General features: G+C 66.8%; 99 protein-coding genes and 1 tRNA gene (2 of these 100 running past the window's edge). 49 read left to right on the top strand and 51 right to left on the bottom strand.

Features of this window, described 5'->3' with window-relative positions:
• From gspE to gspD, 10 genes are all read left to right on the top strand, one after another.
• Positions 1–989 carry the 3' portion of a type II secretion system ATPase GspE gene (gene gspE, locus ACO06P_RS21685; RefSeq protein WP_420347314.1) on the top strand. It extends 664 nt beyond the left edge of the window, so 989 of the gene's 1,653 nt are visible here — the last part of the coding sequence; the start codon falls outside the window, past its left edge; the stop codon is at positions 987–989.
• 14 nt (positions 990–1,003) lie between these two features.
• Positions 1,004–2,224, top strand: coding sequence for a type II secretion system F family protein (locus tag ACO06P_RS21680; protein ID WP_420347313.1), 1,221 nt, complete (start codon positions 1,004–1,006; stop codon positions 2,222–2,224).
• Complete coding sequence (gene gspG / locus ACO06P_RS21675) at positions 2,225–2,692, top strand: type II secretion system major pseudopilin GspG (RefSeq protein WP_420347312.1); 468 nt, start codon at positions 2,225–2,227, stop codon at positions 2,690–2,692.
• Positions 2,661–3,149: a GspH/FimT family pseudopilin gene (locus tag ACO06P_RS21670; protein ID WP_420347311.1), complete on the top strand. Its 489-nt coding sequence runs from the start codon at positions 2,661–2,663 to the stop codon at positions 3,147–3,149. The genes gspG and ACO06P_RS21670 overlap by 32 nt, the downstream gene beginning before the upstream one ends.
• Positions 3,139–3,552 carry a type IV pilus modification PilV family protein gene (locus tag ACO06P_RS21665; protein WP_420347310.1) on the top strand — a complete coding sequence of 138 codons (414 nt, stop codon included), beginning with the start codon at positions 3,139–3,141 and terminating at the stop codon, positions 3,550–3,552. Before ACO06P_RS21670 ends, ACO06P_RS21665 begins: the two co-directional genes overlap by 11 nt.
• Entirely contained in the window at positions 3,549–4,199 is a 651-nt protein-coding gene (locus ACO06P_RS21660) for a prepilin-type N-terminal cleavage/methylation domain-containing protein (protein WP_420347309.1), read from the top strand. Before ACO06P_RS21665 ends, ACO06P_RS21660 begins: the two co-directional genes overlap by 4 nt.
• Positions 4,196–5,254 carry a PilN domain-containing protein gene (locus tag ACO06P_RS21655; RefSeq protein WP_420347308.1) on the top strand — a complete coding sequence of 353 codons (1,059 nt, stop codon included), beginning with the start codon at positions 4,196–4,198 and terminating at the stop codon, positions 5,252–5,254. Before ACO06P_RS21660 ends, ACO06P_RS21655 begins: the two co-directional genes overlap by 4 nt.
• Complete coding sequence (gene gspM, locus ACO06P_RS21650; protein WP_420347307.1) at positions 5,251–5,847, top strand: type II secretion system protein GspM; 597 nt, start codon at positions 5,251–5,253, stop codon at positions 5,845–5,847. The genes ACO06P_RS21655 and gspM overlap by 4 nt, the downstream gene beginning before the upstream one ends.
• Positions 5,844–6,407: a hypothetical protein gene (locus ACO06P_RS21645; protein WP_420347306.1), complete on the top strand. Its 564-nt coding sequence runs from the start codon at positions 5,844–5,846 to the stop codon at positions 6,405–6,407. Before gspM ends, ACO06P_RS21645 begins: the two co-directional genes overlap by 4 nt.
• 102 nt (positions 6,408–6,509) lie before the next feature.
• A complete protein-coding gene (gene gspD / locus ACO06P_RS21640) occupies positions 6,510–8,726 on the top strand; it encodes a type II secretion system secretin GspD (protein ID WP_420347305.1) in 2,217 nt (738 codons plus the stop codon).
• 125 nt (positions 8,727–8,851) lie between these two features.
• On the opposite strand, the gene ACO06P_RS21635 is transcribed toward gspD, so the two are convergent.
• From ACO06P_RS21635 to mnmA, 10 genes are all read right to left on the bottom strand, one after another.
• A complete protein-coding gene (locus ACO06P_RS21635) occupies positions 8,852–9,763 on the bottom strand; it encodes a general secretion pathway protein GspK (protein WP_421938152.1) in 912 nt (303 codons plus the stop codon).
• Between the two features lie 439 nt (positions 9,764–10,202).
• On the bottom strand, positions 10,203–10,526 hold the full coding sequence (locus ACO06P_RS21630) for an N-6 DNA methylase (RefSeq protein WP_421938151.1): 324 nt from the start codon (positions 10,524–10,526) through the stop codon (positions 10,203–10,205).
• 529 nt (positions 10,527–11,055) lie between these two features.
• Positions 11,056–11,916, bottom strand: coding sequence for a helix-turn-helix domain-containing protein (locus ACO06P_RS21625; RefSeq protein WP_420347303.1), 861 nt, complete (start codon positions 11,914–11,916; stop codon positions 11,056–11,058).
• Complete coding sequence (locus tag ACO06P_RS21620) at positions 11,909–12,112, bottom strand: AlpA family transcriptional regulator (protein ID WP_420347302.1); 204 nt, start codon at positions 12,110–12,112, stop codon at positions 11,909–11,911. Before ACO06P_RS21620 ends, ACO06P_RS21625 begins: the two co-directional genes overlap by 8 nt.
• Positions 12,113–12,211: 99 nt before the next feature.
• On the bottom strand, positions 12,212–12,967 hold the full coding sequence (locus ACO06P_RS21615; RefSeq protein ID WP_420347301.1) for a hypothetical protein: 756 nt from the start codon (positions 12,965–12,967) through the stop codon (positions 12,212–12,214).
• Positions 12,968–13,173: 206 nt separating this feature from the next.
• A tRNA-Met gene (locus ACO06P_RS21610) sits at positions 13,174–13,250 on the bottom strand.
• Positions 13,251–13,440: 190 nt separating this feature from the next.
• Positions 13,441–13,668: a hypothetical protein gene (locus ACO06P_RS21605; protein ID WP_420347300.1), complete on the bottom strand. Its 228-nt coding sequence runs from the start codon at positions 13,666–13,668 to the stop codon at positions 13,441–13,443.
• A gap of 53 nt (positions 13,669–13,721) precedes the next feature.
• The gene (locus ACO06P_RS21600) at positions 13,722–14,321 is read right to left on the bottom strand and encodes a histidine phosphatase family protein (protein WP_421935139.1); all 600 of its coding nucleotides are present in this window, start codon (positions 14,319–14,321) and stop codon (positions 13,722–13,724) included.
• A 289-nt stretch (positions 14,322–14,610) separates the two neighbouring features.
• Positions 14,611–14,922 (bottom strand): SCP2 sterol-binding domain-containing protein, encoded by a 312-nt coding sequence (locus ACO06P_RS21595; RefSeq protein WP_420347298.1) that lies wholly within the window; start codon positions 14,920–14,922, stop codon positions 14,611–14,613.
• Between the two features lie 65 nt (positions 14,923–14,987).
• Entirely contained in the window at positions 14,988–16,127 is a 1,140-nt protein-coding gene (gene mnmA, locus ACO06P_RS21590; RefSeq protein WP_420347297.1) for a tRNA 2-thiouridine(34) synthase MnmA, read from the bottom strand.
• Between the two features lie 167 nt (positions 16,128–16,294).
• On the opposite strand from mnmA, the gene ACO06P_RS21585 reads away from it, so the two are divergent.
• Together ACO06P_RS21585 and ACO06P_RS21580 are read left to right on the top strand one after the other, a co-directional pair.
• Complete coding sequence (locus ACO06P_RS21585) at positions 16,295–17,308, top strand: aldo/keto reductase (protein ID WP_420347296.1); 1,014 nt, start codon at positions 16,295–16,297, stop codon at positions 17,306–17,308.
• Positions 17,305–17,916: a TetR family transcriptional regulator gene (locus ACO06P_RS21580; protein WP_420347295.1), complete on the top strand. Its 612-nt coding sequence runs from the start codon at positions 17,305–17,307 to the stop codon at positions 17,914–17,916. Before ACO06P_RS21585 ends, ACO06P_RS21580 begins: the two co-directional genes overlap by 4 nt.
• Here the strand turns inward: ACO06P_RS21580 and ACO06P_RS21575 are convergent.
• On the bottom strand, positions 17,903–19,297 hold the full coding sequence (locus tag ACO06P_RS21575; RefSeq protein ID WP_420347294.1) for an alpha/beta hydrolase family protein: 1,395 nt from the start codon (positions 19,295–19,297) through the stop codon (positions 17,903–17,905). The genes ACO06P_RS21580 and ACO06P_RS21575 overlap by 14 nt on opposite strands.
• Before the next feature lie 113 nt (positions 19,298–19,410).
• Between ACO06P_RS21575 and ACO06P_RS21570 the strand changes: the two genes are divergently transcribed.
• The 4 genes from ACO06P_RS21570 (at position 19,411) to ACO06P_RS21555 (ending at position 23,285) form a co-directional block, all read left to right on the top strand.
• On the top strand, positions 19,411–19,899 hold the full coding sequence (locus ACO06P_RS21570; protein WP_420347293.1) for a DUF302 domain-containing protein: 489 nt from the start codon (positions 19,411–19,413) through the stop codon (positions 19,897–19,899).
• Positions 19,900–19,924: 25 nt separating this feature from the next.
• Positions 19,925–21,202 (top strand): adenylate/guanylate cyclase domain-containing protein, encoded by a 1,278-nt coding sequence (locus tag ACO06P_RS21565; protein ID WP_420347292.1) that lies wholly within the window; start codon positions 19,925–19,927, stop codon positions 21,200–21,202.
• A 405-nt stretch (positions 21,203–21,607) separates the two neighbouring features.
• The gene (locus ACO06P_RS21560) at positions 21,608–22,504 is read left to right on the top strand and encodes a LysR substrate-binding domain-containing protein (RefSeq protein ID WP_420347291.1); all 897 of its coding nucleotides are present in this window, start codon (positions 21,608–21,610) and stop codon (positions 22,502–22,504) included.
• Positions 22,505–22,640: 136 nt separating this feature from the next.
• Complete coding sequence (locus ACO06P_RS21555; protein ID WP_420347290.1) at positions 22,641–23,285, top strand: CatB-related O-acetyltransferase; 645 nt, start codon at positions 22,641–22,643, stop codon at positions 23,283–23,285.
• 36 nt (positions 23,286–23,321) lie between these two features.
• On the opposite strand, the gene ACO06P_RS21550 is transcribed toward ACO06P_RS21555, so the two are convergent.
• The 6 genes from ACO06P_RS21550 to cysE all read right to left on the bottom strand — a co-directional run bounded on the left by ACO06P_RS21550 (position 23,322) and on the right by cysE (position 27,852).
• Positions 23,322–23,669, bottom strand: a complete 348-nt coding sequence (locus ACO06P_RS21550) for a hypothetical protein (RefSeq protein WP_420347289.1) — start codon at positions 23,667–23,669, stop codon at positions 23,322–23,324.
• A gap of 93 nt (positions 23,670–23,762) precedes the next feature.
• Complete coding sequence (locus ACO06P_RS21545) at positions 23,763–24,092, bottom strand: ferredoxin family 2Fe-2S iron-sulfur cluster binding protein (protein ID WP_420347288.1); 330 nt, start codon at positions 24,090–24,092, stop codon at positions 23,763–23,765.
• A 70-nt stretch (positions 24,093–24,162) separates the two neighbouring features.
• Entirely contained in the window at positions 24,163–25,371 is a 1,209-nt protein-coding gene (locus tag ACO06P_RS21540) for an IscS subfamily cysteine desulfurase (RefSeq protein WP_420347287.1), read from the bottom strand.
• Between the two features lie 11 nt (positions 25,372–25,382).
• Entirely contained in the window at positions 25,383–26,480 is a 1,098-nt protein-coding gene (locus ACO06P_RS21535) for a cysteine desulfurase family protein (protein ID WP_420347286.1), read from the bottom strand.
• Between the two features lie 58 nt (positions 26,481–26,538).
• A complete protein-coding gene (locus ACO06P_RS21530) occupies positions 26,539–27,027 on the bottom strand; it encodes an Rrf2 family transcriptional regulator (protein ID WP_420347285.1) in 489 nt (162 codons plus the stop codon).
• Between the two features lie 57 nt (positions 27,028–27,084).
• The gene (gene cysE, locus ACO06P_RS21525) at positions 27,085–27,852 is read right to left on the bottom strand and encodes a serine O-acetyltransferase (RefSeq protein ID WP_420347284.1); all 768 of its coding nucleotides are present in this window, start codon (positions 27,850–27,852) and stop codon (positions 27,085–27,087) included.
• A gap of 327 nt (positions 27,853–28,179) precedes the next feature.
• Here cysE and ACO06P_RS21520 point away from each other — a divergent pair, with 327 nt between their 5' ends.
• Complete coding sequence (locus ACO06P_RS21520) at positions 28,180–28,845, top strand: alpha/beta hydrolase (RefSeq protein WP_420347283.1); 666 nt, start codon at positions 28,180–28,182, stop codon at positions 28,843–28,845.
• Between the two features lie 59 nt (positions 28,846–28,904).
• On the opposite strand, the gene ACO06P_RS21515 is transcribed toward ACO06P_RS21520, so the two are convergent.
• Entirely contained in the window at positions 28,905–30,020 is a 1,116-nt protein-coding gene (locus ACO06P_RS21515; RefSeq protein ID WP_420347282.1) for an anhydro-N-acetylmuramic acid kinase, read from the bottom strand.
• Positions 30,021–30,215: 195 nt separating this feature from the next.
• On the opposite strand from ACO06P_RS21515, the gene tyrS reads away from it, so the two are divergent.
• Positions 30,216–31,469 (top strand): tyrosine--tRNA ligase, encoded by a 1,254-nt coding sequence (tyrS, locus tag ACO06P_RS21510; RefSeq protein WP_420347281.1) that lies wholly within the window; start codon positions 30,216–30,218, stop codon positions 31,467–31,469.
• Positions 31,470–31,481: 12 nt separating this feature from the next.
• On the opposite strand, the gene ACO06P_RS21505 is transcribed toward tyrS, so the two are convergent.
• A complete protein-coding gene (locus ACO06P_RS21505; RefSeq protein WP_420347280.1) occupies positions 31,482–34,841 on the bottom strand; it encodes an AsmA-like C-terminal region-containing protein in 3,360 nt (1,119 codons plus the stop codon).
• Positions 34,842–34,998: 157 nt separating this feature from the next.
• Between ACO06P_RS21505 and ACO06P_RS21500 the strand changes: the two genes are divergently transcribed.
• From ACO06P_RS21500 to ACO06P_RS21485, 4 genes are all read left to right on the top strand, one after another.
• Complete coding sequence (locus ACO06P_RS21500) at positions 34,999–37,989, top strand: bifunctional [glutamine synthetase] adenylyltransferase/[glutamine synthetase]-adenylyl-L-tyrosine phosphorylase (protein ID WP_420347279.1); 2,991 nt, start codon at positions 34,999–35,001, stop codon at positions 37,987–37,989.
• Between the two features lie 115 nt (positions 37,990–38,104).
• On the top strand, positions 38,105–38,566 hold the full coding sequence (gene bcp, locus ACO06P_RS21495; protein ID WP_420347278.1) for a thioredoxin-dependent thiol peroxidase: 462 nt from the start codon (positions 38,105–38,107) through the stop codon (positions 38,564–38,566).
• A 99-nt stretch (positions 38,567–38,665) separates the two neighbouring features.
• Positions 38,666–39,496 (top strand): ferritin-like domain-containing protein, encoded by an 831-nt coding sequence (locus ACO06P_RS21490; RefSeq protein WP_420347277.1) that lies wholly within the window; start codon positions 38,666–38,668, stop codon positions 39,494–39,496.
• A gap of 91 nt (positions 39,497–39,587) precedes the next feature.
• Positions 39,588–40,526: a DMT family transporter gene (locus ACO06P_RS21485; protein WP_420347276.1), complete on the top strand. Its 939-nt coding sequence runs from the start codon at positions 39,588–39,590 to the stop codon at positions 40,524–40,526.
• Here ACO06P_RS21485 and ACO06P_RS21480 read toward each other — a convergent pair.
• From ACO06P_RS21480 to ACO06P_RS21465, 4 genes are all read right to left on the bottom strand, one after another.
• Entirely contained in the window at positions 40,523–41,914 is a 1,392-nt protein-coding gene (locus ACO06P_RS21480; RefSeq protein ID WP_420347275.1) for a phenylacetate--CoA ligase family protein, read from the bottom strand. The genes ACO06P_RS21485 and ACO06P_RS21480 overlap by 4 nt on opposite strands.
• A gap of 108 nt (positions 41,915–42,022) precedes the next feature.
• Positions 42,023–43,142 (bottom strand): peptide chain release factor 2 gene (gene prfB, locus ACO06P_RS21475; protein WP_420347274.1). Its coding sequence is split into 2 segments (ribosomal slippage): positions 42,023–43,072 and positions 43,074–43,142, totalling 1,119 coding nucleotides; the frame shifts between segments, so codons are not numbered across the junction.
• Positions 43,143–43,292: 150 nt separating this feature from the next.
• Positions 43,293–45,719, bottom strand: coding sequence for a penicillin-binding protein 1A (locus tag ACO06P_RS21470; RefSeq protein WP_420347273.1), 2,427 nt, complete (start codon positions 45,717–45,719; stop codon positions 43,293–43,295).
• Between the two features lie 245 nt (positions 45,720–45,964).
• Positions 45,965–47,236, bottom strand: a complete 1,272-nt coding sequence (locus ACO06P_RS21465; protein ID WP_420347272.1) for an N-acetylmuramoyl-L-alanine amidase — start codon at positions 47,234–47,236, stop codon at positions 45,965–45,967.
• A 709-nt stretch (positions 47,237–47,945) separates the two neighbouring features.
• Between ACO06P_RS21465 and ACO06P_RS21460 the strand changes: the two genes are divergently transcribed.
• A complete protein-coding gene (locus tag ACO06P_RS21460) occupies positions 47,946–51,050 on the top strand; it encodes an Rne/Rng family ribonuclease (RefSeq protein ID WP_420347271.1) in 3,105 nt (1,034 codons plus the stop codon).
• A 55-nt stretch (positions 51,051–51,105) separates the two neighbouring features.
• Here the strand turns inward: ACO06P_RS21460 and ACO06P_RS21455 are convergent, their stop codons facing one another.
• Positions 51,106–52,266 carry a pyridoxal phosphate-dependent aminotransferase gene (locus ACO06P_RS21455; RefSeq protein WP_420347270.1) on the bottom strand — a complete coding sequence of 387 codons (1,161 nt, stop codon included), beginning with the start codon at positions 52,264–52,266 and terminating at the stop codon, positions 51,106–51,108.
• Positions 52,267–52,302: 36 nt separating this feature from the next.
• The gene (locus ACO06P_RS21450) at positions 52,303–53,943 is read right to left on the bottom strand and encodes a gamma-glutamyltransferase (RefSeq protein WP_420347269.1); all 1,641 of its coding nucleotides are present in this window, start codon (positions 53,941–53,943) and stop codon (positions 52,303–52,305) included.
• 10 nt (positions 53,944–53,953) lie between these two features.
• Here ACO06P_RS21450 and ACO06P_RS21445 point away from each other — a divergent pair, with 10 nt between their 5' ends.
• The 6 genes from ACO06P_RS21445 to aat all read left to right on the top strand — a co-directional run bounded on the left by ACO06P_RS21445 (position 53,954) and on the right by aat (position 59,503).
• Positions 53,954–55,312 carry a M48 family metalloprotease gene (locus ACO06P_RS21445; RefSeq protein ID WP_420347268.1) on the top strand — a complete coding sequence of 453 codons (1,359 nt, stop codon included), beginning with the start codon at positions 53,954–53,956 and terminating at the stop codon, positions 55,310–55,312.
• Positions 55,313–55,451: 139 nt separating this feature from the next.
• Positions 55,452–56,237: a DsbA family protein gene (locus ACO06P_RS21440; RefSeq protein ID WP_420347267.1), complete on the top strand. Its 786-nt coding sequence runs from the start codon at positions 55,452–55,454 to the stop codon at positions 56,235–56,237.
• Between the two features lie 204 nt (positions 56,238–56,441).
• Positions 56,442–56,852 carry a type II 3-dehydroquinate dehydratase gene (gene aroQ / locus ACO06P_RS21435; protein WP_421938207.1) on the top strand — a complete coding sequence of 137 codons (411 nt, stop codon included), beginning with the start codon at positions 56,442–56,444 and terminating at the stop codon, positions 56,850–56,852.
• On the top strand, positions 56,852–57,307 hold the full coding sequence (accB, locus tag ACO06P_RS21430) for an acetyl-CoA carboxylase biotin carboxyl carrier protein (RefSeq protein ID WP_420347265.1): 456 nt from the start codon (positions 56,852–56,854) through the stop codon (positions 57,305–57,307). The genes aroQ and accB overlap by 1 nt, the downstream gene beginning before the upstream one ends.
• A 14-nt stretch (positions 57,308–57,321) precedes the next feature.
• Positions 57,322–58,665 carry an acetyl-CoA carboxylase biotin carboxylase subunit gene (accC, locus tag ACO06P_RS21425; RefSeq protein ID WP_420347264.1) on the top strand — a complete coding sequence of 448 codons (1,344 nt, stop codon included), beginning with the start codon at positions 57,322–57,324 and terminating at the stop codon, positions 58,663–58,665.
• A gap of 187 nt (positions 58,666–58,852) precedes the next feature.
• Positions 58,853–59,503, top strand: a complete 651-nt coding sequence (gene aat / locus ACO06P_RS21420) for a leucyl/phenylalanyl-tRNA--protein transferase (RefSeq protein ID WP_420347263.1) — start codon at positions 58,853–58,855, stop codon at positions 59,501–59,503.
• On the opposite strand, the gene ACO06P_RS21415 is transcribed toward aat, so the two are convergent.
• From ACO06P_RS21415 to ACO06P_RS21395, 5 genes are all read right to left on the bottom strand, one after another.
• Positions 59,437–59,841: a DUF2155 domain-containing protein gene (locus tag ACO06P_RS21415; protein WP_420347262.1), complete on the bottom strand. Its 405-nt coding sequence runs from the start codon at positions 59,839–59,841 to the stop codon at positions 59,437–59,439. The genes aat and ACO06P_RS21415 overlap by 67 nt on opposite strands.
• 11 nt (positions 59,842–59,852) lie before the next feature.
• Positions 59,853–60,092 (bottom strand): hypothetical protein, encoded by a 240-nt coding sequence (locus tag ACO06P_RS21410; protein WP_420347261.1) that lies wholly within the window; start codon positions 60,090–60,092, stop codon positions 59,853–59,855.
• A gap of 72 nt (positions 60,093–60,164) precedes the next feature.
• A complete protein-coding gene (locus tag ACO06P_RS21405) occupies positions 60,165–60,965 on the bottom strand; it encodes a class I SAM-dependent methyltransferase (RefSeq protein ID WP_420347260.1) in 801 nt (266 codons plus the stop codon).
• 17 nt (positions 60,966–60,982) lie between these two features.
• Positions 60,983–61,456: an outer membrane lipid asymmetry maintenance protein MlaD gene (gene mlaD, locus ACO06P_RS21400; RefSeq protein WP_420347259.1), complete on the bottom strand. Its 474-nt coding sequence runs from the start codon at positions 61,454–61,456 to the stop codon at positions 60,983–60,985.
• A 137-nt stretch (positions 61,457–61,593) separates the two neighbouring features.
• Positions 61,594–61,971: an NADH:ubiquinone oxidoreductase subunit NDUFA12 gene (locus ACO06P_RS21395; RefSeq protein ID WP_420347258.1), complete on the bottom strand. Its 378-nt coding sequence runs from the start codon at positions 61,969–61,971 to the stop codon at positions 61,594–61,596.
• Positions 61,972–62,264: 293 nt separating this feature from the next.
• Between ACO06P_RS21395 and ACO06P_RS21390 the strand changes: the two genes are divergently transcribed.
• Positions 62,265–62,852 carry a GNAT family N-acetyltransferase gene (locus ACO06P_RS21390; RefSeq protein ID WP_420347257.1) on the top strand — a complete coding sequence of 196 codons (588 nt, stop codon included), beginning with the start codon at positions 62,265–62,267 and terminating at the stop codon, positions 62,850–62,852.
• A gap of 37 nt (positions 62,853–62,889) precedes the next feature.
• On the opposite strand, the gene ACO06P_RS21385 is transcribed toward ACO06P_RS21390, so the two are convergent.
• From ACO06P_RS21385 to ACO06P_RS21370, 4 genes are all read right to left on the bottom strand, one after another.
• On the bottom strand, positions 62,890–66,057 hold the full coding sequence (locus ACO06P_RS21385) for an efflux RND transporter permease subunit (RefSeq protein ID WP_420347256.1): 3,168 nt from the start codon (positions 66,055–66,057) through the stop codon (positions 62,890–62,892).
• A gap of 5 nt (positions 66,058–66,062) precedes the next feature.
• The gene (locus ACO06P_RS21380; protein ID WP_420347255.1) at positions 66,063–67,190 is read right to left on the bottom strand and encodes an efflux RND transporter periplasmic adaptor subunit; all 1,128 of its coding nucleotides are present in this window, start codon (positions 67,188–67,190) and stop codon (positions 66,063–66,065) included.
• A gap of 132 nt (positions 67,191–67,322) precedes the next feature.
• The gene (locus ACO06P_RS21375; protein WP_420347254.1) at positions 67,323–67,748 is read right to left on the bottom strand and encodes a MarR family winged helix-turn-helix transcriptional regulator; all 426 of its coding nucleotides are present in this window, start codon (positions 67,746–67,748) and stop codon (positions 67,323–67,325) included.
• A gap of 102 nt (positions 67,749–67,850) precedes the next feature.
• Entirely contained in the window at positions 67,851–68,855 is a 1,005-nt protein-coding gene (locus ACO06P_RS21370) for a LacI family DNA-binding transcriptional regulator (protein WP_420347253.1), read from the bottom strand.
• A gap of 272 nt (positions 68,856–69,127) precedes the next feature.
• Between ACO06P_RS21370 and ACO06P_RS21365 the strand changes: the two genes are divergently transcribed.
• The 8 genes from ACO06P_RS21365 (at position 69,128) to ACO06P_RS21330 (ending at position 81,745) form a co-directional block, all read left to right on the top strand.
• Positions 69,128–70,363, top strand: a complete 1,236-nt coding sequence (locus ACO06P_RS21365) for an ABC transporter substrate-binding protein (protein ID WP_420347252.1) — start codon at positions 69,128–69,130, stop codon at positions 70,361–70,363.
• Between the two features lie 142 nt (positions 70,364–70,505).
• The gene (locus tag ACO06P_RS21360; RefSeq protein ID WP_420347251.1) at positions 70,506–71,378 is read left to right on the top strand and encodes a carbohydrate ABC transporter permease; all 873 of its coding nucleotides are present in this window, start codon (positions 70,506–70,508) and stop codon (positions 71,376–71,378) included.
• Between the two features lie 37 nt (positions 71,379–71,415).
• Positions 71,416–72,261, top strand: coding sequence for a carbohydrate ABC transporter permease (locus ACO06P_RS21355; protein ID WP_420347250.1), 846 nt, complete (start codon positions 71,416–71,418; stop codon positions 72,259–72,261).
• Positions 72,262–72,312: 51 nt separating this feature from the next.
• Positions 72,313–73,338: a DUF6352 family protein gene (locus ACO06P_RS21350; RefSeq protein WP_420347249.1), complete on the top strand. Its 1,026-nt coding sequence runs from the start codon at positions 72,313–72,315 to the stop codon at positions 73,336–73,338.
• A gap of 440 nt (positions 73,339–73,778) precedes the next feature.
• Positions 73,779–77,492, top strand: a complete 3,714-nt coding sequence (locus ACO06P_RS21345) for a vitamin B12-dependent ribonucleotide reductase (protein WP_420347248.1) — start codon at positions 73,779–73,781, stop codon at positions 77,490–77,492.
• A gap of 378 nt (positions 77,493–77,870) precedes the next feature.
• Positions 77,871–79,682: a DUF4153 domain-containing protein gene (locus tag ACO06P_RS21340; protein WP_420347247.1), complete on the top strand. Its 1,812-nt coding sequence runs from the start codon at positions 77,871–77,873 to the stop codon at positions 79,680–79,682.
• Positions 79,683–79,815: 133 nt separating this feature from the next.
• Positions 79,816–80,283: a RidA family protein gene (locus ACO06P_RS21335; RefSeq protein ID WP_420347246.1), complete on the top strand. Its 468-nt coding sequence runs from the start codon at positions 79,816–79,818 to the stop codon at positions 80,281–80,283.
• An 85-nt stretch (positions 80,284–80,368) separates the two neighbouring features.
• Positions 80,369–81,745 carry a glutamine synthetase family protein gene (locus ACO06P_RS21330; protein ID WP_420347245.1) on the top strand — a complete coding sequence of 459 codons (1,377 nt, stop codon included), beginning with the start codon at positions 80,369–80,371 and terminating at the stop codon, positions 81,743–81,745.
• A gap of 18 nt (positions 81,746–81,763) precedes the next feature.
• Here the strand turns inward: ACO06P_RS21330 and ACO06P_RS21325 are convergent, their stop codons facing one another.
• Positions 81,764–82,390 carry a hypothetical protein gene (locus ACO06P_RS21325; protein ID WP_420347244.1) on the bottom strand — a complete coding sequence of 209 codons (627 nt, stop codon included), beginning with the start codon at positions 82,388–82,390 and terminating at the stop codon, positions 81,764–81,766.
• Positions 82,391–82,530: 140 nt separating this feature from the next.
• On the opposite strand from ACO06P_RS21325, the gene ACO06P_RS21320 reads away from it, so the two are divergent.
• The 3 genes from ACO06P_RS21320 to ACO06P_RS21310 all read left to right on the top strand — a co-directional run bounded on the left by ACO06P_RS21320 (position 82,531) and on the right by ACO06P_RS21310 (position 85,840).
• Entirely contained in the window at positions 82,531–83,688 is a 1,158-nt protein-coding gene (locus ACO06P_RS21320; protein ID WP_420347243.1) for a GNAT family N-acetyltransferase, read from the top strand.
• 184 nt (positions 83,689–83,872) lie between these two features.
• Positions 83,873–84,289, top strand: coding sequence for an HPP family protein (locus ACO06P_RS21315; RefSeq protein ID WP_420347242.1), 417 nt, complete (start codon positions 83,873–83,875; stop codon positions 84,287–84,289).
• A gap of 15 nt (positions 84,290–84,304) precedes the next feature.
• On the top strand, positions 84,305–85,840 hold the full coding sequence (locus tag ACO06P_RS21310; protein WP_420347241.1) for a peptide ligase PGM1-related protein: 1,536 nt from the start codon (positions 84,305–84,307) through the stop codon (positions 85,838–85,840).
• Between the two features lie 63 nt (positions 85,841–85,903).
• Here ACO06P_RS21310 and clpA read toward each other — a convergent pair whose 3' ends face one another.
• From clpA to ACO06P_RS21295, 3 genes are all read right to left on the bottom strand, one after another.
• Positions 85,904–88,273, bottom strand: coding sequence for an ATP-dependent Clp protease ATP-binding subunit ClpA (clpA, locus tag ACO06P_RS21305; protein ID WP_420347240.1), 2,370 nt, complete (start codon positions 88,271–88,273; stop codon positions 85,904–85,906).
• Between the two features lie 7 nt (positions 88,274–88,280).
• Positions 88,281–88,604 carry an ATP-dependent Clp protease adapter ClpS gene (gene clpS / locus ACO06P_RS21300; RefSeq protein WP_420347239.1) on the bottom strand — a complete coding sequence of 108 codons (324 nt, stop codon included), beginning with the start codon at positions 88,602–88,604 and terminating at the stop codon, positions 88,281–88,283.
• Between the two features lie 545 nt (positions 88,605–89,149).
• Complete coding sequence (locus ACO06P_RS21295; protein ID WP_420347238.1) at positions 89,150–89,893, bottom strand: phasin family protein; 744 nt, start codon at positions 89,891–89,893, stop codon at positions 89,150–89,152.
• 423 nt (positions 89,894–90,316) lie between these two features.
• On the opposite strand from ACO06P_RS21295, the gene ACO06P_RS21290 reads away from it, so the two are divergent.
• Positions 90,317–91,084, top strand: a complete 768-nt coding sequence (locus ACO06P_RS21290; protein WP_420347237.1) for a peptidase — start codon at positions 90,317–90,319, stop codon at positions 91,082–91,084.
• Positions 91,085–91,110: 26 nt separating this feature from the next.
• Here ACO06P_RS21290 and ACO06P_RS21285 read toward each other — a convergent pair whose 3' ends face one another.
• Entirely contained in the window at positions 91,111–91,863 is a 753-nt protein-coding gene (locus ACO06P_RS21285) for a hypothetical protein (RefSeq protein ID WP_420347236.1), read from the bottom strand.
• A 349-nt stretch (positions 91,864–92,212) separates the two neighbouring features.
• On the opposite strand from ACO06P_RS21285, the gene ACO06P_RS21280 reads away from it, so the two are divergent.
• Positions 92,213–93,565, top strand: coding sequence for a D-alanyl-D-alanine carboxypeptidase family protein (locus ACO06P_RS21280; RefSeq protein WP_420347235.1), 1,353 nt, complete (start codon positions 92,213–92,215; stop codon positions 93,563–93,565).
• A 49-nt stretch (positions 93,566–93,614) separates the two neighbouring features.
• On the opposite strand, the gene pgmG is transcribed toward ACO06P_RS21280, so the two are convergent.
• The 6 genes from pgmG to ACO06P_RS21250 form a co-directional block, all read right to left on the bottom strand.
• Positions 93,615–95,024: a phosphoglucomutase/phosphomannomutase PgmG gene (pgmG, locus tag ACO06P_RS21275; RefSeq protein ID WP_420347234.1), complete on the bottom strand. Its 1,410-nt coding sequence runs from the start codon at positions 95,022–95,024 to the stop codon at positions 93,615–93,617.
• Positions 95,025–95,037: 13 nt separating this feature from the next.
• Complete coding sequence (locus ACO06P_RS21270; protein ID WP_420347233.1) at positions 95,038–96,366, bottom strand: UDP-glucose dehydrogenase family protein; 1,329 nt, start codon at positions 96,364–96,366, stop codon at positions 95,038–95,040.
• Between the two features lie 75 nt (positions 96,367–96,441).
• Positions 96,442–97,323, bottom strand: coding sequence for a UTP--glucose-1-phosphate uridylyltransferase GalU (gene galU, locus ACO06P_RS21265; protein WP_420347232.1), 882 nt, complete (start codon positions 97,321–97,323; stop codon positions 96,442–96,444).
• Between the two features lie 121 nt (positions 97,324–97,444).
• On the bottom strand, positions 97,445–98,167 hold the full coding sequence (locus ACO06P_RS21260) for a hypothetical protein (protein ID WP_420347231.1): 723 nt from the start codon (positions 98,165–98,167) through the stop codon (positions 97,445–97,447).
• Positions 98,168–98,179: 12 nt separating this feature from the next.
• Positions 98,180–98,881 carry a VWA domain-containing protein gene (locus tag ACO06P_RS21255; RefSeq protein ID WP_420347230.1) on the bottom strand — a complete coding sequence of 234 codons (702 nt, stop codon included), beginning with the start codon at positions 98,879–98,881 and terminating at the stop codon, positions 98,180–98,182.
• 154 nt (positions 98,882–99,035) lie between these two features.
• Complete coding sequence (locus ACO06P_RS21250) at positions 99,036–101,114, bottom strand: molybdopterin-dependent oxidoreductase (protein WP_420347229.1); 2,079 nt, start codon at positions 101,112–101,114, stop codon at positions 99,036–99,038.
• A gap of 213 nt (positions 101,115–101,327) precedes the next feature.
• Here ACO06P_RS21250 and ACO06P_RS21245 point away from each other — a divergent pair, with 213 nt between their 5' ends.
• Positions 101,328–102,221 carry a class I SAM-dependent methyltransferase gene (locus tag ACO06P_RS21245; RefSeq protein WP_420347228.1) on the top strand — a complete coding sequence of 298 codons (894 nt, stop codon included), beginning with the start codon at positions 101,328–101,330 and terminating at the stop codon, positions 102,219–102,221.
• A 124-nt stretch (positions 102,222–102,345) separates the two neighbouring features.
• Here ACO06P_RS21245 and ACO06P_RS21240 read toward each other — a convergent pair whose 3' ends face one another.
• The 3 genes from ACO06P_RS21240 to ACO06P_RS21230 form a co-directional block, all read right to left on the bottom strand.
• Positions 102,346–103,314 carry a lysylphosphatidylglycerol synthase transmembrane domain-containing protein gene (locus tag ACO06P_RS21240; RefSeq protein ID WP_420347227.1) on the bottom strand — a complete coding sequence of 323 codons (969 nt, stop codon included), beginning with the start codon at positions 103,312–103,314 and terminating at the stop codon, positions 102,346–102,348.
• An 84-nt stretch (positions 103,315–103,398) separates the two neighbouring features.
• Positions 103,399–104,004, bottom strand: a complete 606-nt coding sequence (locus ACO06P_RS21235) for a hypothetical protein (protein ID WP_420347226.1) — start codon at positions 104,002–104,004, stop codon at positions 103,399–103,401.
• Between the two features lie 18 nt (positions 104,005–104,022).
• Entirely contained in the window at positions 104,023–104,862 is an 840-nt protein-coding gene (locus ACO06P_RS21230) for an SDR family oxidoreductase (RefSeq protein WP_420347225.1), read from the bottom strand.
• 128 nt (positions 104,863–104,990) lie between these two features.
• Between ACO06P_RS21230 and ACO06P_RS21225 the strand changes: the two genes are divergently transcribed.
• A complete protein-coding gene (locus ACO06P_RS21225) occupies positions 104,991–106,643 on the top strand; it encodes an acyl-CoA synthetase (RefSeq protein WP_420347224.1) in 1,653 nt (550 codons plus the stop codon).
• 11 nt (positions 106,644–106,654) lie between these two features.
• Here ACO06P_RS21225 and ACO06P_RS21220 read toward each other — a convergent pair whose 3' ends face one another.
• Positions 106,655–107,212 (bottom strand): NMCC_0638 family (lipo)protein, encoded by a 558-nt coding sequence (locus tag ACO06P_RS21220; protein WP_420347223.1) that lies wholly within the window; start codon positions 107,210–107,212, stop codon positions 106,655–106,657.
• Positions 107,213–107,399: 187 nt separating this feature from the next.
• On the opposite strand from ACO06P_RS21220, the gene ACO06P_RS21215 reads away from it, so the two are divergent.
• Positions 107,400–107,996 (top strand): 2-hydroxychromene-2-carboxylate isomerase, encoded by a 597-nt coding sequence (locus ACO06P_RS21215; protein WP_420347222.1) that lies wholly within the window; start codon positions 107,400–107,402, stop codon positions 107,994–107,996.
• Between the two features lie 69 nt (positions 107,997–108,065).
• Here ACO06P_RS21215 and ACO06P_RS21210 read toward each other — a convergent pair whose 3' ends face one another.
• Positions 108,066–109,040, bottom strand: coding sequence for a hypothetical protein (locus ACO06P_RS21210; protein ID WP_420347221.1), 975 nt, complete (start codon positions 109,038–109,040; stop codon positions 108,066–108,068).
• Positions 109,041–109,365: 325 nt separating this feature from the next.
• Here ACO06P_RS21210 and ACO06P_RS21205 point away from each other — a divergent pair, with 325 nt between their 5' ends.
• The gene (locus ACO06P_RS21205; protein ID WP_420347220.1) at positions 109,366–110,559 is read left to right on the top strand and encodes an iron-containing alcohol dehydrogenase; all 1,194 of its coding nucleotides are present in this window, start codon (positions 109,366–109,368) and stop codon (positions 110,557–110,559) included.
• A 219-nt stretch (positions 110,560–110,778) separates the two neighbouring features.
• A complete protein-coding gene (locus ACO06P_RS21200; protein WP_420347219.1) occupies positions 110,779–111,849 on the top strand; it encodes a Glu/Leu/Phe/Val dehydrogenase dimerization domain-containing protein in 1,071 nt (356 codons plus the stop codon).
• A gap of 33 nt (positions 111,850–111,882) precedes the next feature.
• Here the strand turns inward: ACO06P_RS21200 and ACO06P_RS21195 are convergent, their stop codons facing one another.
• A complete protein-coding gene (locus ACO06P_RS21195) occupies positions 111,883–112,764 on the bottom strand; it encodes a LysR family transcriptional regulator (protein ID WP_420347218.1) in 882 nt (293 codons plus the stop codon).
• A gap of 140 nt (positions 112,765–112,904) precedes the next feature.
• Between ACO06P_RS21195 and ACO06P_RS21190 the strand changes: the two genes are divergently transcribed.
• Positions 112,905–113,392, top strand: partial view of a TRAP transporter substrate-binding protein gene (locus ACO06P_RS21190; protein WP_420347217.1) — the start only. Its footprint extends 613 nt past the window's final position; 488 of the gene's 1,101 nt are visible here — the first part of the coding sequence; its start codon is at positions 112,905–112,907; its stop codon lies beyond the right edge, outside the window.

Raw genomic sequence — 113,392 nt, 5'->3', positions numbered from 1 at the left:
CCCGCATCAAGATCATGGCCGGCCTCAACATCGCCGAGCGCCGCCTGCCCCAGGACGGGCGCATCAAGATGGTGGTGCGCGGCAAGGAGGTCGACCTGCGCGTCTCCACCCTGCCGACTCTCCACGGCGAAGGCGTGGTGCTGCGCATCCTCGACCGCGAGGGGGTGGTGCTGGACTTCGACGCCCTGGGCTTCGATGCCGGCACCAAGGACCAACTGCTCGGCCTGCTGGAGCGGCCCAACGGCATCCTGCTGGTCACCGGCCCCACCGGCAGCGGCAAGACCACCACGCTCTACACGGCGCTGAAGCATCTGAACGCGCCGGAAAAGAAGATCCTCACCGTGGAGGACCCGGTGGAGTATCAGCTCCACGGCGTGAAGCAGGTGCAGGTGCGCCCCAAGATCGGCCTCACCTTCGCCCAGGTGTTGCGCGCCATCCTGCGCCAGGACCCGGACATCATCATGATCGGCGAGATCCGCGACCTGGAGACGGCGCAGATCGCCGTGCAGGCGGCCCTCACCGGACACCTCGTTCTCGCCACCGTGCACACCAACACGGCGGCGGCCACCGTCACCCGCCTGCTGGACATGGGGGTGGAGGACTATCTCCTCACCTCCACCCTGGTGGGCATCCTGGCGCAGAGGCTGGTGCGGCGGCTCTGCCCGCACTGCCGGGAGCCCTATGCGGCGCTGCCGGAACTGGCGCAACAGATCGACCCTTCCGCCAGCGACGTCACGCTGTACAAGCCGCGCGGCTGCGCCGCCTGCAACGGCACCGGCTACCACGGCCGCGCCGGCATCCTGGAAGTCCTGCCCATGGCCGACGAGATCCGCCGCCTCGTCCTGCGCCATGCGGAATCGCGGGAGGTCCACAAGGCGGCGCTGGACCTGGGCATGCGCTCCATGCGCCAGGACGGCCTTCTGAAGGCGCGGGCCGGCCTCACCTCCTTCGAGGAGGTGGCGCGGGTCACCTCCGCGGCGGACGGCTAGGGGCGGGCGGCATCATGGCGAGCTTCCGCTACAAGTCGGTCAGCGACAGCGGCGAGGTGGTGCAGGGCACCCTGGAGGCCTTGGATCAAAGCGGCGTCGTGAGCCAGCTTCACCTCATGGGCCACACGCCGCTGCGCATCGAAGCGGCGGGCGGCGGCGGTCTGCAAGAGCTGCTGAACCGGGAGATCGTGCCGGCGCGGACGGCCGCCGGCGGCGAGCTGGCCACCCTGACCCGCAAGCTGGCGACGCTGCTGCGCGCCGAGCTGCCGCTGGACCGGGCGCTGGAACTGCTGACCGACCTCTGCGAGACGGCGGCCAGCAAAAGGATGGTGGCGCGCCTGCTGACCGCGATCCGCGGCGGCAGCACCCTGGCCGACGCCCTCGACAAGGAGGCCCGGGCCTTTCCCAGCTACTACCGCTCCATGGTGCGGGCCGGCGAAGCGGGGGCCAGCCTGGAGGCTGTGCTGACGCGCCTCGCCGACTTTCTGGAGCGCGCGCAGCAGGTCCGCGCGCAACTGCGCTCCGCCCTCATCTATCCGGCCTTCCTGCTGGTGACTGCCGGGGTCTCGCTGGTGATCCTGCTGACCGTGGTGCTGCCCGCCTTCCAGCCGATGTTCGAGGATGCCGGCGCGGACCTGCCCGTCGTCACCCGGGCCGTGGTCTCCCTGGGCGCCTTCCTGCGCGAGGCCTGGTGGGCCATCGTCGTGGGGCTACTGGCCCTGGCGCTGGCGCTGCGCCTCCACCTCGGCACGCCGGCCGGGCGGCTCTGGTGGCACGCCCGGGTGCTCAAGGTCCCGGTGCTGGGCGCACTCTGGCTGAAGGGCGATGTCGCCCGCTTCGCCCGCACCCTCGGCACGCTGCTGGCCAACGGCGTTGCGCTGCTCACAGCCCTGAAGCTGGTGCGGGAGGTGATGGGCAACGCCGCGCTGGCCGAGGGCATTGCCGCCGCCGAACCGGACGTTCAGGCCGGGCGCGGGCTGGCGGCACCCCTGGGCGAGAACCCGCTGTTCCCATCGCTGCTGGTTCAGCTCATCCGCGTCGGCGAGGAAAGCGGCCGGCTGGAAGACATGCTGCTGAAGCTGGCCGAGATCTACGACCAGCAGAGCGAGGAGACGACGCGGCGGCTCATGGCGCTGCTGGTGCCGGTTCTCACCCTCGGCCTCGGCGGGCTCATCGCCTTCATCGTCGCCTCGGTGCTCTTCGCCCTCTTCTCCGTCAACGAACTGGTGCTCTAGATGCTGCAGGAAGACCGCAAGCCAACGACCCCGGGAGACGCGCGGGCACAGCGCCGCCGCAAGCGGCAGGCGGGCATGACCCTGATGGAACTCCTGGTGGTGATCACCATCCTCTCCCTGCTGACGGTCACAGCCGGAACGGTCGCTCTGAACTACCTGGGCCGCGCGAAGTCGGAGACCTCCTCCCTGCGCATCGATCAAGTGAGCTCCGGGCTCGAACTCTTCTATCTCGACGTCGGCCGCTACCCGACGGAGGAGGAAGGCCTGGTGGCCCTGGTGGAGGGACCGGCGGGCCTCGACGACTGGCGCGGCCCCTACCTGAAGAAGCGCGAGGTGCTGGAGGATGCCTGGGGCACCCCCTTCCTCTACGCCAACCCGGGCCGGCACGGCGAGGTGGACATCTACTCCCTGGGGGCGGACAAGGCCGAAGGCGGCGATGACGACGACAAGGACGTCACGAGCTGGTAGCCGCGCGGCGGCGCGGCCTGGACGGCAGGGCGGCTACACCCTGCTGGAACTGCTGGTGGTGATGGCCATCGCCGGGCTGCTGGCGGTGACCCTGGCCGGGACGGTCTTCTCGGGCCGGGAGACCGTCACCCTGCGCGCCGCAGCGGAAGACCTGACGGCACTGCTGAAGCGCACGCGCGGCGCGGCACTGCGGACAAACCGCGAGGCCGCGGTCTTTGTCGACGTGGCTGAGAAGACCTTTGGTGTGGAAGGCGGGCCCAAGCGCTGGCCGCTGCCGTCCGACAGCGATGTGACCCTGCTGACGGCGGCGGAAGAAATCCTGCATGAGGACCGCGGCGCCATCCGCTTCTTCCCCGACGGCAGCGCGACGGGCGGTGGCATCCGCCTGAGCCAGAACGGCAGCAGCTATCAGGTCAGCGTGCACTGGCTGACCGGGCAGGTCTCCCTTGCGAAGTGATCGCGCCCTCCGCCGCCGCCAGGGCGGCTTCACTCTGATCGAGGTGCTGATCGCCTTCACCATCTTCGCGCTCAGCTTCGCCGCCATCCTGCAGATCTTCTCGGGCGGGCTCCGCAACGGCAAAACAGCCGACCGCGCGCTCGTTGCCCTGGGTCACGCCGAATCCCTCATGGCCCGCGCCGGCGTCGAGGAACCGCTTTCGCCGGGGCGGGCCGGCGGGCGCCTCGACGACGGCATGACCTGGCAGCGAAGCGTCAGCCTCTACAGCGACGCCGCCATGACCGCCGAACCGCCGCCGCCCGGCATGACGCCCTACGCCATCACCGTCTCCGTTACGTGGCAGGACCGGGACCGCACCCGCGACGTCACTTTGAACTCCCTGCGATTGGGAGACGCGCCATGACCCGCACAGCCCGAACCGCTCGGCGAAACGAAGGCGGCTTCACGCTGATGGAACTCCTGGTCTCCATCACCCTGCTGGGGCTGCTGGGTGTGATGATGGTGGGCGGCCTGAACTTCGGGGTGCGCGTCTGGGAGCGCACGGGGTCCGAAGCGCAGGACCAGGGCCGCGTCGCCGCGGTTCAGGCCCTGCTGCGCCGCCAGCTTGCCGAGATGCAGCCGCTGGAGGTGCGCGGCCTCGACCGCCGCCCGCGCGTCGCCCTCGACGCGACACCCAGAACGCTGACCTTCGTCGGCACGGTGCCGGAATACCTGGGACGGGGCGGCTACCACCTCATCAGCCTGGGAACCGAAACGGTCAGCGGTGCGCGCAGTCTGGTCTTGCGCTGGGAGCCTTTCACGCGCAGCCAGCCGGGCCTGACGCTGGGCGATGACGCGCGCAGGGAGGTTCTTCTCACCGGCATCAAGGACCTGCGCTTTCAATACCTGGGCCAGGATCAGCGAGGGCAGTCTACCGGCTGGAAAGCGACCTGGACCGACGGCAGCCGCCTGCCGGATCTGGTCGAAGCCACCGTTGTCTTCGATGACGCGCGGGATGAACGCTGGCCGCGCTTCACCGCTGCGGTGATGACGGAGGCAATCCGGCGATGAGCGGCGTGGTGCAAAAGCTGCTGCCCGTGGTCGGCGTCTTCTTCCGCTGGTGGTTCGGCGAGCTGGCGGCCCTAGTGCCCGCACCCCTGCGCCGGCTCTTCAGCGGCAACGGTGAGCGCCTGCTGCTGGAACTCGACGGTGCGGGAGCGCGGCTCTACCGTCAGCGCGGCCGGCGCCGCGAGCAACTCCCGGACAATGCAGTCAGGAAGCGCGCACGCGGCAAAGTGCCTGCCGTCACCCTGGCCTTACCGCGCGCGTTGCTGGTGACCCGCGATACCGAGCTGCCCCTGGCCGCCGAAGAGAACCTGCGGGAAGTCCTGGGCTTCGAAATGGATCGCCTGACCCCTTTCAGCCGATCCGAAGTCTACTATGACTTCAAGGTCGCCGGGCGCGATGTAAAGCGCGCAAAGCTCCGCGTCTCGGTTCTGCTGTCGCCGCGCCGCGAGGTCAACGGTCTGATCGCCGAAGCGGAGCGTCAGGGCTTCTCCGTAACGGCGGTGGACGTCGCGGCCGAAACGGAGGACGGGACGCTTGGCGTCAATCTGCTGCCGTCGGTCGCTATGCGCCCGGCGCCTCGTTTCGCGCGCTTCGCCGCCGGGGCCTTGACGGCCAGTGCCGCAGCGCTGCTGTTTCTGGCTGCAGAGATCCCCGTGCAGCGCCAGGCCGACTATGCGGAAGTCCTCAGTCAGCGGGTTGCAGCCGAACGCGCGCGCGTAGCGGCCTTGCGCGAGCTGGAGGCTGAAATCGATGACCTTCAGCAGCAGGACATCTCGCTCGCGGACTTGAAGAGCGCCGATGCGCTCACCTTGGCGAAGCTCGATCACATCACCCGCCTGCTGCCGGACGACGCCTGGCTGACGCAGTTGAGCCTCGCCGGCGACCGCCTGGAGCTGTCAGGCTTCTCACCGGCCTCTTCGAAGCTGCTCACCGCCTTCGAAGAGTCTCCGCTGTTCACTGAAACGGTCTTCCGAGCACCTATCACGCAGGATCCGCGGCTTGGCCTGGAGCGTTTCAGCCTTTCCTTGAAGGTCGTAGCGCCGGAGGCCAGGCCATGACCCGCCTCCCCCCCCTGCTGAGCCGCGCCCTGGCTTTCACTCTCCTGATCGCAGCGGCCGCCGCCGTCTACCTATTGGCCGTTCAACCGTATCAAGAGCGCCAGACGGAGTTGGCCGACTCCATTGCTCTGTCGGAGAGCGTTCTCGAACGCTTGATGCAAGTAAGTGGCGACCCCGACGCCTTGGTGCGCCAGCGCGACGCCTTGGCCAGTGCAAAGCCTGCACCCGACGGCCTGCTGCGCGGCAACAACGAGCCCATCGCCGGCGCCTTCGTGCAGTCCTTCCTGACGGTCGCGATCGAGGGACGCAGGGGGACCGTGCGCTCCATCCAGGTGCTGCCGGTGCGCCCGGAACGCGGCCTCAGGCGTGTTTCGGCGCGTGCTCAACTGCGCATCACCTCTGCGGGCCTGCGCGACCTTCTGCACCATATCGAGGGCGCCCGACCTTCTCTCTTCATCGACAACCTTGACATCCGCAGTGGCCAGCAGCCGACCGGAAGAAACACCGCGCAAGAGGAAGCCGTTCCTCTGCTGGTTCGCTTGGATGTCTACGGATACCTCGCCGCCGCGCCCGTGGCGGAGGAGCGCTCATGAGGGTGCTCACCGCATACAACGTCCTGGCCCTCCTGGCCTGCGCGGGTCTGGGAGCCTGGACCTTCTCGGAAGCGAAGGAGGTGCCCCCTGCCCTGCCGGAACGCCCTGACTCCACCGTTGCGGTCCAACCTGCGATGCCGCCGGCACCGCAAAGCGCCTTTCGCATGCCACCGAAAAACACCTACCGGCAGCTCGTCACCCGGCCGCCTTTTTCACAGACCCGCCGGCCGCCACGAGCAAAGCCGGCGCCCAAGCCGGACGTCCAGAAGCCGGCCGCGCCGCCGCCCCCGGCACCGGTTGCCGAACCGCAGATTACCCTGGTGGGCATCGTGATCCATGCGGGAAAAAGCGTCGCCATGGTGCGCAAACCAGGGGAGAACGACCTCTTGCGCCTGGCGAAGGGCGCTGATCTTGACGGCTGGCTTGTGGAGGGTGTGCTGCCGGACCGTCTCTTGCTCAGCCATGGGGAAAAACTCCTGGAACTGGAACTCACCGAGGCCACCCAGAAAAGCACAGCAAGCGGCGTCGGCGCAGCCCCAGCGCGACCCAGACGGCAGTGATCCATGGGAATTGCCCGATTCACGACTTGTACTCATAGATTTCTTAGACCGCGGGCGGCTAAACTCAAGGTCGAACACCATAAGGGGGGTTAGGGCGAGAACGTGGGGAGGTTCTGGCGCATCACTGCGGGTCTGATGGGCGCCCTGCTCGCTGGGGGCGTCGCTGCGTGCGAAGCCCCGAAAACCAGCAGCCATGAGTTCTTCCGCGACGTCTGGCATGCTGAGAAGCAGCGGCCCGCGCAGTTCCCCACCGAACAGGGCAGCGCCGAAACCTACGAGCCTCACACTGCAGCGGATGTCAGCGGCGGCATCCAGCCGTTCGAGGTGCGTGGCAGCGGCGAGTTGGCGCGGGTGCCCGGCCCACGGCCCAGCATGCAGATCGCCCAAGTCCAGGACACCGCCGAAGGCGTCACCCTCAACTTCGTCGATGCCGATCTTCGCGAGGTCATCCGGGCTGTCTTGGAAGACACGCTGGACCTCAACTACGTCATCGATCCCAATGTGCAGGGCCGTGTGACATTGCAGACCAGCCAGCCGCTGGAGCCGGAGCAGGTTCTGCCGACGCTGGAAGAGCTCCTGCGCATCAACGGCGCGGCCCTGGTGGAGATGGAAGGGCTGTTCCGCGTGGTCCCGGCCGACCAGGCGGGCCTCGGCCTTCCCAATCTTTCCTTCGACGGTGCCGGTGGCCCTGCTGTTCCTGGCGGCGTCAGCACCAGGGTCATCCCGCTGCGCTTCGTCTCCGCCGAGGAGCTGGGCGGCCTCGCTCAATCCTTCCTGGCGAACCCCGGCAACATCCGGGTCGACCCGGCCCGCAACCTTCTCTTCGTGACCGGCAACAGGGCAGAGATCTCCTCTCTCCTCAGTCTGATTTCGGTGTTGGACGTCGACTGGCTGTCGGGCATGTCCTTCGCTCTTGAGCCGCTGGAGGCCGTCACGCCGGAGGTGATGGTGGCGGAGCTGGAGCAGATCCTCGATAACCCCAGCGGCCCGCGCCTGGGAGAGTTGCTGCGTTTCGTGCCCATCGAGCGGATGAACGCCGTGCTCGTCGTCTCCAAGCAGCCGCGCTACCTGGAAGAGGCGCGGCGCTGGATCGCCCGCCTCGACCAGGGCAGCAGCAACGCTCAGCGCGTCTTCGTGTACTACGTTCAGAACCGCCGCGCCGAGGACCTCGCCGATACGCTGGGACAGATTTTCGCCGCCGATACGGCCACGGTCTCGCTGGGCAGCGAAACCGCGATCGCCCCGGGACTGACGCCCGCGAGCCTCACCAGCGACCCGGAAAACGAGGGGGCTGAGCCCCCGGTCTCCTTGACCCCACCTGTGGATACGCCGGCGGCAGGGGCGGGCGCGGTCTCGGGCGGCACCGCGCTGGGCGGCGCGGGCGAGATCCGCATCCTCGCCGACGAGAAGAGCAACTCCCTTGTCGTTCTGGCAACGCCGGAGGGCTATCGCCGCGTGGAGGCCGCCTTGCGCCGTCTCGACATCCTGCCGCTCCAGGTGCTGATCGAGGCGACCCTGGTCGAGGTCACCCTGAACGATGACCTGGAGTATGGCGTACGCTGGTTCCTCGAATCGGGCAACTCGAGCTTCACCTTCACCGACGCGGCCACCGACGCTGGCGCGGCGGTGCTGGGCTCCTCCTTCCCCGGCTTCTCCTACGTCTTCGACAATGACAACCTGCGCGCGACGGTGAATGCCCTGCAAGGCGTCACCGACGTGAAGTTCCTCTCCGCCCCCACCCTCATGGTCCTGGACAACGAGACGGCGCGCCTGCAGGTGGGCGACGAGGTGCCGGTGGTGACCCGTTCCTCCACCAGCACCGTCGACGACGATGCGCCCATCGTGAACACCGTGGAATTCCGCGACACCGGCGTGATCCTCAACATCACGCCGCGGGTGAACGCCGGCGGCCTGGTCATCCTCGACATCGACCAGGAAGTGAGCGAGGTGATCGAGACCACCACTTCGGGCATCGACTCCCCCACCATCCAGCAGCGCAAACTGGAAAGCACCATCGCAGTGCAGAACGGTGAGACCGTGGCTCTCGGCGGCCTGATCCGCGACCGGCTGGAGGAGAACGAGACCGGCATTCCCGTGCTGGGTGACATTCCCATCCTCGGCAACCTCTTCAAGGCGACCGACAACTCCGCCACGCGCACCGAACTCCTCGTGCTGATCCAACCGCGCGTGGTGCGCAACCAGGAAGATGCCCGCGCCGTCACAGAGGAACTGCGCCGCAAGCTTCCGGCCATCTTCCCGCCGGAAGAAGCAGAGGCACTGGGAACGGGCGCAGCGCCGGCGGGAACGCCGAGCGGCTGACGGGCCCACCCTTCGAGACGTTGCTGACGCGCCTCCTCAGGGTGAGGACCTGTTCTCGGACCTCATCCTGAGGAGCGCTGGAAAGAGCGCGTCTCGAAGGATGGGACGCCGCAACAACTCTCGCCTTACCGCCGCCCCTGCTCCCAGGTGAGGATATGAAAGGGCTTGCGGGCGCCGGGGGTGAGCGCGACCACGGCCTCGCGGACGAAGACGGCGCCGCCTTCAGCCTCCGCCTCGGCGCGAATGGTGACCATGGGAATGGCGCTGGGCACGAGATAGGGGTTGTCGCCCAGGGCGCCCCCCAGATTGCCCAGACCGAACACTCCCGTCCCACCGCCGCGGCCGGCCGCCAGAGCCTCGGCCTGCGCCGCGCTCATGCCCGGCAGGGCGGCTAGCGCCGCTGCCGGGGCGGTCGCCGGATCGATGCCCTTGGAGCGGGCATAGACCGTCACAACAGGCGCCACGGCGTCGTAGACCCCCCGCGTCATGCCCAGCACCTGCAGCAGTTCGTCGCGCCGCTCGAAGGGCCGGTCCTTAGCCTCCCAGGCGAGCCCGGCGCTGCGGTAGTCGGCATCCTCCGCGCCGCGCGGCCGCGGATCGCTGTCGGCATCGCGAAAGTCTGCCACTGCCGCCGCCAAGGCCTCAGGGTCGCGCGCGCCAGCGGCAGCAAAGAGCCCCGCCAGCAGCCCGACTTCGGCGCCGTTCAGATCGATCTTCCCGCCCTCCGCCTGCACGGCGGTGGTGACCCGCGCGCCGTCGAAGACCCAGTCCCGCGCGCGCCCGTCGCGCGCCGCCGCCTCGCCCTCAGAGGCCAGCGCCAGCACCGCCCGATGAAGCCCCGCGTCGGCCAGCGCCCGTGCTTCCGCATTCCCGATCTGATTGCGCGCCCCAACGACCTCCGTGCGCTGCGTTGTCGCAAAGCTGGTGGCGATAGCTGCCAGCAGACTGACGACCCAAAGCACCGCGACGAGAGCGATGCCGCTGCTACGGCGACTTCGGATCGCAAAACTGAGCAGCAATCGTGGTGGAGAGCTCATAGTGTATAGGCTAACCTTTAATTGAGAGAACCAGAAGCCTCCAATCGCGTGTGTGGATTGACTTCGCATCGAGGACTCCGGGGTGGTTTGTGTGCCGGCCGGCATGCTGTCGATTCAAGTCATGAGAGTGACCAAAGCAAGAACTGAAATCGCAGCGAACTGCCGCCGAGTGCTGCAAATTCTCCCGAACGGAGCACTGAGGCTGATGATGCCTACGAGCGTTCCCGCAGAGGTTTGGCCAGCGGTAAATCGATCCACGCCCAACTGGGTTGCGACTTGTTCTCCAAGTCCACCGAGACAGGGCGGAAGCTCTCCGGCCCGGTTTCCAGGTTCTCGATGATCTCTTCGGCAAACTCGCCCGGCTCCAGCAGGTTGTCGAGGTCAGTGAGGCTCTTGTCCTTCAGCCAGAAGATGTCGAGCTTGGTCTTGTCACCGGCGATCAGCCCCTCATAGCTGAAGCTACTCGGCGGCCTTGCGGGTTCTTTTCGGCGCCCCAGGTAGCCTTGCGCTTGTTGCGGTTCTCGGGGCGGTAGCAGGCAATGAAGTCAGCCAGGTCCTCCTGGCGAAGAGCCTTCTTTCTCGAGGTGTGATGCACGTTGGCGCGACAGCCATACTGCCAGACTCTCTCAGTCCAGGAACTCTCGCGGGCTTCTTTGATGTCGAAGAACAGCACGTCGGCCTTGACGCCAGGGCAACGGAGAACTCCGGTCAACAGTGGCAGGGTGGCGTGCAGATCGGTTTTCTGCAGCAGTTTCCTGCGCACAGTATCGGCAGCTCCGCCTTAGAAGAGCACGTTATCCGGCACAACGACGGCCGCCAGCCCAGTGGTCTTCAGCATGGTGCGGATGTGCTGCACAGAATTCCGCAACTTGTTCGCGGTGGTTGCCCAAAAGTCGCGTCGATTGTCTCCAGCTTCGGCGACACGACATGGCTGGTTTCCTCCCTATGCCTACAGGAAGAGAGGGGTCCGGAATTACCCTCGAACAATAGGCTTCAGGGGCCCCTTGCGCCTACAGATTCCCCTCGTTCTTCGGCTGCGTTTACCTCAGCGTCGTGGTAACGAATGGCCGTCAACCGAGTTCCAACGAAACCCCGATGCGCAACTCAGCGAAGAGTTTCGACACTGCAGGCGCTGGAGTTCTCCTCAGCTTAGCCCGTGTCCTCAGTTCGGCTGATGTGGTGTCCACTTCCCTATATGCATAGCCCAGGTCCCGTAGCCTCTTTTTAAAGTCTTTGGCTTTCCTTCCGATGGATAGTCTCACGGACCAGTTTCGCCGGCTTGCTCCTCATTGTCACCGCGTCCTCTTTCTCCTCCACTTGCCGCTCAGAACGTCAGCGGCCGTCACGCTGCCACCTGTCGCCTGCTCGACAGCACCAGCGAGGTAGCGCACACCTTGACCAGGCTTTTTGGCCTCAATGTCCTGCGCCTTCTCGACGACCTTGACCGCGCCTGCGCCAAGCCGGTCGTACAGCGACAAATCCGGATCGAGTCGTGACCACTCACTCCACAGCCGACCAGAGGCAGCGCGGTCGGTTTCCCGATTGTGATCTGCGATCCGTCGCCTGAGAGCTGCGCCGACCGAGTTCTGGCTGCCGCCGCCATTGGTGACCGGGGTTGGCCGCCTCTGTGTGCTCGCCTTTAGACGAATGCCGCAGCGCTCTGCCCTTTGCGAAAAGGCGCTGGTTTCTTTAAGGCTGGTATCTTCTGATGGTTTCTTATGTGCACCTCCCAGAGGGTGCGCCCCCCGCACCCTCTGGGAGGTCAAATCCCCTGAATCATTTGGAAGGTGCAGGCCCTGCGACCAGACAACCGGGCAGGCAAGGGCTCCTTCCAGCGCTAGATAAAAGGTGTAGAGGTTGGCGCCGCGCGCGCCTGTCTTGCGCCAACGTACTTTGCTCGTCAGATAACCATAGCTCGTCAACGCCTTTACCGCGCGCTGGATGGGCTGCCGTTTAGTTCCCAAGCTAGCGGCTAGGCGGGAGAGGGCAACGCAACAGGTGCCGTCTGGTCCGGCGAAGCGGGCCAAGGCGTTTAGGGCGCGGAGCTGAGCGCCTGTGACCCGATCATCAGTGGCCGCGCTGGCGAGGAGTTGAATAAGCGCCAGATATCCGAACGTCCCGCCGCCCTTGCCAACAGCGGTCAACTCAGCCATCGGACTGAACGCGCTTGGCCGAAAGGGCCTCAGCCAACTCAGATTTGCGCGCGCAGAGGGTATTGCCGAGCCTGAAGATGGGCAGCACGCCCTTTTGACTTGCGATGTAGTAGACCCGTCGCACAGGCAGGCCGGTAAACGCGGCAATCTCTTCTGCGCCGCTCAACAGGTCGTGACTAAGGGGATTGGCCTCCATCTGTCGCACCTCCAAATAAGTGTCGGTGCTTCGGGAGTATTCACATGAATTGAGGTTTGTGTGAAAAACCTGTTGCGGGAATTAGTGGTCCGACTGGACCTATTTTCGCAAGCCCTTGCTTGACCAGGGACTCTTAGCCAGAGTGACCGCGCGTCGCGCACGGTTCTCCGCGCTCCGGTCTATGCAAAGGAGGCCGAACAGCCGCGCCAGGAATCTGACAAATTCGCCGCTCTGCCGATTCGTCCGGTGCCCAGTATCGACCTCCCGACCGGTCAGATCCTCATAGGCCTCCAGTGCAGCTTCAGCGACAAAGTCGGCAGCGTGGTCCGCTGGCCGTCCGCGCCGTTGTTCACCGTCCTCTGGCGGCGCTGTCCAGTACCCTGCGATTTCTGCCAGCAACTCAATCTCGGCGGCGGTGTGGTCAAGGCCGGGCGCAGCAGGTGCCCCCGTAGCTGCGCGCCGGCGGGTGCCGTGCCACATCCGTCTCGCCAGTTCCTGGTTGAGCTCCTCTCGGGTCTCTTCGAATAGCTCTGCAAGGGCCGCCCGCACGGCCTCCAAGACCGCCTGAGGGTGCGGCAGCTCCGCCTCGACACCGCTTGCCAGCGCCTCCTGACGCATCTGCCAGCAGCCGCTGACATAGGCTTCCAAAATGAGGCCAGATCTCTCCTCGATGCTGTCCCGTTTGTTGGCCAGAACCGGAAGCTGCACGACGATTTCGACAACCAGCGGGAGTAGATCTCCGAACGGCTGGCTCCATCTGTTTGACACCACAACGGGGTGTTCCTCGGTAAGCGCCACTAGCGCGTCCCCAACAAGCTGGCTCTTACTTTCGCTAGAGAGGTTTGCTTCCTTCATTGACCAGTCGAATCCCAGCTAGTGACGGCTCAGTGTAGTGGCTGGAAACAAATGACAACACACGCAAATCATGTCGCACCTATGTCGCACGGAGCTGCCGGGGGGCTTTGGGAGGCATTGAAAAACAACGGAAAAAACATGCAACATGGTGCAACATAAAAGGCCGCCCGGAGGCGGCCTTTTGCACTTAACATATTGATTTTAAATGGTAGCGGGGGAGGGACTTGAACCCCCGACACGCGGATTATGATTCCGCTGCTCTAACCAGCTGAGCTACCCCGCCAGAGGAAGATCGGCACCCTATCACGGGGGCCGCGCAGCCGTATATGGCCTCGCCCCCCGCCCTGTCAAGCGGCTTGACGGCGCGGCGGCCCGCCGCGGCCTGAGGCCCCCGGACTCGGCCCTTCACCCGGGGGCCGGAGCAGCAGTCTTCCGGGCTTGGCTGCCCTCCGACGGCGCGGGCCCGGACGCGATCAGACCGCCCGACCCCCGCCGGACGCGGCCCTGGGCCGGCCCAGGTGCTGGCTGAGGTGCTTGCCCAGGGGCCGACCCAGAGCAGAGCCGGCTCCGCGCGCCGGCAGCGGCTCGGCACCGCAGCGGTCAAGCACCCAGAGCCAGCCCCCGCTCTCGCCGCAGTCGTCACAGCACATCACGGCTTGGCGCATGATTTCGAGGCGGTCCGGTGACCCTTCTCCGGTCATGCAGCCTCCCCTGCCCTGCAGGCCCTCTCGGAGCGGCACCCCAGCCGCACCCGTCAATCCGTGAGCGAAGGCCAGTCCTCAGGCGCAATGCTGCCCAAGACCTCGAAGCCCTCATTGCCGAGGGGGCGGATCACGAAGGTCACGCCCATGGGCTCCGGATAGATACCGGTGGCCGCCTCGAAGGGGTCGTCGTGGCCCACGAGGATGGTGTTCACCCCCGCCGTGGGCACCTTGGAGAGATGCGGCGTGACGCGGTCACGCATCGCCGCGGTCTGCGCATCGGTATAGCTTTCCGCCGGCTCGAAGTTGAGGTCGGCCGTCTTCTCGTAGCCGCCGAACACGAGGTCTGCGGTCTGCCAGGCCCGGCAATACTGACTGCTGATGACGTCGCCCACCGGGATCTGCAGTTCTGCAAAAGCATCGCCGATGACACGCGCATCGCGCCAGCCTTCTTCGCTCAGAGTGCGCTGCGTCGAGCAGTCCCCCATCACCGCATTCACCTGATCGGCGTAGTCCTTCTCCGTGCGGACATGGCGGATGAAGATGACGTGGCCGCCGTCCCGCACTTCTTCGACCAGTTGTTCGGGAGTCATGGTCGAAGCCTCGGCCGTCTCGTCCGCCACTGTCATCGTGGCTGCCACCGTGGCCGCCATGAGGGCCGTCAAGGCGGTGAAGGTTACTGTGCGGTGCGTTTTCCGCGGCCTTTTGCAACACGGTTCCGTATCAGCACGGAGTCCCATTTTCAGCCTCCATCAAAGTAACGAACTTCGGCTCTGACAATAATGCAAATGAGTCTCAATTGCAACAAAAGCAGCGATTAAACCCATAGAAACATTAGGCTTTTTTGCTGATCGCGATGCTGGGCTTAGGGTTTGGACCCGAAACCCGGGCCCGCCGGGTGCACTGCTCACTAAAGGGGGTTCATGAAAAGGGTCCGGCCGCTCAATCGCCCAGCATAGTGGCCAGCTTCATGGCGACGCCCATGGAGCCCTCGATCTTCAGCTTGCCGGTCATGTAGGCCAGCGTCGGATCAAGGCTGCCGTCGATCAGGTTGCCCAGCTGGTCGGGGCTGATGCGCAGGGTGGTGTCCGCCTCGATGCCGTTGACCTCCACCGGCGCGATCTCCGCCGGGGTCTCCTTGCCGTCCCAGAGGATCGCCCCCTCCTCGCCCAGGTCGAAAAGCACGCGGTAGCCCAGCGGGGGATTCAGCGCGGCCTGGGATTTCAGCTGTTCGGTGAGGCTCTCCAGAGACATGGCGGGTCACTCCTCCGCTTCGGTCTTTTTTTCTTGGCCTTCTCCGCGGCCTTGTTCTCGGCGTCTCAGGCCGCCAGGCGGTTCTCCGCGGCCGCGATCCAGCCGCCGCCGAGGACCCGGTCGCCATCGTAGCAGACCGCGGCCTGGCCCGGCGAGATGCCGAACTGCGGCGTCTCCAACACCAGTTCGGCCCCGCCACCCTGGTTGCCGAAGGCGGCGCGCGGGAAGATCCGCGCCGGCGCCGGTTCGCTGACCGAGCGCAGCTTCACCTGAACCGCGCGCCCGGCAGCATCCAAAGGCGCGCCCGCCAGCCAGTTGAGGCTGCGCAGCACCACCACGTCCGTCGCCAGCGCCGCCTTGGGTCCGACGATGACCCGGCGCGCTTCCGGCTCCAGGCCGACGACGAACAGCGGCTCGCGCTCGCCCCCGACCCCCAGGCCGCGGCGCTGGCCGATGGTGTAATGAATGATGCCCTCGTGGCGCCCGAGGACACGCCCGTCGATGTGCACGATATCGCCGGGATCGGCCGCCCCGGGGCGCAGCTTCTGCACCACCGTGGCGTAGGAGCCCTGGGGCACGAAGCAGATGTCCTGGCTGTCCGGCTTGTCGGCCACGGCCAGGCCGTGGCGCTCCGCCTCCGCCCGCACGGCGTCCTTCTCCAACCCCCCCAAAGGAAAGCGCAGGAAGTCCAACTGCTCTCGGGTGGTGGCGAAGAGGAAATAGCTCTGGTCGCGGCGGCGGTCGACGGCGCGGTGCAGTTCCGCGCCCTCCGGCCCCATCACGCGGCGCACGTAGTGGCCCGTGGCCAGCGCGTCGGCGCCGAGGTCGCGCGCCGTCGCCAGCAGGTCACGGAACTTGACCGTCTGGTTGCAGCTGACGCAGGGGATCGGCGTCTCGCCGCGCAGATAGCTGTCGGCGAAGTCCTCCATCACCGACTGGCGGAAGCGGCTCTCGTAATCCAGCACATAGTGCGGGATGTCCAGGCGCTCCGCCGCCTGGCGGGCGTCATAGATATCCTGGCCGGCGCAGCAGGCGCCCTTCTTCGCGACCGCCACCCCGTGGTCGTAGAGCTGCAGGGTGATGCCCACCACGTCGTAGCCCTCGGCGCGCAGAAGCGCCGCCGTGACCGAGGAATCGACCCCGCCGGACATGGCGACCACCACGCGGGTCGCGCCCACCGCCTTGTTGATACCGAGCGAATTCATGGTGGCGGAATATAGGCCAAGCGGGGCCGGGCGCAAGACCGTGGGCTTCCCGAGAGCCAAAGCGGCCCAACTTAGAATAAAATTGAATGACAGATATTGAAATTTGTCATTCAACACGCATATCCCTCCATTATCGGACTGCCATCATCGAACAGGAGGTACAGGCAATGCTGACGCGTCAACTCGGACAGAACGGTCCGGCGGTCTCGGCCCTGGGGCTGGGATGCATGGGAATGTCGGACTTCTACGGCCCCGCCGACCGCAAGGAGAGCCTCGCCACGATCGACTCGGCCCTCGAAGCCGGGATCACCTTGCTCGACACCGGCGACTTCTACGGCATGGGCCACAACGAGCTGCTGCTGCGCGAGGCCCTGGCCGGCGGCAGGCGCGAGCGGGTCTTCCTGGCCGTAAAGTTCGGCGCCCAGCGCACTCCCGACGGCGCCTTCATCGGCTTCGACAGCCGCCCCACGGCGGTGAAGACGGCGCTGGCCTACAGCCTGCAGCGGCTGGGGACCGACACCATCGATCTCTACCAGCCGGCCCGCCTGGACCCGGCGGTGCCGATCGAGGACACCATGGGCGCCCTCGCCGAGATGGTGAAGGCCGGCTACGTCCGCCACATCGGGCTTTCGGAGGTGGGGGCCGAGACCCTGCGCCGCGCCCAGGCGGTGCACCCGGTCACCGCCCTGCAGATCGAATACTCGCTGCTCAGCCGCAGCATCGAGGAGGACATCCTGCCGACCGCCCGCGAACTGGGCATCGGGGTCACCGCCTATGGCGTGCTGTCCCGCGGCCTCCTCAGCGGCCACTGGTCGCCGGAGCGCAGCGCCGGGGCCAGGGACTTCCGCAGCCACCTGCCGCGCTTCCACGGCGAGAACCTGGACCACAACCTTGCCCTGGTGGAGACGCTGCGCAACCTCGCCTGGGAGCGCTCGGTCACCGTGGCGCAGCTGGCCATCGCCTGGGTGCTGGCGCGCGGCGACGACATCGTGCCCCTGATCGGCGCGCGCCAGCGCAAACGGCTGGACGAAGCGCTGAGCGCCCTCGATCTGCACCTGACAGAAAGCGATCTGGCCCGTATAGAAGAGGCAGTGGGGCCGCAGGCGGCGGCGGGGGATCGCTACGCCGCCGATCAGATGGCCATCCTCGACAGCGAAAGGACGCCGGCGCCAGGGGTATGACCGAAGCGGTACTGACAGCGGAGCGCATTCTCGATGCGGCGGAGCAGGTGCTCCGCCGCTACGGGCCGGCCAAGACCACGGTGGTCGATGTGGCTCGGGCGCTCGGCGTCAGCCACGGCACCATCTACCGCCACTTCCCCAGCAAGTCGGCGCTGCGCGAGGCCGTGGCCGCGCGCTGGCTACACCGCGTCTCCGAACCCTTGCAGGACGTCATGGCCGACCGCGCCCCGGCACCGCAGCGCCTGCGCCGCTGGTTCGACACCCTGATGGCGGTCAAGCGCCGCAAGGTGCTGGAGGACCCGGAACTCTTCGCCACCTATCACGCCCTCGTCGAGGATGCCGGCACGGTGATCCAGGACCACATCGAAGACCTCATCGCGCAGCTGGCGGCGATCATCGCCGACGGCATCGCCGAGGGGACCTTGAGCGTCGACGATCCACAGCGGGCCGCCCGGGCGGTGTTTCAGGCGACGGTCCGCTTTCATCACCCGGTCCACGCCGGAGACTGGCAGCGGCCGGGCATCGAAGACGACTTCGACGCCCTCTGGCGGCTCGTGATGGCCGGCCTCACCGCCGACGCGCAGGGAACAGCCCCTAAGAGCGGGTAAGGATCTCGATCAGACGATTCAACGGCTGCGGCTGACGGCTGAGATCCAGGGAAACCGAAAAGTGTCCCTGCCGGCGGATGAAGAGGTTCTCCGGCGGCACGGCCCAGCGCCGCGCCAGGGCAAGGCCGCCGGCAAAGGGCGTGACGGTGTCGGCCTCGCCCAGAGCTATGACAATCCGCTCCGGCGGCATGACCGGGGCGCCGCGCGGCTCCAGCAGCGGGACATAGCGGGAAAGATCCGCATCGCTCCAGCCGGCCCGGTGAAGCGCCGATCCGAAGCCCACCGCCTGGGACAGGCTGCCACCCAGGGCGATGTCCAGAAGATCGCCGCTGGTCGCCACCAGGATCAGCGCATCGGGACGCAGCCGCTCCGGCCAGGCGGCGGCGGCAACAGCCGTCAACTGGCTGGTCAGGGCGCCGAGGCTGACGCCGCCGAGGGCAACCCGCCCGCTGCCATTGCGCCGCGCCCAGTCGACAAGCACCGCAACATCCGCGCCCCAGGCGGCAAAGAGCTGACGAAAACCCTCCGGCCCGAGCGCCATGGCCGGCTCGCCGCCATAGAACCCGGCGCGCCGTCGCCGACCGTGCCACGGCCCCTCCGGCCTGATAACCCGCAGACCCTGCCGCGTGAGGCTGGCGGTATGATCGATGGTGCCCTTCCAGAAATCGAGCTCCATGCCGATGCCGTGAAGGTTGATGAAGGTGGGTGCGCCCTCGGCGTCTTCCGGCTCGAAGACCCGCGCCCAGGCGGTATCACCATCGAGACCCGGCGAGGCGAAGCGCAACCAGCGCTCCTGCCCGAAGGGACCGGGCACTGGATGGGAGGCTTCGACCTCGGGCAGGGCTGCCTCACCATCGAGGAGCGCGGCGATGCAGGTTCCGGCACTGCCCCGCTGCGCGGCGAGGTGATCCTGATCGGGCGGCGCCGGCACCTGCCAGGCCACGGCGTGACTGCGGCCGCGGATGCCCAGGAATCCGAAACGGGTGGCCATCAGGGCGTTGGCTGCCGCGATGCGTGTCTGTTCCGCTTCAACCAGTTCACGGTCCAGGGGAACGGCCTGTCCGAAGAAAGCGGAGCGCCAGTGATCATCCGCCACCGCATGGCGCTGCCTCTGCCTTAGAGCCCCTGCGATGGCGCGGCGCAGGCGTCTGCCGGTCCAGCCATCGGGAAAGCGGTCCAGACCCACAGCCTCGGCAAAGCGATCCTCGTCTTCACCGTAGGTCAGAGCCGCCGCCCAGGCGCGTGAGAGGGGCAGGTACCAGCGCGCCACGAGGTGAAGGGCGCAGCGGTCGTACCAGGGCCGCATGACCAGGTTGCCCAGGGGGTCCCAGTCAAGCGGATTGCGGCTCGGCATCGGCAGGCGCGAATCGATTGCGGTCATGGCGCGCGAGCATAGACGCTGGAGGCCCAATTCACAGGGAATTTACGCAACGACCGCCATCGCAGAAGGATAGAGTGGGCCCGTCGCACCGACCCGGAGAAGGACCACCGCCCATGCGCAACGCCCTCGCCGCCATCGCTCTCGCAGGTGTCCTGGCCATTGCCGCGCCGCCCGCGCAGGCCGACCTTGACGCAGAGCGCCTGCCGGGATGGCGGATTCTGGAGACCGAACACAGCTACGCCGCCCTGGTGGAGCGGCTCGAGACAGCCATCGCAGCCAACAAGATGGGCCTGGTCTCTCGTGCCAGCGCAACCCTGGGCGCAAAGCGCGTGCTGAACAAAACCATCCCCGGAAACACCGTGATCGGTGTCTACCGTCCGGACTATGCCGTGCGCATGCTGGAGGCCAGCCTTGCCGCCGGCATCGAAGCGCCGATCCGCTACTATGTGACCGAGAACGAAGACGGCAGCGCGACGCTCAGTTACAAAACACCGAGCGCGGTCTTCGCGCCCTATGCGGACGGCGGTGAAGCCCTTAAGACTCTGGCTGAGGAACTCGACGCGATCTTTGCGACAATCGCCGCCGACGCAACCGCGAGATAGGCCGACAACCAAGACAGGGGCAGACATGAGCCTGAAGACATCAGAGGCATCCAAGGCGGCGACGCTCGATCTGGACGGCCTGGGTCGCTGGCTTGTCGACCGGGGCATGCAGGGTCTGCCGCTGGACGAGCAGCTTGCCGGTTTTTGCCAGCAGATCTACGAGGCCGGCTTTCCCATGAAGCGGGCGATGATGGGCATGGGCACACTGCATCCCCGCTACGGCGCGCATACCTTCCTCTGGCGGCCGGGCGCAGGCGCCATCGAGTACACACCGCGCGAGCGTTCGGTGATGAGCCGCCAGGAGTATCTGCGCAGTCCGGTCTACTACATGCGCAGCCGGGGATTGACGGCGCTGCGCCGGCGGATCGACAGCAATGAGCCGGAGGAGTTTCCGATCTTCGAGGATCTGCGCAAGGAAGGCCTGATAGACTATGCGGCCTGGATCATCCCCTACCGGCCCGCGGACCGCGAAGCCATGGCGGAAGGCGCGCGCAAACATGACCTTCCGCCGGTTCACGGCCAGGCGCTCGACGGGGTCTTCTTCTCCTGCGCCAGCGACCGGCCCGAGGGTTTCGACGAAGGGCATCTGATACAGCTCGGCGAGACCCTGCCCTATCTCGCACTGGCCGTGAAATCCCGCCTCACCTACGACGTCGCCAGCACGGTGATCGAAACCTACCTGGGCAAGGATGCGGGTCACCGCGTGCTCACCGGCGCAATCGAGCGCGGCACGGCCGAGGCCATCCGGGCCGTGATCTGGTTCTCCGACCTCAGGGGCTTCACCCGGCTGACCGACAGCCTGCCGCGCGACGTTCTCATGGAAACGCTCGACGACTATCTCGAGGCCATGGCAAGGCCGGTCCATGAGAACCATGGGCAGATTCTGAAATTCATGGGCGACGGCCTGCTCGCGACCTTCAACCTGACCGGCCGCGACGAAGCCACCGTCTGCAGGGATGCCCTCACGGCTGCCGCGCAGTTGCGCGACAGCTTCCCCATCTTCAATGACGCGCGCCGGTCAGCGGGCAAGCCGGTGATGGACTTCGGCCTTGCGCTGCATCTGGGCGAGGTGCTCTACGGCAATATCGGCGCGAGCGAGCGCCTGGACTTCACGGTCGTGGGTCCGGCGGTCAACGAAGCCAGCCGCGTTCAGGCGCTGTGCCGGCCGCTGAACCGCAACGTTCTGATTTCGAGCACCCTGCGCGACAGCGCGGGCGAGAGCGCCACAGACCTCGTCTCCCTGGGGTTTCACGCGCTGCGGGGCGTGCGCGAACCACACGAGCTTTTCACCCTCGCCACATGACAGCGTCCGCTTGTGCACCGACTGTCACCGCAGTGCGTCGGGGCAGACGGATCGAGACCGGCAGCACCCGGTGGCCGTAGCGGGCATGGCGATCTGGGGCCCCGCAGTCTCCTTGCGCTGGCGACTTGGCCGGCGCGAGACCGGCGGCGGCGCTACGCCGTCCAGAAGCAACCTGTGAATCACCGGGTCGGTTCCGCCAGCCGGTCCGCTGATCAGCAGCGTCATGAGGCGTCTCGACAGATCGCCCCTCGGCGGGGTTTTCGGTCGGGCTTGGGCCGGCTCCGCCGCGCGCCCGAGCAGCTTGAATAAATTTCTGAACATGGAAACAGAATTGGCCGGTTCTTCTTGACAATCAAACGCGAAGACTGCGATAGCTATTGAAGTTTCTTCAATCAAAGATCAGCTATGCGTCCGCTCCCTTCGCTGAGAGGCATCCAGGCTTTCGAGGCCGTCGCCCGGCTGCGGACCCTGGCCGCCGCGTCGGACTTCCTCGGCATCACCGCCAGCGCCGTCAGCCACCGGATCCGTGGCCTGGAGAAAGAGCTGGGCGTGCAGCTCCTGAAGCGGTCGCCAAAGGGGCTTTCCCTCACCGATGCGGGACGCCGCTACCGCGGCGCCGTCGAGGATGCCTTTGCCGGGCTGGCGCAAGCGACGTCCGATCTTCTGGACCGCGACGCCGCCCGTCCGCTGACCATCAGCCTGACGTCAGAGATCGGCATGCGCTGGCTGATGCCCCGCTTCCACCGCTTCAGGGCGCAGTACCCGGATATCGACACCGCGATCCTCAGCACCTACCGGGTCGTCGACCTGCAGGCCGGCGAGGCAGACCTGGCGTTGCGCTACGGCGATGGTCAGTGGACCGACGCCGAGGTGGAACCGGTTCTGGAGTTCTCCGTCTCACCGGTCTGCACCGCCGCCTTGCAGGAGAAGATCGCCGGACGCTCGCCTGCGCAAGCACTGGCCGGGCAGATCATCATTCGCGATGCCTACGACGACTGGGATCTCTGGTTCGCAGCCGCCGGCATCGCCGGCTTCGAGCCATCGCGCCAGCTGCATTTCATGGACTACTCGATGGCGGTCACCGCCGCCCTTGCCGGCGAAGGCTTGATGCTCGGCTACTCCGGCTACGTCGATCAGGAACTCGCATCCGGCACCTTGGTCCAGCCCTTCGACCTCTCGGTGCCGACGGGCCGGGGTTACTATCTGGTCTATCGCCACGAACGGCTTGCCGACCCCCGGGTGCGCAAGTTCAGGGATTGGGTTCTCTCTGAAACGGCACGTGCACCTGCACCCGGGCCATAGCGCGCGATGCCGCAGTCGCCGTGAAGAAGACGATCCCCCTAAAGAAAACGATCCGCCCGAAGAAAACGATCCGCCCGAAGAAGACGATCCCCCGAAGAAGACGATCCCCCGAAGAAAACGATCCAAGGAAGCCGTCATGGCCGCAGCGCCCGATCCCCTTACCCGCTTTCCCATCGCCGGAGACCGCTCCGTCGTCTTCCTCAAGGCCGTGGTCGAGAACCCCCAGATCGAGGTCGGCGACTTCAGCTACTATCACGACTTCGACGATCCCGAGAGCTTCGAGCGCAACGTGCGCTACCTTTTCCCCTTTGTCGGGGACCGGCTGATCATCGGGCGCTTCTGCGCCATCGCCAGCGGCGCGACCTTCATCATGAACGGCGGCAGTCACGCGACGGAGGGGCTGTCCACCTATCCCTTTTCGGTCTTCGGCGGGGATTGGGCGGAGGCCGCGCCGGAGGCCTGGCCGCACCGCGGCGACACGCTTGTCGGCAACGATGTCTGGATCGGCCACCGGGCGACCCTGCTGCCGGGCGTGACGGTGGGCGACGGCGCCGTCATTGCCGCCGAAGCGGTGGTGACGCGCGACGTGCCGCCCTATGCGGTGGTCGCAGGAAACCCGGCGGAGGTGGTGCGCCTGCGCCTGCCGGAAGGCACCATCGCGCGGCTTCTGGCGCTACGCTGGTGGGATTGGCCGGCCGCGGACATTGCCGCGCAGGCCAGGAACATCGTCTCGGGAAATCTTGAGGCCCTGGAAGCGGCGGCGCTGCAGATGGGTCGGTGATCCGCCGTCAGCGCCCGGCGCGGGCTTCGCGCGACCTCAGTCTTCGGTCCGCCGCCCGCTGTCGTCATCGCGCTCCTGCGGCAGCAGGGGCGCCATCTGCTGCATCCATGGCGCCCAGGCCGCCTGGGTCAGCCGCGTCCACATGAGCACGGGGTTTGCCCAGGGATTGGACCAGGGATTGGACCAGGGATTCATCATGGATGCCGCGACCAGAGACAAAAACGGGAGGCTGCCCTGCTTTGCCAGATGATCGGCAAAAGCACCGAGTGACGGCACGGCGGTCATGCGCAGGGTGATGGTCTCGGCGTTCTCCTCCGGCAGGTCGCGCCGCGTAATCTCCACGTCCAGATGTGGCAGCTTGGCCGTTATCTTTGTCTCTTCCATTGCATCACCCTCAGGGAAGGATCACGCCGCTCCGCAGAGGTTCGGATCGGTCTCGCGGGCCAAGCCTGCCGGTCCCGCACCGGACGGCCGGCCTCAACCGAGTATGTTGTTCACTTCCTTTGGCAGTTCCACCTCGAGGCCGTCGAGGTCGTCGTTCATGACAATCTGACAGCCGAGCCGCGAGGTGGGCTTCAGGCCGAAGGCCAGGTCCAGCATATCCTCTTCGTCTTCCGAAGGCTCACCGAGCTTTTCGTACCATCCTTCTTCGACGATGACGTGACAGGTGGCGCAGGCCAGCGAGCCCTCGCAGGCGCCTTCGATATCGACATCGAAACGATGGGCGATCTCCATCACCGAAAGGCCGTTGGGGGCATCGACCTCCTTGCGGTTACCGTCCTTCTCGATGAACACCAACTTCGGCATAAAACCCTGCTCCCATTCTCCAAATCATACGACGCGCCGGCCCGGGCCCCGCGGTTGTCCCGCGGCTTGGCTACTCCGCGGCCTGGCTGCCCTCGGCGCGCAAGGCGCGCACCTTGTTCACGAGTTCCTCGATCGCCACGTCGATCTCAACCTCGGTGGTGAAGCGTCCGATCCCGATCCGCAAAGACGCGCGCGACAGTTTCTCCGGCAGACCCAGGGCCTGCAGCACATAGGACGGCTCGACCGAGGCCGAGGTACAGGCCGATCCGGTCGAGAGCGCGAGCCGCGGCGTCGCCCGCAGCAAGGCCTCCGCATCGACCCCCTCGAACGCCAGGTTCACGTTGCCGGCGATGCGCTGCTCGGCATGGCCGTTCACCCGCACGCCGTCCAGGCGGCGTCTAATGCCCTCTAGCAGCCGGTCCTTCAAGCCCGAAATCCGGGCAGTCTCTTCCGCCATCTCCTCAGCCGCCAGGCGCGCCGTCACGCCCAGGCCGACACAGAGCGGCGTCGGCAGGGTGCCGGAGCGCAGGCCCCGTTCCTGGCCGCCGCCGTCGATCAGCGGCTCCAGACGGACGCGCGGGCGCCGCCTCACGTAGAGCGCGCCGATGCCCTTGGGGCCGTAGACCTTGTGGCCGGAGATGCTCAGCAGGTCGATCCCGGTGGCGGTCACATCCAGCGGGATCTTGCCGACCGCCTGGGCCGCGTCGCAGTGGAAATAGGCGCCCTTCTCGCGGCAGATGGCGGCGATCTCCGCCAGCGGCTGGATCACACCGATCTCGTTGTTCACCGCCATGATGGAGACGACGGCGGTCTCCTCGGTCACCGTTTCCCGCAGCAGGTCGAGATCGATCAGCCCGTCGGGCTGCACCGCAAGGACGGTGACGCTGTGACCCTCGCGCTCCATCTGGCGGCAGCTCTCCAGAACGCACTTGTGCTCGGTAGTGCAGGTCACCACCTGCGGCCGGCGGTCGCGGTGGAAGCGGGCCGCGCCCTTGATCGCCAGATTGTTGGATTCCGTGGCCCCGGAGGTGAAGACGATCTCGCGGGGCGAAGCACCGATCAGCGCCGCCACTTCGGCGCGCGCCTGTTCGACGGCTTCCTCCGCATCCCAGCCGTAGGCATGGCCGGTCGAGTGCGGGTTGCCGAAGCGCTCGGTAAAGAACGGCATCATGGCCTCGACGACCCGCGGGTCGGTCGGCGTCGTTGCCTGGTTGTCGAGATAGACCGGCTGGACGGAGCGGTTGGCCCCCCGGTTTCCGGTCTCTTGATCCTTGCGCATGGGCATCCGCCTCAGGCCGCCTGACTGCGGCGATAGAGATCACCCCAGGCGGCCAGAAACCGGTCGATATCGGTCTCGGTGCTCTGCCAGCCCAGGCTGACGCGGATGGCCGAGGCCGCTTCGGCAGCGCTGGCACCCATGGCCGTCAGGACGTGGGAGGGCTGCACCTTGCCGGAGGAGCAGGCCGCGCCTGCGCTGACCGCGACCCCGGCGAGGTCGAGGGCCATGATCTGGGTCTCCGCCGACAAACCCGCGACGGCAAGGCAGCTCGTGTTCGCAAGCCGCTCCGCCTCCGCCCCGAAGACAACGGCGTCCGGCGCCAGCGTGCGGACCCCCGCTTCCAGCCGGTCGCGCAGAAGCCCGACCTCCGCGAAGCGCGGCAGGTCGCGGAGGGCCGCTTCGGCGGCCGCCCCGAAGCCGGCGATGCCCGGCAGGTTTTCCGTTCCCGCCCGGCGCCGGCGTTCCTGCCCGCCGCCGCGCAACAGCGGGGCCAGGGGAAGATCGTCACGGCAAATGAGGGCGCCCACCCCCGGCGGCCCACCCAGCTTGTGAGCGGAAAGCGTCAGGCAGTCGACACCCAGTCCGCGCATGTCGAGCGGCAGCTTGCCGGCGGCCTGCACGGCATCGCAATGCACCCGGGCACCGACCGCCCGCGCCAGTTCCACCACCGCCTCGATGGGCTGGAGGACACCGGTCTCGTTGTTGGCCAGCATCACCGAAACCACAGCGCCCCGTGGCGCCTCCGCCAGCGCAGTCTCCAGCGCGGCAAGGTCGACGCGGCCATCGGGGCGAAGCGGCAGACGCTGCGCCTCCGGCACCGCCTGGAGGACGGAATCGTGCTCGCCGGCGGAAACAATCACCCTGTCGCCCAGCCCGCCGAGCGCCGTGTTGTTGGCTTCCGTGCCGCCTGAGGTGAAGATCACCCAGGACGGCTCGGCACCCGCCAGACGGGCCACCTGTTCTCTTGCGCGCTCCACGAAACCGCGGGCCCGGCGCCCGGCGCCATGCACCGAGGAGGGGTTGCCCGGTGCGGCCACGGCCTCGGTCATGGCGGTGAGGGCCTCGGGCCGCAGCGGCGCGGTGGCGTTGTAGTCCAGGTAGGCGGTCATAAGCTTCTGTGCCGGGGTATCCGTGTCGGTGCGCCCGTCCGGTGACGCTGCCGCGGGGTCACTCGCCCGCTTCGGCCAGCAAGGGGGACACGTCCTCGGCACCACAGCCGCCGGGCATCACACCGCTGGTGCCCAGGATGCGGCGGGCGGTGACATCCTCGACGGTCACCGACGAAAGGTAAAGATAGATCTGGTTGCCGAGCTCCTCCCAGAGATCGTGGGTCTGGCAGCGGCTTTGATTGCCGCGACAGCCGATCGGCTGGCCGGGCATGCAGCGCGTGGCCCTGATCGGCTCGTCGACGGACAGAATGATGTCCGAGATCCGGGTATCGGCCGCCTTGTGGGCCAGCAGATAGCCGCCGCCGGGGCCCCGCACCGACTTCACCAGACCGCCGCGCCGCAGCTTGGCGAAGAGCTGCTCCAGGTAGGAGAGCGAGATTTCCTGACGCTCGGCGATATCGGCCAGGGCTACTGGTTTGCCCTCGGCATGGGTTGCCAGGTCGCACATCGCCATCACCGCGTAGCGGCCCTTGGTGCTCAGTTTCACTTGCGCTTTCCTTTCTCCGACCCTTGGCCTGCGCCAGGTATCAGTGTTCTAAGGGCGTCAGCACTTGCCCTCGGCCGTCTCTGAAGTCTCGTCATCGCGTTCGTCGCCGCTGTCGGCCAGCTTGCTGCCGTTGCCCGTGTCCGAAGCGCCGCCTTCGAGCGCGTTGACCCGCGCGCGCAGGCTCTGCACTTCGTCCAGCAGCCCGTCGAGGGCGCGCGCGACGGGGTCGGGAATGTTGCCGGTGGGCGTGCCGTAAGCCACGAAGGGGGCCTTGGCGGGTTCGGGCGCCTTTTGCGTCTGCACGGCGCGGGCCGGAATGCCGACCACAGTGGCGCAGTCCGCCACGTCTTTGGTCACCACAGCGTTTGCCCCGACACGCGCACAGCGCCCGACCGTGATGGGCCCCAGCACCTGCGCACCCGATCCGACGATCACGCCATCGCGCAGCGTAGGATGGCGCTTGGTGTTGCGCTGGCTCTCGCTGTCGACGCTGGGCGACACGCCGCCCAGGGTCACGCCCTGATAAAGGGTCACGTCCTCTCCGATCTCGGCCGTCTCTCCGACCACCACGCCCATGCCGTGGTCGATGAAGAACCGGTCGCCGATGGTCGCGCCCGGGTGAATCTCGATCCCGGTCAGGATGCGCGCCACGGCGGAGATCCAGCGCCCGATCAGATGCCAGCCCCGACGCCAGCAGGCATTGGACAGGCGATACAGCATGATGGCCTGAAATCCGGGGTAACAGAGCACCACCTCAAGGCGGGAGCGCGCCGCCGGATCGCGTTGCATGGTCGCATCGACTTCGGACCTGAGAGACTTGAACATGGCTTTGCCCATCGTGCTATGATCGCGGCCCTTTGCCGCCCTGTGCGGACTGGGGGGCAGATGATGCGCCGATCCGACCGGATGCTGCAACAACCTGAAACATAATAAGCCTGAGTAAATTGGTCAAGTATTGACCCGTAAGGAAATCAGCGGACAGCAACGGGTTTTGGAATCTGTTGAGGTTCAGGACGATGAATATCCGATGCGCTAGGAAGGTTATCCGAACGTCCCCCCGGACCCGCCACGCCAGCTTCTAACCATCAGAACGACCGGCCTGCGGTGCCTTGCGGCGCGCCGTGCGATAAGAAGATAGGGAACCAGAGGTCTATGCCTGACGTGATCTTCAACGGGCCGGAAGGCCGTCTTGAAGGACGCTACCACCACAGCAAGCAGGCCAGTGCGCCGATCGCGCTGATGCTGCACCCCCACCCGCAGCATGGCGGGACGATGAATAACAAGGTGGTCTACACCCTGTTCCACGCCTTCGTACGCCAGGGGTTCTCGGTTCTGCGCTTCAATTTCCGCGGTGTCGGACGGTCCCAGGGCAGCTTCGACCGCGGCGAGGGCGAACTCTCCGATGCCGCGGCGGCGCTGGACTGGCTGCAAAGCTACAACCAGAGCGCCGCCGGCTGCTGGATCGCCGGCTTTTCCTTTGGCGCCTGGATCGGCATGCAGCTGCTCATGCGGCGGCCCGAGATCAGCAGCTTCGTCTCCGTGGCGCCGCCTGCCAATATGTACGACTTCAGCTTCCTGGCGCCCTGCCCCTCCTCCGGCCTGATCATTCAGGGCGACAAGGACGACGTGGTGCCGGAGGCTGCGGTGTCAAAGCTGGTGACCAAGCTGTCCTCGCAGCGCGGCATCACCATCGATTACCGCGTGGTGCCGGGCGCCGGCCACTACTACCAGGACGAGATGGAACTCCTGGAGGGTCACGTGAACGACTACCTCAGCAAGGCCGTGACCCCAGAGGAAACAAAGTCCGCCGCCCGCTAGCCCCCCTGTTTGGGTAACCCCTCTGTTTGGGTAGTTTACCTGTTTTGGACGCGCCGCCTTCAGGCGGCGATGTGCAGCGCGCCGCCGCTCGCCGGTTCGCGGACCCCGGTGGTGCCCGGCACCGTCAGCGGCAGACCCTCCAGCGAGCGCAGGGCCAGGTAGGCGAAGGCCTGGGCCTCCAGCACATCACCCTGCCAGCCAACCGCCTCGACCGGATCGACGGCAGCCTCGAGCCGCTCGGACAAGGCGGCCATCAGGGCCGGGTTGTGGCGCCCGCCCCCGGTGATCAGCCAGCGGTCCACCGGCTGCGGGAACCAGGTCCTGGCAGCGGCGATGGACGCGGCGGTGAAGGCCGTCAGGGTCGCCGCGCCGTCCTGCAGCGACAGCCCCTGTGCCGGGGCCATGGAAAAGTCGTCGCGGTCGAGGGACTTCGGCGGGCGGCGATCGAAGTAGGGGTTGTCCATCAGCGCCGCCAGAACCGCCGCGTCCGTCCGGCCCGACCTGGCCAGGGCGCCGTCCCTATCCAGCGGCTCGCCCAGGTGGGACTCGACCCAGTCGTTGATCAGCGCATTGCCCGGGCCCGTGTCGAAGGCCAGCACCTGGGCTTCACGCGATGTCTCGTCCGCCGCGGCGAGGTTGCCGCTGCCGATCCAGGTGACGTTGCCGACGCCGCCGATGTTCACAACGGCCAGGGGCCGCGGCAGTTCGGCGGCCAGGGCCGCCTGATAGAGCGGCGCCAGGGGCGCGCCCTCGCCGCCGAGGGAAACGTCCCGGCTGCGCATGTCGGAGACCACGTCGATGCCGGTCTCCTCCGCCAGCAAGGCCCCGTCCCCGATCTGCCAGGTCCTGCCCTCCTCCGGACGGTGGAGGATGGTGTGGCCGTGAAAGCCGATCACCCGGACGTCCGCCGGACCGAGCCCGGCTTCGCGAAGCAGCGCCCGCACCGCTTCGGCATGCTTCAGCGTCAGCGCCCGCTCCACCGCCGCCACCGGCCCCTGCCCGCCCAGGACGGAGCGCAGGCCACGGCGCATCTCGGCGTCGTAGGGCCAGGACAGGGAGGGACCCTTCGCCACTGCCGTCAGTCCGTCGCTGCGGATCAGCGCGGCGTCGATACCGTCCAGGGAGGTCCCGCTCATCAGGCCCAGGGCCCAGGGCAGATCGGTGGTGGAAGCCATGGCTCGAGGGTCCTCGCTTTCATGCAACCCGGCAGTTCCGCAATCCGGCTCTTCAGCGCGGGAAAGCTCCGCGATGCCGGCAAATTGTGAAACGGTCCCGATTGTGTTAAATGCCTGCGCCCGCGGCAAGGTGCTGCGGCAAGGTACCGCCGAAATCGTAACGATCCCGATAACGCCAAGACCCTGGTTAGCACAATGACGGCCCTCCGTTCAGACTTTCTCCGCGTTCTCCAGGAGCGCGGTTTCATCCACCAGTGCACCGACATGGAGGCGCTGGATCAGCGCGCGCTGGAAGGGCCCGTCACCGCCTATATCGGCTTCGACGCCACCTCCGACAGCCTGCACGTCGGCTCGCTGGTCCAGATCATGATGCTGCGTTGGCTGCAGAAGACCGGCCATCGGCCGATCGTGCTGATGGGCGGCGGCACCACCAAGGTGGGTGATCCTTCGGGCAAGGACGAGTCGCGCCAGTTGCTGAGCGCCGCACAGATCGACGCCAACATCGCCGGCATCCGGCGCGCCTTCGAGAACCTGCTGAGCTTCGAGGAAGGCCCCACCGGCGCGATCATGGTGAACAACGCGGACTGGCTGGACCGGCTGGAGTACGTCGAGTTCCTGCGCGACATCGGCCCGCACTTCACCATCAACCGCATGCTCACCTTCGACAGCGTCAAGCTGCGCCTCGACCGGGAGCAGCCGCTGACCTTCCTGGAGTTCAATTACATGATCCTCCAGGCCTACGACTTTCTCGAACTGGGCCGGCGGCACGGCTGCACACTGCAGATGGGCGGCTCCGACCAATGGGGGAACATCGTCAACGGCGTGGAACTGGGGCGGCGCATCGACCAGCGCGCGCTCTTCGGTCTGACCACGCCGCTGATCACAACCGCCTCAGGCGCAAAGATGGGCAAGACCGCGGCCGGGGCCGTGTGGCTGAACGAAAACCGCCTGTCGCACTACGATTACTGGCAGTACTGGCGCAACACGGAGGACGGCGACGTCGGCCGCTTCCTGCGCCTCTTTACCGAACTGCCGCTGGATGAGATCGCCCGCCTGGAGGCGCTGGAAGGCTCGGAGATCAACGAGGCCAAGAAAACCCTCGCCGACGCCGCGACCGCCCTTTGCCGCGGCGCTTCGGCAGCGGCCGAAGCCGCAGAGACCGCCCGCCAGACCTTCGAGGAAGGCCGCAGTGCCGAGGGCCTGCCCTCCATCGAGGTGCCGCAGGGCGAACTCAGCGACGGGGTGCCGGCCTACGAGCTGCTGCGCCGGGCCGGACTCGCCAACAGCAACGGCGAGGCCCGCCGCCTGATCAAGGGCGGCGGCGGACGGCTGAACGACGTGCCGATCCGGGACGAGCTGCAGAGTGTCAGCCTGCAGGATCGCGACGCAGATGGTGTGATCAAGCTTTCGGCCGGCAAGAAGCGCCACGTTCTGCTGCGCGTCGTTTGACCGAGACGTCCGCTAGCGGTCGATGCGTTCCGGCACGGCCTCGAAGTCGTCGCTTTGCGGGCCGGTGTTGAAGATGTTGCGCAGGAAACCCGGCGTCAGGGCGGAAAGCGGATTGACGCTGACCTCCGGGTCTTCGACGCGGCCCCTGACTCCATAGACGACGGCGATCAGGCCTTCGCCCTCGCCGCCCGTAAGCAGCGGCCCCAGCAGGGGAATGTTGCCGATGAAACTGTTCACCGAATAGGCCGGGACCACGGTGCCGGTCAGATCGATGACGTCGTCGTCAAAGTCGATCTTTCCCCTCGATGTAAGACCGAGGGCGGGGCCGTAGATCCGCATCAGTTCGGTGGTCGCAACGCCATCGTCCAGCACGAACTCGCCGTCCATACCGGAAAAGCCGATACCGTCGCCGCGCAGAAGATCGAGAACGCCGGTGAAGGAGGCGACCGTCAGCAGCTTGGCGAGTGCAGGCGCCTCGACCATCACGAAATCCCGCGCCACCACCTTGGCATTGATCGGATGCGTCGGAGTCGGCCCGGCGCTCGACCCGAGAATCCGGATCGTGCCGCCGACGATGGTGTCGGTGATGTTCGTTGCCCGCAGGAGCGCACCCAGATCGTCGCTCCTGGCCAGCAGGCGGAGGCCGTTGCTGGAGGCATCGGGCGCCAGGGAAAACTGCAGATAGCGCCGATCCAGGGTGACGGGCGGCTGTGCGCCATCGGCACCGGGCTCCTGGTCCGAGGGCTCATCCGATGTCTCCCGCGGCGACCAGTATTGCTCGGGGATGCTTCCCGACAGCCGGATGGTCTCCCAGCCTTCACGGCTCCGCACCAGTTCCAGATTGACCTGCTCCAGACGCCGGTCATCGAAGAAGTAGAGACGCTCCAGGTTCGGCGCCCGCACCGAGAGGGGAACGAACTCCCGGGGATTTTCCGCCCCGGCGTTGCGGTCCGCAGGGTCCTGCCGCGCCTCTGCCAGCTGTTGCGGTGCGTCCTTCTCGTCATCTTCGACAAAGGGCTGCACGTCGAGCACGCCGCTTTCGACCGCAACTGCAACGGTGCCGTCGCTCTGCTCGACAACGACGTTCTGCAGGTCGCTGCGGCCAAAGGCGAGGCGCTCGAAACGCATCCAGCCGATCCCTTCGCGGTCGGGACCGGGCCGCGCCTGGCCGCGGGCAACCAGATCACCCGCCTGCAGCACGACATTGTTGAAGGCCACGGGCCCCTGATTGTCGAGCGCGACCTCCAGGCGCAGACTGGCCTCCACACCGGCATCCTTGTTCCAGGAGATCTCCTCGAGCTCCATGGTCGTCTCGGACAGGTCGGCGGCGACTTCCAGGGTCCAGAGGCCCTCAATCGCCGATATCATCGAAACGTTGGCGGAAAGCGGACCCACGACGATATCGCCGATGTCCAGGCCGAAGCGCGCGCGCTCCTCGTCCACGATGCGGGGAATCTCCGCCTCCAGCACCGTGCGCACCTTGGGGTCGTCCAAGAAGCTCTCTTTCCAGCGCATGCTCACCGGAACGCCGCCAAGCTTCAGGGGACCGGCAATCTCCATGCCGTTGGTGTCAAGCTGCAAGGCCAGGCGGCCGCCGGTCATGTCCTGGCCGAGCAAGACGTTGCGCAGGGCGCCGTCCTGGACGTTGGCGTCGACCTGCAGGGCGATGTCCTCGAAGGAAAGCGCCTTGGCCAGCGGGAACTGGAAGCCCAGGTCGGCCGAAAAGGTGCCGCCGCTGCCCTCCGCCGACATGTCGAGCTTTGAAAGCAGCGCCAGGCGCGGGTGGTCGACGATGGCCAGGGCATCGGCCACCGCGCCCGCGGCTCTGGTGTCGATGGTGAGCCGCTCATAGAGGCCGCGCTGCGGGTCTGCCTTGCCGAGTTCCGTGATCTCGACCGTGGACTGGCCCACGGCAAGCGACAGCAGCGATCCGGAAGCGACCGCAAAGCGCAGGCTTTCCGAGTCGAAGGTGGCGGTGCCGTCGATGTTTTCGATCGGCGGAAGGGGGCGCAGATAGTGAACGGTCAGATCGCGGTACTGCAGATCGCCGTTGAGGCTGACAAGGTCTGTCGCCGCGAAGTCGCCGTCGGGAACCTGGATCTCGACCTTCGCCGTTGCGGCGGCCACGGTGCCCGCGGTCACGTTTTCGGTCACCCAGGGCCGCGCGCCGTCGGCGACCGACTCGGGCCAGTAGCGCGCAAGATCGGCCAGCGGCACATCCTCCAGCCTGGCCTCGGCGTCGATGATCCAGTCGCCGCCGGTCTGCGGTTCGTAGTCGAACACGCCCGAAAGCGAGAGGACAGGGCCCGCCACATCCTCGCTGCCCAGGCTTACCCTGGCCTCGTCCAGATCGAAGCGCTGGTCGGCATCGTCGTAGCGCCCGCGCATGGTCAGGTCGCGCACCGGCAGGGGCTCCATCTCGACCCCGGGAATCTTCAAGGTGCCGGCCAGGCCACGGATCTCGAACCCGGTCTGACCGATGCTGCCGTCGAGGGAGACCGAGGTTGCGACGGAACCGCTGATGCGCGATGTCACGCCGCCGACCGGGGCCAGGATCGGCAGCACGGCGGCCAGGGCCTCCAGGCTGATGTCCGAAAAGCCCGCCGCGAAGTCGACGACCTGATCGCGCTTGTCGAACAGGAAGGCGGCATCAAGGGTCGCCGGATCGCGATTGCCCACGAAGCCCAGCCGGATATCGCCGGCGAGGCCGACGATGTCCCGCCGCAGGGAGATGTCGGCGGCCGGCGCCGCCCAGGAGAGACCCAGCAGGTCGTCCCGTACGAAGATCTGGCCGTCGCGAATGCGCACTTCATTCAGAAAAGACAGCGGGTTTTCGGCGCTGCGGTCGGCGAGCAGCTCCTGAACGATCCCGCCCAGCACGAGGGACTCGTCATTCCCGCCTGCCCCGGGCCCGGCATCGGTGACCAGATCTTCCACGCCGCCTTGCGTGCCCTCCGGCAGTTCCAGGCTGCCGGCATCGCCGCCGAAGCTGATCTCCCCCTCCGCCGAGCGCAACAGCCGAATGCGCGGCGCGATGATCTCGATCTGCCGGGGTGCCACGGTCCCCTGGAGCATCGCGCTGCTGCTCAGTTCGAAGGCCACCTCCGGCAGCGAGGCGATACGCCGCCCCTCCGGATCCCGGACGGCGATATCCGCCGCATGTAGGACAAGATCCCTAGAACGATCGTCCCAGACCAGGAAGGTTTCGCCGATTTCAATGCTGTTGCCCCCGGCCTCGCTGAAGGCCCGCTCCAGGTAGGGGGTGAGAAAGCCCGTTTGAACCGGCCCTTCGGACAGGCGCCAGACGGCGACCGCGACGATGAGGACCGCAGCGGCGATAATCCCGCCGCAGAGCTCCACGCAGATGCGCATTGTCCGGCTGCGGCGCGACGGCCGACGCCCGCCACGCTTGCCGGAACCCGGTTTCTTGACCGCCGTTGCCGAATCAGGACTGTCGGCGGACGCGGGCGCCGGCCCTTGACCGGCTGGACCGCATTCCGCAGTCTGATCGCTGAACGAGCGTTGTGAGATGGTTAAACTCCCTTATCTGCCAGAGCCGTCCGCCCTGCCCGGCGCCCTGCGGCCCTCATCGGGCGAGGCATGGCTCGAGCGATGGCGCGCGCAGATTGAAGGCTCCGCCGATCCTGCTCATCAGGACTTTCTCAGCCAACTGGATCAGACCCCCGGCGGCACGCGCCTGCTGGACACGATTTTCGCAAACTCGCCATTCCTCAGCCAATGTCTTACTGCTGATATCGGGCTGCTCGCTGACGTTTTAAACTATGGGCCGCATTGGGTCCTCAGGAAAGCCCTAGAAGACCTCAAAAGCAAGGCCGCAGGCTGCACCGATCAAGCGGAATTGATGGGGATTCTGCGGCGCCAGCGGCGCCGGGTCGCCTTTGCCGTGGCCTATGCCGACATCGCCGGCTTCTGGGACGTCGAAACGGTCACCCGGGCGCTGTCCGACCTGGCCGATGCGGCGATCGATGCGGCCCTCTGCGGCCTTCTGGCTCTGGCAGTCCAGCGCGGCGAGCTGGAGATCGGCGGAGCGGCGGAAAGCCGTACCGCCAACTGCGGCCTGACGGTGCTCGGCATGGGCAAACTCGGCGCCCGGGAGCTTAACTACTCCTCCGACATCGACCTGATCGTCATTTTCGACCCCGAAAAGATCGACTATCGCCACAGCCGCGGCGTTCAGCAGGGCATGGTGCGCCTGACCCGCGATCTGCTCCGCGCCCTCGACGAGCGCACCGCCGATGGCTTCGTTTTCCGCACAGATCTGCGCCTGCGGCCGGACCCCGGGGCCATGCCGCTGGCCATCCGCATCAACGCCGCGCTGACCTATTACGAGAGCATGGGACAGAACTGGGAACGCGCGGCGATGATCAAGGCCCGGCCGGTGGCCGGCGATCTCGACCTCGGCGCCCGCTTCCTGGCCGAACTGCGCCCCTTCGTCTGGCGCAAACACCTGGATTTCTGGGCGATTCAGGACGTCCACTCGATCAAGCGGCAGATCAACGCCCATAAGGGCGGCTCGGTCATCGCGGTGAACGGCCACAACGTGAAACTGGGCCGCGGCGGCATTCGCGAGATCGAGTTCTTCGCCCAGACCCAGCAGCTCATCTGGGGCGGGCGGGAGCCCAGCCTGCGCACGCCCCGGACGACCGAGGCCCTGGCGGCCCTGGCGGAGCGCGGCCATGTCGAGCCGGCGACGGCCGAGGCCCTCTGCGAAGCCTACGGTTTTCTGCGCCGGCTCGAGCATCGTCTGCAGATGATCGAGGACCAGCAGACCCACACCATTCCCCAGGACGACGAGGCCGTCGACCGGCTGGCGGTCTTCCTGGGATACCCCGATCCGGCGCAGTTTCGCGACGATCTTCTGGCGCGGCTGCGGCTGGTGGAAGACCACTATGCCCACCTTTTCGAGGAATCCCCCTCGCTGTCCGGGCCGGGCAATCTGGTCTTCACCGGCGGTGAGGCCGACCCGGAGACCCTGGCGACCCTGAAAGGCCTGGGCTTCGAAGACCCTGCGCGGGTCTGGAGCGTGGTGAGCGGCTGGCATCACGGCCGCTACCGGGCGGTACGCTCCACCCGCAGCCGCCAGTTGCTGACGGAACTGGTGCCGACGGTCCTGGACCTTCTGGCCAAGACCCGGGAACCCGACCAGGCCCTGGTGAAGTTCGACAGTTTTCTGGCGGGCCTGCCCGCCGGGGTGCAGATCTTCTCGCTGCTGGGCAACAACCCCCGGCTTCTGGAACTGGTCGCCGAGGTCATGGGCTCGGCGCCGCTGCTGGCAGAGCGGCTGGCCCGCCGTCCGTCGCTGCTGGAAGCGGTCCTGGCGGGCGACTTCTTCGATCCGCTGCCCGACGCCGAGACGCTGGACAATGAACTGCAGGAAGCGCTGACCGATGCCCAGGACCTGCAGGACGTTCTGGACCTGACCCGGCGCTGGGCCAACGACCGGCGCTTTCAGGTGGGCGTCCACATTCTGCGGCACAAGGGAACGGTCGACGACAACGGCCGGGCGCTCAGCGAAATCGCCGGCGCGGCCCTGAGAGCCCTCTATCGGCCGGTCATGGACGACCTGGCCCGCAACCACGGCTATCTGGCAGGCTCGAGTCTGGCCGTCGTCGCAATGGGCAAGATGGGCGGGCGCGAGATGACCGTCTCCTCCGATCTCGACCTCATCCTGCTTTACGAACTGCCTCCCGAAGACGGGCAGTCGGACGGCCCCAAACCCCTGGACCCGCCGCGTTACTATGCGCGGCTGGCCCAGCGGCTGATCAACGCGGTGACGGCGCAGACCGGCGAAGGCACGCTCTATGAGATCGACATGCGGCTGCGCCCCTCGGGCAACGCCGGCCCGATCGCAACCTCACTCTCCAGCTTCAGACGCTACTACGCCGAGCAGGCCTGGACCTGGGAGCACATGGCGCTGACGCGGGCCCGCGTGGTGGCGGGGCCAGAGGACTTCCGCCATCGGGTGACGGAGAGCCTGCGCCACATCCTGACCCGCCCGCGCGACCCCGCAGCGCTGCTGGCCGACGTGGCGGCGATGCGCCGGCGCCTGCACAAGGAACACCCGGCAAAGTCGATCTGGAGCATCAAGTATGCCGCCGGCGGTCTGATCGATGCCGAGTTTCTGGCCCAGTACCTCCAGCTGCGGGAGGCCGCACAGCATCCGCAGGTGCTCGCCACCGCCACCCAGCAGGCCTTCGCCAACCTGGCCGAGGCCGGCGTGCTGGACGCCGACCTCGCAAGCCGGCTGATCGAGGCGACCCGCTTTCTGCGCCAGGTGCAGGAGGCTCTGCGCCTGACCGTCGGGCCGGCCTTCGACGCCGACAGCCTCTCTCCGGCCCTGCAGGAGGCCCTGGCCGCCAGCACGGGCATGGACTCCTTCCCTGCGCTGCGCGAACGCCTGACAGCCACGCTGTCCTGGCTGCATCAGGTCTTCGTCGAAACCATCGACGGCCCGGCGCCCCCGGCCCTGCAGGAGCCCGATCGCGCCGTCGTTCCCTGAAAGCCGGACGTCGCAGCGTTCATTGCGCCCACGGTCTTGACCTTGCCGTCAAGCGCACGATCTTTAGGCGTCGAAGATGCAATCGGTCGGAACCGTATTCAGGAGGACTCTGCGAATGGTCGAAGTCGGGAAGAAGGCACCAAACTTCAAGATGCCGACGGATGGCGGCGGCGATATTGCGCTGAAGGATCTGAAGGACCACAAGGTCGTGCTCTACTTCTATCCCAAGGACGATACGCCGGGCTGCACCAAGGAAGCCTGCGGCTTCCGCGATGCCTTTCCGAACTTCTCGAAGCTCGACGCCGTGGTTATCGGCGTCTCCAAGGACAGCGTGGCCAAGCACGACAAGTTCAAGGCCAAGCACGATCTGCCCTTCACTCTGGCCTCCGATGAAGACGGCAGCGTCTGCGAGGCCTATGGCACCTGGGTCGAGAAGTCCATGTACGGCAAGAAGTACATGGGCATCGAGCGCGCCACCTTCCTGATCGACGAGAAAGGCGTTGTTCGCGGCGAATGGCGCAAGGTAAAAGTGCCGGGCCACGTCGATGCGGTGCTGGAGGCGGCGCAGGCGCTCTGACCACCTGGCTCAGCGGCGTCGGGGCCTCCTCTTTCAGGCCGCCGCCGGCGACAGCCCGGTAACCAGCGACCGAGTGTGCCGATGCCGCCAGCCGTCCCTATGAATGGCCTGACTGCAAATGGCCCGACCGTAAATGGCCTCACCGCCTGCGCGGTCGCCGTGCTGACGGAGGCAACGCCTGCCGGCAAGGCGAAGCGCGCGCGTGCGATGGCGGCGGACTGGGCAGAGGGGCGCATCGATGACAGGGGCCGCCGGGTCGTGCCGCCGGCGCGGCCGGCGCGGCCCGCCAAACCGGACCTGAAACGCCCCGGCGACATGCCCAGGCGGCGGATCAACCGGGGCACCGCCGGGCGTTTCGCGCTGCTCCATGCCCTGGCGCACATCGAGCTGAACGCCATCGATCTGGCCTGCGACATCGTCGCCCGCTTCCCGGAGGAAGACCTGCCGGCGGCCTTCTACGACGACTGGCTGCGCGTCGCGGAGGAGGAAGCAAAGCACTTTCTGCTGCTCGAGGAGCGGCTCGGAGAGCTGGGTGGGCGCTATGGCGACCTGCCCGCGCACGACGGCCTCTGGCAGGCCGCCGAAGACACCGCCGGCGATCTGCTCGCACGCCTCGCGGTGGTACCCTTGGTTCTGGAGGCGCGCGGCCTGGACGTGACCCCCACCATGATCGCCAAGCTGAAGGCCGTCGACGATCACCGCAGCGCCGCGGTGCTGGAGATCATCTACCGCGACGAAGTGGGTCATGTGGCGATCGGCAAGCGCTGGTTCGATCACCTCTGCAAGCGTGACGGCAGCGCCCCGCGCGAAACCTGGCAACGCCTGGTCCGCCGCCACTTCAAGGGCCAGCTGAAGCCCCCGTTCAACGAGGACGCGCGCCAGCGGGCCAACCTGCCGCCCGACTTCTACACCGCCCTCGCGGAACTCTAAGCCGCCCGGGGCTCTCCCCCAAATCTGCATGACAGACCTGTCTCGGCTGCGTTTGACCACGGAAGCTGAACCCGCTAGGGCTGTTGGGGTCATGGCAGGGGAAGACAGCAACACGCGGCCGGCGCCCCGGCTGCTGGGTCTCAGCGAGCGGCAACTGGCCTTTGTCCTGCTGTTCATCGCCCCGGCGCTCTTCGCATCGAACATGCTGACGGCGCGCGCAACCCACGACCTCTTTCCGCCTGTCGCCCTCGCCTTCTGGCGCTGGACCTGCACCCTGGCGCTGCTGATGCCCTTTACCGCCGCAACGCTCTGGCAGCACCGCGCAGCCGTGCTGCATGAGTGGCGCGACCTGCTGGTCCTCGGCGCGCTTGGCATGGGCGTCTGCGGGGCTTTTGTCTACATCGCCGCCGACACGACGACGGCCACCAACATCGGCCTCATCTACGCCGCATCCCCGATCCTCATCGTCTTGATCGCACGCATGGTCTACGGCGAAACGGTGTCGCCGCTGCAGGCCGTCGGCATCGCACTCTCGCTGACCGGCGTTCTTGCGATCATCTGCCGTGGCGATCTAGGCGTTCTGGCCAACCTTCAGTTCGCCGACGGCGATCTCTGGACCCTGGCGGCGATGATTGCCTGGGCGGTGTACTCGGTCATGCTGCGCCACCGGCCCTCGATCCTGCCGCTGATGGCGCGCTTCGCGGCAATCAGCGGCGGCGGCATTCTCATTCTCCTGCCTTTCACCGTCGCTGAAGGGCTGAGCGGCGACCTGCCGCCCCTCACGACCACCAGCTTCCTGATCGTCGCTTTCCTGGCGGTCTTCGCCTCCTTCGGCGCCTACCAGGTCTATGCCCTGGTGCAACGCAGCCTCGGCGCCGGCCCCACCAGCCTGCTGATGTATCTGATCCCCCTCTACAACGGGGTGCTGGCCTTTCTGATCCTGGGGGAGACCTTGCAGCTCTACCATCTGCTGGGGGCGGCCCTGGTTCTGCCCGGGATCTATCTGGCGACACGCAAGGCGGGCGCCTAACCGGCCACCTCCGACATGAAGACCTCGGACTTTCCGCGAGGACCGGGCGGCATCTCGTCCAAAGAGGTAAAGGTTACGCGAAAGGGATGGCCCAGGTTGCGGAGGACGAGCGCGCGCAGCTGCTCTTCCTGCTCCGGCACCAGCGGTGCGGAGACGGTCATGAGACACTCGATTTCATCGATGCTGCGCTGGACGAACCGGAGCCGCTGCACGGCATTGGCGATGGCCTGGTAAGCGCGATGATCGCCGAAATCGGGAAACACCGCAGCGCCGCCTGGCAACCGCAGACGGTTGCGCCGCCGGCCCAGGATCCGGGTCAACACCGGCAGACCGCGCCCGCAGGCGCAGGGGGCACCGACTTCCGCATAGTCGCCGAGGTCGTAGCGAACCAGCGGCGTTGCGAAGTTGTGGAGCGGTGTAACCACCACGCGGCCGACTTCTCCCGGACCGCAGGCCCTGCCCTCTTCGTCCACCACCTCGACGAAAACGTTCTCGCACTGGATATGATGGACGTCGTGGAGCGGGCACTGGATGGCGAGGTATCCGGCTTCCTCGCTGTTGTAGGAGTCCTTCAGCGGGACGCCCCAGGCCTCGCGCACCAACCTGCGCGTCTGATCGTTTACCGGTTCGCCGACGCTCATGACCTGCTTCAGCTGCGGCAGGCGGATACCGCGCGCGATGCAATGCCCGGCCAGCGCCATCAGGTTTGACGGCAGGGAGATCAGATAGTCCGGCGCTTCCTTTGTGAGCCAGGCGGCCTGATCCGGCAGTTCGCTGATGACATTCAGGAGCGCCGCCGGCCCGGTCGGGTAGACCGCCCCGGAAGCCGGACCCCAGCTGTCGCCGTGGGCACCCTCCGGCGGCATGGCCACGCCCTGTCGCGTCCAGCGAATGGCGGCAAGCCTGCCGCCGAGATCGCGGCCGTGCCAGAGGTGTTCGCGGATGACGCAGGCACGCCACAAGACTTTGGTGACCTCCGTGCCGGAGAGGCGCAGGGCGGGGCCGGTGGAGCCGGCGGTTTCGATCTGATGCATCTTGCCGTGCGACCTGGGCAGCGTGGTGGTGGTGATCGCCTCGCCCGCGGCCTGCAGGTCGGCGCGTCTGAGGATCGGCAGCCGCTCCAAGGTGCTCCGCGTGACCTCGGCCTCGGGATCGACACCGGCCTCGGCAAAGCGGCGCCCATAGAAGGGGACCGTGCGGGCCGCATGGGAGAACAAGAGGCGGAGCTGCCTTGCCTGATGGGCGAAGAGCTCCTCCGCCGTCAGCCACTGGGTTTGGTCGAATTGATAGAGGACGGACAGCAGCAGGGAAGCCATGCGCCCGGGAATGGCCGGGCTGACGATCCCCGGCGTCGAGGATCTTGGAACGCCGACCCTCTCCTGCGCCATGCCCTGGGCTCCCTTCGGTCCCTTTACAGCGTCACCCGCAGCCGCTGACACCCCGGGCGAAGCGCGGAGACGGAGCGACAGCCGCCGTTCAGCCGAGGATGATGCACCTCATCCTTCGGCATTGACGCCGCCGCCGATGCGCGAGGCCAGGGAAGCTTCCAGAAAGGCATCGATATCGCCATCGAGCACGGCCTGGGCGTTGCCGGTTTCCACCGCCGTGCGCAGATCCTTCACCATCTGGTATGGCTGCAGCACGTAAGAGCGGATCTGGTGGCCCCAGCCGATGTCGGTCTTGGAGTCCGCCTCGGCCTGGGCTTCGGCCTCGCGCCGCTGCAGTTCGTGTTCGTAGAGCCGCGCCTTCAGCATGGCCATCGCCTGCGCCCGGTTCTTGTGCTGCGAGCGGTCGTTCTGGCACTGCACCACAATGCCCGTGGGAACATGGGTCATGCGGACCGCAGAATCGGTCTTGTTGACGTGCTGCCCCCCGGCGCCGGAGGCGCGGTAGGTGTCGACGCGGATGTCCTTGTCCAGCACCTCGATCTCGATCGAATCGTCGATGACGGGATAGACCCAGACCGAGGCAAAGGAGGTGTGACGCCGGGCCTGCGAGTCGAAGGGCGAAATCCGCACCAGCCGGTGGACCCCGGATTCGGTCTTAAGCCAGCCATAGGCGTTGGGACCCTTGACCTGGATCGAGCTGGACTTGATTCCCGCCTCTTCCCCGGGGCTTTCCTCCAGCCAGTCGATCTTGTAGCCGCGGGCCTCCGCCCAGCGCACGTACATGCGCAGCAGCATCTGCGCCCAGTCCTGGGCTTCCGTGCCACCGGCGCCGGCATTGACCTCCAGATAGCAGTCGTTGCCGTCGGCCTCGCCGGAAAGCAGGCTGGCCAGCTGCATCTTGGCGGCCCGGGCCTGCAAGGCCTCCAGCAGTGACTGGGCCTCGTCCACGCTCGCGTCGTCGCCTTCGGCCTCGCCCAGTTCGGCCAGCGTCAGGCCGTCTTCGAGATCGCTCTCGACGGCATGATAGTCCTTCAGCGATTGCTCCAGGTGCGTGCGCTCGCGCATCACCTTTTGCGCGCGCTCGGGGTCGTTCCAGAGATCGGGGTTTTCCGCCTCGGCGTTCAGTTCGTCGAGACGCAGGGTCGCTGATTCGACGTCAAAGATGCCTCCTCAGCAGGGCCAAGGACTGACGAACCTCCTCGGCCACCGCTTCAATTTCGGCGCGCATAAACTCTCCTTGCCAGATTCTTCACCGGTCCGGACTCTTTGCCGGGCCAGACTCCTGAACGGGACGGACTTCGGACCAGACCCTGCGGACAGAAAGCGACCACCAGCCGGAAGCCGCACTTCAGGCTGAGTCTTATCCGCTTCTCGGCGGCTAGTACAGCCCGCCTGTGCCGCTGGCCGCGGTGCTGCCGGTGCTGGGGTTGTAACCGCCGTCGAGCACGACCTGTCGGCCGGAGGGCTCGGTGCCGGGCTGGAAGGCCTCGAGGAAGACGCGGCGGTCGCCCGGACGGGCAAGCTGGCCGGTTTCCGCGTTCATCCGCACGAGGCGGATGCCGGGGGGAATGCGGAACGGAATCGCCGGCTGATCGGCCAGCGCCTCGGCCATGAAGGCCTTGAACAGCGGCGCAGCGACGTTGGAGCCGGTGTCCTTTGCGCCCAGGGTGCGCGGCTCGTCGAAGCCGACAAACACCCCGACCGCCAGATCCGGGCTGAAACCGACGAACCAGGTGTCGACGTTGTCGTTGGAGGTGCCGGTCTTGCCCGCCAGCGGGATGCCCAGTTCGGCGATGCGCCGGCCGGTGCCGCGCTGGACCGCGCCCTGCAGCATGCCCACCACCTGATAGGCACTGGCAGGGTCAGCGACCTGTTCGCGTTCGTCGGGCAGCCGCGGGACGGCCTGATCCGCCCAGCCCTCCGTCATGCAGCTCGGGCAGTCGCGCAGGTCGTGACGGAAGATCGTGCGTCCGTGCCGGTCCTGGACGCGGTCGATCAGGGTCGGCGAGATGCGCTTGCCGCCGTTGACCAGCATGGCGTAGGCGGTGGTGACCCTCATCAGCGAGGTCTCGCCCGCGCCCAGAGACATGGAGAGCATGGGCTCCATGTTGTCCATGATCCCGAAGCGGCGGGCGTACTCGACGATCTTGTCCATGCCGACGGTCTGCGCAAGGCGCACCGTCATCAGGTTGCGCGACTTCTCGATCCCCACCCGCATGGGCGTGGGACCGTAGAATTTCCGCGTATAGTTGGCCGGCTTCCATTTGCCGAGGCCGGCGCCCTGGTCGAGCACGAAGGGTGCATCGAGGATCAGCGTCGCCGGCGTGAAGCCGCTGTCGAGGCCGGCGAGATAGACGAAGGGCTTGAAGGCCGAGCCCGGCTGGCGGCGGGCCTGAACGACCCGGTTGAACTCGCTGCGCGCATAGGAGAAGCCGCCGGCCATGGCCAGGACCCTGCCCGTATGGGGGTCGAGGGCCACGATGGCCCCGTCGACGTCCGGGACCTGCCGCAGACCAAAGGTCTCCGCCTCATAGGCTTCGTCCTCGGCGTTTTCGGTGACCGGCTCGACCAGCACCACGTCGCCCGCTTTCAGAACGTCGGACGGTTTCTTCGGCGCCACCCCGAAGCGCTGGTTCTCTTTCCAGGGGCGGGCCCACTTCAACTCGGCCATGGGGATCGTGCCGGCGGACCCATCGGCCAGGCTGACCGCCGCGCCCTCGGCATCGGTTGCGGTCACCAGGGCGAGAGACCAGTCGTCTTCGACACCGACGGGCCGCTTCATGTCGGCAAGCAGGGCCTGCGCATCCGGGTTCTCGCCCGCTTCAAGGGTCCGCAAAGGCCCCCGCCAGCCGTGGCGGCGGTCGTAGCTCATCAGCCCCTCGCGCAGCGCGCGGTCGGCAATCGCCTGCAGCCGCGGGTCCAGGGTCGTGCGGACCGAGAGCCCGCCCTTGTAAAGGCTGTCATCCCCATAAAGCCGCGCCAGTTCCCGCCGCACTTCCTCGGCGAAGTAGTCCGCATCGACCACCTGCGTGGCATCGCGCTTGCGCACCAGCAAGGGCGCGGCGCGGGCCGCCTCGGCTTCGGCCGCGTCGACGTGGCCGTCCTCGAGCATGCGCCCGATAACCCAGTTGCGGCGCGCGACCGCGGCATCGTAGCGGCGGACCGGGTGGTAGTTGTTGGGCGCTTTCGGCAGGGCCGCCAGATAAGCCGCCTCGGCAATGGTCAGTTCGTCCAGCGACTTGTTGAAGTAGTTGAGCGCTGCGGCCGCCACGCCGTAGGAGCCTGAACCGAGGTAAATCTCATTCAGATAGAGTTCCAGGATGGTGTCCTTGGTAAAGGCCTGCTCGATGCGGAACGCCAGGATCGCTTCCTTGATCTTGCGCTCGTAGGACACCTCGTTGGTCAGAAGGAAGTTCTTGGCCACCTGCTGGGTGATCGTCGAGGCGCCGACCGGGCGGCGGCTGGTGCCGTAGTTGGCGATGTTGGTGACAATGGCGCGCACCACCGAGAGGAAATCGACGCCCGGATGGCTGTAGAAGTTCTTATCCTCAGCCGACAGGAATGAATTCCGAACACGCAGAGGGATGGCCGTGACCGGCACGTAAACCCTTTTTTCCGTCGCGTACTCGGCCAGAAGACGCCCGTCGCCGGCATGCACCCGGGTCACGGTCGGCGGCTCGTAGTCGGCGAGCTGGGCGTACTCCGGCAGGCCGCGGCCGTAGTGGTAGAAGGCGTAGAGAACGCCGCCGGCGCCCACGAGGACACAGATGATCGCCAGACTTAAGAGTGTTGCCAGTATTCTCACTGTATTAACCGTGTTTGCGTCTTAACCGTCTTGGCGCCCGGGCTTTGCGCTTGACCCGGCCGCGCCCTCAAACACGCCCGATGCCGGCGCTCTTTGGCATAGGCCCGGTCGCATACGGCCCGGCGATGCTAGCCGGGCAAGCGTTTATAGACCTTCAACGTCCGGCGGCCGGGATCGCTCCGCACCGCCCAACCCCCTTCAAAACCATTCGCCAGGCCGCAGCCTAGGCGGGAAATGTGGCGAGGCTATGATCTGTTGGCGGCGCTCTGCCGCTGAAAATAGCCGTCAACCGCCCTGATAATCGATCGAACGATCTTATCGCGGTGGGCCCGGCTGCGCAAAAGCCGCTCTTCCTGACGGTTCGACATATAGCCGATTTCGAAGAGAACCGAAGGGATCGTCGGCGACTTCAGCACCGCAAAGCCCGCGAAACGGTGGGTGTTGCGCAGCAGCTTGGCTTCCTTGCCGACCTCCCCGACCAGATCGTTGGCGAAGCGCTTCGACAGGTTCATGGTCTCCCGCTGGGCCAGGTCGATGAGGATGCCGCGGACATCGCCGCTCTGTTCGCTCAGATCCACGCCGGCCAGCACATCCGCAGCGTTTTCCGCCGCCGCGATGGCCGCCGCCTCCTTGTCCGAAGCGGTTTCCGAGAGGGTGTAGACCGAGGCTCCCCGGATCTTGCGGGAACGGTGGATGTTGGCGTGCAGAGAGATGAAGAGGTCGCCGTTGGCCTTCTGCGCCAGCGCGATACGCTCGCGCAGCTTGAGGAACACGTCGCGGTCGCGGGTCATCACCGGGCGGTAGCGTCCCGTCGCCGCCAAGGCGGCGTTCAGCGCCCGCCCGTAGTCGAGCGCGATGTTCTTTTCGTAGGCGCCGGAGACGCCGATCGCCCCCGGGTCGACGCCGCCGTGGCCGGGATCGATCACCACGATCGGGCGCGGATCGTCCCGCTCGGCCCCGCGCGGCTTCAGTTCGGGGCGCGGCAGCGGGGTGGTCAGACCCGCCTGGAGCGGCTGTCGGGAGGCGGCGACCGTGGGCCCGCTGGCCGCCGCGGCAACGCCTGTGGAGGCCCGGCCGGCCGCTGCGAAGTATGCCGCCCGGCTGACCTGCTTGATGTCGACCACCAGCCTGTAGGGCTTGCCGCTGGAAGGCGGTATCACGAAGACCTTCTGCAGGTGCGCGGGCTGGCTGACGTCGAGCACCACGCGGCTGGTGCCGGCGGCAAAGAGGCCGAACCGCAAGCCGGTGATCAGGCCCCGCGCCGTGGGTTGGCGGCCCTCCGGCACGGTCCAGCGGACCTCCGGCAGGTCGACCACCACGCGGAAGGGATCGGGCAGCGTGAAGACCCGATACGGCAGATCCTGGGTGAGTTCGAGGACGAAGCGGGTACGCTCCGGCGTTTCGCCGATCCGTGCGGCGACCACCTCCGGCTGGGCTGCAGCCGGGGTCAGGCCGGCGCTCAGCCCCGCGACAAGCCACAGGCACAGAAAAACCAGCAGACGGGGCCGAATCGTCAAAACCCTTTCAACATCTAGCGGTTCATGATGTTGGAGCCCCCAGATATATCTGAAGCGCCCATCATCCACCAGCGCAAAGCACCCAGCCACCGGCGCTTGGTCCCGGCAGCCCTGGCGTTATCGCAACTCGCGGACTTGCCGACAAGGTGGAAAATAAACCACTATCAATCAACCAAAACGAGCACCAAGATGCGGCAGCAGGGTTGCTGAACCATACGGTCAAATCGGCGCTGGTGTGCCCTGCCACGGCCTGATATTATTACGATAGTGGTTCTTTTTTGCTCTCCTTGTCTTTCTTAAGAAAGCAGAAGGGCGGCGGGCACCGAGGTGTGGCCGCGCCGGCAGGGGAGAATCACAAACGAGAGCTGCGCGCTCGCCACCGTCCCTTGATCGGCCTTCGGGATCGCCCTCTGCGGCAACGCCCCTGAGTCGGCAGCGTACGAAAGCGGGCGCGAAGTTTCCCCGGTTTCACGGCCTGGCCTCATCTGAACAAAGACGACGCCGGCGCCATCGAGGCGGTGACCGCAGCCCTGCCAAGGCACGGCTTGCGCCAATCACCACTCGAAAAACGAAAGAACGCTCGTTCGTATGATGGTCCCGACTGCAGACATGTCGACCAAACGAGTTCCTGAGACTATCGCGCCGCGGCTGGGAAACAGGTATGGCTTCCCGAGACGATCCGCGCTGCGCGTTGCGGAGTTGTTCCTTAATGGCAAAACGTATTCTTATCGATTCCAGCCACCCGGAAGAGACCCGGGTGGTTGTTCTCTCTGGCAACCGTGTTGAAGACTTCGATTTCGAAACATCGTCAAGAAAGCAGCTTAAAGGCAATATCTATCTCGCAAAGATTACCCGAGTAGAACCTTCCCTTCAGGCAGCCTTCGTCGACTATGGCGGCAACCGCCACGGTTTCCTGCCCTTCAGCGAAATCCACCCGGATTATTACCGTATTCCGATCGCCGACCGCGAGGCGCTGCTCGCCGAAGAGGCCGCCCTGCGCAGCGATCCGGCCGACGAAGCCCCCGATGACGTTGAGGTCGATGTCGAGGTCGGGACCGAAGCCGAGACCGCCGCTGAAGACGACGCGGTCGAGGAGGACGCCGGCGAAACAGCCGAGGCTGCCGAAGCGCTGGAAGACGGCGCGGCGGCGTCCGAAGACGGCCCGACCCTGGGCGAGGACCGGGACGCAGAAGCAGCCGATGAAGACGGCGTGGCCGGCAGCCTGCCGCTGGCCGCGGAGACAGCAGAGGACGCGGTGCTTCGCAGTGCGGAGGTCACCGCCGACGCGCCCGACGATGGCGCAGCAGAAGACCTGCAAGCCGGCGAAGGCGACGACGATGGCGAGGCTGCGGCGGATGGCGACGCAGAGGATAGCGACGCAGAGGCCGGGCCGGCCGCCGAAGCCGCACCGATGGAAATCGAGGCCGAGCAGAGTGTCGACACCGTCGGCGGCGACGAGGCCGAAGAGGCGGCTCTGCGGCGCGCCAAACTGCTGCGACGCTACAAGATCCAGGAGGTCATCAAGCGCCGCCAGGTCATCCTGGTCCAGGTGACCAAGGAAGAGCGCGGCAACAAGGGCGCCGCCCTCACCACCTACCTGTCCCTGCCCGGCCGCTACTGCGTCTTGATGCCCAACACCAACAAGGGTGGCGGTATCAGCCGCAAGATCAGCAACACCAGCGACCGGCGACGACTGAAGCAGATCCTGAGCGACCTGGAGATCCCCGAGGGCATCGCAGTGATCGTGCGGACCGCCGGCAGCCAGCGTACAAAGGTGGAAATCCGCCGCGACTACGAATACCTGCTGAGGCTCTGGGACAGCATCCGCGAGAACACACTGCAGTCCACCGCGCCGGCTCTGATCTACGAGGAAGCCAACCTGATCAAGCGCACCATTCGCGATCTCTACAGCCGCGATATGGAAGAGGTACTGGTTGACGGAGACGAGGGCTACAAGGCGGCCAAGGACTTCATGAAGTCTTTGACGCCCAGCCACGCCAAGAAGGTGCAGCAGTACAAGGACCGCGAAGTCCCGCTGTTCCAGCGCCACCGCGTGGAAAGCCAGCTCGACGCGATGCACTCCAACACGGTCCAGCTGCGCTCCGGCGGATATCTGGTCTTGAACCAGACCGAGGCGCTGGTCGCGATCGACGTCAACTCCGGCCGGGCCACACGTGAGCGCCACATCGAAGAAACGGCGCTGAAGACCAATCTGGAGGCCGCCGAGGAGATCGGTCGCCAGCTGCGTCTGCGCGATCTTGCCGGCCTTATCGTCATCGATTTCATCGACATGGAGGAGTCGCGGCGCAACCGCGAGGTCGAGCGGCGCCTGAAGGAGTCCCTGCGCAGCGACCGGGCGCGTATCCAGCTCGGGCGCATATCGCCCTTCGGGCTGCTTGAGATGTCGCGTCAGCGTCTGCGGCCCAGCCTCTTCGAGAGCTCGACCGAGATCTGTCCGCATTGCGGCGGCGACGGGCGCGTGCGGACGGTCGAATCCCTCGCGCTGCAGGTCCTGCGCCGTCTCGAGGAAGAGGGCCTGCGGGAGAACGACGCCACCATCGTGGTCACCCTTCCCTCCAAGGTGGCGCTCTACATCTTCAATCATAAGCGCAGCCATCTGATGGCCATCGAGCAGCGCCACGACTTCCGCATCACCCTGGAGACCGACGATCATCTGGCCAACGACGCCTTCGTGATCGAACGCGACGGGGTGGTCGCAGAGCGCCGGCGCAGCCTGCCTGAGGACGCCCGCAGCGCCGACGGTGAGGACGGCGATCGCAAGCGCGGACGGCGTCGCAGCCGCCGTCGCCGCAAGGACGAGGACCAGGTGAGCGCCGCGCCGGAGAGAGAGGCCGAGGACGCGCCCGAAGCCGAAGCCATCGCCGACGAGGATGCCGCCGAGGACCGCGAAGCGGCCGAGCAGGACGGCGAGCGTCAGCGCAAGCGCAAGCGGCGTGGCAAGCGCGGCGGCCGACGCCGGTCACGCCAGCGGAGCGAAGACCAGGCAGGCCAGACCGTCGAAGCCGCGGAGGCCGATGGCAGTGAATCCGAGAGCGGTGAAGCCGAGACGGCAAAGGCCGGGGAAGCGGAAGCCCGCGGAGAAACGGAGGCCCCAGAAAGCACCGCGGTCGGGGCGGCGACGGAGGAACAGTCGGAAGCAGCGGAAGCGCCGGCTGGACCGGAAGCCGACCCGGAGACCGACGCCGTGGCTGCGGCGGCCGCCGCCGGCGCGGAGGCTGCAAGCAGCGGTGACGCCGCTGAAGCGGCGGAAGAGAAGCCGAAACGCCGCCGCGCCACGCGCCAGCGCCGCAGCACGAAGAAGAGCACCGCCGAGAGCGGTGATGCCGCCACCGGGGAAGCCACCGGGGAAGCCGCCGAGGAGGCTGCTGAGGCGAAAGCGGATGTAGAGGCAAAGCCGAAGCGCGCACCACGCCGCCGCGGCAGCACCCGCACGCGCACCCAGACGCGCAGCCGTGGCCGGAAGTCCTCGAAGGCGGACGACGACGCCAAGGGCACCGAGGACGCAGCCGCCCGGGGTGCACCCGAAGAGACGGCCGGGGCCGATGAGGTCTCCGCTGCCGAATCAGCAGGCGCCACCAATGGCCGATCGGCAGAGGCCGCACCGCCGCCCGGCGAACCCGCGAAGGCTGCCAGCGCTCAGCAGATCCTGGCCGACGATCCGAAGGTCGTGATCGAGCGGGCAAACCCGGCCGCGTCGGACGATGGAGCGGACAGCCCGGCCGAACCGCCGCGGAGCGATGAAGCCCAGGCCGATGCGCCCAAGCGTCGCGGCTGGTGGAATCGATTCATCTGAGGTCGATGCCTGAAAAGCTTGAAGGGCCCGCCGCCAAAGGCGGGCCCTTTTTCATTCAGCCGCCGCAGCCCGGCAGCCAGTCTTGCAGCCGGCGGGCCGCTTCGCGCATATCGGCCTCCAGTCCGGCAAAGGAAAAACGCACGAAGTGATGCCCGCGGTCGGGGTCGAAATCGACACCCGGCGTCGCCGCGATGCCGGTCTCGGCCAGCATGCGCCGGCACAGGGCCTCGCTGTCGTTGGTGACGGCAGCGACATCTGCATAGATGTAGAAGGCGCCGTCGGCCGGCGCCAGACGGTCCAGCCCCGCCTTCGGCAGCTCCTCCAGAAGCAGCGCCCTGTTGCGGGCATAGGCGGCGACATAGCGGTCCAGTTGCTCGCCGCAGTCGAAGGCGGCCTCGCCGGCGATCTGCGAGAGACAGGGCGGCGAGATGAAAAGGTTCTGGGCCAGGCACTCGACCGGGCGCAGCAGATCTTCCGGCAGCACCATCCAGCCGAGCCGCCAGCCGGTCATCGAGAAGTACTTTGAAAAGCTGTTGATGACGACCGCATCCTCGCTCAGCGAGAGTGCCGTAACGCCGGGCTGGTCAAAGCAGATGCCATGATAGATCTCGTCCGAGATCAGCCGGATGCCGGCAGCGGCGCAGTAGTCGACCAAGGCGCGCAGTTCGTGCGGCCCGACCATCGTGCCGGCCGGATTGGAGGGCGAAGCCACGATCAGCCCGTCCGGCGGCGCAGGCAGGCGGTCAAGCAGTTCGGGTGTCGGTTGGAAGCGGTGCTCGGCCTCCGCCGGCAGCAGAAGCGGCTCCACGCCAAGGGCGGAGAGAATGTTGCGGTAGGCTGGATAGCCGGGGGCCGCCAAGGCGACCCGGTCGCCCGCATTGAACGCGGCCAGGAAAGACAGCAGGAAGCCCGCTGAAGAACCGGTGGTCACCATCACCCTGCGTGGATCGACCTCGCAGCCGTACCACTCTGCATAGTGGCGGGCGATGCGGGCGCGCAGGCCCGGCAGCCCCATGGCATCGGTGTAGCCGATGAGGTGATCGTCCAGTGCGGAGCGGGCAGCGGCCAGAACCCCATCGGGTGCCGGCGTGCCGGGCTGGCCGACCTCCAGGTGCAGAACGTCCCCGCCGGCGGCCTCGCGCTCGTTGGCGGCGCGCATCACGTCCATGACGATGAACGGCGGAACCGCGCCGCGGGCGGCAACCTTCAGAGCCATGGCGCTCGACCTGCGCCCGGGCAACCCGACAAGGCGTCACTGCACACGGACGGCAAGCCCGTGTCCGCGGCGGTCGGTGTCCACCACGCAGCTGAGGTCGTCGGTGCGCAAGCCGATCGGGCACTTAAACGCATTGGCCCGCCCGACCTCCGCCTCCGGCTGAAGGGTGTGACCGCGCTGACGCAGACCGGCGAGAACCGAGTCTTCAAGATCGGGCTCGTAGAACGTCACATCCGGACTTGCGACGTTGACGAGTCGGGGCGCCCTCAAGGCGTCTTCGATCGAAGCCTCCGGCTCGATCCCCTCCAGCATCACGCGGGCCAAGGCCGCAGGCGCCGCGAGGCCGCCGCTTGCCGTTCCGGCAAGATAGACGTTGCCGTTGAACGGATTGGCGACAATGCCGACTGAAAGGCTGTTGGCGCCCGGCGCGGCCGGCTTCGGCAGCAGGATACCGGTCCCGGGTACCAGGCGGCCGGCTCCGAACAGGCCGTTCATGGAGAAACTGCAGGCAACTGCATTGCTCCAGCGGTCGGCGACCACGATGCCGGCACTGAAGGGATTGGACACGGTTTGCGGTGAGGCCCCCTCGACGGCCAGCTTGTTGTGCTGCTGGCCGCTGTAGCCGGTGAGCAACTGGGCCAGGTGGGCCTCGGACACCAGGTTTGCAGAGGCCTGCGTTCCGCCCTGGCCAAGCCAGGTTCCGCGCAGGGCGAAACTGCGCTGGCTCGCCTCGGCCAGGAGATGCGCCTTCTCCACCGGATTGCGGCCCGCGTAGCGCTCCACCTCGGTCAGCATGCCCCACATCTGCGCCGTGGTCAGGCCGCCGTCATTGGTCGGGAAGTAGGCCACGTTGTCGCCGAAAGGCACCGTCAGCGGCTCCGATACCCGCGGCAGCATCTGGCGCAGGTCTTCGATCGCGATGGAGACGCCGCTCGCCTGCGCCGCCTCCACGAAACGGTTGGCATAGGCACCGCCGTAGAGATAGCCCGCGCCCTGGCGCCGCAGGCCGGAAATCGTGCCCGAAAGCTCGGAGAACACCAGGACGTCGCCCTCGCTCGCCAGGACTCCGGCACGATTGGACAGCAACTGGCGCAGCGCGGGGTCTGCCGAGACGAAGGCGGCTGCGGCCTGAATATCCCGGGCAAAGGCCCGGCTGACGGAGTTGCCGACACGCGATAGACGCTCCGCATCGTTCAGCAGCATGCCCCAGCGGGCCAGCCCATGGCGGGCGTGCATCACCGCCATGGCGCGCGGTCCCGCCAGTTGCAGGCCGTCGGCCTTCCCCGGTTCGGGCAGGAACTCGTAGACCTCGGTTTGCACCGTCGCGTCGTCGCGCATGAGCCCGGCGTTGTGAACGAGGCAGACCCCGCTGCTGGCCATGCCGACCCGCGACGGCAGCGTGGCGGTCATGGTAAAGTACATGGCGGCAGCGGCATCGGCAGCGGATCCGCCGTTCCCCAGGATGTCGCGGCCAATGGTCACGGCCCGCGGCTCGTCGCCCGCAACCAGGCCGGCAAAGCCTTCGACCGGCGCGATAACGCCCGGTTCCCTTGACGCCTCGCAGGCCCCCAGCACGGCCAGCGTCAGCCCGGCCAGCCCGATCCGCTTCAGTGCCGCGGAGGCCGGCTTGCGTTGAAATGCTCGTAAGAGGTGTTTAGGTATAGATCCGAAAGGCAAGAATAGACCCGTGCGCAAAACGCCAGTCCCTTTGCTGCTTGTTATCGTTCTCCTGCTCGGCATTCTGCTGCCGCAGGCCACGCAGGCCAGTGACCGCCTGCGGCTTATCCGCGACGCGGAAATCGAAGGTATCATCAGGGCCTACGCGACGCCACTGTTCCAGGCGGCCGGTCTCAGCCCACAGGGGATCAGGCTTTACCTTGTTCAGGACCGGACGCTCAACGCTTTTGTGGCGGGTGGACTCAATATGTTCATCAACACAGGGTTGTTGATGCAGGCGGAACACCCGGGCCAGGTCATCGGCGTGATCGCGCACGAAACCGGGCATATCTCCGGCGGTCATCTGGCGACCCGGGGCAATGCTCTGGAGCAAACCCGCGGCGCCCTGCTTGCGACCTATCTGCTGGGTATCGGCGCGGCCCTGGCCACCGGCGAAGGCGGGGTCGGTGCCGCTGTCATCTCGGGTGGACAGGACGTCGCCCTGCGTGGCCTCCTGCAGTACACCCGCACGCAGGAAAGCTCCGCAGACCAGGCGGCGGTGATGCTGTTGCAGGCGACCGGCCAGTCGCCGAGGGGTCTGATGGAGTTCATGGAAACCCTGAGGGGCCAGGAGGTCCTGCTGACCAACAACCAGGACCCCTACCTGCGGACCCACCCGCTCACCCAGGAGCGCATCACTTTCCTGGAAAACGCGGTCCGTCAGTCGCCCTACGCCGACACGCCGCCCGATCCGGAACTGGTGGTCATGCACAACCGCATGCGCGCCAAGCTGATCGGCTTCCTGCAGCCGCTGAACCAGGTCCTGCGCAGCTACCCCGAGGACGACGTCAGCCTGCCGGCGCGCTACGCCCGGGCGATCGCATACTATCGTGTTCCAGACATCGAGAAAGCGCTCGGCGAGATCGACGGTCTTCTGGCGGAGTCCCCGGAAGACCCCTATTTCCGCGAACTCAAAGGCCAGATGCTGCTGGAACACGGCCGCGTGGCCGAGGCGCTGCCCGAGTATCAGGCTGCGGCGAACGCGCTTCCCAATGCCGCGCAGATCCGGCAGGCGCTGGCCAAGGCGCAGATTCAGATGGATGACCGCAATCTCGACCGGGCGGCCCTCGACAATCTGGCGGAAACCCTGCGCCAGGAACCGAACAATCCCTCGGCCTGGCGGCTGGCAGCGGTGGCCCACGGCCGACTCGGCGACCAGGGAATGACTGCCCTCGCTCTCTCCGAAGCCGCCTTCGCCCGCGGCAAGTTCGCCGAGGCACGGGACCGCGCCGATCACGCCCTCGGCCTGCTGGAACAGCACTCCGCCTCCTGGCTGCGGGCCCAGGACGTCAAGAACGAGGCGGAGCGCCGGGTGAACCGCAGCCGGTGAACCTGCCGCGCCAGCATCGCGACAGAGGGGCCAGCCCCCCGCTGACCATCACGTGATTTGCCAGCCCCACCGCCGATCCGATATCACAGAATCACATCCCATTGCGATCAGCCGGCCAGCACCACAGGGAACCTCGGATATGCTCTCCAAACAGCTGATGAAGAAGACCATCCTGGGCGGGGCCTTCGCCACCTCCACGGCCCTGGCCGTGGTGGCGGGGAACGCCTTGCCGGCCGGCGCCGAGGAGCCCACAGCCCTTAATCCCGCCCAGACCGAGGCTGTTCGCGCGCTTCTGCGGGACTATCTGATCGAGAACCCGGAGATCGTCGTCGAGGCCCTTCAGGTCTACGAGCAGCGCCAGCAGGCCGCCGAAGCCGAACGCCGGCAGGCCGCCCTGGTCGCACAGCGCAGCACCTTGAACGACGATCCCGGCTCGCCGGTGCTCGGCAACCCCGAAGGCGATGTCACCATTGTCGAGTTCTTTGACTACCGCTGCCCCTACTGCAAGAGCATTGCCACAGCCATCCGCGACCTTGTGGCCGAGGACCCCAACATTCGCCTGGTCATGAAGGAGTTTCCCATCCTCAGCCAGGAATCGGTCGATGCCGCCCGGGCCGCGCTGGCCGCCGAACGCCAGGGGCTCTACGAAGACTTCCACTTCGCGCTGATGGAGCGCGGCGGGTCGATGAGCGAGCCCGAAGTGATGGCGGTGGCCGAATCCGTCGGGCTGGACCTGGAACGGCTGCGCGCGGACATGCGGGCGCCGGAAATCGAAGAAGCCCTGCGCCGGAACTATGCGGTGGGCGACGCCATCGGCATCACCGGCACGCCGGCGATGGTGATCGGAAACACCGTCGTGCCCGGCCTGGTCAGCATCGACCGCCTGCGCGAACTGGTGGCCCAGGCCCGCGCCGAGGCAAGCTGAGCCCCTGCAGCCAGCTGCGCAACCGGTCGCGCTGCCACCCCCCAAAGTAAGGCTGCGGCCGGCGGTGGGAGCCGCCCGCAGGCCGCGAAGAGGCGATTGCGCGGCCAGCCTTGGCTATGTTAACGCTTCTCGAACATCATCTTTGGGGAAGCACAGGTGGCCAAGGCGCCAAAAGTCCTCGTCCTGAACGGCCCGAACCTGAACATGCTTGGTACGCGCGAACCCGATGTCTACGGGCGGGAAGGCCTGGCGGACATCGAAAACGCCTGCCATGCGCATGGAAAGACGCTGGGCCTTTCGGTGGACTGCCGGCAGTCCAACAGCGAAGGCCAGCTGATCGACTGGATCCAGGGCGCGCGCGAAAGCCACGACGCCCTTGTCATCAATCCCGCCGGCTACTCGCACAGTTCCATCGCCATCATGGACGCCCTGCTGGCCGCGGCGTTGCCGCTGGTCGAGGTCCATCTGTCCAACATCCACCGGCGTGAGGCCTTTCGGCACCATTCCTATGTTTCACGCGTCGCAGATGGCGTAATCTGCGGGTTCGGATCCAGGGGTTACCTGATGGCGCTCGATGCCCTGGCGCTGCGCCTCAACACACAGCAAGAGACGTAATGGCGAAATTCGAAGTGAGTGAGGAACTGGTCCGCAAGCTCGCGGACCTGCTTCAGGAAACCGGTCTCAACGAGATCGAGTACGAGGTGAACAATCACCGGATCCGCGTCGCCAAGGGCGCGGCCGTGGCGGGCTTTGCCGCCGCCCCCGCCGCCGCTCCCCATCCCGCCCCTTGCGCGCCGGCGCCGGTCGCCAATGCTGGCGGCGGCGAGGCCGTTCCGGCCGGGGCGGTGACCGCTCCGATGGTGGGAACCGTCTACGTCGCCTCCTCTCCCGGCACGCCGCCTTTCGTCAAGGTCGGCGACAGCGTCAGCGAGGGCCAGACCCTGCTGATCATCGAAGCCATGAAGGTCATGAACCCGCTGGCCGCCCCCCGCGCAGGCACGGTCACCCAGATCCTGATCAGCGACGGCCAGCCGGTGGAGTATGGCGAACCGCTGCTGGTGATCGAATAGGCCGCCGCCCGATCATGTTCGACAAGATCCTGATCGCCAACCGCGGCGAGATCGCGTTGCGGGTCCACCGGGCCTGCCGGGAAATGGGCATACAGACGGTCGCCGTGCACTCGACGGCCGACGCCGATGCCATGCATGTGCGCCTCGCCGACGAGAGCGTCTGCATCGGACCGGCGCCCATCAAGGACAGCTATCTCAACATCCCCGCCATCCTCTCCGCCGCCAACATCACCGGCGCCGAGGCAATCCATCCCGGCGTCGGCTTTCTCTCGGAGAATGCCGACTTCGCCGCCATGGTGGAAGAACATGACCTCGTCTTCATCGGCCCGACGCCCGAACACATCAGCCTGATGGGCGACAAGGTGGCGGCGAAGAAGGCAGCCGAAGATCTGGGCATCCCTGTCGTTCCCGGCTCTGACGGTGCCGTCGATACTGCCGAGGAGGCCCGCGCCATCGCCGACCGGATCGGCTATCCGGTTCTGATCAAGGCAACCGCCGGCGGCGGCGGACGCGGCATGAAGGTGGCCCAGAACGCCGGCGAGCTCGAAGAGGCCTACGGCCTGGCCCGCAACGAAGCCAAGAACGCCTTCGGCAACGACATTGTCTACATGGAGAAATACCTGGGCAAGCCGCGCCACATCGAAGTGCAGTTGCTGGCCGACGGACAGGGCGGCTCGATTCACCTGGGCGAGCGCGACTGTTCGCTGCAGCGGCGGCACCAGAAGGTTTTGGAAGAGGCCTTGTCCCCGGCGCTGAACGCCGAGGAGCGTTCTGCCATCGGCAACAGGGTCTCGGAAGCGATACGCAACCTCGGCTACCGCGGCGCCGGCACCATCGAGTTCCTCTATGAGGACGGCGAATTCTACTTCATCGAAATGAACACCCGGATTCAGGTCGAGCATCCGATCTCGGAGGCGATTACCGGCGTCGACCTGGTGCGCGAGCAGATCCGCGTCGCCGCCGGCCTTCCGCTCGATATCAAGCAGAGCGACATCAAGTTTTCCGGGCATGCCATCGAGTGCCGCATCAACGCCGAAAATCCGGACACCTTCATGCCCTCGCCGGGCCGGGTCACCGACTATCACGCCCCCGGCGGCCTGGGCGTCAGAGTCGACTCCGGACTCTATGCCGGCTACCGCATTCCATCGGCTTATGACAGCCTGATCGCCAAGCTGATCGTCCACGGCCAGACCCGCAACGAGTGCCTGATGCGCCTGCGGCGCGCCCTGGAGGAGTTCGTGATCGTCGGGGTGGATACCTCCATCCCCCTGCATCAACGCCTGATCGGGGCGCAGGACTTCATCAACGGGGACTATGACATCCACTGGCTGGAGAAGTTCGTCGCCGGAACCGCCTGACCGGGCCGGCTTCGCCCGGACAGACTTCGCCCGGGCAGACTTCGCCCGGACAGACTGCTCACAGACAGACCTGGCCACAGGCAGGCTGCCCCCAAACAAACTGCCGCTGAAATGTCATCGGAATTGATGGCTCCGGGGGCCTCGGCTGATTGATCGCGGCCCGGCGGAGTCGCTATCATCGAGCGTCATGCAGCTGACGCCGGACCTTCTGCTTCGCGCCTATGCCATCGGGATCTTCCCCATGGCGGAGAGCCGCCTGGACCCGGAACTCCACTGGATCGACCCGGACATGCGCGGCATCCTGCCGCTCGACCGGCTGCACGTCCCGCGGAAGCTGCGTGCCAAGCTGCGCCGGGGGATCTTTCAGGTTCGCTGCAACACGGCTTTTCACGACGTCATCCAGGGCTGCGCGGAGCCGGCCGAGAACCGCCCGGACACCTGGATCAACCCGGTCATCGAAAGGCTCTACAGCGAACTGCACGAAATGGGCTTCGCCCACTCGGTGGAATGCTGGGACGGCGACAGTCTGGTGGGCGGGCTCTACGGCGTGTCCCTGGGCGGCGCCTTCTTCGGCGAAAGCATGTTCAGCCGCGCGACCGACGCCAGCAAAGTGGCCCTCGTCCACCTCGTGCTGCGCCTGCGGCGCAGCCGCTTTCAACTGCTCGACACGCAGTTCAACACGCCCCACCTCAGCCGCTTCGGCGTCGTGGAGATCCCGCGGGACGATTATCGCAAACTGCTGACCCAGGCCGTCTCCACCAAGGCGGAATTCTATTCCGGCTTGATCTCGCCCTCGGAGTTGGACTCCTTCTTACAGTCGACCACCCAGACATCGTAGACCGGGTGTTCCAGGGCCGAGACGGCAGGGCTGGAAGCGAACATCCAGCCGGTAAAGAGCGCGACCTCTGGCGAGTCCGGCCGTACGTCGACGATCTCAAGAAAAGCGGCGCTTTCCGGCGGCTCCTCCGGCGGCTTCTTGTCGCAGGCCCGGGCGACGATCTGCAGCGAGCCGAAGCGCACCGTCTCCCCCAGCGGCGCCTCGAAGGTGGAAATCCGCGCGGTGATCTTGTCGAGCCCCTGGAGCACCGCCGAGGCGGCGGTGGCCGGGCCCGGAACGACGGATACCAGGGCGGCAGGCAGCAGGATCAGGGAAAGGGCCTTCAGACGTGCAGGCAAAACGGACAACCTCAGGATTTGCGGTCGCGGTAAGGGTTTTGCAGAGAGCCGACGAGGTCGGCGAGCACCTCGCGCAGCTGGCCTTCGTCACAGCCCATCAGAATGCCGTCCTCCAAGGCGTCCTGCGCCATCTCGCGGATCTCCTCCAGGTTCTCATTCAGAACCTTGATCTTTTCCCGGCACGACAGCGGCGCCCCGTCGGGCTGGAGCCAGACGGGGATTTCGAACTTCTTTGCAGCCGGTGTGGACACGCCCGTCACCTCACCAGATTAATCCTGCCAAAGACTTAAGGATTTCGCGCCGGGCGCGCAAGCCACCGCCCCTCAGCCCGCCAGGCGGGCCACGAACCGCAGCCGGACATAGTCGGCCGACCAGCGGCCCTGGGAATCGCAGAGTGTGGGGCGCAGCCGCTCGGCGACTTCCGCGATCAGTACCGGCCTCTCTCCGGCGGGCACCTGCTTCAGGAAGCTTTCGGCGAAAGTCTCCAGCCAGCCGCCGATTTCCCCGGGCAGCGGGGTCGGCCGCGGGATCAGGGCAATGGACTCCACCGCGAAACCGGCCGCCTCGAGCTTGCTCTGATAGGCTTGCGGCGCCGGGAAGTACCAGGGAAAGGCCCCGCGCGGATCGATGCCGCGGGCTTCCAGCGCCGCGAAGAGGGCGTTGACGATCGTCTCGACGTTGCCCTGGCCGCCCATCTCGGCGACGAGGCGCCCGCCCGGCTTCAGCGCCGCGGCGACACCGTGCAGGACGGCGTCGGGATTGCGCATCCAGTGCAGCGCGGCATTGGAAAGAACGGCATCGAATTCGGCCTCGAAGGTCAGGGCTTCGGCGTTCATCACCCGGGCATCGAGCCCGCGCGCCCGGGCCGCCGCCACCTGTTCGGGCGAGCTGTCGATGCCCACCACCGCAGCGCCGGCCGCGGCGATCTTCGCCGTCAGCGCGCCTTCGCCGCAACCGAGGTCCAAAACGCGCTCGCCCTTGGCGGGCTGCAGCAGGTCGAGCAGCGGCGCGCCCAGTTCGGCGACGAAGCCTGCGTTCTTGGTGTAACGATCAGGATCCCAATGCTGCGTTGCTTGCCGGGCCCTGGCGCCGTCGGGATCGGACGTTGAGTGGTCTCCCGGCATTGCGGCCTGGGCCGGCCTTACTGGCCATCCCCGGAGGACGTGGCCGTCTCGGCGGCACTGAAGATGAAGCGGCCCAGCAGGTCGACCACGTTTATGGTGCCCTGGGCGAACTGGATCTGCTGGCCGTCGCTCAGGTATTCCTCGGCGCCGCCCGGCTCCAAGGCCACGTAGTTGCCGCCCAGCAATCCCTCCGGAATGATCCGGGCCGAGGTGTCGCTCGGCAGCTTGATGGACTCGTCAATGCTGAGGCTGACCTCGGCGAAGTAGGTATCCGGGTTCAGGCGCTGGCTGACCACGGTGCCGACCTTGACGCCAGCCATGCGGACATCGGTTCCCGAGACCAGGCCGGAGGCGTCGTCGAACTCGACGAGCAGAACGTAGCCGCCGTCGCCGCCTTCGATCGTGGTGGTGCGAAAAGCAAAGACGATGAACACCACGGCCACCACCAGAACGACGGCCCCCATCACCGTTTCGATCATATTCCTGCGCATGCCGGTAGTCCTCTATGTGCTGGTCCGGGGCCCTGAATGCTGGCCCGGGAAAACGACCCCATCCTGCCGCGGCACCGTCGCGATGCTTCCAGGACGGCCGCGCCGCGCCCCCGGAGTGGTCCAGGGGGCGGCGGAACTCAGTTCGGGGTCCAGGGTTCGTAATCGCCCGTCGCCTTGTCGCGGCGTCCGCCGCGCAGGGTGTGACCCGGCGGCCGGTAGGCCTGCATCGTGCCGGTCATGTTGGGCTGATGATCCTTTTGCCAGGCGTGGCGCTTTGGCCCGCCCTCCGGGGGAACCTCGTTAGTCGTGTGGTGCAGCCAGGCATGCCACTCGGCGGGCACCCGGCTGGCCTCGACCTCGCCGTCGTAGATCACCCAGCGCTGCTCGCGGCGCAGGGAGTCCTTGTGGGTGCGCCCACCGCCCTTGGCGCGGTAGTAGCGGTTGCCCTGCGCGTCGCGGCCAACCAGTTCGCCGCGCAGCCAAGTGTAAATCCGTGTTCCGATGGTTGTGCCCATAGTCGAGGCGCGATCCCTAGCAACATCATCACGATCCGGCAGCCTGCCAGCAGGATTCCCGCGGCAGGCGGGCCAGACTATGGCACCCCGACCGGGAACAGTCCAGCCCGGGAAACGCCCTCCTAAAGCCCGGCAGAGAGCGGTTTCTCTGGCCTCAGGGACGGCACGGCGCCCGATTTGGCTGGCCCGTGGCTGTCTGATGACCTAGAGATGGAACTGCTGTCGCCGCCCGCCACGCAGCTGTTCGCCCAACGGTTGCCGTGCGCGGCCCCAGGCCTGAGGGGGCGCCAGCCTTGACGATTCCACCAACCCGGATTCCCCGCGAACCCGCCCGGCTGCGTGTCGAGGCTGTGACCGCTGCAACCTGGCGGGACATGGAAGCTCTTTTTGAGGGGCGCGGCGGGCCCCATTACTGCTGGTGCATGGTCTGGCGCAAGATGCCGTCGAAAGACCGCCGCGACAAAAAACGCAAGAAGGCCGCTCTGAAGCAGTGTGTCGAAGACGGCACGCCTGTGGGACTGCTGGGCTATCTCGATGAGCGGCCGGTTGCCTGGTGTTCGGTGGGGCCGCGCCCCTCCTATCGCCGACTGGCCGACACTGAGCCCGGCCAAGTGCAGAAAACGCCGGAAAGCGTCTGGAGCATCGTCTGCTTTTATGTTCAGCGGGCTTACCGCGGCCAAGGCCTGTCTGCGCAACTCATCGAGCATGCGGTGGCCTATGCACAGGCGCAGGGCGCCGAGATGGTCGAGGCTTACCCGGTGGAGCCCGAAGCGCCGAGTTATCGCTTCATGGGCTTCGTGCCGCAGTTCACCCGCGCCGGATTCATCATGGCCGGCAAGGCCGGCAGTCACCGCCACGTCATGCAGTTGCGCTTGCCGTGAGTCCACGGTCGACCGGGCCCGCCACCAGGCCGTCCGGTCACTCCGCGGCGGCGGGGACCGGCGAGGCCTCCGTGCCCAACGCTCCGGACTCGCCGTCTTGCTGCTGCGGGGCGCCGCGGCGCGGCCGCATGACCAGGGCGAACATCGGCGGCGTGAAGTAGAACGAAACCACCATCGACAACAGGACACCGCCCGCGATCGCCATGGCGAAGGGCGGCCAGAAGCCGCCGCCGGCCAGGATCAGCGGGATGAAGCCGCCGACCGTGGTGATCGTCGTGGAGACGATGTGGCGCGCCTGGCGGCTGACGACCCGGCGCATGGCCGCAAGGTCGCCGCCCAGGGCCTGCGGATCGCGCTGCAGCGCCGTGAGGATGATGATCGCGGCATTCACCGAAACGCCGATGGAACCGATGGTCCCGATCAGGGCCTGGATGCCGAAGGGATACTGGAACACCGCCAGCGCCAACAGGCTGAGCCCCATGGAAAGGCCGGCAACCGCCGCGGTCACCAGGGACAGCCGGTAGGACCCGAAGGTGAGGAAGATGGCCACAACCGTCAGCGTCACCACGAGGCCCGCAGCGGCGGCAAGGTTCCTGGTGGTTTCGGCCCTGGCATCCGCATCGCCGCCGACCTCCAGCCGATAGCCGGGGGCGAGGCCAAGCGGGTTCTCGGCGAGCAGGGCCTGCGCCTGCTTCAGCACCTCTTCCGGCAGCACGCCACGGGCGATGAAGCCCTGGACCGTGTTCACCCTTTCACCATTGCGCCGGGTGATCGGGCTGTCGGAGGGCAGCAACGCGAGGGCGCCGAGGGCTGTCAGCGGAATGCCGGGATAGCCGCCTCTTGCGGCGGTCTCTGCGGCATCGGTTGGGACAATCACCAGGTTGCGCAGCGCCTCCACGCTGCCACGCGCCTCGTCTGACAGGCGCACGCGCAGCGGCAGTTCTTCGGTCGCCTCGACCAGCGAACCGCCCAAGGCACCACTCAGTCCGGCCTCAAGCTGGCGGGCCACCTCCGCCAGCGACAGGCCCGCCAGGCGCACCTTGTGCTCGTCCAACTGGAAAACCAGCTTCGGCTCGGCCCCGATGAGGTCGGCGCGTGTGTGCGTGATCTCGGGAATCTGCGCCAGCAGCCCGCGCAGCACCTGGCCGTCACCGCGCAGGGATTCCAGATTGGGTCCGACCAGACGCAGTTCGACCGGCGCGTTCACCGGCGGCCCCTGCACCAGTCCGCGGACCAGAACCTGGGCCTGGGGAAACTCCCGGTCCAAAGACGCCTGCAGGACAGGTATGAGGCGCTCGGTGGCATCCGGCGAGACGGTGGTGACGAGGGCCTCGGCAAAGCCGGGCACGCCGTCGCGGTCGGTCACCATGTTGTAGTAGAAGGCCGGCGCGGATTCGCCGATGACCCAGTGCAGGCTGCGGATCTCCGCTTCTTCCCGCAGCCGGGCGTCCATGCGCAGTGCCAGAGCCCGAGTCTCCGAAATTGCCGCGCCGCCCGGCAGGCTCACCTGAACATAGAACTGATCGCGGTCGACCCCGGGGAAGAACTGCGCCGTCAGGGTCGGAAAGGCGGCGAAGCCCATCAGCGGCAGCACCAGCGCGCCCAGGATCGCCAGTCCCTTGTGGCGCAGCGCAAGGTCCAGAGAACGATCGAAAAGAGAACTCAGGCGCGGCGCGGAGATGCCGTGCTGCAGGAAACCGCCGCGCTGCGCCGGGCGCCCGCCAGCCCCCAGCAACCGCCCGGCCAGGGCCGGCGTGACGGTCAGCGCCAGCAGCAGGGAAACCGACAGCATGATAATGACCGAAAGCGCGATGGAGCCGACGAAGTCGCCGGCCGGGCCAGGCAGCAGCGCCATGGGCACGAAGGCCAGGACTGTCGTCACCGTCGAGGCCATCAGCGGGACCGCCAGCCGGTCGACGGCCTCCGCCACCGCACGCAGCGCCGGCAGCCCGGCCGCGATGCGGCGCCTGATCTGGTCGGACATGACGATGGCGGCATCGACCAGCAGCCCCAACGCGACGATGAGCCCGGTGACCGACATCTGCTGGATCGGCAGGCCGAGCCACTGCATTACTGTCACCGACATCAGGGTCGCCAGCGGGATCACCGCCGCGACCACGCTGGCCGCCCGCCAGCCGAGCGACACGAAGAGCACGAGCACCACCAGCGACACGCCGATGGCAAGATTGACCCCGAGGTCGGCAAAGCGCTGCTGCGTGTAGCGGCTCTGGTCGAAGATCAAACGGTGTTCCAGGCCGTCGGGCAGGCCCGCCTCGAAGTCGGCGATCACAGCCTTGGCGGCAGCCGTCCAGGCATCCACCTGACGGTCGCTCTCCATCCGCGCGGCCACCAGCACCGCAGGGCGGCCATCGGCATAGGCGATCTCGCGCGGCGGGTCGGCAAAGGCACGCTCGATGGTGGCGACATCGCTCAGCCGCAGGGTCGTGCCCACGGCGTCGCTGCGCAGCGGGATATCGCGGATGCGCTGCAGGGTTTCGATCTCGCCTTCGGTCTCGACCAGAAGGTCGTAGCGTTCGCCGCGCAGCTGGCCGGAGCGCACCTTGGCGTCGGCCTGGGCCACGGCAGCGGAAACCTGGTCGAAGCTGAGACCCAGCCCTGCCAGCCGCCGCGCGTCCACGGTGACGCGGACCTCCTCCTCCCGCTCGCCGAAGAGGCGCACGTGCTTGGTGTCGGAAATCTGACGCAGCCGGTCCTGTAGGATTTCGGCATAGCGGCGCTGGATCGCAGGGTTCGGGGCCAGATCGCCACGCAGGACGATGGCGCTGATCGCCGTGTAGGCCGAGGTGCGGTCGGTATCCAGTTCCGGCTCCGGCACCCCGGCGGGAAAGCTGCGGGCGGCATCGCTCAAGGCGTCGCGAATCTCCGCCCAGACCTGCTCGATGGTCTCCTCGTCGATGTAGAGCGAGAGCTCCACCGAGATCACGGAGACACCGGTGCGCGAGGTGGAGCGGATTTCGTCGATCTCCGGTATCTCGCGCAGTTCCTCCTCGATCTTCTCGGTCACCAGGGACTCGACCCGCGAGGGCTCGGCGCCCGGGTAGGGCGTGACGATGGTGGCGAAGAGGTTGGTGATGGTGGGGTCTTCCTGGCGGCCGATGCTGGTGGCAGCGGCGGCCGCCAGAGCGAGGATGACGCCGAGGACCAGAAACAGCAGGCGGGTGTTGCGGAACAGCAGTGTGTTCATTGCGGTCATCCCTCCCCGGCGGCGAGGGAGACCTGCTGACCCGGGACCACGCGGTTGCGGCCGTTGGCGACGACGCGGTCGCCGGCACGCAGGGTGCCGCGCACGAAGACGCGGTCGCCGGCCGTGTGCAGAAGCTCGACCGTTTCCTGGCCAATGCGGAAGGTACCGTTGTCATCCGGCTGCAGTGTCAGAACCGACCACAGGCCGCGTTCCCCCTCGCTCAGGGCCGAGATCGGCAGCCAGAAGCCCTCCGCGACCACGGGGCGGGACAGACGCAACTCGACCGTGTCGCCGAATTTCGCGGCGGGCTCTCCGCGCACATCGAAGAGAACGCTGACCGTGCGGGTCGCCGTGGTCAGGTCCGGCCGGATTGCGACAACGCGCGCCTGCAGGTTACGGCCATTTGCGGAGAGGCCGACCACCTCTCCGGGCGTGAGCGCGGCCGCGGCTTCCGGCGACAGACCGATGCGTGCCTGCGGCCGCCCGGTCTCGAGAATGTCGACGACCGGCGTGCCGGCGTCGACAACGCTGCCGGTGTCGATGAACCGCGCCCCGATCCGGCCGCCAAAGGGCGCCCGCACCACCGACTTGTCGAGGTCGACATCGATGCGGCGGATGGCGGCATCGAGGGCCGCCAATTCGCCCTCCAAGGCAACCGCACCGAGGCGCGCCTCGTCGAGCCGCTGCTCGGAGGCGTGGCCCCGGTCGCGCAGCACGCGTTGCCGCCCTTCGGTCAGGCGGGCCAGTTCCAGCGAGGCCGTCACCTGTTTGCGCTGCCCGAGCAGGCGGTCGCGCTCAACCTCCAGGATCGCCGTGTCCAAGGTGGCGATGACGGCGTCGGCAGAAACCACCTCGCCCTCTTCCACCGCGACCGCGGTCACCAGCCCCGAGCGCTCAAAAGCAATGCGCGCCTGCTGCGCAGGTTCGAGACGGCCGACGAACCGCTCCGCAACGTCATAGCTTCGCGCTGCTTCCAAAACCAGGCTCGCGACCGGGACGGGCGCGAAGGGACGGGCGGCTTCGACTTTCGACTGAGCGGCGCGCAGATGCAGAAGCGCCGCACCGCCGGCAAGACTGGCCAGAAAACCGACCGCGACCAGCGCGATGAAGGAGGTGCGTAGCAACCGGTTCATATCCGCTTCCCTTCTGCATCCCGGCTCTGGCGAGCCTGCCTCTCGGGCTTTTCAACGTTTACGTGGAATTGCACTTAATTGGATCACAGAGCATCCTGAAAGTTGCGTCGTCGGGCCCCATGGATCCGGCGGTCAGTCCGCCAGCCGGTCGAGGGCCCGGCGCAACTCCGGCCAATCGACCCCAGCAAGCCGTTCGTGCGAGACCTTCTGGGCGGCCTGCCAGAGGGGCACGGCCTTCTTCAAGAGGGCGCGCCCCTGCGGCGTCAGCTTCAGGCGGCGCACCCGCGCATCCTTTTCGTCCGCAACGGAAGTCACCAGGCCCCGTCTTTCCAGCGGCCGCAGATCCTTGGTCAACGTGGTCCGGTCCATGCCGAGCCCGGCGGCAAGAGCGCCCAGCGGCGCCGGCCGCTCCCGCTTCAAGGCAGCCAGGATCGTGAACTGCCCGGCCTTGAGCGCGACGGGCCTGAGCGCGTCCTCATAACGCTTGGAGATCTTGCGGGCGACCCGTCGCATGGTCTGACAGACACAGGCCGCCTCGAAGTCCGCTGCTGCGATCATAGGGATTTCCTTTCCAGGCCCAAATAGGTGCAATTCCACATAATGTCAAGCTGGACGGACCTGCTGCGCAGTGGTCCGGGCTGGGTGAAGTCCTGAGCCGCCCTAAGGCTGGGCGCTCTCGCGGGTCGACGCGCGCACGACGAGATGGGTCGCGATGCGGCGAATTTCGCTCGGGCGGCGCGGCTCTTGCAGGCGCAGTTCGAGCAGTTCGACGATCTGCGCGACCACCGCCGCGACGGGATAATCGAGGGTGGTGAGCCGAAAGCTGCGGCGGGCACTCTCCGGCAGGTTGTTGAAGCCGATGATGGCCAGGTCCGCCGGCACGCCGAGCCCCAGGGCGCGGCTCGCCTCGAGGGCGGCGATGGCGATGCGGTCGTTGCTGCAGAAAAGCCCGTCCGGCCGGGGCGTGCGCGACAGCAGTGCGGTGGCGGCGGCGAAAGCGGCGGCCTCGTCGCGCCCGGCAACGCTTTGCTCGACAATGGCATGGTCTGCAGTCCGGGCGGCCGCCCGGAAGCCGTCGTGACGCTCGCGGTCTGAGAAGGTGGCGCCGCCCTGGCCGAGAAAGGCCAGGTGCCGGCAGCCGGTACGCAGCAGCAGTTGGGCCGCCTGCCGGCCGCCGTCGTGATTGTCCGCCAGCACACAGTCCACGCCGGGCGTCTCCACCACCCGCCCGGCCAGAATGACCGGCAGCCCGGCGCGGACACAACGCTCGGAGTGCGCCAAGGACATGGTGCCCGCGGAAACGACCACCGCGTCGGACTGGTAATCCAGGGCCTGCAGCATCCCCTCCTCGCCCGGCGTGCCGGCGGCAGCCGGCGACAGCATCAGACGGGTGCCGCGCGCGGCAAGAGCCTCGGCCAGGCCGTCCATGAAGAGCGCATCGAAGGGGTCGGTCATGCGCCCCATCACCAGGGTGACCAGATTTGTGCGGTTGCGCACCAGGCCGCGCGCCAGCAGCGACGGCCGGTAGCCCAGCAGGTCGGCGGCGGCCATAACCTTCTCGCGGGTCTTCAGGGAGGCACTGGCGCCCTCGGTGAAAACCCGGGAGACGGCGGAGGCGGAAACCCCGGCTTCGCGGGCGACGTCTTTGATCGTGACTCGGCGCATCGGCAAAGAATATCGGGAACACAGAGCCTGCTTGCAAACGTTTTCTCATTCGGCAAGGCAAGCATAGAGCTTCATACAAAGTTCATTTGAGAAGAAACGATAGAAAGCGTAGAGTCCGAAATCGCAAACGTTTGCAAAGCATGCAGAAGGGGCATACCTGCGCCCCGGCTGGGCAGCCGGCGCGTTGAAGTAACGATGATGGCGCTCGGGCATGGCGCTCAGGCGCCACCGCTCCACCCCCGTGAGAAGACGCGAAAGAGGGAGACTCCGCGATGAAACGACTTGCAACGGCAGTGCTGGCCGGGGCCGTCTTGTTCAGCACCGCCCCAACCCAGGCCGAGACGCTGGTCATCGCCGGCCGCGACGGCAGCTACGGAGAGGCCTTGAAGCTGGCCGTCGAGATGTACGAGGCCAGGAACCCCGGCCTCGAAACCGAAAGGCTTGAACTGCCCGGCGGCGGCCTGCTGGAAAAGGTCACCATCGCCATGCGCGAGAAGGCCGGCGCCTACGACGTGATCATGCTCGACGACCCCTGGGCGGTGGAGTTCATGGCCAACGGCTGGCTGGCCGATCTCGACGAACTGGGCGGCGGCGTCGACGAGGACTTCGTGAAGCCGGCCCGCGACGTCTCGCGGTATCCCGTGGGCAGCGGACCCTTCTATGCCGTGCCCTTCGTCGGCAATGTCGAACTCTTCGCCTACCGCAAGGACCTCTTCGAAAAGCACGGTCTCGACCGTCCGCAAAGCTGGACCGACGTGCTGGAGGCCGCGCGGACGATCAACAAGGCCGAGGACGGCATCTCCGGTGCCGTGTTCCGCGGCAAGAAGGCAAACCCCATCGTCACCGGCTTCCTGCCGATCCTCTGGGCCCACGGCGCCCGCGTGGTCGGCACGGACGGCAAGGCGCACCTGGACAGCGACGCCGCCCTGGAAGCGCTGGAGCTCTTCCTGGCTCTCAGGAACTACGCTCCCAAGGGCATCGAGACCTACAACTCGACGGAGGTGCGCGACGCCCTGATGCAGGGCACGACCGCCATGACCATCGAACTCTGGCCCTCCTGGGCGCCTTCGCTGGACGATCCGGCGAAATCCAAGGTTCCGGGCAAGATCGAGATCATGGCCGCACCGGGCCAGGTCCAGGGGCCGGCACCGATGCTGGGGTCATGGCTGCTGGCGGTGCCGGCGGACGCCAAGAACCCTGAGCGCGCCCGCGACTTCATCGACTTCCTCACCTCGCCGGAGATGCAGAAGACCCTGGCTCTGGAAGTCGGCATTCCGCCGACCCGCGCCAGCGTCTACAAGGACGCCGAGGTGATCGACCGTTACCGCTGGTACCCCGCCCAGGTCGAAGCCCTGCAGAACGCCCAGCCACGCCCGCGCATCACCCAGTGGAGCAGGGTCGAGGCTATCCTGGGCGACTACCTGCAGCTCGCCCTGATCGGCGAGATGGAACCCAAGGATGCCCTGGAGGAAGCCAACGGCAAGATCGCCCGTGCGCTGACGCGCTAGGCTTCCGGCCTCACGGGGAGAGGGGACGCCGCGCCCTCTCCCCGTTCCTCTTGGACCCTTTCTTCTTTCGCCCGCGCGCTCTTGGCCTTGAGCGACCGTCCCGCTTCGACGTAAGTCAAAGGCAACTCGCAAGGGACAGACGATGCCAGGCCCCCGCTATCTCCCTCTCCTGCTGCTCGCCCCGGCCATCGCGATCTTCGCGCTGCTGACGCTCTATCCGCTCGGCCGCGGACTCCTGCTGTCCTTCTTCGTCACCGACTACGGCCTCGACGGCGCGCTCTTCGTCGGCACCGAGAACTACAGCGAGTTGTTGGGCGACCGCTTCTTCCGCCGCGCGACCTGGAACACCGTCGTCTTTACGCTTCTGGCAACCGTCAGCGAGGTCGGCCTCGGGCTGATGCTCGCCTTGATGATGAGCCGGAGCTTCCCCGGCCGGCGCTTCGTGATCCCCGCCCTTGTGGCGCCCTTCGTGCTCTCGACCATGGTGGTGACCGCCATCTGGAGCGCCTGGTTCCACTACGACTTCGGTTTCCTCAACAACCTCCTGCGCGCCGCTGCGCTGCCGCCGGTGGAATGGCTCTCAGACCCCGACCTGGCGATGCTCTCGCTGGTGCTGGTGGATCTCTGGCAGACCGCCCCCTTTGCCTTCCTGATCCTCTTGGCCGGTCTGCAAGCGGTGCCGCCTGAGGTTTACGAAGCCGCGCGCATCGACGGCGCCTCGCCGCGCCAGATCCTGCTCACGATTACCCTGCCGTTGCTGACGCCGCACATCCTGCTGGCAGCCCTGCTGCGCTGCATCGACAGCTTCAAGATCTTCGACAAGGTCTACGCGCTGACCGGCGGCGGACCCGGCAACGCGACGGAAACCCTCTCGATGTATGTCTACCGGCTGGGCTTCCGCTTCTTCGATGTCGGCCTCGCCTCGGCCGCCGCCGTCATCATGGTGGTGATCGCCGGCCTGCTGGCCGCCATCTATGTCCTGAAGATCGTCGGCGGCCAATCTCATGTCGGGTGAGGCTCATGTCGGGTGAGGCTCATGTCGGGTGAGGCTCATGTCGGGTGAGGCCATGCCGGGTGACGCGGGACGCGGCCTGACCCCCCGTGCCCTCACCGCCTATGCGGTGACGGCCCTGGTTCTGCTGCCGGTGTTCTGGATGGCCGGCACCTCCGTCAAGCCGCCGATCGAGTTCGTCTCTTCCTCCGTCGATCTGATCCCCAACGCGGTCACCCTGGAGCACTACCGCGCGCTGATGGAAGACGACATCTTCGGCAAAGTCGTCAACAGCCTGATCGTCGCCTTCGGGACCACGGCCCTGGCCCTGCTGGCTGGCTTCCCCGCCGCCTACGCGCTCGCGCGCCTGGAGATGCCGCGGCGTCTGGACGTCGCCTTCCTGGTCTTCGTGCTGCTCATCAAGCTGGCGCCGCCCATCGTGCTGGCCATTCCGCTCTACCAGGTGCTGCGCTCGCTCGGCCTGCTCGATACCCTGGCCGGTCTGGTGCTGGTCTATCAGGTCTATGCCCTGCCCTTTGCCATCTGGATGCTGCTGGGCTTCGTGCGCGACGTTCCCCAAAGCTACGAGGAAGCGGCCCGGATCGACGGCGCCTCGCTGATCCAGCGGCTTGCCACCATCGTGGTGCCGGTCATGGCGCCGGGGCTGGCCGCCACGGCAGTCTTCCTGATGATCCTCAGCTGGAACGAGTTCGCCTACGCCCTGCTGTTCATCCAGACGCCCTCGAAGTTCACCCTGCCCACCTATATCGCCACCCTGATCACCGAGGACGAGACCTTCTGGGGGCGCCTCGCCGCCATCGGCTTCCTCGCCTCCCTGCCGATCCTGGCGATGGTCGGGCTGGTACAGAAGTGGCTGACCATGGGCTTTGCCGGCGGCCTGAAATAGGCGCATGGCCTGAAATAGGCGCATGGACAGTCAGGGGCCGGCCCCCTATAGATGACCGCCATGCGCGATTTCTGGCAGGACTCCGGCTACCACCTCCTCGAGCGGACCGAGCGCGGCCACCTGACGGTGACCGACGACTTTCTGCGCGCCTACATCCGGCGCCCGGAAGTGAGCCCCGTGCCCGAGTCGAACGAGGCCGAGCGCCAGCTCCATGCCGCGCTGCTGCGCAATCCGCGCGAGGCGGTCTCCGAGGAACGTCTGGCAGCGCTGGAGGATGCCGACGCCATCGAAAACTACCGCCTCGTCCTCGCCTTTCGCGACCGCCTGACGGCGGCCGAATCCCTGGAGGACTGCTACCTGCAGATCTTCCTGGCGCCCGAGGGCATTGTCCTACCGCCGCTGTTCCTCGATCAGCTCGCCCACGTCATCGCCCGTTCGATGCTGGAGGGCGAGGAGGACGCGCTGCGGGTCCGGGCGGCGGAGACCTTCTTCCGCGCCCAGAAGGTCACCATCAACGACGGCGCCATCATGGCCGCCGATGCCGAGACCGTGGAGATGTTCGCCACAACCGGCGGCTTCGGCAGTCTGGGGCGTCTGGTCGCCGAGGCGCAGACGCCGCTGAGAACGGTCGAACTGGACGTGGTCAACGAAACCAATGCGGACATCTATTGGGACCGCGCCAGCCGCTACGACACCGTCCTGAACCTGAACTTCGCCGGCACCGGCCTGGACGCCCTCTGCCGGGTCCTGGAGAGATGGGTGAAGCACTTCCTCGATGTCGCGGTGTCGATTCAGCCGGTGCAGAAGATCAGCGACGAGCGCTGGGTCTGGCACATCGGCCTGGACGTTGAAGCGACCAAGATGCTGAACGACCTCTACAACGGCGTCGAGGTCGGCGAAGGCCGCCTGGCCCGCCTGCTCTCCCTCTTCCGCATGGAGTTTCAGGACCCCTCGGTGGTCGCCCCCGGCATCGCCGGACGCCCGGTCTACCTGGCGCTGGCCATGACCGAGTCCGGCCAGCTGCGCCTGAAGCCCCAGAACCTGCTGGTCAACCTGCCGCTGGCCGAGCGCGCCTGAGCCACCGCCCCGCGCGCCACCGCGCCATCCGCCGCTGCCCCACCCGCCGCTGCCCCACCCGCCGCTGCCTCATGCGCCGCCGCCCGGCCGGAGTCCGCCTGCGACACTTTTTGCCACCCCCAAATCCCGCTGCCGGGACGCGTCGACGGAAAGCCCGGGAATCTGCGGATCAGCGGCGGGCGGCGCCCACCGCGACGCCCCGACAGATCGCGCGTTAACGCCTTCTTAACGCAAAATGTGGTGACCTCAGCCACATGTTGTGGTTTAATGATCGTTCGTCACAAGATATGGCAAGTCCTGAGGATTTGCGGGGTTTTCGGGGGGAAACGGCGGTCTTGGGGCTGCTGTTTCTGTCTGGTTTTCCGGACTCCCTGAACCCGGCGCCACTTGGGGCGAAGTGCAGGGCCAACTGACAAGAAAAAGAGACTGGAGATTACCGCATGCGGGTTGCGCGTCGTTTTACGGAAACTGGCAGTGACGTCTATGAGAAAATCGAGTTTCGCCGGACGTCGAGCGAGATCCGCAACCCTGACGGATCCCTGGTGTTCCGCGCCGAAGACATCGAGGTCCCGTCCAGTTGGTCGCAGGTCGCCTGCGATATCCTGGCGCAGAAGTATTTCCGCAAGCGCGGCCTGCCGCTGAAGTCCAAGCCGGTTCCCGAGGACAATGTCCCGGCCTGGCTGTGGCGCTCCGAGCCCGACCACGAGGCCATGGCCGACATCGCCGAGGACGAGCGCTTCATCGGCGAGACTTCCGCCAAGCAGGTCTTCCACCGCCTCGCCGGCACCTGGGCCTATTGGGGCTGGAAGGGCGGCTACTTCGACGCCGAAGAGGATGCGCGCGCCTACTACGACGAAATGCGCTACATGCTGGCCAGGCAGATGGCCGCGCCGAATTCCCCGCAGTGGTTCAACACCGGCCTGCACTGGGCCTACGGCATCGACGGGCCGAGCCAGGGCCACCACTACGTCGACTTTTCCACTGGCGAACTGACCCGCGCCGGCAGCGCCTATGAACATCCCCAGCCGCATGCCTGCTTCATCCAGTCGGTCAACGACGACCTGGTGAACGACAACGGCATCATGGACCTCTGGGTGCGCGAGGCGCGGCTGTTCAAGTACGGCTCCGGCACCGGCACCAACTTCTCCTCGCTGCGCGGCGCCGACGAACCGCTGGCCGGCGGCGGCAAGTCCTCCGGCCTGATGTCCTTCCTGAAGATCGGCGACCGCGCCGCCGGGGCCATCAAGTCCGGCGGCACCACCCGCCGGGCCGCGAAGATGGTGACCGTCGATCTCGACCATCCGGACATCGAGGACTACATCAACTGGAAGGTCGTCGAAGAGCAGAAAGTGGCCGCCCTGGTGACCGGCTCCAAGCTCTGCGACAAGCACCTCAACGCCATCATGCGCGCCTGCCACGCCTTCAAGGGCGAGGAGGGCGCCGAGCAGGCCGACGCTTTCGATCCTAAGAAGAACGCTCCGCTGAAGGCCGCCATGAAGGCCGCGCGCGCCGCCATGGTGCCGGAGAACTACGTCGCCCGCGTCATCCAGTTCGCCCAGCAGGGCTTCACCTCCATCGACTTCAAGACCTACGACACCGACTGGGATTCCGACGCCTACCTCACGGTCTCCGGCCAGAATTCCAACAACTCGGTTCGGGTGCCCAACACCTTCATCGAGGCGGTGCTGAACGACGATCCCTGGAGCCTGATCCGCCGCACCGACGGTCAAGTCCACAAGAAGGTGAAGGCGCGGGAGCTCTGGGACCAGATCTCCTACGCCGCCTGGGCCTGCGCCGATCCGGGCATGCAGTACGATACCACCATCAACGAGTGGCATACCTGCCCCACCTCCGGACGCATCAACGGGTCCAACCCCTGCTCGGAGTACATGTTCCTCGACGACACCGCCTGCAACCTGGCCTCGCTGAACCTGATGGCCTTCCGTGGCACGGGCGACGCCTTCGAGACCGAAGCCTATGAGCACGCGGTGCGCCTCTGGACCCTGACGCTGGAAATCGCGGTGCTGATGGCGCAGTTCCCCTCGGCCGAAATCGCCCAGCGTTCCTACGACTTCCGCACCCTCGGCCTCGGCTACGCCAACCTCGGCGGACTTCTGATGGCCTCCGGCATCGCCTACGATTCCGACGAGGGCCGCGCCCTGGCGGCGGCGCTGACGGCGATCATGACCGGCGTCTCCTACGCCACCTCGGCGGAGATGGCCGAAGAACTGGGCGCCTTCCCGCGCTACGAGGAAAACGCCGAGCACATGCTCCGCGTGATCCGCAACCACCGCCGCGCCGCCTACGGCCAGCGGGCCAGCTACGAAGATCTCTCCATCGCCCCGGTGCCGCTGGAAGGCAACGCCTGTCCGGACAAGAGCCTCATCAAGGCCGCGAAGAAGGCCTGGGACCGGGCACTGGAGCTGGGCAAGCGCAGCGGCTACCGCAACGCCCAGGCAACGGTCATCGCACCCACCGGCACCATCGGCCTGGTGATGGACTGCGACACCACCGGCATCGAGCCCGACTTCGCCATCGTGAAGTTCAAGAAGCTGGCCGGCGGCGGCTACTTCAAGATCATCAACCGCACGGTGCCAGAGGCGCTGCGCACCCTCGGCTACGGCGAGATGGAGATCGAAAGCATCATCCGTCACGCCGTCGGCCACGGCACCCTGGCCGACGCGCCGGGCATCAACCACGACCGGCTGAAGGAAAAGGGTTTCACCGAGGCCGCACTGCAGGCCCTGGAAGCGAGCCTCGCCTCGGCCTTCGACATCAAATTCGCTTTCAACAAATGGACTCTAGGCGAAGAGTTCTGCGTCAAGGCGCTGGGCTTCTCGGCAGCGGAGATGGACGAGGTCTCCTTCGACATGCTCGCCGCCCTCGGCTTCACCAAGAGCGAGGTCGACGCCGCCAATGCCTACTGCTGCGGCGCCATGACCCTGGAGGGCGCGCCGGGTCTGAAGAGCGAGCATCTGCCGGTCTTCGACTGCGCCAACCCCTGCGGACGCCACGGCAGGCGCTTCCTTTCCGTCGACAGCCACATCCGGATGATGGCCGCGGCCCAGCCCTTCATCTCCGGCGCCATCTCCAAGACCATCAACATGCCCGGCACCGCGACGGTGGAGGACTGCAAGCAGGCCTACATGCTGTCCTGGCGTCTCGGCCTGAAGGCCAACGCGCTTTACCGCGACGGCTCCAAGCTGTCCCAGCCGCTGGCGGCCAACCTGCTCGACGACATCGCCGAGGACGACGCCGAACCGCTGGCCGAACAGCTCGCCGAAGCCTCCGGCCCGCAGCGCGCGCAGATCGTCGCCGAGCGGATCATCGAGCGCATCGTCGAACGCAGCCAGGACCGCAAGCGTCTGCCCCAGCGCCGCAAGGGCTACACCCAGAAGGCCATTGTCGGCGGCCACAAGGTCTATCTGCGCACCGGCGAATACGAAGACGGCTCGGTCGGCGAGATCTTCATCGACATGCACAAGGAAGGCGCGGCCTTCCGCAGCCTGATGAACAACTTCGCCATCGCGATCTCCATCGGCCTGCAGTACGGCGTGCCGCTGGAAGAATTCGTCGAGGCCTATACCTTCACGCGTTTCGAACCCTCGGGCATGGTCGAAGGCAACGATGCCATCAAGATGTCGACCTCCGTGCTCGATTACATTTTCCGGGAGCTGGCCATTTCCTACCTTGGCCGCAACGACCTGGCCCATGTGGAACCGTCCGACATCAAGCCGGACGCCGTGGGCCAGGGCGATGGCCAGGGCGACCTGCCGGAGGCCGCGGTGGCGGAGACCGTCCGCCGCTACGCCTCGACCGGCTATGTCCGCAGCCAGCTCCTGGTCGTGAACGGTGGCGCCGCAAACGGCGCGAACGGTGTTTCGGAGACTCTGGGCGCAACCGCCCAGGCCCCTGCGCCGGTCGCATCGAACGGCGCGACCCAAGAGCTCGTCGGCTCCGCAGGCTCCGCCGAAGCCGTTGCCGTCGAGGCCACAGTCATCCGCGAGGTCGATACCCGCCTGGACCGCGTCCGCGAGGCGCGGATGAAGGGCTATGAGGGCGACCCCTGCGGCGACTGCGGCAACTTTACCCTGGTGCGCAATGGCACGTGCCTCAAGTGCGCAACCTGCGGCAGCACCAGTGGCTGCTCATGAGGAGTGGCTCGACAGTAACTCAGGTAGAGCCTCCTACCTGTATGACTCACGTCTGAGTTCTCCCTGTGAACTTGAGGGGTGCCCGCGGCGGCGGCACCCCGCTCTTTTTTCCGGTCCGCTCTTTTTTTGAGGATTGCGGGATCTGACGCCCGATCCTGCCTGCCTGCCGACATCACTCCCAGAATGGCAGGCGGAATTCACCGCCCGCGCAGTTTCGCCCGATCGCGGTCCCTAGCGGCGGCAATTGAACCTTTTCGGTGCCCCTGGCAACCTACCGGGAGCGGCCCCTGACTTTCTGCTTCGCCGCAAGCGTTTCACAGAGTCGCCGTACTCTTGCGCAATGCCGTTTTGCCCCGCGTCCCCGAAAAGGCCCCCAAGATGAGCGATCCTTACGAAACCCGGCCATACGAAACCCGGGAAGATCTGCCCCGATCCTGGGCCGGGGTCTTCGTCGCCGTCGGCCTGGTCTGCGGTCTCGGCGCCTTCGTCCTGACCGAGGAGATCGATGCCTGGGTCTGGCAGTCCGCCCCGACCTTCGCCCTGCTGATCACTGGCCTCGCCTTCTGCCTCTCGGTGAACCCACAGCGCTGGCTGCCAGCAGCCCTGGGCTCCCTTGCGCTCGGCCTGCTGCTCGGCGTCCTCGGCACCACCTTCCTGGAACGCTTCGGGCCCGGTGCCGACCGCTGGCCGGAGATGCCGACGGCAAGGGTGCTGACGCTCTACCTGATTGTGGCGCAGATCGCCCTGCCCTTCTTCCAGACGTGGCAGGAGCGGGGGCAGGAAAGAGGGTTGGAAGAGAACCGATTCAGTTTCCCTTACCAGCGCCTCTTCGCCCATGCCTGGAACAACACCCTGATCGTCGCCCTCAGCCTGGCCTTCGCCGTGCTGCTGTGGATCCTGCTCTGGCTCTTCGCCGCGCTCTTCGATCTGGTGGGCATCGATTGGTTCAGCGACCTGATCGGCGAGCCGGCTTTTTTCTGGCCGGCGACCACGATCGCCGTTGCCTTCGGGGTTTATGCCGGGCGCGACTACCACCGGGTGGTGGTCGCCCTGCGCCGCATCGTCTTCAGCCTCTTCTCGGTGCTCACCCCGCTGTTCCTGCTGCTCTCCCTCGGCTTCCTGCTGGCCCTTGCCACCGGTGGATTCGAGCAGATGACCACCGTGGTCAGCGCCGCAACCACCCTGGTCGCGCTCCTCGTCCTCGGTGTCGTGCTTCTGAACGCGGTGCTGCGCGACGGCAGCGCGGCCACCGACCCCGGCCGGGTCCTGAACGTCTGCGCCGTCGCCCTGGCGCCGGCGCTGGCGCTGCTCTGCGGCTTTGCGGTCTATGCCGTGATCCTACGTATCGGACAGTACGGCCTGACGCCGGACCGCATCTGGATTGCCGTCACCGCCGGCGTGCTGATGCTCTACACCCTGGCCTATCTGCTGTCCCTCGTGGCACGGGAGCGCTGGATGGCGGTCAGCCGCCAGGCCAACATCTGGATCGCCGTGCTGGTGGCCCTGGTCGCCATCGGTCTGCAGACCCCCTGGGGCGACCCCTACCGCCTGAGCGCCGAGAACCAGTACCAGCGCCTTGCCGGCGGCGCAGCCGATCCGGCGCGCTTCGACTACGGCTTTCTGAAGTTCAATCTCGGCAACCACGGCGAGGCGGTCCTGGAGCGGATCGCCGAGGACGCCGGCGTCGCCGACCGGGCGGTGGTTGCCGAGCAGCTCGCCGAACTGGCAAAGGCCGAGACGCGCTGGCAGTGGCGCCAGCCCGGCGAGCAGGAGGTGCGCCGGCTCTCCGTCCGCGAAACGCTGAGCGACCCCGAGCGGGTGACACTCATCCCGCCGGACCTGGCGATCCCGGACGACTTCAATACGGACTGGCTGCATGGCGTGATGGAGCGTTGCGGCAGGCTGGGCGGGCAGGAATGCATGCTGACCGCCATCGACCTCACCGAGAGCGAGGGCGTGGAATACGTCCTGGCCACGCGGTCTGATGACGTGTCACCGATCATGCATCTGTTCGAACGCCGCAAGGACGGCAGCGGCTGGGCCTCGACCTTCATTCCGGTCAGCGCCGAAGCCACCACCTTCTGGTCCGACTTCGCGAGCGGCAGGATCGATGCCGTGACGCCGGCCCACAGGGACCTGAAGGTTGGGGACGAGGTCATCCCGCTGCGCCGCCATCCACCCGGGCCCTGACCGCCCGCGCCGGGGACATCAGCGGGCTTGTGGGCGGACGAGCGGCGGGGCTATGCTCCCGCTCCGGCCCGGAACCCCGGGACCGCCTCAACCAATCACGCTCGCCAAACAAACACTTTGGAGGAACCGCCTGATGGCCGGACAGATTGACGCCCGCCTTGCCGAACTGGGCATCCAAGTGCCTGAAGCCGCCGCCCCGGTGGCCAACTATGTCGGCTACGTACAGACCGGCAACCTGGTCTTCGTTTCCGGCCAGGTCACGCTGAAGGACGGCAGCCCGCAGTATCTAGGCAAGCTTGGGGACTCGATCTCGCTGGAAGACGGTCAGGCGGCGGCCCGGCTCTGCGCCATCAACATCATTTCCCAGGTCAAGGCCGCCTGCGGCGGCGACCTCGACCGCGTGCAGCGGGTGGTGAAGCTGACCGGCTTCGTCAATTCGACACCCGACTTCACCGACCAGCCGAAGGTGATCAACGGCGCCTCCGACCTGATGGTGGAGGTTTTCGGCGACAAAGGCCGGCACTCCCGGGCCGCGGTCTCCGCCGGCTCCCTGCCCATCGGCGTGGCGGTGGAGGTGGAAGCCGTGGTGGAGATCGCCTGAGACGCGAAGCGCCGCACAACCCGGGGCCGGGCGCCGCCGACGCGGCGCTTGACCTGGGCCCGGGCCGGCGCGACAAAGTATCTTCATGCCTGATTCGACCCGTGAGCTGCCGGCCGAGGCAGCGGATTTCCTGGCCCGCCACCCCGATACCGTGGCGCTGGACTGTATCCTGGCCGACCTTTCCGGCGTCGTCCGGGGCAAGCGCTATCCCATAACCGAGATCGGCAAGATCCTGCAATCCGGCTTCGCCATTCCGGGGTCGGTCTTCATGCTGGACAGCCAGGGGGAGAGCCACGATCCGGACGGGCTCGGCTTCTCCGACGGCGATCCTGACTGTCTGGTGAAGGTCATTCCCGGCAGCCTGAAGCCGGTGCCCTGGACCGAGCGTCCGCTGGCCCAGGCCATGATCACGCTGGAGACGGAAGACGGCGCGCCCTTCTACTACGAACCGCGTAATGTGCTGGCGCGGGTGCTGGAGCGTCTGGCCGAACTGGACCTGCGCCCCGTGGTCGCTTTCGAGCTGGAGTTCTATCTGATCGACCGCGAGCGCCTGCCTGACGGGGCGCCGCAGCCGCCGCGCTCGCCGGCGACCGGCCGCCGCGAAGCCGGCACCCAGGTCTACGGCATCAGCGCGCTGGACGCCTATTCCGGCTTCCTCGACGACGTGACCCGCGCCTGCGCCGCCCAGGACGTGCCGAGCGGCGCGATCACCGCGGAGTACGCCGCCGGCCAGTTCGAAATCAATCTACAGCACATCGACAACCCGCTGCAGGCCGCCGACCACTGCGTGCTCTTCAAGCGGATCGTCAAGGGCGTGGCCCAAAGCCACGGCCTGCAGGCCAGCTTCATGGCCAAACCCTATGCCGAGCGCGCCGGCAGCGGCCTGCACATGCATGTCAGCCTGCTGGACCCCGCCGGGCGTAACGTTTTCGACGGCGGCTCAGCGCCGGCCAGCGATACCCTGCTGCAGGCCATCGGCGGCACGCTGGACCTGCTGCCGGAAGCCATGGCGGTGCTGGCGCCCAACGTGAACTCCTACCGGCGCTTCCAGCCCAACATCTTCGTGCCGACCCAGCGCTCCTGGGGCTTCGAGAACCGCTCCGTCGCGCTGCGCATACCGACCGGAAAGGGTCCCGCCCGCCGCATCGAGCACCGCCTGGCCGGCGCCGACGCCAACCCCTATCTGGCGCTGGCCACCCTTCTGGCGGGCCTGCACCACGGCATCACCGGCAAGCTCGACCCGGGCCCGGCCTGGGACGGCAATGCCTCCGCCGGCTACGACGCCGGCCTCCCCTTCCGCCCCAAGCGCGCGCTGGAGAAGCTGACCGAGAACTGCCGCCTGGCGGACTACCTCGGCGCCGATTACCTGCGAGCCTACCGCGCCTGCAAGGAGAAGGAACTGGAGCTTTTCGAGGCGGAGATCAGCCCCCTGGAGTACCGCTGGTTCCTGCAGGCCGAGTGATCCTGCCCGCGCCCCCGCTTATTGCGGCAGGGAGATCGAAGGCTCGAAGAGGCCGGGGTCCAGATCCTGCCGGCGGATGTTCCGGCGCTCGATCTGAAGCGGCTCGCGAAAACCGTCGACCAGGATCTCGCCTTCCGCCTTCATGACGATGCCGTCGGCCGTCACCCAGAGATCGAGGACGACGGGCTCCCGCTCCTCGGCGCCTTCGCCGGTGGGGCGGCGGACGGCCTGGAAGTGGCCGACCGTTTCACCCTCGATCTCCGCGTCGGAAAGCTTGCGGACCTCGAAGGTCCTGAGCTCGCCGATGGGCGGCAGGAGCGCCGCCTCCGCATAAGGCATCTCGAAGAGCTGGCTGCTTTCCAGGAACATCATGTAGGCCCGGTTCCGGTCGGGACGCAGGATGGTCACCTGAAGCCGCTCGTCGACGGTGAACTCCTGGCGCTCCCAGCTTCCCCGGTGCAGGGTCTTCATCTCCAGGCTGTCGCCGGCATAGGTGACGAGGGTCTCGGCGGTGTAGGACGCCCGGGGCGCGGGCAGCAGGCCAGCCTGTCCTGTGTCCCGGGTCTCTGCAGCAACCGGCAGAGTGCAGAGGAACACCAGGAAGAAAAGCGCAGATAAGCGCTGCAGTCTGGTTGAAATGGTCAAAAGAATCATTGCCTTGCAGGCTAAGGCCCGCAACCGGGAAAGTCCATGCCCTGCGCCGTCGCTGCTCGCGAGGTGGCCCTTGCAACCGCCCGCATAAATGTCATCTCCTAGAGCAGAGCCCGCGCCCGCTACGAGGACCCATGCCGGACGGAAACGACGCCCTTGCCGTACAGGTGATCAGCCGCATCGCGGAGGTCTCCGCCGCCGACTGGGACGCCTGCGCCGGCGACAACCCCTTTGTCAGCCACGCTTTTTTGAATGCCCTGGAGGAAAGCGGCTCGGCCACCGGGGAGACCGGCTGGCAGCCGCAGCACCTCGTGCTGCCCAACCCGGCGGGGGGCCTCTACGGCTGCGTGCCGCTTTACCTGAAATCCCATTCCTACGGAGAGTACATCTTCGACTGGAACTGGGCCGACGCCTATGAACGCGCCGGGGGCCGCTACTACCCGAAACTCCAGTGCTCGGTTCCCTTCACCCCGGCGACCGGCCCGCGCCTTCTGGTGCATCCGGACGCACCTCAGGACGAGATCCTGACCGGCCTCACCGCGGCGATGATCGAACTGGCGCGGCGGCACCGTGTCTCCTCCCTGCATGTCACCTTCGCGCCGCGCGAGCAGTACGACCACCTGGGCGCGCTCGGCCTGTTGCAGCGGCTTTCCGTGCAGTATCACTGGCAGAATCGGGACTATGCCGACTTCGACGCCTTCCTCGCCGACCTCAGCTCACGCAAGCGGAAGGCGATCAAGAAGGAGCGCCGCAAGGTGGCGGAAAGCGGCATTGCGCTGCGCGCGCTCACCGGCGACGAGATCGCGCCGCATTACTGGGACGCCTTCTTCGGCTTCTACATGGCGACGGCGGACCGCAAGTGGGGCCAGCCCTACCTGACGCGGGAGTTCTTCCACCAGATCGGCCGCGATCTCGGCGACAGGGTGGTGCTGATCGTGGCGGAGTACGAGGGCGAACCGGTGGCGGGCGCCCTGAACCTGCGTAGCGATACCGCCCTCTTCGGGCGCAACTGGGGATGTCTCAGCCGCTTCAAGTTCCTGCACTTCGAAACCTGCTACTATCAGGCCATAGACTACGCCATCCGCCACGGCCTTACCTGGGTGGAGGCCGGCGCCCAGGGCGAGCACAAGATCCAGCGCGGCTATCTGCCGACGGCCACATACAGCGCCCACTGGATCGGCGATCCCGGCCTTCGCGACGCGGTCGAGCACTTCCTTGAGCGCGAGCGCGACGCGATGAGCCAGGAGATCGCACTCCTGGGACGGCACAGCCCTTTCAAGGCCTGCGACTGACCGCCCTCTCCGCCGCTCCGTGACCCTTTCAGCCCGCCCCTTCGCGTTGCGGCCAAATTGACCTAGCGCAAGGGCTTTCTCCCGTCGGCAGGAGATCATGACGCTTTGTTGACAAGAACTGACCCGGTGGCGCACCGGGGTGCGGCGGGCCGCCGCCACGAAAAGAACAGGCAGGGAGTTTCCGATGAACGTCAAGATCGCCGACCTCATGGCCAAGCGTGTGCTGACCGCGCAGCCGCACCACAGCCTCGACCACGTGCGCGCGATGATGGAGCGCAACAGAATCCATGCGGTCCCCATTGTCGGCCCGCAGCACGAGGCTCTGGGCATCGTCACGACGGCGGACGCGGCCCGCAAGGTAAAGGGCGAATCGCCGGTCAAGCGCATCATGTCGAACCATGTCTACTGCGTGCCCGCCTACAACGACGTCAGCGCCGCCGCCCGCATCATGCGCAAACACAAGATCCACCACGTGGTTGTCACCCACGAGAAGGCGGTGGTCGGGATCATCTCGTCCTTCGACCTGCTGAAGCTGGTCGAGGGCCACCGCTTCACCATGAAAGCGGCCCCCGCCCAGACCAAAAAGCGCAGCCGTCGCTGAAGCCGGCGCCAGGCAATGACCATCGGAACGCCGCAGCCAAGCGAAGCACCGACGGACAGCGGCGCGGAGCGGGAAGCCTTCCAGCTCTTGCAGGCGCGCCTGCCGGAGATGTTCCGCGAAGTCTTCGCCCACGACGAGGCGCCGCGCAGCGTCGTTGTCCTGCCGAGCTTCAGCCTCGATGCGGACGTCATGGCAAAGATCACCGGCGTCGAGCACTACGAGGAGCGCATGCTCTGCCTGCTCCTGCTGCTGCGGCTGCCGCGAACCAAGGTGATCTTCCTTTCCAGCGAGCCGATGCCGGAGTCAGTGGTCGACTACTATCTGCATCTGCTGCCGGGTGTCCCTGTCCGCCATGCCCGCCAACGTCTGACCCTGCTGTCCTGCCATGACAACTCACCGCGGCCGCTGAGCGCGAAGATCCTGGAGCGCCCGCGCCTGATGGAGCGCATCCTGGCAGCGATTCCGGACCGCGCGGCGGCGCACATGACCTGCTTCAACGTCTCCGGCTCCGAACGCGATCTCGCGCTGCGCCTCGGCATTCCGATTTACGGCTGCGATCCGGATCTGCTGCCTCTGGGATCCAAGAGCGGCGCCCGGCGCCTGTTCCGCGAGGCGGGTATCGAGATTCCCGAGGGCTCCGAAGGCCTGGGCGACTCGCAGGACCTGGCCGGGGCTTTGAGCGCACTGAAGGCCAAGTTCCCGGACCTGCGCCGCGCCGTGGTGAAGCTGAACGAGGGATTTTCAGGCGAAGGCAACGCTATCTTCGATTTCGCCGGTGCGCCCGCCGGCGCGGGGCTGGAGACCTGGGTCAGGCAGCACCTGCCCCAGCTGCGTTTCGAGGCTGCCGGCATGACCTGGGACCTCTACGAGGCCAAGGTGCGGGAGATGCAGGCCATCGTGGAGGCCTTCATCGAAGGCTCCTCGAAGCGCTCGCCGTCGGCGCAGTTCCGGGTCGACCCGACAGGCGGCCTGGAGGTCATTTCAACGCATGACCAGGTGCTCGGCGGCTCGGCGCAGCAGATCTTCCTCGGCTGTCGCTTTCCGGCCGACGAAGCCTACCGCCTGGAAATCCAGAACGAAGGCCTGAAGGCCGCCCGCCTGCTGCGCGACCGCGGGGTCATCGGGCGCTTCGGCGTCGACTTCATCTCGGTGCCGGAGGCCGGGGTCTGGCGCCACTACGCCATCGAGGTGAACCTGCGCAAGGGCGGCACCACCCACCCCTACCTGATGCTGCAGTTCCTCACCGACGGACGCTACGATCCCGCCAGCGGCCTCTACCTGGCGCCGGGCGGGCGGCCCTGCTTCTACTGCGCCTCGGACAACATCGAAGACGAGCGCTACCGTGGGCTGACGCCCGACGACCTGATCGACATCGCCGTGTTGAACGGGCTGCACTTCCACGCCGCCACCCAGGAAGGGGTGGTCTTTCACATGTTCGGCACCCTCTCCCAGTTCGGCAAGTTCGGCATGGTCTGCCTCGGCGGCACGCCGGAGCGCGCCCGCGAGCTTTACGACGAGGCCCTGGCAGTGCTCGACCGCGCGGTTCGATGACAGGAAAAAGGGCCCGGCGCCGTCAGGCGGCCGGGCCCTGTTCTGTGCCGGATTGCGAAGGGCTCAGTCGGCCAGAACCTTTTCCGACTTGGCGTTGCTGCCGCCCTTGGGGCCCTTGCGGCCGCCGCGGCCACCGCCGCTGCCCTTGCCGCCCGAGCCCTTCCTGCCCTTGGTCTGCTCCGCCTCGGTGAAGCTGAAGGTGGGAATGCCGTCCTCGATGCCGACGCGCACTACGCCGCCCTTGGAGAGTTTGCCGAAGAGAAGCTCCTCGGCCAGCGGCTTCTTGATCTGGTCCTGGATCACGCGGCCCAGCGGGCGCGCGCCGAACTGCTTGTCGTAACCCTTCTTGGCCAGCCATTCGCGGGCTGCATCGCTGAGTTCGATGGTCACCTGCCGGTCGGCCAACTGGGCCTCCAGCTGGATGACGAACTTGTCGACGACGCGGGCAACGACCTCCGGCTGCAGGCTGTCGAAGGGAATAATGGCATCCAGGCGGTTGCGGAACTCCGGCGTGAAGAGCTTCTTGATCGCTTCCTCGCCGTCCTCGGTGCGCAGGTCGCGGCCGAAGCCGATGGCCTGCTTGGCCATGTCGGCGGCGCCGGCGTTGGTGGTCATGATCAGGATGACGTTGCGGAAGTCGACCGTCTTGCCGTTGTGGTCGGTCATCTTCCCGTAGTCCATGACCTGCAGGAGGATGTTGAAGAGATCCGGATGGGCCTTTTCGATCTCGTCCAGCAGCAGCACGCAGTGCGGGTGCTGATCGACCGCATCGGTCAGCAGGCCGCCCTGGTCGAAGCCGACGTAGCCCGGAGGCGCGCCGATCAGCCGCGAGACCGAGTGCCGCTCCATGTACTCCGACATGTCGAAGCGGGTCAGTTCGATGCCCAGGGAGTGGGCGAGCTGGCGCGCCACCTCGGTCTTGCCGACGCCGGTCGGCCCGGAGAAGAGATAGCTGCCGATGGGCTTTTCCGGTTCCCGCAGGCCGGCGCGCGCCAGCTTGATCGCCGCCGAGAGGGCGGTGATGGCCTGATCCTGGCCGAAGACCATGGTCTTCAGGTCGCGCTCCAGGTTCTTCAGCGCCGTGCGGTCGTCCTTGGAGACCGACTTCGGCGGGATGCGGGCGATCTTGGCCACCACGGCCTCGACATCCTTCACGCCCACGGACTTCTTGCGCTTGGATTCGGGCAACAGCATCTGCGAGGCGCCGACCTCGTCAATCACGTCGATGGCCTTGTCCGGCAGCTTGCGGTCGCCGATGTAGCGCGCCGAGAGCTCCACCGCCGTGCGGATCGCCTCGTTGGTGAAGCGCACGTTGTGGTGATCTTCGTAGTAGGGCTTCAGGCCGCGCAGGATCTTGACGGCATCCTCGATCGACGGCTCGGTGATGTCGATCTTCTGGAAGCGGCGCACCAGGGCCCGGTCCTTCTCGAAGTAGCTGCGGTACTCCTTGTAGGTGGTCGAGCCGATGCAGCGCAGCAGGCCGCTCTGCAGGGCCGGCTTCAGCAGGTTGGAGGCATCCATCGCCCCGCCGGAGGTGGCGCCGGCGCCGATCACGGTGTGGATCTCGTCAATGAAGAGGATGGCATGCTCCTGGGCCTCGATCTCCGAGACCACCGCCTTCAGCCGTTCCTCGAAGTCGCCGCGGTAGCGGGTGCCGGCCAGCAGCGCGCCCATATCGAGGGCGAAGATGGTGGCGTTGTGCAGCACCTCGGGCACCTCGCCGGCGACGATGCGCCGGGCCAGACCCTCGGCGATCGCCGTCTTGCCGACCCCGGGATCGCCGACGTAGAGAGGATTGTTCTTGGTCCGCCGGCACAGCACCTGGATCGTGCGGTCGATCTCCTCGCTGCGGCCGATCAGCGGATCGATGCGCCCGTCGCGCGCCTTGCGGTTCAGATCGACGCAATAGGCATCCAGGGCCTCGCGCCCCTTGCGCACCACCTTTTCCGACTCGGTGTCGTCGTCGGAGCCCTCGACCGTACGGCTCTCCTCGTGGCCCTTGGCCTTGGCGATGCCGTGGCTGATGTAGTTCACCGCGTCCAGGCGGCTCATTTCCTGTTCCTGGAGATAGTAGACGGCGTGGCTTTCCCGCTCGGAGAACATGGCCACCAGGACGTTGGCGCCTGTCACCTCCTCGCGCCCGGAGGACTGGACGTGGATGGCCGCGCGTTGCAGAACCCGCTGAAATCCCGCGGTCGGCTTGGCGTCGCCGAGCTGGGCGGTGATCAGGCTGGACAGTTCGTTGTCGATGTAGTCGAGGATTTCGGCGCGCAGCCGCTCCAGGTCCACGCTGCAGGCCCGCAGCACCGCCATGGCATCCGGATCGTCGATCAGCGCGAGCAGCAAGTGCTCCAGCGTTGCATATTCATGGCGCCTCTCGTTGGCGCCGGCCAAAGCACGGTGGAGCGTCTGCTCTAAGTTCGCCGATAGCATCCGGGCCTTATTCCTTTTCTAGGGTGCACTGGAGAGGGTGCTGATGTTGACGGGCATAGTCTATCACCTGCGTCACTTTTGTCTCGGCTACCTCGTAGGTAAAAACGCCGCAGACGCCGACACCGCGCTGGTGGACATGAAGCATGATGCGGGTCGCCTCTTCGCGGTTCTTGCTGAAGAACTGCTCAAGCACGTGCACGACGAACTCCATGGGCGTGTAGTCGTCGTTCAGCATCAACACCTTATACATCGACGGCTTTTTCGTCTTGGGCTTGGTCTTGACGATAATGCCCGTCGAGGTGCCGCCACCGCTTCGTTTGTCTTCACTCATAATCCAACACTACGCATCAACACACTCTGTCCGTCCCCACCATCATATTGGTTCAATCTTCCATCGGAAAAGACCCAAGAGGCTTACCGCCAACTTAACGCGAAGGTTTCTCGGTCGGGTTAACGGCGTCCCGACACCTGTCGGCAGGATCCCGCCCGAGCGACCGCGAAGGGGGCCGACATACCCGGCGGACCGGAGCCGTCCGCATGCGCCCGAGTCGCGGCTCCGGTTCCCTGCGAAGAGTATGCCACGACCGTAAGGCGGCCCGAAGCTGGCAGCCCGGAATGGGTATTTTTTCTTACAGAATCGGCCAGCAGAATCGCTCGTGCGAAGCGCAGCCTCCAGGCAAAGCCGGGGATGAATGAAAAGCGATCGTGACATGGGTCCGAACGCGGCCGAAAACAAGAGGGCCCGGCGCTATCGCCGGGCCCCATCGAACTGTTCTGAAGCTCTCTGTCCTGAAGCTCCCTGCCCTGAAGCTCCCTGCCCTGAAGCTCCCTGCGAAACGCCGGTCAAACGGCGCCCGGAGCAGAAGGCGAAGCCGGTCAGGCTGCTACAGGCTTCATCATCTTCTCGACGGTGACCGCGGCGCGCGACTGCAGCGGTTCGAAAGCATCGCTGGCCATCGCAATCGACAGGCCGGCCAGCTTGGCGGTCTCCGCCATCAGCGACTCCAGGCTCTTGCGCGAGTACTCGCTCTGCAGATCGAACACCTCGTGCAGGCTCTTGGCGGTGGCAATGGACTGCGCCGTCTGTATGCCGGCTTCCAAAGCATCGCGGGAAAAGGACACGACCTCTTCGCCGAAGGTCTCCACGCCCTTGGCGACAACCTCGGAGGAACGCACGCAGGCTTCCAGGTTGTCCTTGCTCAGCCGGCTGACGTCGTCGTAGCGCTGGAAGACGTTGGAGGAGGCTTTGTCGACCTGTTCCTGGGTCAGTGCAAAGGCCTGCTCGTACGACTTTACCGCAGCCTGGGTCCCGGCCTTGAACACGGCCTCGAAGGTTTCCTGGCCGGCCGCCACCGCTGCCTCAACCGGCTTGAAGGCCTCTTCGGCCATCGGTTGGATGCTTTCCAGGGCCTCGACGGCCGGCTCCAGCGGCAGCAGCGGTGCCTTCACCTCCGGGGTCGCCGGCTTGGGCGTGGCGGGCTTCTTCGGCGCCGCTTTTGCGGCCTTTGCCGAGGCTTTGGGCGCTGCAGATTTGGTGGCGGCGCGCTTGGTGGCGGTGCTTTTGGTAGCGGTGCGCTTGGCGGCGGCGGCTGCCTTGGCGGGGGACTTGGTGGTGGCCATAGGGGATTTCTCCTGGCGTTTGTCTGCGTTCGATGCTTGCGGGCCCCCGGGATCTGCCGTCAACCGACCTTGGTCGCGAAGCCGCCTCGAATGCGCATCCTGCGGTTCGGCACCGGCAGCCCGCCCGCCTGCGCCCGACCGGTGCGCACTTCGGGGCGGCTCGAAAAACGGGACCGCATGTTGCAATGCAACATCGGCTCAAATCTAAAAGCCTCCCTCGTGAAGTCAACAACAAATGGTGCACTGCAGCACGAGACAGCGGAGCGGCCGGCTGGCCGCCGGTCTGCGGCGGATTGGCCGGTTGCTGGCAAGCCACCCCTTTGGCAATATCCGCCGCAGGTGTTCGGCAGACTCCGGAGTCCCGCAGCGCAGCGGCGGCCGGGTGGGCGGACGGCGGTCGGAAACGGAGCGACGGACAGCGCGATGACCTATTGTCTGGGTGTGAAAGTGAGCGAAGGCCTGGTCTGTCTGGCCGACGGGCGCATCACCAGCGGCAATCAGGTGACCAACGCGCAAAAGCTGTCCCTGCACGGTCCGGAGGGCGCCCAGTTTGCGATCATGACCTCAGGCCTGAGATCGCTCCGCGACAAGACCCTGGCCTACCTGGAACGGGACATGCGCAAGAACCACGCCACGGGGTTCGCCTGCCTGCTGGACGCCGTCACGGCCTACTGCGCCTGCCTGCGCCAGGTCGCTGAGGAGGACCGCGAACAGATCGAGGGGTCCGACCTCACCTTCAACCTGCACAGCCTGATCGCGGGCGCCCAGCCGGAAGACAAGGAACCCAGCATCTTTCTGGTCTATCCCGAAGGCAACTGGATAGAGGTGGACCGGCGCACCCCCTACCTCTCCATCGGCGCCACCGCCTATGGCAAGCCGATCCTGGACCGGGCGCTGAACCACGATACAGCCATGACAACGGCCCTGAAGCTGGGCTACCTGTCTTTCGATTCCTCCCGCTTTTCCTCTGCCGACGTCGGCTTCCCCATCGATCTGGCGACCTACAGCCCGGGCGAGCGGCGCTGGCGGACCGCGCACTACGATTACGACGACCTGCGCGAGCAGCGCATCTGGTGGAACGAGCACATCACCCAGCTGGCGGTGCGCATGCCCGACGGCCCCTGGGTGAAGGAACTGCGGCCCGGCAGCCACACGGCCCATCTGACCATCGTTTCGGAAGACGACACCTGAAGTACCCGAGAGGGTGAAGTGTCCCCTCAGAGGGCCAGGTTGCCGGCGAGACCGTTCTCGCCGACACGCAGCGTGAAAAAGCTCCCTGTCTTGTCGCTGGCGTCGCGGCGCTGCGGCACGGTGGCGCGGGCCCGCGCACCCGGCGGCGCGTCTTTGGGCGGGCGCACCGCCACTTCGGTGCCGTCATGCGCAAAAAGCACCTCGGCAAAGGCAATTCCCGCGAATCGCTCCGAGGGAAACAGCCAGGCATTGAAAGAGAACACCCCGTCCCGGCAGAGGCTGCTCACCCAGTAGGTCTCCTCCGAGTAGAGATTGAGGCCGGCCGGCGCCGCCCGGAACGCACCGCTGCGCTCCAGGGCGGCGATCAGCTGCGCCAGATCCTCGGCGTCGAGCTCGGTTTCGCTGGTGGTCCAGCGTGCCCAGGCCAGCGGGTCGCGAAGATCCAGCCGGCTGACCGGGAGGCCGCTTCGGCCCTGGACCCGGGTCGTCAGGCGTGCGCCGCCCGCCGCCTGTTCGACGACCTCGTAGCTGCGCAGCTGTTCGTTGTAGTCGGCGTTGTAGACCAGCCGGAACGCGTCCGGCGCTCCTTCGACGCAGCGCGCCCGGATGTCGTCGCCGTTCAGATAACTGAACCAGGTGGCCTTGATTGTGGCCGGACTGTCGATATCGCCGCGATAGGTGCAGGCTGTCAAACCGCCGGCGGCCACCGCCAGCAGCAGAAGACCCCAAAGACCGCGGAGCCCGCCCGAGCGTTCGGCGGTTCTCGTATCGCAAATCATCGCCTACCTCCTCTGCGCCGACCGACTCTCCGCGTTCAATGCGCGCCAGGATGGCGTCGCGCGGCCTGCTGTTCGCCGACCCGGATTGCACCACGGCGCATGCATATCGCAGAAAGTTTGGTAAACGCAGACAGGGGCAATGTCCAGGCAGTGCCGCGGCCGTGCCGGGCTTCCGCCAAGCCTCTGTAATGCGTGCATTTTAACCACATTGTAATCGCTGCCCCATTAGACTGGACAGGGATTCGGGTATTGCCTTAGAATCAAAGGGATTTTCAGGGGGTTTCCGGATCTTTTGGTAAAGAAACCTTCGCGTCGCACCGCAAGGCGCCGAAACTAAAAGCGAGTCCCGATGTTTCGAAAGTTTGCTTTCGCTCTGTTTGCGTTATTGGTGACGGCCGTTTCTGCAGGCCTGCCGAGCGAGAGTGCGCAAGCGCGCTACGCGTCCATCGTTGTCGACGCCGACACGGGACAGGTGCTGCACGCGGTGAATGCGGACACGCGGAACTATCCCGCCTCCCTGACAAAGATGATGACCCTCTACATGGTGTTCGACGCCCTGGAGAAGGGCAAGCTGACACTGGATCAGAAGCTGCCGGTCTCGAAGCGCGCCGCCGGAATGCCGCCGTCCAAGATCGGACTGAAGCGGGGCGAGACGATCAGCGTGCGCAACGCGATTCTGGCGCTGGTGACCAAGTCGGCCAACGACGTCGCCGTTGTCGTCGCCGAGGCGCTGGCGGGCAAGGAGACCACCTTCGCCCAGGTCATGACCAAGCGTGCCCGCACGCTCGGCATGAGCCGCACCACCTTTCGCAACGCCTCGGGCCTGCCCAACCGCGGACAGAAGAGCACGGCCAGGGACATGTCGCGCCTCGCCAAGGCGCTGATGACCGACTTCCCGCAGCACTATCCCTTTTTCGCTGTCTCGAAGTTCACCTATAAGGGCCGCACCTATCGCAGCCACAACAAGCTGTTGAGGTCCTACACGGGCACCGACGGCATCAAGACCGGCTACATCCGGGCCTCGGGCTTCAACCTGGTGTCTTCGGTGGAGCGCCGGAACCGTCGGATCATCGCCGTCGTCTTCGGCGGCAAGACGTCGAAATCGCGCGACCGGCATATGGTCAAGCTGCTCGACCGCGGGTTCAAGAAGCTGGCCTCCCGGGGTGTCAAGAATGTCCCGCAGATCCCGGGCCGCAATCCCTTCCAGGCCCCGGCGGCGACGCTGCAGATTGCCCAGGCGGCACCCGGCACACAGTCGGTCGACCTGACGGTGGTCGGCACCCCCAAGGTCGAGACGCCGAAGATTGAGCCCAAGGCAATCGAAACCGCAGCCGCCGTGCCGCAGCGGACCCGGCCGGTCAAACCGCTGATGCCGTCGTCCCAGGTTGCCGCCGTCGACGGCCTGGAAACGCCCATTCGCGGCGACGAGACGCTGACCAACGATTGGGGCGTGCAGGTCGGCGCGTTCAGCCGTTTCAGTGCCGCGCACAGCAGCGCCAGATCGGCGCTGGCGGAAGCGCCGGTGCCGCTGAGAGGGGCCAAGGTGGCCGTGCGGCGGGTCGACTCGACCAGCCTCGGCACGATCTACCGCTCGCAGCTCACCGGCCTTTACGAAAAACAGGCACGCGACGCCTGTGCCGCGCTGAAGGCCATCGATATCGGCTGCGTTCTGGTGCAGCCGGAAGCCCAGGGCTCGAACTGAGGCCCGGCGTCGAGGCTCCGGGTCCGCCCTTTCCCCCTTCAGACCGGGTTCAAAAAGCCGGCGGCTCCAGGCCGCTGGCTTTCAGCTGATCGCGCAGCCGTGCGGTCAGCCGCTCCAGGTTCGCCTGGTCTCCGGCCTCGCAGCGTGCCACCAGCACATCCTGGGTGTTTGACGCGCGGAGCAGCCACCAGCCGCCGTTTTCGCGCACCCGAACGCCGTCGATGTCGTTGACCTCCGCGCCCTCAGCCTGCAGGCGCTCCTTCACCTCTTCGATCACCGCCTTCTTGCGGTCCTCCGGACAGGGAAAGCGCACCTCCGGCGTGTTGAAGAGCCGCGGCAGGGAATCGCGGAAGTCCGCCAGGCTCTCGCCGCTCTTGTTGATCACCGAGAGCACCCGGATCGCCGCATAGAGCGCGTCGTCGTAGCCGTAGAAATGATCGGCGAAGAAGATGTGGGCGCTCATCTCCCCGGCGAAAGGAGAATCCACCTCCTTCATCTTGGCCTTGATGATCGAGTGGCCGGTCAGCCACATCAGGGGCTCGCCGCCGGCCTCGGCGATGCCGTCGAACAGCATCTGGCTGGCCTTCACGTCGGCGATGATGGTGGCCCCGGGGTGCTGCTTCAGAATATCGCGCGCCAGGTAGAGCATGATCTGGTCGCCCCAGAGAATGCGCGCCTGGGAATCGATGATGCCGATGCGGTCGCCGTCGCCGTCGAAGGCGACACCCAGATCGCAACCCTTGGCCAGCACGGTCTCCTGCAGCTGCTTCAGGTTCTCCGCCACCGTCGGATCGGGGTGATGGGCCGGGAAGGTTCCGTCCACAACCTCGTTCAGCAGGATGTGTTCGCCCGGCAGGCGCGCGGTAACCGCCGCCATCGCCTCGCCCATGGCGCCGTTGCCGGCATCCCAGGCCACCTTGAGACGGCCGTCGCCTTCGAAGTCCTGAACCAGGCGCTCGACATAGGCATCGAAGACCGAGCGCGTCTCGACGCTGCCGCTGCCGCTTTCGTAGTCGCCGGCGGCGGCCAGACGGCCCAGATCCTGAATGTCGGCGCCGAAAAAGGAGGCCTTGTCGAGCAGAAGCTTGAAGCCGTTGTAGTCGGGCGGGTTGTGGGAGCCGGTGATCATCACCCCGCCCTGGACGTCCAGGGTGTAGGCGGCAAAGTAAAGCATCGGGGTCGGGCCGCGGCCGATGTTCACGACATGCAGGCCGCAGTCGCCGAGCCCCTGGATCAGGGCGTCCGCCAGGTCCGGCGAGGAATGGCGGCCATCGTAGCCGACCGCGATCGCCTTGGCGCCGCGCCGCCACGCGACGCTGCCGAAGGCCCGGCCCAGGGCATAGGCGTCGGCGGCAAAGAGCGTCTGGCCGACCACGCCGCGCACATCGTATTCGCGCAGGATGGTGGGATCGAAATCGTGGCGGTCGGCCGCCAGCTGTGTCGACGTGGCTTCAGTCATCCGTCCAGATCCTTCATCCCTCCAGCCCGAGCGCGCTCATCGGCCGGCCAACGGAGGTGTAGTGGAAGCCCGCGGCGACCATGTCGGCGGGCTTATAGATGTTGCGCAGATCGATCATGATGGGCGACTTCATCGCTGCCTTCACGCGTTCCAGGTCCAGCGCGCGGAACTCGTTCCATTCCGTGACAATGACCATGGCATCGGCGCCGCTCATCGCTTCGTAGGCATTCTGGCACCATTGCACGTCCGGCAGAAGGGGGCTGGCCTGTTCCATGCCTTCCGGATCGAAGGCCCTGACCGTGGCGCCGGCGTCCTGAAGGGTCGGAACGATCTCCAGGCTGGGCGCTTCGCGCATGTCATCGGTGTTGGGTTTGAAGGTCAGTCCCAGAACCGCAATGGTCTTGCCCTCCACCGAGCCGCCGCAGGCATCGATCACGCGCCCGGCCATGGCCTTTTTCCGGCGATCGTTGATGTCGGCCACGGTCTCGACGATGCGGACCGGCGAACCGGCCTTCTGCGCGGTGTGGACCAGAGCGACAGTGTCCTTCGGAAAGCAGGAGCCGCCGTAGCCGGGGCCGGGGTGCAGGAACTTGCGCCCGATGCGCCCGTCCAGGCCGATGCCGCGCGCGACATCGTGTACATTGGCCCCGACCTTCTCGCAAAGATCGGCGATCTCGTTGATGAAGGTGATCTTGGTGGCCAGAAAGGCGTTTCCGGCATACTTGGTCAGCTCGGCGGTTTCCAGGGTGGTGAAAAGGATCGGCGTTTCGATCAGGTAGAGCGGGCGGTAGAGCGCGCGCATGACCTCCCGCGCGCGGTCGCTTTCGGCGCCGATGATCACCCGGTCGGGCCGCATGAAGTCGTTGATCGCCGCGCCCTCGCGCAGAAACTCCGGATTGGAGGCGACGTCGAAATCGGCCTTCGGGTTGGCCTCGGCGATGACCTTCTGCACCTGCCGTCCGGTGCCGACCGGGACCGTCGACTTGTCGACCACCACCGTATAGCCCCTCAGGTGCGGGGCCAGTTCGCGGGCGGCTTCGTAGACATAGGTCAGGTCGGCCTCGCCGCCCGTCCGCCCCGTGGGCGTGCCGACCGCGATGAAGACCGCATCGGCTTCGCTGACCGCGGCGGCGAGATCGGTGGTGAAGCTGAGCCGTCCCGCAGAGCGGTTGTTCGCCACCAGCACGTCCAGGCCCGGTTCGAAGATCGGGATTTCTCCCTTCTCGAGCCGGGCGATCTTGTCCGCGTCGTTGTCGACGCAAACGACGTCGGTGCCGAACTCCGAGAAACAGGCGCCGGAAACCAGGCCGACATAGCCGGTTCCGACCATTGCAATACGCATCTTGCGTCCTCCATTGGGACCGGCAGGCCGGCAGAGCCGCCGGCCGCCGCGGATCAGTCAGCAGACCTGAGGGGGTCAGGATACCTTGGCGCTGTAGCGGCTGAGAATTTCCCGCGCCGCCGGGGCGAGGTCCTCGCGCTCCAGAGCATAGGCGAAATTGGCTTCCAGGAAGCCCGCTTTGTTGCCGCAGTCGAAGCGCCGGCCCTCAAAGCGCAGTCCGTGGAAGGGCTGGCGCCCGATGGTCCGCGCCATGGCATCGGTCAGCTGGATCTCGTTGCCGGCCCCGCGTTCCTGGCGGTCGAGCTCGTCGAACACCTCGGGCTGCAGGATGTAGCGCCCGATGATGGAGAGGGTCGAAGGCGCCACGTCGGGGCGCGGCTTTTCCACAAGGCCTTTGGCCTCGGCAAGGCGGCCGTCGTCGGAGACGACGTCCAGGATACCGTAGCGGTTGGTGTGTTCCCGCGGCACATCTTCCACGGCGACCAGATTGCCGCCGACTTTTTCGTAGGCCTCAACCAGCTGGCTGAGGCAACCGGGCTGTCCCAGCACAAGGTCGTCCGGCAGAATGACGGCAAAGGGCTCCCGCCCCACCAGCTTGCGGGCGCACCAGACAGCATGCCCCAGGCCCAGGGCCTCGGGCTGGCGCGTATAACTGATCTTGCCTGCCGTCGCCATCATCGAGCGGGCAAGCTCCAGTTCCGCCGTCTTGCCGCGCGCCTCCAGGGTGGCCATCAGTTCCCAGTGGTGGTCGAAATGGTCTTCGATGGCCGCCTTGCCGCGGCTGGTGACGAAGATGATCTCCTCGATTCCCGCCGCGCGCGCTTCCTCGACGCCGTACTGGATCAGCGGCTTGTCGACGACCGGCAACATCTCTTTGGGGATAGCCTTGGTGGCAGGCAGGAAGCGCGTGCCGAGACCGCCGACGGGAAGAACCGCCTTGCGAATGGAACCTTGCATCGGGACGAAAACCTCGCGTGTCGGTGTCGTGAAGGCGCGGCTGTATTGCCACAGGGACTAGCAGGCGACAAGTGACACAATTGGCCCCGAGAGGCGGACCGGTGGCCGGCATCCCGGCGGCTCATGTGCTTAGCAACAAATCCTTGGCTTCATTCAGCTTGGCTGCAAGATAGTTGGATCCGCCATGATCCGGGTGGATTTTCTGCATCAGCCGGCGGTGCGCCTCGCGGATCTGCACCGCGCTGGCGCCCTCCTCCAAGCCCAGGATCTCCAGGGCCTCCTCCCGGCTCATCGGCCCGTTGGCGGCTGTCCCGGCCCGCTCCCCCTCTCCGCCTGCGGTTCCACCGGCGCTCTCCTGGCCGCGCCAATCCTCCTGGTGATTGCGGTCGATAAAGGCCTCCAACACAGACGCGGACTCCTCGTCCTCTGCGCGATAGTCCTCCAGCAGCGTGAGGAGATCCGCCAGGGAGAGCTGGGAGAGCCACATGCCCATGAAGCGGCCGTCCAGGATCTCGCCGTCCATCCGTCCGGTATCGTGATCCAGGGCCATATGCAGGAAGCGTGTGCGCACCTCCGAGGCCTGCCCCGGGCTGGGCCCGTGCATCGCCTGCGCCTGCTGGCGCGCCGCCTTCAGCACCCGGCGCATGAAGACCAGGGCTACGAGCAGCATCATCAGCAGGGAGATACGCCCGCTGATCACCAGCAACAGCGCCAGACCGCCCAGGAAGACCGCGCCGGCGATCTTCGCAACCGTGGCAACGCGTCTCGGGTCGGCGTCGACGAACCAGCGCGCGAAGAAGAGTGCGCCGACCAGAAGAGCGATCCCCAGGAGAAAATACGGCATGAACGAAAACCGCTACTTGATCTGATGGGTCAGCTGCGGAACCAGGCCACCGGCCTTGCGGCTGTAGTCGGCCAGGGCGCGGCGGCCGCCGGCGGCGAAAACCGCCACGGCGGAGAGCAGATCCCGAAGCTGCTGTGCGCTGCGCGCATCGAAGGTGCAAAAGGCGCCGCCGCTGAGGCGGGCAATCTGCTGAAAAGCCTTGCGGGAGACCGGATCACTGCCTTCGTGGAACATGAAGCAGGGCACACCCAGCAGACCCAGTTCGCCGGCCAGGTGACCAAGGTGGTCGATGTCCTCCTCCATGGCGTCGCCGACGAAGACCAGGGCCGAGACCTTTCTGGTCTTGGTCTCCTTGACCGCCCGCTGCAGAACCTTGCCGATCTGGGTGCGCCCGGCCAGGCAGAACACGCTGGTCATGAAGCGCAGCAGCTCCGAGGAGCGGCCAACCCAGGGGCTGGCTTTGCACTCGCCAAACCCGCGGTAATAGATCAACTGCACCTCGAGGCCGCCAAGGGTCTCGGTCTCCTTGAACATCTCGGCCTGAAGATGCGAGGCCTGATCCCAGGTCGGCTCCCGGCTCGCGGTGGCGTCCATGGCAAAGATCAGCCGCCCGCGCGCCTCAGAGCTGGGCGGCGGGGTGGCCGAAACCTTGCGCAGAAAGGCATCGACCTCCGACCCAGTCGATACCTTCGGCAGTTTTGGGTCCTTTGCCATTCTTCCTCAGCGCTTTCCGAACCGGCGGTGCTGGGGCCTTGAGGCGGCCAAGCACGCCCTTGTTACCTAGTGTCGCGCGGAGATTTTGCCAATCCGGGCAATATCCTGTCCCGCCTGGGCGGGCAATTCAATGCCCGCTTCCAAAGTCCTGCGTCTAGGCCGGTTTCAGCCAGACCGCCGTATCGTGGAACACGGCGCCCCCCGCCGGCGGACCGGGATCGGCGGAGATCAGCAGGTTGATCCCCCTTCCCTCCTCGAAGGCGCTGTTCGGCCAGATACTCTCCACCACGACCACATCGGGCTGCAGGCCGTCAAAGACCTCCACGGCGATCACCAGGGATCCCAGGTCGTTGCCGATGCGCAGGCGACCGCCGTTCTCCACACCCAGGGCCTTTGCCGCGGTGGGATGGACCAGAATGGTCGGCCTGTCTTCACGTTTTTGCGAGCCCGGCGTCTCGGTGAAGCTGGTGTTCAGGAAAGACCGCGCCGGCGCGGCGACCAGACGGAAGGGGTGTTGCGCCGTTGCCCGGTCGTAGCTCTCGCTGTGCCCGGGCAGGGGCGGCATGGCGGCGAAGTCCGGACCATAGGCCGCCCAATCGGCCTTGAAATGGAAGCGCCCGTCGTCGTGGCCGAAGCCGTTCAGAAAGTGCATATCCTCGTACGACATGGCGCAATCATGCCAGTGGGCTGCGTGTATGGTTTCGGCATCAGGCAGGCCCGAGGCCTTCAACGTCTCGTCGATGAGGTCCCAGGCGCTGAGCGTGAAACCGCGGTGCTCCGCCCCCAGCCGCCCGGCCAGGGCGCAGATGACCTCATGATTGCTGCGGCAGGCGGCCAGCGGCTCGATCACCGCCTTGGTGACCTGCAGGTAGGTGTGGCCGCCGGCGACATAGACGTCGTCGTGCTCCAGAAAGGTGGTGGCCGGCAACACGATGTCGGCCATGGCCGCGGTTTCGGTCATGAACTGCTCGTGCACGCAGGTGAAGAGATCGTCGCGGGCAAAGCCTTGCGCGACCTTGCCGCTTTCCGGGCAGACCACCACCGGATTGGTGTTCTGGATGAACAGCGCGGTCACCGGCGGGCCGTCGCCGAGATCGCGGCGGTCACCGGCCAGGATCGGCCCGATGCGGGACTGATCCAGCATCCGGATGCCCTTGTCGCGGACGTCCAGGCCCTGGATCAGGGTCTCGTCGAGGCCGTAGACGCCGGACTGGCCCTGCATGGCTCCGCCGCCCCGGTGCTGCCAGGCCCCGGTCACCGTCGGCAGGCAGGTGACGGCATGAACGTTGCCGGCGCCGTTGCGCGCGCGCGAGAACCCGTAGCCGACGCGGATGTAGCTGCGCTTCGTGGCGCCGTAGAGACGGGCGAAGTCGCGGATCTCCTGCGCCGACAGGCCGGTGATCTCCGCCGCCCAGTGCGGCGTGCAGGCGGCAAAGTGGGCCTCGAGTTCCGCGTCCCAGTCGCTGTAGGCGTCCATGTAGGCCCGGTCTGCGTAGCCTTCGGCCAGCAGCACGGAAATCACCGCTGCGGCCAGCGCCCCGTCGGTCCCCGGCTTCAGCGCCAGATGCAGGTCCGCCTGCTCTGCCGTGCCTGTGCGGTAGGGGTCGACGACCACCAGCTTCGCCCCCCGCGCCTTGCGGGCCCGGGCGATGTGGGTCATCACGTTCACCTGGGTGCTCACCGGGTTGCCGCCCCAGACGACGATCAGATCGGACTCGGCCATCTCCCGCGCGTCCACCCCGCGTCTCACTCCGCAGGCGGCCTTCCAGCCGGTGGCCACCAATGTCGTGCAGATGGTCGAGTGCTGGCCTGAGTAGCGCCTGGCATGACGCAGCCGCTCGATGCCGTCGCGCTGTACGAGACCCATGGTGCCGGCATAGAAGTAGGGCCAGACGGCCTCGCTGCCGTGGCGCTGCTCGGCCTTCAACAGGCCTTCGGCCACGGCGTCCAGGGCCGCTTCCCAGGAGATCGGCTTGAAGGCCGAAATCCCCTCCCCCTTGGCCCCGACCCGGCGCAGCGGGTAGGTCAGCCGGTCCGGATGGTGCACCCGTTCGGCATAGCGCGCCACCTTGGCGCAGACGACGCCGGCGGTGTAGTCGTTGCCGCGGGCCCCGCGCACCTTGCCGATCTTGGTCTCCGACAGCCTCTCCACCTCCAGGGCGCAGACACTGGGACAGTCGTGCGGGCAGGCGGAGTGAAGGATTTCCGGTGCGTTCGAAGCGTCGAGAGGCATGCCTTACAACTTGCTCACAGCATGAAAGGCCCTGACTTTACAGAGCCGCCGAGGGACCGGCAATGTGAAGCTAAACAAAAACTTAAGAATGAATTTATAGGCTTTTAGGCGCGTTTTGAGACGATGGCTCCGATTGGGGGACCGCTCCGTGAAACCAATTGTCAATGGAGCGGCGGCTAGGCTGGTCGCAGCACAGTGAAGGAGCCTGCGATCGTGGCCTTGACCGAGACCCTCATCCCCGCACCGGACGCGGGCCAGCAAGCGATGCGAGAGGTCTGTGGCTGCCCTCTTTGCGCTGGCGATGCGCAGGAGGCGACGCCTTATGCCGCCGACGGCTTCGCGGTCGTGCGCTGCGGCGCCTGCCGCCTCTGGTATCTGTCGCCGCGGCTGCCGGAAGCGGCGATGGCCGAGGTGTATCGCAGCAACACCTACTTTGACGGCGGCGGCGCCGGCTACGAGCGTTACGATGACCAGGCGGTCAGTCTACGCCTGACCTTTCGCAGGCTCTTGCGAGAGATGGCGCGGCGCCAGCTGACAGGCGGTTCGCTGTTGGAGGTTGGCTGCGGTTACGGCTTTCTTCTGGAGGAAGCGGCGCCCTACTTCAGCACGCGGGAGGGCAGTGAGTACTCTCCGACTGCTGCGGCCCGGGCGGCAGAGGTCGCTGACCGCGTATACTCCGGGGGTCTCGACGCAGTTCCCGAAGACCGCCGGTTTGACTGCATCGTCGCCTGCCACGTCATCGAGCATGTTTACGAGCCCGTGGCCTTTGTGAAGCAGATCTTCCGGCACCTGAAACCGGGTGGGCACTGCATTCTGGCAGCCCCGGACATGGGCGGGGCCTGGCGCAAGCTGATGGGCCGCCGCTGGCCGTTGTTCAAGTATCCCGAACATGTGGTGTTCTACGATGCCGACAGTCTGCATCGGCTGATGCAGAACTGCGGCCTCACGCAGCTCACCCGCCTGCCCTACCCCCACGCCTTCCCCTTGGCTGAGGTCTGCCGGAAGCTCGCTCTGCCCAGCCCCAGGGCTTTCGAGACGATCAACATCTGGTTGCCCGGCACCACCATCGCCTATTCCGGCTCGCGCCCGGTGGAGGACGGGGCGTAACCGCACCGCCCGCCCTCTCCGCGGCCTTTCCTGCTTGAAGCAGGCCCGGGTTTGACGGGCTTGCCCGGACCAATCCCACAATGCAGTGAAACCGCTTCAGGGCCGGCCCTGGCGCCAGCACGCTCTAGCGCGCGTGGGCCAACCAAAGAGGCAGGCCCGGCAGCCCCGCCAGGATCGACGCCAGGCCGAAGAGCACCGAGAGGGCCACCGCCTGGTCGGCGCCAAGCCCGACCGCGGCCAGCATGGCGATGCTGGCGCCCTCGCGCACGCCCCAGCCGGCGAAGGAGATCGGCAGGAAAGTAATCAGGATGATCCCCGGGACCACCGCCGTGGCCGCCGCCAGCGAAAGCGGCAGCCCGAGCCCGCCGGCGAGGGCGTAGAAGGTGAGAATGGAACAGAACTGCGCCACGGCAGACAGCGCCAGCAGGACAAGGGAGAGGCGCGGCGCCAGGAGCACCCGTCGCGCATCGGCCGCCATGGTTGCCAGCAGACGCAGGCCCGGTCCCACCAAAGGCAATCCCTGCAGCCCGGGCGGCAGCCGGTCCAGAAGACAGAGGACCGCGAGGCCCACAAGGAGAATCGGCAGGCAGGCCAGCAGGACATAGCCCAGAGCCGGCGGCGAGAGCGCTTCCCCAAGCCACACCACGCCGCCGGCCACCATCAGGACAAGGGCGATGAGCCCGGTGATGCGCTCCAGCATCACGCCGATAAAGGCGCGTTGGGCCGGTACGCCGTAGCGGCTGAGCTGCCAGATGCGCACTGCATCGCCGCCGACCGAGGTGGGCAGCATCTGGGTGAAGAAGCTGCCGACGAACATCAGGCCGAGAATGCGCGCGAAAGGCTGGCGGGGTCCGATCGCGCCGATCACGAGTTGCCAGCGCAGCGCCGAGACCACGGCAATGGCGGCAAGGCTCGCCACCGCCGCCGCGGCGCCGGCCGGAGAGAGCCCCAGGACCAGACCGCCGACGGTCTTCACATCGATGCTGCCGGCGACCAGCGCCAGCAGCGCCAGCGAAACCGCCAGCTTTGCCAGAAGCGCGAGCCGGCGCCGCAGCGCCGACGAAGCCGGTCTCTGTATGACGGCCGAGGACATGGACCCCTTCTCTGTGGTGGCCTAGCCGCCCCATGATGCCGTCCCAGTGGTAAACAAATCTTCAGGATTGGGGCCGGACCGCCCTCAGGCGAGAAGCGCCAGGCTACGGGCCAGATTTGCCCGCGCCGGGGCCTCGAAGCGGGCCGCGAAGTGGTCCGAGAAATAGAGCCTCTCACGGGCCAGGAAGCCCTCCAAGATCCGGCGGCGACCGGCGCCGAAGACCGCTGCGTCGACATGGCCGTACTCGCGCCGGATGGCGGCCTCATAGGCCTCGAATTCTGCCTGCCCGGCAGCCAGGATCGAGAGATCCATATCGAGAAACAGCCTTGCATCCTCCAGCCGACCGCCAGTCATACCCTCCTCAATCAGACCCTCCGGCAGGCGATGGGCCGCCGTCGCCTCCACCAACTGCGCGGCAGCCTCCAGACTCCGGGGTGGCAAGACCCCGGCGCAGGCCTGGCGCAGCAGCGCGGCGCTCCGTGCCTCATTGTCGCTTGCCCGCGGATCGTAGACGGCGTCGTGATAGTAGAGCGCCGCTTCGACGGCCGCCGGGTCGCAAAGCTGCGCGCGCACTTCGGCAAAGAGCGAAAGCAAGGCTTCGATGTGAGCCCAGGTATGATAGTGACGCTGCGGCTCGCCGTAGCGCTGGCGCAGATCGGCGAGCAGAGCAGTCGGCAAAAGACCGCTCATGCGGCGCGCCCGGCCGGCTCAGCCCTTGCGGGCCCGCATGGCCTCCCAGTCCGCATCGCTGAGCGCCTCCATAAGGCTGAACTGGCCTGCCCCCTTCAGCCACTCGCCGCCGTCGATGGTGACCACCTCCCCGGTAACGTAGCCGGACTGATCGGCCAGCAGATAGGCTGCGAGGTTGGCCAGTTCGATGTGCTCGCCGACGCGGCCCAGGGGGATCTTGTTCTTCCAGGCGGCGTCCAGTTCCGGATTGGGCACCAGGCGGTCCCAGGCGCCCTTGGTCGGGAACGGCCCGGGGGCGATAGCGTTCAGGCGGATGCCCCGGCGCCCCCACTCCACCGCCAGGGAACGGGTCATGGCCAGCACGCCCGCCTTGGCCATGGCCGAGGGCACGACGTAGGGCGAACCGGTCCAGGCGTAGGTGGTGACGATGGAGAGCACGTTGCCGAGGTGCTGCGCCTCCAGCCAGCGCTTGCCGCAGGCCAGGGTCACGTAGGCCGTACCATGCAGGACGATGGAGAGCACGGCATCCAGCGCACGCGGCGACAGGCTCTCGGTCTTGGCGAGGAAGTTTCCCGCGGCGTTGTTCACCAGCGCATCGAGCGGCGCCTCGGCCCAGGCCGCTTCCACCATCGCCTCCACCGCCGCGGCATCGCGCAGATCGCAGGGCAGCGCCAGGGTACGGCCCGGATGCGTCTCGTCGAACGCGGCCTGGGTTTCCTCCAGCACCGCCTCCCGACGTCCGCAGATGACGATCTTCGCGCCAAGTTCCAGGCAGCGCCTGCCCATGGCCTTGCCCAGGCCCGTGCCGCCCCCGGTGATCAGGATGCGCTTGTCTTGAAGCAGATCGCTTTGAAACATCTCAGAAGCCTTTCTTGTGCCGGTGCCGGACGGCGGCGGGGCGGAGCGGTACCGCGAGGGCGCGAGTCTGGCTATGCTAGCGGGCCAAAGACCAGAAGCAAGATTCGGCAGGGAGAGACCGAGAGGCGATGCTTGAGCGAGCCCCCAGCTACGAGGCGCTGTACGAGGACTTCCGCTGGCGGGTGCCGGAGCGCTACAACATCGCCGTCGATGCCTGCGACAAGTGGGCGGCGGAAGATCGGCCCGCCCTGATCGAGGTAGGGGCGGACGGTCGGGAGCAGCGCTATTCCTTCCGTGACCTCAGCCATCTGTCCAACCGCCTCGCCAACGCCCTGGAGGCGCAGGGGCTCGTCCGGGGCGACCGCATCGCCGTGCTGCTGTCCCAGGGCGTGGAAACCGCCGTCGCCCACCTGGCGGTCTACAAGATGGGCGCCATCGCGGTGCCCCTCTTCACCCTCTTCGGCGAGGAGGCCCTGGAGTACCGGTTGGACAATGCCGGCGCCGCGGCGGTGATCACGGATGCGGCGGGCCTGGGCAAGCTGTCCCCCCTGCGCGAGCGCCTGCCCGCCCTCAAGACCCTCATCTCCGTTGATGGCCCTGGCGATAGCCCGGGGGAGAGCGCGCTGGACTGGCAGGCGCTTCTGGACAAGGCTTCGGACCGCTACCGGCCCGCCGACACCCTGGCCGACGACCCGGCGCTGATCATCTACACCTCCGGCACCACCGGGCCGCCCAAGGGCGCGCTGCACGCCCACCGGGTGCTGCTCGGCCACCTGCCCGGGGTCGAACTGCCGCAGAACTTCTTCCCCCAGGCCGGCGACCTGTTCTGGACGCCGGCGGACTGGGCCTGGATCGGCGGCCTGCTGGACGTGCTGCTGCCGGCCTGGCACCACGGCGTGCCGGTTCTGGCCCACCGCTTCGCCAAATTCGACCCGGAAGAGGCCTTCCGCCTGATGGCCGGCCATGAGGTCCGCAACGCCTTTCTGCCGCCCACCGCGCTGAAGATGCTGCGCCAGGTGGAGCGCCCGCAGAATCGCTGGAACTATCGCCTGCGGTCGATCGGCAGCGGCGGGGAGACCCTGGGGGCCGGTCTGCTCGACTGGGCGCTGGAGACCTTCGGCATCACGGTGAACGAGTTCTATGGCCAGACCGAGTGCAACCTGGTGGTCGCGAACTGCGCCGACCTGATGACCGTCAAACCCGGCAGCATGGGCCGTCCGGTGCCCGGCCATCGGGTCGCCATCGTCGACGAGAACGGCAAAGCGCTGCCACCCGGGGCGGAGGGCAGCGTGGCGGTGAGGCGGCCCGACCCGGTGATGTTTCTGGAGTACTGGCGTAACCCGGAAGCCACAGCAGCCAAGTTCCGCGGCGACTGGCTGGTGACCGGCGACATGGGCGCGATGGACGAGGACGGCTATCTGCACTTCGTCGGGCGCGACGACGACGTCATCACATCGGGCGGTTATCGCATCGGCCCGGGCGAAATCGAGGACTGTCTGCTGAAGCATCCGGCCGTCGCCATGGCCGCCGCCGTCGGCGTGCCCGATCCGCTTCGCACCGAGCGGGTGAAGGCCTTCATTGTGCTGAAGTGCGGCGAGGACTACGGCAGCGAAGAGGCGCGTAGCGCGCTGGCCCGGGAGATCCAGGACTTCGTGAAGACCAGGCTTGCCGCACATGAGTACCCGCGCGACGTCGCCTTCGTCGATGCCCTGCCCATGACCGCCACCGGCAAGGTCATCCGCAAGGCGCTGCGCGAAGGGGACAACGCGGCAAGCGATTGAGCGCTTGGGTTCTAACGGTTCGGGCGCGTGGTCAGAACCGCCTGCACCTCGGCGCGCGGCGACTTAGAGGTGATCAGCACCACCTCGTAGAGGATACGACCGTCGCTGGAGCGGTAGGTCTCCTCGCGCTGATCGATGCTGCGCACGAACTCCCGCCGGTCGCCGACCTTGTCCAGCGGCAGGTTCTTGCGGCGCACGTACTCTGAAAACACCAGGGAGACCTGGTCGGCGCTGGCCTGCTGGGCCATCACCGTGCAGGTGTCGTCGTTGAAAAGCACGAGCGCGAAGAGGCCGGAGTCGTTGGCCGCCGACCACACATCGCCGCGCCTGCCGTCCAGAAAGGCCTGGGCCTGCCGCGGCGCAAACTTGCGCAGCTGCGGCGTCTCGTCGATCCAGGCACGCAGATCTCCTGAATCCTCGACGTATCTCAGGCAGGACTGAACGAACAGCCCCACCGCCTCGCGGGCCTGGTCGGCCGCGGCGGGCGAGGCCAGCGGGAAGGCTGCAAGGGCCGTCAGGAGAGTCGCGGCGAAAACCCCACGGAACCGCACGCAAAAACCACAAGTCATAGACGACATCCTATAAACACGCACCTGATGTCGGGCGCTGCGCCAAAGCACCGCGCCTTGTTCGGCCCGCGACCCTAACAGTTCGGACCCTGCGGACCAAGGTGCTCTGGACCAAAGCACCGAGACGCGCTAAGCAGCCTGCCTGCACTTTGCCCGCTTCACTGTCCCGCGCCGAGGCCCTCAGACCATGACCAAGGTTATCGACTACTATCTCACCGTGATCTCGCCCTGGACCTACCTCGGCAGCCAGCGCTTCGCGGAGATCGCGCAAAAACACCGCGCAGAGGTTCGCGTCACCCCGATCAACTTCGGCACGGTCTTTCCGCGCACAGGCGGCCTGCCGCTGGCGAAGCGGGCCCCGGAACGTCAGGCCTACCGAATGGTCGAGCTGAAGCGCTGGCGGGCCTATCTTGGCGTCGAGATCAATCTGGAGCCCGCTTTTTTCCCGGCGCCGGAGACCACCGCCGCCTGCATGGTGATCGCCGCCGGCCAGGGCGGCGGACGGCCGCTGGAACTGGCCCAGGCCTTCGGCCGCGCGGTCTGGGAGCAGAACCGCAACATCGCCGAGGTCGGCACCTGCGAGGCCATCGCCGCGGAGACCGGCCACCATGCCCTCGACCTGCTGGCCAAGGCCCTGGACCCGGCGGTGCGGCAACGCTATGCCGAGCAGACCGAGGCGGCCATCGCACGCGGCGTCTTCGGCGCCCCGACCTACGTTTACAAGGACGAGATTTTCTGGGGCCAGGACCGGCTGGAGTTTCTCGACCGGGCGCTGGCGGGTTAATCCGCGAAGCTTCCAACGGCAAAGGGGCCCCGAAGGGCCCCTTTCCGACGGTTCCGACCTTTCGGTCCTTTAGGCTTCGAGGTCGAGGCTTTCCGCCTCCTCCTGAACCGTTGCATCGTCACTGCTGCCGCCTTCCAGGCTGGAAATCCTGATCTGGGCATCCAGAAGCAGGCGGGTAATGGTCTCGCCCTGGTCGTTGGTGGTGCGGGTCACCGAGTAGATCGCCAGACGGGTCTGGAAGTCGACCGCGTCTTCCGCCAGCCGCTCGCGCACCTCGGCCAGTGTTTCCTTCAGCGGGCCGGAGACAGCGGCAAGACCGTCGCCGTCATCGTCGCCTTCGGCTATTTCGTCATCGCCCGCCGCCACGGCCTTGGCCGCACCCTGGACCCCGGCGTCGTCGTTCGCCGGAACGCCGCTGTTCAGAATCTTCTCGGCCAGCGCCGTCGGGTCGCCCAGGTTCTCCGGATCGATCACCATGATCGGAGCTTGTCCGCCGGAGGTGCCGCTGCCGATCCGGATATCCTGCTCAAAGGAAAGGCTCGCCATGGAGACGGAGACCTCGCCGGTGTCCTGGTTCACTTCAATCGAAAGAGACTTGGCGACCATGGAGGTCGATTGACTGAAGTTGGAGCCCGAAATCGCGGTCACCTGGCTGAAGGCGGCGAAGCTCAGCTCCGCCGTGAAGTTCATGCCCTCCTTCAAGGCGGTGAGCACCGGCTCGACGAAGGCCTTGGTGAATTCCTGGACCGATTCTGAATCGAATCCGAAGGCCTTCAGCACCTGGCCGAGATCGCGGCGCATGGTCTCCAGCGCCTTGCGCACGAAACCGCCGGCCTCTCCCAGCAGGGACTTGCTTTCGGTTTCCGCAGCCGCGCCCTCGCCGACGCTTTCGGTGCCGTCGACGGCCTGGGCCTCAGGCGAGAGGCGGATCGGATCGCGCCCGGTGGTCGCCGGGTTGTCGAGAAAGGCCTGCCGGCCCTGGCCGCCCAGCGCCTCTGGCGTGCGGCCGAATATCCCTGGCAGGTCGAGCAGTGCGGAGATCATCGAAGCTCCTCCTGAGACGGCGCGCCGGGGCCCTTTGCCACTCCGGCCGGGCGGGTTCACCTACCCGCCACTGCGCCTGCAAATTTCGCATTGGTTTGGATTTTAGGGATCAAGGGTGAAGGAAGTCTTAGTTCCCATTGCCGCCGGGCCCCGGGCCCAGCGGCCCTGCTGGCCTGCCGGGTGTGCATGGCTGCTATCCCGGGCAGCGGCCAACAAGCGTTTGAATCCGGCCCGGCATTGCGGGTATCACCAAGGTCTTGGTTACCAAAGCATGAAGGGCGCGCCCGACGCCGCCCGCCGTTCCACAGCACGATAAGGCCCGCCCATGTCCAGCGATTCAAACGGCACCAACCCGCAAACTCTGAAAGGCAACTGGGGCTTTCCGACCCAGATGCTCTTCGGCCCCGGCCGCATCAGGAACCTGGGGCGTGCCTGCAGGGGCCTGGGCATGACGCGCCCGCTGCTGGTCACCGACCCCGGCCTCGCCGCCCTGCCCATGGTCACCGGCGCCCTGGCCGCCAACGAAGCCGAAGGCCTGCCGACCGGCCTGTTCTCTGCGGTGAAGCCCAATCCGGTGGGCCGGAACGTTGACGAGGGGGTCGCCGCCTACCGCGCCGGCGGGCACGACGGGGTGATCGCCTTCGGCGGCGGCTCGGCGCTGGACTGCGGCAAGGCCATTGCCCTCATGGCCGGACAGAGCCGGCCGCTGTTTGACTTCGAGGACAAAGGCGACAACTGGAAGCGGGTCGACCCGGCGGGCGTCGCCCCCATCGTCGCGGTGCCGACGACGGCGGGCACAGGGTCTGAGACCGGCCGCGCCTCGGTCATCCTCGACGAAGACACCCACATCAAGAAGATCATCTTCCATCCCAAGATGATGCCGGGCACCGTGGTTTCCGACCCGGAGCTGACTGTAGGCCTGCCGGCCCACATCACCGCCGCCACCGGCATGGACGCGCTGGCGCATTGCCTGGAGGCCTATTGCGCGCCGGGCTACCACCCGATGGCCGAGGGCATTGCGGTCGAAGGCATCCGCCTGGTGAAAGACTGGCTGCCCGCGGCGGTTCAGGACGGTTCCAATCTCGCGGCCCGCAGCCACATGCTGGCGGCCGCCTCCATGGGGTCCACAGCCTTCCAGAAAGGCCTCGGCGCGATCCATTCCCTCAGCCATCCCATCGGCGCGCTCTACGACACTCACCACGGCCTTACCAACGCCGTCGTCATGCCCTATGTGCTGGCCTTCAACCGTCCGGCCATCGAGGAGAAGATGACCCGCCTGGCCGCCTGGCTCGGCCTGCCGTCACCCTCCTTCGCCGCAGTGCAGGACTGGGTGCTCGCCCTGCGCGCGGAGCTCGGCATCCCCGAGCGGCTGGACGGCCTCGGCGTCGGCGAAGAACGCATCGAGGAAATCGCCGTCATGGCCGCCGAGGACCCCACCGCCCCCACCAACCCGGTGCCCGCCGGGGCGGCGGAGATGCGCCGGATGTTCGAAACCGCCCTGACCGGTCGACTCGCCTGATTCCACCCAGTTCGGCGGGGTAATTTTCTTTCGGGCGGGCGGCGGTCCCGCGCGTCATCATGAGCCTTTGCGGACGGCTTCTATCAGGATCGGTCTATTTTGCTTGGACCACTTTGTTCTTATTGAATACTTAAGCCTGACCCCTGACATTTGAGGCAAGACAAACAATCACCGCCTCAGGTGATGCGCCCGACGCGGCCACAGCGAATAGGGGTTTTCATGTCTGTTTTCGAGCATCACGAATTCGATGGCCACGAGCAGGTCGTCTTCTGTCACGACGCCGACAGCGGTCTGAAGGCGATCATCGCCGTCCACAACACCAACCGCGGCCCGGCGCTGGGCGGCTGCAGAATGTGGCCCTACGCCAGCGACGCCGAAGCGCTGACCGACGCGCTGAGGCTCTCGCGCGGCATGACCTACAAGTCGGCTCTGGCCGGCCTCGCCATGGGCGGCGGCAAGTCGGTGATCATCGGCGATCCGCGCAAGGACAAGTCCGAAGCCCTGTTCCGCGCCATGGGGCGCTTCGTCGCCAGCCTCGGCGGCCGCTACACCATCGCCGAGGACGTCGGCATCTCGGTCGCCGATGTCGATCTGATGGGCGAGGAAACCCAGTATGTCGGCGGCGCCACGAAAGGTGGCGTGGGCGACCCCTCCCCGGCGACCGCGTACGGTGTCTTCATGGGCATGAAGGCTGCGGCCGCGCATAAGCTGGGCCGCGACAGCCTGCGCGGCCTGCGCGTCGCGGTGCAGGGCGTCGGCCATGTCGGCTATTACCTCTGCCGCTATCTGGCCGAGGAAGGCGCGAATCTGATCGTTGCCGATATCGCGCAGGACTCCCTCGACCGCGCGGTCAAGGAGTTCGGTGCCGAGGTCGTCGCGCCGGAAGCGATTACCGCGGCCGAGGCGGAGATCTTCGCCCCCTGTGCGCTGGGCGCCGTGATCAACGACGAGACCCTGCCGCTGCTCCAGGCCAAGATCGTCGCCGGCTCTGCGAACAACCAGCTGGCCGAGGCCCGTCACGGAGAGGCGTTGCGACAGCGCGGCATCCTCTACGCGCCGGACTACGTGCTGAACGCCGGCGGCATCATCATCATCAGCCACGAGGGACCCGGCTACGACGAAGCCAAGGCTTTCGCCCACGTGGCCGAGATCAGGGACACCCTGGCGGAGATCTTCCGGCGTGCCGACGCCGCCGGTCTCGCCACCTCCGAAGCAGCCGACCGTCTCGCGGAGGAGCGCTTCCGCCGTACTGCTGCGAAAGCCAGACCCGACCGCTCCGCCGCGGCCTGACGCCCGGCCGAAGCACCGGCCCGGACAGAGCCCTCAGGCACGGCGGTCTCTGACCAGCGCCTGGAAACGGCCCACCAGTCCGCTGGCCGGCCCGGCCCTGCGCGCCAGCGCAAAGGGCAGGCTGGGCCTCGCCCCGGCAAGCGGGCGATAGCAGACGCCCGGACGGCGCAGCCGCGCCATGGGCTCGATCACCAGACCGACCCCTAATCCCGCTGAGACCAGGGCGACGACAGAGAGCGAGGTGCTCGCCTCCTCGCGAATGCGCGGAGCGAATCCGGCATCGCGGCAATGGGCAATCATCTGGTCGTAAATCGCCGGCCCGATCTCCCGCCGCACCATGATGAAGTCCTCCAATGCCAGATCCGCAAGGCGCAGCCGTTTGCGCGCCGCCAGTGCATGGTCTTTCGGCAGCACGGCAATGAAGGGCTCCGCGCGGAGCCGCTGTGACGTCAGCCCGGGATTGACCAGCGGCGGATGCAGGAAGCCGAGGTCGAGGTCACGCCGCAGCAGGGCCTCCTCTACATCGTGGGACAGCATCTCGAAGAGCTGCAGGCCAACCTCCGGGTGGCGGCGGCTGAACGCGCGAATCAGGTCGGGCGGATAACTGAAGAACGAGACCGGCGTATAGCCGATGCGCAGGGATCCGGTCGCGCCGGCGGCAATCGCCCGGGCCAGCTTCTCGGTCTCCGCCGCCTCCCGCAGCAACCGCCGGACCTGCGGCAGCAGCCGCGCGCCCTCCGGCGTCAGCGCAACGGCGCGCCGCGAGCGTTCGAAGAGCAGCAGACCCAAATCCCGCTCCAGCCTCTGCACGCGCGTGGTGAGGGCCGGCTGCGTCACATGCAGGCGCTCCGCCGCCGCATGGAAGTTCAGCGTCTCGCTCAAGACGACGAAAGACTGCAGGGCGCGAAGATCCATTGTGATCACTCTCAATTATCATGAGCGATTTCAGTTCTATTGGAATCTATCAAAGGCCGCTGCGATCTGAAAGCGATCCAGTCGGCGAACCGCGGCTACGCGCGCTTCAACGACTCAAAACCCTGAAGGAGCAGCAGTCCATGAAACGCAGGAGCTTTCTCGCCGCCGCCGGTGCCGGTGGAACTCTCGGAGCCGCCGCGGCGGGCTTTCCCGCCCCGGCCATCGCCAAGGGTCTTCGCGAATGGCGCATGGTGTCGCGCTGGCCGGCCAGCTTTCCCGACCAGTATGTCGCCGCCGAACGGCTCGCCCGCCGCATCGCGGCGATGAGCGACGGGCAGCTGCGCATCACGGTCCTGCCGCCGGACGCGCTGGGCGACTACAAGGACACCCTGGACCGGGTGCGCGGCGGCGAGGTGGCGATGGCGCGCAGCCTTTCCTACGACTGGCGCGAGGGCGGCTGGGCCTTCGACGTCTTCACCTTCGTCCCCCTGGGCATGACCGAATTCGAGCGTGCGGTCTGGCTGCAGAACTACGGCGGCCAGGCGCTGTGGGACGGCCTCTACGCCGACCTGGGGGTCAAGCCGCTGCTCTGCGGCAGCGTCGGCCCCCAGGCCTTCGGCTGGTTCGC

The organism is Pelagibius sp. (assembly GCF_965227505.1).
Taxonomy (GTDB): domain Bacteria; phylum Pseudomonadota; class Alphaproteobacteria; order Kiloniellales; family Kiloniellaceae; genus Pelagibius.
The sequence above is the reverse complement of the archived record's forward strand: the minus strand, read 5'-3'. Positions and strand labels throughout refer to the sequence as shown.

What these genes read in the sequence shown, in the direction of transcription:
- ACO06P_RS21680 (WP_420347313.1), top strand. Translation starts at nt 1,004, where the DNA reads ATGGCGAGCTTCCGCTACAAGTCGGTCAGCGACAGCGGCGAGGTGGTG.
- gspG (WP_420347312.1), top strand. Translation starts at nt 2,225, where the DNA reads ATGCTGCAGGAAGACCGCAAGCCAACGACCCCGGGAGACGCGCGGGCA.
- ACO06P_RS21670 (WP_420347311.1), top strand. Translation starts at nt 2,661, where the DNA reads ATGACGACGACAAGGACGTCACGAGCTGGTAGCCGCGCGGCGGCGCGG.
- ACO06P_RS21660 (WP_420347309.1), top strand. Translation starts at nt 3,549, where the DNA reads ATGACCCGCACAGCCCGAACCGCTCGGCGAAACGAAGGCGGCTTCACG.
- ACO06P_RS21655 (WP_420347308.1), top strand. Translation starts at nt 4,196, where the DNA reads ATGAGCGGCGTGGTGCAAAAGCTGCTGCCCGTGGTCGGCGTCTTCTTC.
- gspM (WP_420347307.1), top strand. Translation starts at nt 5,251, where the DNA reads ATGACCCGCCTCCCCCCCCTGCTGAGCCGCGCCCTGGCTTTCACTCTC.
- ACO06P_RS21645 (WP_420347306.1), top strand. Translation starts at nt 5,844, where the DNA reads ATGAGGGTGCTCACCGCATACAACGTCCTGGCCCTCCTGGCCTGCGCG.
- ACO06P_RS21635 (WP_421938152.1), bottom strand. Translation starts at nt 9,763, where the DNA reads ATGAGCTCTCCACCACGATTGCTGCTCAGTTTTGCGATCCGAAGTCGC.
- ACO06P_RS21625 (WP_420347303.1), bottom strand. Translation starts at nt 11,916, where the DNA reads ATGGCTGAGTTGACCGCTGTTGGCAAGGGCGGCGGGACGTTCGGATAT.
- ACO06P_RS21620 (WP_420347302.1), bottom strand. Translation starts at nt 12,112, where the DNA reads ATGGAGGCCAATCCCCTTAGTCACGACCTGTTGAGCGGCGCAGAAGAG.
- ACO06P_RS21615 (WP_420347301.1), bottom strand. Translation starts at nt 12,967, where the DNA reads ATGAAGGAAGCAAACCTCTCTAGCGAAAGTAAGAGCCAGCTTGTTGGG.
- ACO06P_RS21605 (WP_420347300.1), bottom strand. Translation starts at nt 13,668, where the DNA reads ATGACCGGAGAAGGGTCACCGGACCGCCTCGAAATCATGCGCCAAGCC.
- ACO06P_RS21600 (WP_421935139.1), bottom strand. Translation starts at nt 14,321, where the DNA reads ATGGCGGCCACGGTGGCAGCCACGATGACAGTGGCGGACGAGACGGCC.
- ACO06P_RS21595 (WP_420347298.1), bottom strand. Translation starts at nt 14,922, where the DNA reads ATGTCTCTGGAGAGCCTCACCGAACAGCTGAAATCCCAGGCCGCGCTG.
- mnmA (WP_420347297.1), bottom strand. Translation starts at nt 16,127, where the DNA reads ATGAATTCGCTCGGTATCAACAAGGCGGTGGGCGCGACCCGCGTGGTG.
- ACO06P_RS21585 (WP_420347296.1), top strand. Translation starts at nt 16,295, where the DNA reads ATGCTGACGCGTCAACTCGGACAGAACGGTCCGGCGGTCTCGGCCCTG.
- ACO06P_RS21580 (WP_420347295.1), top strand. Translation starts at nt 17,305, where the DNA reads ATGACCGAAGCGGTACTGACAGCGGAGCGCATTCTCGATGCGGCGGAG.
- ACO06P_RS21575 (WP_420347294.1), bottom strand. Translation starts at nt 19,297, where the DNA reads ATGACCGCAATCGATTCGCGCCTGCCGATGCCGAGCCGCAATCCGCTT.
- ACO06P_RS21570 (WP_420347293.1), top strand. Translation starts at nt 19,411, where the DNA reads ATGCGCAACGCCCTCGCCGCCATCGCTCTCGCAGGTGTCCTGGCCATT.
- ACO06P_RS21565 (WP_420347292.1), top strand. Translation starts at nt 19,925, where the DNA reads ATGAGCCTGAAGACATCAGAGGCATCCAAGGCGGCGACGCTCGATCTG.
- ACO06P_RS21560 (WP_420347291.1), top strand. Translation starts at nt 21,608, where the DNA reads ATGCGTCCGCTCCCTTCGCTGAGAGGCATCCAGGCTTTCGAGGCCGTC.
- ACO06P_RS21555 (WP_420347290.1), top strand. Translation starts at nt 22,641, where the DNA reads ATGGCCGCAGCGCCCGATCCCCTTACCCGCTTTCCCATCGCCGGAGAC.
- ACO06P_RS21550 (WP_420347289.1), bottom strand. Translation starts at nt 23,669, where the DNA reads ATGGAAGAGACAAAGATAACGGCCAAGCTGCCACATCTGGACGTGGAG.
- ACO06P_RS21545 (WP_420347288.1), bottom strand. Translation starts at nt 24,092, where the DNA reads ATGCCGAAGTTGGTGTTCATCGAGAAGGACGGTAACCGCAAGGAGGTC.
- ACO06P_RS21540 (WP_420347287.1), bottom strand. Translation starts at nt 25,371, where the DNA reads ATGCGCAAGGATCAAGAGACCGGAAACCGGGGGGCCAACCGCTCCGTC.
- ACO06P_RS21535 (WP_420347286.1), bottom strand. Translation starts at nt 26,480, where the DNA reads ATGACCGCCTACCTGGACTACAACGCCACCGCGCCGCTGCGGCCCGAG.
- cysE (WP_420347284.1), bottom strand. Translation starts at nt 27,852, where the DNA reads ATGTTCAAGTCTCTCAGGTCCGAAGTCGATGCGACCATGCAACGCGAT.
- ACO06P_RS21520 (WP_420347283.1), top strand. Translation starts at nt 28,180, where the DNA reads ATGCCTGACGTGATCTTCAACGGGCCGGAAGGCCGTCTTGAAGGACGC.
- ACO06P_RS21515 (WP_420347282.1), bottom strand. Translation starts at nt 30,020, where the DNA reads ATGGCTTCCACCACCGATCTGCCCTGGGCCCTGGGCCTGATGAGCGGG.
- tyrS (WP_420347281.1), top strand. Translation starts at nt 30,216, where the DNA reads ATGACGGCCCTCCGTTCAGACTTTCTCCGCGTTCTCCAGGAGCGCGGT.
- ACO06P_RS21505 (WP_420347280.1), bottom strand. Translation starts at nt 34,841, where the DNA reads ATGCGCATCTGCGTGGAGCTCTGCGGCGGGATTATCGCCGCTGCGGTC.
- ACO06P_RS21500 (WP_420347279.1), top strand. Translation starts at nt 34,999, where the DNA reads ATGGTTAAACTCCCTTATCTGCCAGAGCCGTCCGCCCTGCCCGGCGCC.
- bcp (WP_420347278.1), top strand. Translation starts at nt 38,105, where the DNA reads ATGGTCGAAGTCGGGAAGAAGGCACCAAACTTCAAGATGCCGACGGAT.
- ACO06P_RS21490 (WP_420347277.1), top strand. Translation starts at nt 38,666, where the DNA reads ATGAATGGCCTGACTGCAAATGGCCCGACCGTAAATGGCCTCACCGCC.
- ACO06P_RS21485 (WP_420347276.1), top strand. Translation starts at nt 39,588, where the DNA reads ATGGCAGGGGAAGACAGCAACACGCGGCCGGCGCCCCGGCTGCTGGGT.
- ACO06P_RS21480 (WP_420347275.1), bottom strand. Translation starts at nt 41,914, where the DNA reads ATGGCGCAGGAGAGGGTCGGCGTTCCAAGATCCTCGACGCCGGGGATC.
- ACO06P_RS21460 (WP_420347271.1), top strand. Translation starts at nt 47,946, where the DNA reads ATGGCAAAACGTATTCTTATCGATTCCAGCCACCCGGAAGAGACCCGG.
- ACO06P_RS21455 (WP_420347270.1), bottom strand. Translation starts at nt 52,266, where the DNA reads ATGGCTCTGAAGGTTGCCGCCCGCGGCGCGGTTCCGCCGTTCATCGTC.
- ACO06P_RS21440 (WP_420347267.1), top strand. Translation starts at nt 55,452, where the DNA reads ATGCTCTCCAAACAGCTGATGAAGAAGACCATCCTGGGCGGGGCCTTC.
- aroQ (WP_421938207.1), top strand. Translation starts at nt 56,442, where the DNA reads ATGCTTGGTACGCGCGAACCCGATGTCTACGGGCGGGAAGGCCTGGCG.
- accB (WP_420347265.1), top strand. Translation starts at nt 56,852, where the DNA reads ATGGCGAAATTCGAAGTGAGTGAGGAACTGGTCCGCAAGCTCGCGGAC.
- accC (WP_420347264.1), top strand. Translation starts at nt 57,322, where the DNA reads ATGTTCGACAAGATCCTGATCGCCAACCGCGGCGAGATCGCGTTGCGG.
- aat (WP_420347263.1), top strand. Translation starts at nt 58,853, where the DNA reads ATGCAGCTGACGCCGGACCTTCTGCTTCGCGCCTATGCCATCGGGATC.
- ACO06P_RS21405 (WP_420347260.1), bottom strand. Translation starts at nt 60,965, where the DNA reads ATGCCGGGAGACCACTCAACGTCCGATCCCGACGGCGCCAGGGCCCGG.
- mlaD (WP_420347259.1), bottom strand. Translation starts at nt 61,456, where the DNA reads ATGCGCAGGAATATGATCGAAACGGTGATGGGGGCCGTCGTTCTGGTG.
- ACO06P_RS21395 (WP_420347258.1), bottom strand. Translation starts at nt 61,971, where the DNA reads ATGGGCACAACCATCGGAACACGGATTTACACTTGGCTGCGCGGCGAA.
- ACO06P_RS21385 (WP_420347256.1), bottom strand. Translation starts at nt 66,057, where the DNA reads ATGAACACACTGCTGTTCCGCAACACCCGCCTGCTGTTTCTGGTCCTC.
- ACO06P_RS21380 (WP_420347255.1), bottom strand. Translation starts at nt 67,190, where the DNA reads ATGAACCGGTTGCTACGCACCTCCTTCATCGCGCTGGTCGCGGTCGGT.
- ACO06P_RS21375 (WP_420347254.1), bottom strand. Translation starts at nt 67,748, where the DNA reads ATGATCGCAGCAGCGGACTTCGAGGCGGCCTGTGTCTGTCAGACCATG.
- ACO06P_RS21370 (WP_420347253.1), bottom strand. Translation starts at nt 68,855, where the DNA reads ATGCGCCGAGTCACGATCAAAGACGTCGCCCGCGAAGCCGGGGTTTCC.
- ACO06P_RS21365 (WP_420347252.1), top strand. Translation starts at nt 69,128, where the DNA reads ATGAAACGACTTGCAACGGCAGTGCTGGCCGGGGCCGTCTTGTTCAGC.
- ACO06P_RS21360 (WP_420347251.1), top strand. Translation starts at nt 70,506, where the DNA reads ATGCCAGGCCCCCGCTATCTCCCTCTCCTGCTGCTCGCCCCGGCCATC.
- ACO06P_RS21355 (WP_420347250.1), top strand. Translation starts at nt 71,416, where the DNA reads ATGTCGGGTGAGGCCATGCCGGGTGACGCGGGACGCGGCCTGACCCCC.
- ACO06P_RS21350 (WP_420347249.1), top strand. Translation starts at nt 72,313, where the DNA reads ATGACCGCCATGCGCGATTTCTGGCAGGACTCCGGCTACCACCTCCTC.
- ACO06P_RS21345 (WP_420347248.1), top strand. Translation starts at nt 73,779, where the DNA reads ATGCGGGTTGCGCGTCGTTTTACGGAAACTGGCAGTGACGTCTATGAG.
- ACO06P_RS21340 (WP_420347247.1), top strand. Translation starts at nt 77,871, where the DNA reads ATGAGCGATCCTTACGAAACCCGGCCATACGAAACCCGGGAAGATCTG.
- ACO06P_RS21335 (WP_420347246.1), top strand. Translation starts at nt 79,816, where the DNA reads ATGGCCGGACAGATTGACGCCCGCCTTGCCGAACTGGGCATCCAAGTG.
- ACO06P_RS21330 (WP_420347245.1), top strand. Translation starts at nt 80,369, where the DNA reads ATGCCTGATTCGACCCGTGAGCTGCCGGCCGAGGCAGCGGATTTCCTG.
- ACO06P_RS21320 (WP_420347243.1), top strand. Translation starts at nt 82,531, where the DNA reads ATGCCGGACGGAAACGACGCCCTTGCCGTACAGGTGATCAGCCGCATC.
- ACO06P_RS21315 (WP_420347242.1), top strand. Translation starts at nt 83,873, where the DNA reads ATGAACGTCAAGATCGCCGACCTCATGGCCAAGCGTGTGCTGACCGCG.
- ACO06P_RS21310 (WP_420347241.1), top strand. Translation starts at nt 84,305, where the DNA reads ATGACCATCGGAACGCCGCAGCCAAGCGAAGCACCGACGGACAGCGGC.
- clpA (WP_420347240.1), bottom strand. Translation starts at nt 88,273, where the DNA reads ATGCTATCGGCGAACTTAGAGCAGACGCTCCACCGTGCTTTGGCCGGC.
- clpS (WP_420347239.1), bottom strand. Translation starts at nt 88,604, where the DNA reads ATGAGTGAAGACAAACGAAGCGGTGGCGGCACCTCGACGGGCATTATC.
- ACO06P_RS21295 (WP_420347238.1), bottom strand. Translation starts at nt 89,893, where the DNA reads ATGGCCACCACCAAGTCCCCCGCCAAGGCAGCCGCCGCCGCCAAGCGC.
- ACO06P_RS21290 (WP_420347237.1), top strand. Translation starts at nt 90,317, where the DNA reads ATGACCTATTGTCTGGGTGTGAAAGTGAGCGAAGGCCTGGTCTGTCTG.
- ACO06P_RS21285 (WP_420347236.1), bottom strand. Translation starts at nt 91,863, where the DNA reads ATGATTTGCGATACGAGAACCGCCGAACGCTCGGGCGGGCTCCGCGGT.
- ACO06P_RS21280 (WP_420347235.1), top strand. Translation starts at nt 92,213, where the DNA reads ATGTTTCGAAAGTTTGCTTTCGCTCTGTTTGCGTTATTGGTGACGGCC.
- pgmG (WP_420347234.1), bottom strand. Translation starts at nt 95,024, where the DNA reads ATGACTGAAGCCACGTCGACACAGCTGGCGGCCGACCGCCACGATTTC.
- ACO06P_RS21270 (WP_420347233.1), bottom strand. Translation starts at nt 96,366, where the DNA reads ATGCGTATTGCAATGGTCGGAACCGGCTATGTCGGCCTGGTTTCCGGC.
- galU (WP_420347232.1), bottom strand. Translation starts at nt 97,323, where the DNA reads ATGCAAGGTTCCATTCGCAAGGCGGTTCTTCCCGTCGGCGGTCTCGGC.
- ACO06P_RS21260 (WP_420347231.1), bottom strand. Translation starts at nt 98,167, where the DNA reads ATGCCGTATTTTCTCCTGGGGATCGCTCTTCTGGTCGGCGCACTCTTC.
- ACO06P_RS21255 (WP_420347230.1), bottom strand. Translation starts at nt 98,881, where the DNA reads ATGGCAAAGGACCCAAAACTGCCGAAGGTATCGACTGGGTCGGAGGTC.
- ACO06P_RS21250 (WP_420347229.1), bottom strand. Translation starts at nt 101,114, where the DNA reads ATGCCTCTCGACGCTTCGAACGCACCGGAAATCCTTCACTCCGCCTGC.
- ACO06P_RS21240 (WP_420347227.1), bottom strand. Translation starts at nt 103,314, where the DNA reads ATGTCCTCGGCCGTCATACAGAGACCGGCTTCGTCGGCGCTGCGGCGC.
- ACO06P_RS21235 (WP_420347226.1), bottom strand. Translation starts at nt 104,004, where the DNA reads ATGAGCGGTCTTTTGCCGACTGCTCTGCTCGCCGATCTGCGCCAGCGC.
- ACO06P_RS21230 (WP_420347225.1), bottom strand. Translation starts at nt 104,862, where the DNA reads ATGTTTCAAAGCGATCTGCTTCAAGACAAGCGCATCCTGATCACCGGG.
- ACO06P_RS21225 (WP_420347224.1), top strand. Translation starts at nt 104,991, where the DNA reads ATGCTTGAGCGAGCCCCCAGCTACGAGGCGCTGTACGAGGACTTCCGC.
- ACO06P_RS21220 (WP_420347223.1), bottom strand. Translation starts at nt 107,212, where the DNA reads ATGACTTGTGGTTTTTGCGTGCGGTTCCGTGGGGTTTTCGCCGCGACT.
- ACO06P_RS21215 (WP_420347222.1), top strand. Translation starts at nt 107,400, where the DNA reads ATGACCAAGGTTATCGACTACTATCTCACCGTGATCTCGCCCTGGACC.
- ACO06P_RS21210 (WP_420347221.1), bottom strand. Translation starts at nt 109,040, where the DNA reads ATGATCTCCGCACTGCTCGACCTGCCAGGGATATTCGGCCGCACGCCA.
- ACO06P_RS21205 (WP_420347220.1), top strand. Translation starts at nt 109,366, where the DNA reads ATGTCCAGCGATTCAAACGGCACCAACCCGCAAACTCTGAAAGGCAAC.
- ACO06P_RS21200 (WP_420347219.1), top strand. Translation starts at nt 110,779, where the DNA reads ATGTCTGTTTTCGAGCATCACGAATTCGATGGCCACGAGCAGGTCGTC.
- ACO06P_RS21195 (WP_420347218.1), bottom strand. Translation starts at nt 112,764, where the DNA reads ATGGATCTTCGCGCCCTGCAGTCTTTCGTCGTCTTGAGCGAGACGCTG.